Origin of the sequence: Virgisporangium aliadipatigenens (genome assembly GCF_016863615.1) — a bacterium.
GTDB lineage: Bacteria > Actinomycetota > Actinomycetes > Mycobacteriales > Micromonosporaceae > Virgisporangium > Virgisporangium aliadipatigenens.
In genome coordinates, this window is sequence record NZ_BOPF01000016.1 from 1 (window position 1) to 115,343 (window position 115,343).

The window sequence follows — 115,343 nt, forward strand, 5'->3', positions numbered from 1 at the left end:
GGGCAACGGCAACGTCCTGAACAAGTACGCCGACGGCTCCTCGGCGGAGTTCCAGGGCGAGAACATCATCAAGCAGACGACCGCGGACGGCGTCGTCTACACCGAGTTCGACGAGAACGACAATCCGCACAAGGGCTTCGCCGACGGCCACAGCTTCGACATCGAGTACCTGGGCAACGGCAACGTCCTCAACAAGTACCACGACGGCTCGACGGCCGAGTTCGCCGGCGAACGGCCGATCCGGCAGACCACCGCCGACGGCACCGTCTACACGCAGTTCGACGAGGAGAAGCGGCCCGTCGGCGGCACCACGGCCGAGAACCAACCTATCTCCATCAAGTACTCGGAGGACGGCGGTCGCGTCGTCGACGTCGCGGGCAACCTGACGTACATCGACAAGTTTGACAAGCCGTACCTGATGACGACGACCGACGGGTCGGAGTACACGGAGTTCTACGACGACGGGCGCGCCAAGAACGGCAAGACCGAGGACGAACTGCCGATCCACATCGACTACACGGACGACGGCGGTCGGGTCGTGAACATCGGCGGCAATGTGACGCATGTCGACAGGTTCGACAAGCCGTTCCTGTTGACGACGACGGACGGGTCGTCGTTCACGGAGTTCTACGACGACGGGAAGCCGAAGAACGGCAAGACGGACGACGAACTGCCGATCCACATCGATTACACCGACGACGGCGGTCGGGTCGTCAACGTCGGCGGCAATGTGACGCATGTCGACAGGTTCGACAAGCCGTTCCTGTTGACGACGACGGACGGGTCGTCGTTCACAGAGTTCTACGACAACGGGAAGCCGAAGAACGGCAAGACGAGCGACAACCTGCCGATCCACATCGATTACACCGACGACGGCGGTCGGGTCGTCAACGTCGGCGGCAATGTCACACACATCGACAGGTTCGACAAGCCGTTCCTCATGACGACGACGGACGGGTCGACGTTCACTGAGTTCTACGACGACGGGAAGCCGAAGAACGGCACGACCGAGGACAACCTGCCGATCCACATCGACTACACGGGAGACGGCGGCCGGATCGTCACGGTCGACGGCAATGCCCTGCACCTCGACAAGAACAATGTGCCGTTCCTGCTGGAGACGAAGGACGGGTCGAAGTTCGAGGACTTCTATCCGGACGGGCGGCCCGAGAACGGGTTCACCTCCGAGGGCAAGCCGATCCACATCGACTACTTCGGCAACGGCAGCCGCACCGTCACCGTCGACGGCAACGAGATGTACCTGGACGCGGACAACAAGCCGTACTACCTCGGCATGACCAACGGGTCGTGGTTCTACGACTTCGACGCGAAGGGCCGGCCGACGCGCGGGTTCACCCCGGACGGCAAGCCGATCACCATCGTGTACGACGACGTCACCGGCGGGAAGACCATCTACGCCGACGGCGTGACGATCACGTACGACAAGTACAACGACCCGATCGAGATGCGCACCACCGACGGTTCGATCTACACCGCCTTCAACGCGGACGGGAAACCCACCAGGGGCACCAAGGACGGCAAGGACATCACCATCACGTACAACCCCGACGGCTCCGTCAAGGTGGAGTACGACGGTCAGTACACGGTGTACGACGCCAACAACCAGATCATCGAGACCGGCACGTGGAACAAGGACAAGAACCAGTGGGAGAGCGTCAACTGGTCGGCGGAGATGCCGCTGCTGGCCGAGGCGGCCCGGCAGACCCGCAACGAGGCGCTCATCCTGACGCTCGGTGCCGCCGTCGTCGACTATCTGCTGGAACAGGCGCGCGACCACTGGGACAGCCCGGCCGGTGACGCCTACAACGACTACCGGCGCACGTTCAGCAGCGCGGCCAACCAGATGATCGAGCTGCTGAACGAGGCGGCCAAGCGCATGCAGATGACGTACGACAACTACTACAACGCGGAGGAGACCAATACGAACAACCTCGGCCTGCCGGCGATGACGAGGCCGCCGGAGGGCCTGGAGCACGCCCCGACCTACGGCGAGCCGCTGCGGGCCACGCTGGTCGAGAGGCTCCCCGCGGCGAAACTGTAGAACCGGCTAGGAGAATTCCTGGTTCGGTTTGAACCGAAGGTCGGCGCGGGTCGTAGTGGTCGGCGGCCCGATCGCCGTCCCGGGGGTGCCGATGACCCAGCAGAGCGACACGCGACCCGGCTCGGTGCACACCGAGCGCAGGGAGTTCGTGCGCTCCTACGTGGAGAACGTCCGCGTCAACCCGTCCGCCGACCGGCTCTACGCCAGGCCGCGGACGGCGCTGATGACGGCATCCCTGGTCGCCGCGGCGGTGCTGATCGGCAGCGTGGTGTTCGCCCTGTTCAGCAAGGGCCGGCCGACCGCGCCGAACGCCGCCTCGGCGTCGCCGACGTACGCGTTCGCGTCGATCGCCGGTTGGGAGTGCGCCGGCACCGCGACCGACCGGGGGTTCAGCATCAGCGGGCGGACCCCGGACTGGCTCACGCCGGAGAAGGGTGCGCACAAGCAGAACGGCTGCCGTGGCTCGTTCGCGGCCGTCCCGGTCTCCGGCGCGGGGGCGTTCCCGGACGCCAACACCGGCGCCGTGTGGTGGTTCACCGTGGGCAGCAAGGTGAAGCGGTGCCTGGTGCAGGTGAACGTGCCGCTGGTGGAGCAGTCGCAGGTGAAGGTGGCGTCCGCCGTTCGATATCAGGTGTTGAGCGGCCGGGACGGGGTCGCGTACGCGAGCTTCGTGATCAACCAGGCGGCGCAGCAGCCCAAGGAGAACGAGGTGCCCGCCACCGACCAGCAGGACGGCAAGTGGGTGGAGGCGGGCACCTTCGCGGTCTCCAACGGCAAGCTCGCCGTCCGGATGGCGGCACAGACCGACGCCGGCAAGCCGCCGGAGCGCCTCCTCGTCGGGCAGGTCATGGTGGGGTGCTCCCCGTGACCGCCGCCGGTTTCGGGGCCGCCACGCCTACCGACCAGGGCGGCAAGCTCGAACGCGTGGGCAGCCGCGGCTGGGGCCGGCACCGCAGCATCGGCGCGGCGCTGCGGGCCGCTCCGGACGGCGCCGTCGTGGCCGTAGCGGCCGGCGTCTACACCGAATCGCTCGTCACCGACCGGGACGTCAGCATCGTCGCCGAGGGCGGTGCGCACGTCGAGATCGTCGCCATCGACGAGCCCGCCGTCGTCGTGCGGGCGGGCAACCTCACCGCGCGCGGCATCACGTTCCGCGGGTCGACACCGGAACGGGCCGCGGTGCGGCTCAACGGCGGCACGGCCCTCTTCGAACGGTGCGCCGTCGAGCGGGGGTTCGTCGACGTCGTGGGCCGGGCGACCGCGAAGCTCGACACCTGCACGATCTCCGGCGCGACCAACGTGGGGGTGCGCGCCAGCGACGCGGCGTCGGTCGAGTTGATCAGCTGTGTCGTCGAGGAGGTCAAGGGCAGCGGCCTCTACGTCGACAAGGGCGCGCAGGTGCGGGGGACCGGCAGCGTTTTCCGCACGGCCACGGCCGCCGGCATCTACCTGCGCAACACCGCCTCGGGGACGTTCACCGGGTGCGAGGTGGCGCGCACCGGCGTCGCGGCCGTCATGACGGAGGACGAGACGCGGTTGGACCTGGTCGACTGCCGGCTCTACGACAACGACGGGGATGCCCTGCGGATCGACGGCAGCGCGCCGTTCCATCAGGAATGGTGGGAACAGTCGCTGCCGAACGCCCCGCTCACCGAGGTCCCGGACTTCGGAGCCGGGGACGCGGGCGGCGTGACGGTGCGGCGCGGCAGCGTCGACCGGACCGGCGGCAGCGCGGTCGTCGTCACCGGCACCGGGCAGCTGCACCTGGACGACTGCCGGATCGCGACGGTCAAGGGCGTCGGGATCATGGCCGGTGACTCCGCCCGGCTCGCCGTGACCGGCGGGAACCTCGGCAAGGCGGCCACGACGGCGCTGGCCGTGCGCGGCGGCGCGCAGGTCCGGCTGCACGACCACGAGATCACCGACGTCGAGGCGAACGGCCTGTTCATCGCCGACGAGGCGCGGGTGGTGCTCACCGGCTGCGTGGTGCGCGAGACCGCCTACACGGCCGTGCACCTGGCCGGCAACTCCGTGCTGGGCCTGGGCAACTGCGTCATCCAGGGCACGCCGGAGTACGGGCTGCGCGTCGTCGGGCGGGCCATCGCGCGGGTCGTCGGCGGGAAGATCAGCGGCGCCGGTCAGTCCGGGGTGCGGGTCGAGGAGGCCGGGGACGCGCACCTGCGCGGGGTGGCCGTCGCGGACTGCGACTTCGGGATCCGGCTCGACACGCCGCACCGGCCGCTCGTCGACGACTGCGAGGTCACCGACATCCGCCAGACCGGCCTGGAGATCGGCGCCACCTCGGCGACCGTGCGCGGCAGCCGGTTCCGGCGCTGCGGGGCCGCGGGCGTGTTCGTCGACACCGGTGGCGAACCGCTGATCGACGGCTGCACGGTGAGCGAGATCGGCGGCAGCGGCCTCGTCGTCTGGACCGGCGCCGACCCGACGGTGCGCCGGAGCGCGTTCAGCGACTCGAAGAAGAACGGCATCTACGTCGCGCAGGACGCCAAGGGCACGATCGAGGACACCGAGATCTCGTACAGCGTCTACCCGGCGGTGTTCGTCGGCACCGGTTCGGCGGCGGTGTTCCGCCGGTGCCGGGTGCACGACGTCGACGAGGACCTGAGCCGCGCGGACGGTTCGGACTCCGTCTTCGAGGCGTGCACGTCGGAGAACGTCCGCACCTCCGTGCTGCCGGCGGTGGCCGTGGCCGCCCCGGGACTTCCGGAGGCGGCGCTGGCCAAGGGCTCGCTCAAGAAGTCCGGGGAAGCGGTCGGCTCCGCGTCGCTCAACGAGCTGCTGGCGGAACTCGACAGCCTGGTCGGCCTGAGCCGGGTGAAGCAGGACGTCAGTTCGCTGGTGAAGCTCGTACAGATGGTGCAGCGGCGCAAGGCGGCCGGCCTCGCGGCGCCACCGATGTCGCGGCATCTCGTCTTCGCCGGGAACCCCGGCACGGGCAAGACGACCGTGGCGCGGCTGTACGGGAAGATCCTGCACGCGCTGGGCATGCTGTCCAGCGGCCATCTCGTGGAGGCGGACCGTTCCAGCCTCGTCGGCGAGTACGTGGGGCACACCGCCCCGAAGACGGCGGCGGCGTTCAAGCGGGCACAGAACGGTGTGCTGTTCATCGACGAGGCCTATGCGCTCGTGCCGGACGGGCACGGGATGGACTTCGGGCAGGAGGCCATCTCGACCCTGGTGAAGCTGATGGAGGACCACCGCGACGAGGTAGTCGTCATCGTGGCGGGCTACCCGTACGAGATGACGCGGTTCATCGCGACGAACCCGGGCCTGCAGTCGCGGTTCTCGCGCACGCTCACCTTCGCCGACTACACCTCTCCGGAGCTGGTGTCCATTGTGGAGCATCAGGCGAAGGGGCACGAGTACCGGCTCTCCACCGCGACCCTGGCGGCGCTGGAGCGGTACTTCGACGGGGCCGACCGCGGCGAGGGCTTCGGCAACGGGCGGTTCGCGCGCGAGGTGTTCCAGCGGATGACCGAACGCCACGCCGCCCGGGTCGCCGAGCTGGCGAACCCGAGCACGGAACAGCTGACCGTGATCGAGGCCGAGGACCTGCCCGACCACCAGCAGTGAACCGCACGACCAGTTGAGCCAGATCAGGGAGCGACGCATTGTCCCGTATGACGTTCCACCGGCCGGCACGCTTCATGCCACCGGCCACGCCATCGGACAAGGTGGTCCTGCCGGTGCCGCCCGAGGTACGGCAGAGCCAGAACAACCTGATGAACATGGTGCTGCCGCTGCTGACCAGCCTCGGCATCGCCGGTTACATGCTCGCCTACGGGCAGCGCCGCCTGATCGCGCTGGCCATCCTGTTCGCCGTCGTGGCCGTCGCGACCACCGTCGGCATGCGGATCCAGAACAAGAGCAACGAGAAGCGCGCGACGCTGCGGCAGCGTTCCCGTTACCGTTCCCTCCTCTCGGAGACCCGGTCGCGGGCCCGCGAGGTCGCCTCCACCCAGCGCATGTTGGCGGCGTGGGCGCATCCGGCGCCCGACCGCCTGTTGCCGATCGCGGAGGCGGGGCGTCGGGTGTGGGAACGGCGTCAGGCCGACCCGGACTTCCTCAAGGTGCGCCTCGGCGTCGGTGACGCGGAACTGTCGACGCCGCTGCAGGTCGGCACGCGGCTGGATCCGATGGCCGACTACGACTGGGAGGCGCTGCGCGCCGCGCGGAAGCTGGTCGACCGGGTCGGCAAGGTGGGCGGGCAGCCGTTCGTGCTCGACCTGGCGACCTGCGGCGTGCTCAGCATCCTCGGGCCGACCGATCGCCGGTTCGGGGTGGCGCGGGCGCTGCTGTCGCAGGTGGCCGTGCTGCACGCCCCGGACGACGTGCTGATCGCCGTCGACGGGTCCGGCGGCCGGGAGTGGAACTGGACGAAGTGGCTGCCGCACACGCAGGAGCCCGAACGGCGCGGGCGGGCCGGCGTCGTGCCGCTCGTCGCGTCGGGTCCCGAGGGGATCGTCGACTTCCTGCACGGCGAACTGGAACGCCGCGGCGAGGCGCACTCCGCGCGCCGGATGCAGATCGGCGGGGACCGCAACGCCGCGCCGAAGCAGCAGCGGCTGGTCGTCCTGTTCACCAGCTTCGACCCGAAGTCGGAGTGGGGCCGTTCGGCGCTGCTGCGCTCGCTGCTGGAGGCGGCCGGCCCGCAGTACGGGATCACGCTGGTCTTCCTCGGCGCACGCGAGTCGGACGAACCGGCCCGGGTGGACGTGCGGCTGCGCGTGGAGACCGACGGTGCCGTCACGCTGGCCGGGCGCACCTCGCTCAGCGTCGGCGCGGAGGCCGCCGGTTCGGTCGCCGACCGGGTGGAGCGGCAGCTGGCGGAGCTCATCGCCCGCAGGCTGTGCCCGTTGACGCTGAACGACGAGGAGGATCGCCGCCTCGCCCGCACGGTGTCGTTCACCGAGACCCTCCTCGGCCCGAACGGCCTGGAGGACGACCTGACCTCGCGGTGGGTCAGCCACGACTCGGACCGCCTGCTGAAGGTGCCGATCGGCACGGACGGCAGCGGGCAGCTGGTCGTGCTCGACGTGAAGGAGTCGGCGCAGGGCGGTTCCGGCCCGCACGGGCTCATCGTCGGTGCGACCGGTTCGGGCAAGAGCGAGCTGCTGCGGACGCTGGTGAGCGGGCTGGCCCTGGCGCACTCGCCGGAACTGCTCAGCTTCGTGATGGTCGACTTCAAGGGTGGTGCGACGTTCGCGCAGCTGACCGAGCTGCCGCACGTCGCCGGCATGATCACCAACCTGGCCGACGACGCGGCGCTGATCGAACGGGTCCAGGCCGCCCTCGTCGGTGAGCAGCAGCGCCGGCAGGAGATGCTGCGCGACGCCGGCAACCTGGACTCCATCCGCGAGTACCACCTGCGCCGCGCGGCCGGCTCCACCAACACCGACGGCTCGCCGCTGGAGCCGATGCCGTACCTGATGATCATCATCGACGAGTTCGCGGAACTTCTCTCGTCGGTGCCGGAGTTCGTGGACCTGTTCGTGCAGATCGGTCGGGTCGGTCGAAGCCTCGGCATGCATCTGCTGCTGGCGACGCAGAAGCTGGAGGAGGGCCGGCTGCGCGGCCTGGACTCGCACCTGTCGTACCGGATCTGCCTGCGCACGTTCAGCGCCCAGGAGAGCCGCATCGTCATCGGCACGCAGGACGCCTACCGGCTGCCGCCGATTCCCGGTTCGGCCTATCTCAAGGTCGACGAACGCATCTATCAGCGGCTGCGCGTCGCGCACGTGTCCGCCCCGTACGTCTCCCCGGAGGAGCGCGCGAACTTGCCCGGCGGTCCGACCGACCCGGTGCTGTTCGACCTGCGGGAGGGGCCGCCGGTCGAGGACGGTTCGGAGGAGGAGGACGGCATCAGCCCGATGGCCGGCCCGGGCGAGCGCACCCAGCTCAACGTCATGGTCGAGCGGCTGCGCAACGCCGCCCAGCCGACCCGTCAGGTGTGGCTGCCGCCGCTGCCGCCGGCCGTCTCCCTCGACCTGCTCATCGGGCCCACCGCGGCGGATCCGCTGCGCGGCTACCACGCGACGATGTGGCAGCTGCACGGCTCGCTGAAGAGCGCGATCGGCGTCATCGACCTGCCGGTGCAGCAGCTGCAGCAGCCGCTCATCGTCGACTTCGCCGGTCCGCACGGCCACCTCGCGATGGTCGGCGCACCGCGTTCGGGGCGCAGTACGGCACTGCGCACGATGATGATGACGATGATGCTCACGCACACCCCGGACGAGGTGCAGTTCTACGCCGTCGACTTCGGTGGCGAGTCGTTGCACTCGTTCGCGGTGGCGCCGCACGTGGGTGGTGTCGCCGGGCGGCTCGACCCGGACCGGGTGCGGCGGCTGATCGCCGACGTCGGTTCCGTGATCGGCCATCGCGAGCGGCTCTTCCGCGAACTGGGCATCGACTCGATCGCCGAGTTCCGTTCGCGGCGCGACGCCGGGCGGCTCCCGGAGGGGACCCGAGCCGCGGACATCTTCCTGCTGGTCGACAACTGGGGCTCGCTGCGCAGCGAGATCGACGAGCTCGAACCGGTGGTCACCGAGATCGCGGTGCGCGGCCTCGGTGTCGGTGTGCACGTCGTGCTCACGACCAACCGGTGGATGGAGTTCCGGCCGGCGCTGCGCGACGCGATCGGTACCCGGATGGAGTTCGCCATCAACGATCCGAGCGACTCCGACATCGCGCGGCGGATGCAGAAGGTCATGCCGAAGAACGCGCCGGGGCGCGCGCTGATCCCGCCGGGGGCGTTCGCGCACATCGTGCTGCCGCGCCTCGACGGGCAGGACAACGACGAGGGGCTGCGGGCCGCGCAGGACGAGGCGCTGCAGCGCATCACCGCCGCGTGGCCGGGCCCGGGTGCGCCCGCCGTGCGGATGCTCCCGGACCGGATCATGGTCAGCGAACTGCCGCAGCTGGCGGACCGCTCGCCGGACGCCGTTCCGCTCGGCATCGGCGAACCGGAGCTGGACACGGTGACGCTGGACCTGACGGGCACCGACGCGCACCTGCTCATCGCCGGCGACACCGCCAGCGGGAAGACCGAGCTGCTGCGCACCTGGATGCGCGGGCTGGCCCGGGAGCGTTCCGCGTGGGAGGTGCGGATCGTGCTGGTCGACTACCGGCGTTCGCTGCTCGGTGTCGTTCCCGAGGATCATCTCGGGGCGTACGCCGCCGACTCGAACGCGGCCCGGGTCTACGCGGAACAGGTCGCGGAGAAGCTCCGCGAGCGGATGCCCCCGCCGGACGTGACGCCGCGCCAGCTGAAGAACCGCGACTGGTGGGAAGGGCCGGACATCTACGTCGTCGTCGACGACTACGACCTGATGGGCGGCGGCGGTCCGACCCAGTCCCCGCTGGGGCCGCTGATGGAGTTCATCCCGCACGCCCGCGACGTCGGCCTGCACCTGGTGCTCGCGCGCCGGGTGGCCGGCATGTCCCGCGCCACGATGACCGACCAGTTGCTCAACCGGATCCGCGAACTCGGCTGCATCGGCATCGTCCTGTCCGGCGACCCGCGCGAGGGCTACATCATCGGCACCGAACGGGCGATGTCCCGCCCGGCGGGTCGCGGCGTGCTCATCCGGCGCGGGCAGCCGCGGGCGCTGTTCCAGGCGGCGCTGGAGGACGAGGACGAGTACGACGACGGCGGCGACGAGGTGTACGCCTCCTCGGCCCGGGAGGAGAGCCCGGTCTGAGCCGGGCGCCGGCACGCGAAAGCGGCGCGCCGCCTCCGGAATCCCGGGGCGGCGCGCCGCTGGCGTCAACGGGTCAGCCGTTGCCGATCTTCGGCGGTGGCGGCATCGTGGCGGTGATGTCGGCGGCGACGTAGGCCTGTGCGGCCTCGTTGAGGCACTGCACGAATTCGCCGACGATGAAGATGGCGTTGGCGGCCGCGGCGAGCGCGTTCTCCATCATGTCGCCGTACTCCACGGCCTGTTCGGGCTTGGCGCCGAGGAGGTTGTCCGTGTTCATGTGCTGGACCTGGACGTTGAGGCCCTCGGTGGCGATCTCCACCCAGCCCGGGGGAATGCGGGGCTGGAAGATGCTGTCGTGCACGAGGCCGTCGTTGCCCGCGGTGCCCTTGCGCGCCTGGACGTAGCTGCGCAGCGCCATGTAGTCGGAGATCTGCGTCTTCAACTCGCCGAGCAGGCCGTTCTCCATGTCCCGCAACTGGCCCGGGCGCACCGTCCAGGCGGCGTGGACGGGTGGCTCCTTGGCCTCCTGGCCCTTCGCGTCCTTGTCGATCTTCTTGTCGGGAAGGTGCGGGGCGTCGGTCCACTGCTGGGTGAGTTCCGGCATGTAGGCATCCGGAATGTCCTTGTGCTCCTCCGGCGGCGGAGGCGTCTCGGTTTCCTCGTCGTCGTCGGGCAGGTAGTCGTTGTTGTTGATGTTCGGATCGGGGTTGTACCCCGGATCTTCGGCCACGAGAACACCGCCTTCCACAGACTGCGGGGATTGAAGTCCACTGTGGACGCGCGGACCGCGTCCCACCAGGTCCCAGTTCGGGTGACCGTTCGTGGAAGGGACATGGGACTGCCGGCCCGGGGCCGTCGCGATCGATACTCGGGTCGGTTACCGGAGTGGATGGTGGTGTGGCGTGGCGCAATCCGACTGGACCGACTGGGGCCCGAGACCGGGCGAATCCTGGCCGCCGGTCCTTTACGCCACCGACGAATACGACCGGTTCCATCCCGCCGACGCGGACACCGGCGCGCTCGAACTGCTCGCCGTCGAATTCGACGAGCAGGCGACGCGTCTGTACAACCTGCAGAACTCGATGCAGTGGCGGGCCAACTCGCTCAACTGGTGGGGCGACGCCGGCGGGCAGATGCGCCGGGCGTCGGTCGTCATCCAGAACATGCTCGGTCAGGCGGCGGCGTTCCAGCAGGACGTCGCCGAGGCGATCCGGGAACTCATCGCGGAGATCAAGAAGGGCCAGAAGCAGCGCGAGTCCGAACTGATCATCCAGATCGTCTTCATCGGTCTGATGATCCTGGGCCTGGCCCTGGCGGCGTTGAGCGGCGCCATCTCGGCCATCGCGATGGTCATGAACATGGCGTTCAGCCGGCTCGCGCAGTTCCTGGGGCAGCTGCTCACCACCATCCTGCGGATCAGCATCCCGAACGCCATCCCGGGCTTCCTCGCCGGTGCGCTCCTCGGCGGCTTCTCGGCGACCATCACGTCGTTCGCGGTGCAGGGCATCGTGCACGGCATCCGGGGCACCGAGTTCAAGCCGGACGCGGTCAACGAAATCGTCAACACGCTGACCGGCATGGCCATGGGTGGCGCGTTCGGTGCCGCCTTCGCGCCGAAGGGGTCGAACCCCAACGCGTTCCACATGAAGTGGGACTGGCAGCTGTTCAAGCTCCCGCAGTACCGCAACTACGAGACCGGCCTCACCGGCACGTCCGGTATCAACGGCACCGGCGGCGCGGGCAACACGACCGGCCTCAGCGGCACCGGGAACCCGCTGCCGAGCGGCGGGCCCACGGGAGCGGGCGCGTTCCCGCACAACCCGGGCGGCCAGAACGGCCTCCGTGGCGGCAACGTCCCCAGCCCGCCCGCGCTGCCGCACAACACCGGGGGCGTGGAGGCGCCGTCCTCGGCCGCCGGCCGCGACATCAACACGAGTTCCTCCGGCGGTGGCGGAACGGCCGGGCTCGGCAGCAAGGTCAACGCCGGGCACAACGCACCGCCGCAGCAGCAGCACATCCCGAGCAACAGCCGCCCGGCCTCCCCGGTGGACGCCACGGCGACGCCGTCGCCGACCCCGGGCAGCACCCGGGCCAACACGCCGGTGCACTTCGAGGCGTCGCCGAGCAACTCGCGGCCGGTCAGCCCGATCGACTTCGACTCCGCGCCGCCGACCCGTTCGGTGAGTCCGGACAGCCACACCTCCCTGCCGGCCAACCAGCCGCACGGCAGCGGAAACGCGCCGCTGCCCGGCAAGAACACGCCGATGCCGAGCCGGCTGGGCCCCGACCCGCACGAGCACAGTTCGATCCAGTCGCACCTCCCGGTCCGCGACGGGGTCGACGGCCAGCAGGGCCTCTCGGGCGGGTTGCACACGCCGCAGCCGCCGTCGCGCGGCACCACCCCGGACCCGCACCACCTCAACAACCAGCGCCAGATCGACGACCTGACGCAGCACAACGGCTTCACCAACGGCCGGCAGGGGTTCGAGGGTTCGCCGACGCCGCAGCCGCCGGTGTCGCGCGCCGCCACGCCGCACGATCCGCCGCAGCAGCGCAACGAGGTGCACCTCAACGGCACCGACGGGGCGGGGCTCGGCGGCCTGCACGCGCCGCACTCGCGCGGCAACAGCCCCGCCCCCGAGGCACACACGCCGCTGAACCCGCGCAACGCGGTCAACAACGGCCCGGATCCCAACGACGTCAACGTGCGGCAGTCGTTCGGCGGGGACCGGAGCGGGTCGAACACGCCCGTCGAGACCCCGCCGAACCGGCCGGGAGTCAACGAGACCGGCTCCGGCAGCACCCCGCACGTGCCGTCCCGGCGGCCGAACTCCGGCAACGAGAGCGTCAGCGGCAACGAACACCTGTCGAGCACGTCGCGTTCGGAGACCTCCACGCCGTCGCTGCGGCAGGGCGACCTGGACTCCGGTGTCGCCACGCCGGTGGACCCGCGCGTGCTCGGCGGCAAGAACGGCACCGCGCACCCCGCGACGCCGGAACAGCCGCAGCGGACCGTGTTCGCCGACACCCCGCTCGTGCGGCCGACGCCGACCCGGCCGGGCGGCTCGGAGGGCGGCGTGCACACGCCGACGCGTCAGGGCACGCCCGAGCCCGATGCGCACTCGACGACACCGGTGCCGCGCGGCCCGAACGGGCAGGTGCGCGGCGACGCCGACGTCACCGACCACCACTCGTCGTCCGGTCGCACCGACGCGGCGGACCTCGACGCGTCGCGGCCGTCCAGCCGCGCCGGCGACGAGCACGTGGCGTCGAGCCGGGCCGACGCCGACTCGCTCTACTCGGGGCGTTCGCAGACGCCGCCGCCGCGCTCCGAGGTGCCGGAGACGTCGCTGGTCCAGCGTTCGCACACGCATTCCGGTGACTCGTCGACGTCCCCGAACGCCGCCGACGGCAGCGCGCCGACGAAGCCCGGCGGCGACCGGAAGCCGGACTACACGCCGGACTCCCGCACGATCGAGTCGTACCAGACGACCCTCGGCCGGCGGATGAACCACTTCGAGGGCGACCGGGCCAAGCTCAACGAGTACACCCGCACCTACGCCGACAACCTGGTCGAGATGCGGGCCCGCGGAACGCATCCGGAGCAGCGCGTCGACAAGGCGATCGCCGACTTCCAGCGCACCTCGAAGAACGGCGGCGACCTCAGCCCCGAGTCGGCGAAGGCGGTGCGCGACGGGGCGATCCGCCGTTTCGAGAATCTCCAGTCCGAGAACGCCGCGATCGGCATCAAGCCGAAGCTCTGGAAGATGGAGAACGACGTCGACCGGGCGCTCACCGGCATCAAGAAGGAGCTGCAGAGCCACGCGAGCCTCGACGGTGCGCAGGTGCGCGCCCGGCAGGACTTCGACACGGCGTTCGACAAGCACAACGCGGCCAACCCGGGCAACAAGCTGACCGGCGGGGAGAAGGTCACCGGCGCCGACGGGACGGTGACCCGCCAGAGCGGCGGCGACTACTCCGTCATGCTCGACAAGCACCTGCGCGACATCACCGACGGGCACGCCGCGAGCTTCAAGGGCAAGTTCGGCAACCCGGCCGAACGGTTCCGGGCGCAGGAGGCGGAGATCCAGCAGCGCCTGCCCGACCGGCTCGCCGAGCAGGAGCGCATCAAGGACTTCATGAGCACCCGCTTCGCCGACGAGCTGAAGCAGTGGAAGACGAACAACAACATCAAGCACGACGACGCCGCCGCGACGCCGTGGGCGAAGCGGGTCGAGAGCGAGTTCCCGAACAGCATCCGCGGCGAGGACGGGCCGACGTCGTCGCGTCCGGCCGACCGGGCCGAGTGGGAGAACGCCGCCGCGCAGAAGGCCCAGGAGCGCTTCACCGCCGAGCACAAGGCGTTCCAGCAGCGGCAGGCCGACGAGGCACTGATCGACGAGATGCTCAAGGCGCACCCGCGCGGCAAGGGCACGTTCGACCAGTCGTACAGCCTGATGGTGACGGAGTTCAAGCTCAACAACCCGGCGCTGGCGAAGAACTTCACCAAATCGCACGAGGCCGAGCTGCGGGCGGACTATCTGCAGAGTTCGGTGCGGGCCGGGATCGGCGCGAAGAAGTCCGCCGGGCCGGACGGCGACCACGCCGCCGCGTGGGGCCGCCGGCAGGACGCCATCGACGGGCGCACGGCCGACCGGATCGTGGTCAAGGCGGAGACCGCCCGGCAGATCACGTCGACCCGCGCCGCCATCGAGTCCCGGTACGGGATCGAGCTGACGCCGGAGCAGATCCACCGCGTCGAGTTCGAGCAGAACCGCGCGATGGACCGGGCGTACCGGGACGCGTTCGGGGACAATCCGGGGGAACTGGCGTCGCGGACGGGCGCCCGCGGCGAGCAGAGCCGGTCGTGGCGCCTGTGGGAGCAGCACAAGAGCAGCCTCGACAAATCGCTCGAGGTGCGCATGGTGCACGAGGCCAACCTCGACACGATGCTCGCCACGGCCGGGCGCGACTTCGGCCGCCTGATGGGCCGCACCGAACGGCCCCGCTTCGACATCACCGAACGCGACATGGCGTTCCTCCAGGGCCGCTACCGCAGCGAGATCATCGACGCGTACACCAGGCGCTTCGGCAACGACGGCGACGACATCCGCAACTGGTCCTCGCACGAAGGCTCGACCGGCAACACGTTCGGCCGCGAGGTCGACGCGCGCCGGCGCCTGCTGCCCGACCACCCCGCGTGGGACCTGCCGCTGGGCAACAGGCTGAACTCGCTGAAGATGGAGCAGGGCTGGACCTTCGAGCTGTACCGCTTCGGCGACAGGATGGTCGGCTGGGTGAAGCCGCCCAAGCCCCACGCCGACACCGTCTTCGACGTCGAGTCGGGCAGCGTCGCCACCGGCAACCGCGGCTTCACGATGGTCGTCGGCGACCACGGCGTGCCGGTGCCGAACGAGGTCGTGCGCCAGGCGACGGCGATGTACGAGACGATGCCGAAGAACACCAGGGTGCACATCTTCGGCGACGTCGGCGACCTGCCGGCCGGGACGCGTCCCGGGTTCGGCGACCGGACACCGGGCGGCACCCGGCCGGCCGACGGCACGGGTGCGCCCGCCGGCGCATCCCACGGCGGCGGTCTCCGGCCGCGGCCCGAGGGCTCCGACGCCGCCACGATGCCGCGCCCCGCCGACAACGGGGTCACCATCCGGGCGACCGGCGCCGAGGTGCGCCTCGACGTCCTGACCCCGAACTGGCAGCGCGACGGCGGCTGGTCCGCGCTGCGCGGCGACGACGGTCAGATCACGACGATGGTGGGCCCCAACGGCACGCTGTTCCACTTCAGGGAAGGCACGCTGGAGTCGGTCCGTTTCGAGGGCACGAACATCACCGTGCGCACCGGCACGTTCGACCTCTCCGGGCGGGGCGCCGCGCACGACGCGACACTGCCCATGTGGCGCCCCGAACTGTCGGAGCGCGCGAAGGGCGTGTGGACGGACACGTTCGGCGGCGGGCAGGTGATCCGCTCGCAGGCGCCGGACAGGTTGACGAGCTTCGACACCTTCGTCGACGGCCGGCCGACCGCGGGCTCGTTCCGCGGCGACCGGTTCACGATCGAGTGGGGTGACCGCGCCGTGCTGAAGTTCGGCGACGGGCGGTCGCTGGAGTTCGACGGGACGCGGCTGACGAAGCTGGTCGAGGCCGACGGGCGGGTGCTCGCCGACGGGGCCGGGTCGCTGACGTACCGGGTGCCGGGCGGCGTGGAGGTGGAGTTCCTCGACGGGAAGCTGGTGCGTGCCGGCGACCGCGTCACCACGTTCCACGCGTTCGACCGGGACTCCCGTGGCACCTACGGCCTGTACCGGCCGGGCGGGCCGGACGACGCGCGGATCGGGCCGGCGCGGGCCGGGGAGACCTCCTTCGACGTCACCTACCACCCGGACGGCGGCTGGACGCGCAACTACGCCGACGGCACCCGGGTCAGCGCCGACCCGACCGGGCTGCACATCGTCCGGATCACCCCGGACCGCCACGAGACCCACTACGTCGGCCGGACGAAGATCTTCGACAGTGCCGACTCCCGGCCGCCGTCCAACATCCGGCACGACGCGGACGGCCGCGTCGTCGGCTCGCAGGTGCCCTTCGAACCGTGGCGCCCGGACGTGCCCACCAGCGGTCCGGAGGGGACCGCGCTGTGGAAGCCGAAGCGTGCGGCGTCGGGTGACCTGGAACGGCTGGTGTCGCCGCGCGGCACGATCTATTCGCAGTTCGGTCGCGGCGGCGTGCCGGGGCAGGGCGTCTTCGACGGGGAGCACTTCACCGTCGCGCGGACCGGCTACGACGTGCCGGCGCGGGTGCGTTCGGAGGGGCTGGAGTTCGACTACTGGCGGCCGGGCATGCGCGCCGGCGTGCTGGAGGGCGACCGGGGCAACCTGCCGCGCGGCTGGTCCGTCTCGCGCGGCGGCGGGATCGGGGATCTGGTGGTGCGCTCGCCGAACGGCGTGGAGTACCACGGCTTCGACGCCGCGGGCATGCCGAGCCGCGGCAAGGTGCCGGGCGGGCCGACGTTCGAGGTGCTGGCGATCGGCAAGCGGATGGTGCCGTTCGACTTCTGGCGCACGCCCGAGCAGGGGCGCCCGTCCGGCTGGGAGGTCGAGGGCGACGCGACCAACCCGACCAAGGTGACGACCGCCAACAAGGCGGTGTTCAGCAACTTCAAGGACAAGCTGCCCGGGCAGGTCACGCTCCGGGACGGCCGGACCCTGTCGATGACCGCCGAGCCCGACGGGTCGATCACCTACGGGCTGCCCGACGGGCGGCGCGTCTCGGTCACCGTCGACGCGGACGGTTCGGCCGCCGTGCGTTTTCCCTCGGGGGAACTGGCGCAGGTGCGCACCGGCCGCTCCGGCGAACTGCCGACGCACAACGGGTTCGAGGGCGACCTGGTCTCGCACGTGCTCAGCAACCGCAAGGTCGTCACGGTGCGCAGCGTCGCGGGCGACTCGGCGGACGGCGTGGCCCAGGGGCGCCCGTGGCGGTTCTTCGACGGGCGGCGCTCGTTCATCGACGGGCAGGAGTCGCTCACGTACCGGCTGCCGGGCGGGCGCGAACGCGAGTTCATCGACGGCGAGATCGTGCGCGGCGCCGACGGGCGGGGTTCCCGCTTCGACACGTTCGACGGCGCGAACCGGGGGCTGCGCGGCAGCTACGAGGCACCCGACGCGCAGGCGCAGCGGCAGGTCGGGGCGGCCGGTGACGGGCTGCGCCGGTTCGACACGAACTACCAGAACGAGGGCCGGATCGTCCGGACCTACGACGACCGCACGACGGTCACCGTCGACAACACCGGCGCGGTCATCCGGCGCACGCCCGACGGCGGCGTGACGCGCTCGCAGGACCCGGCGTTCAACGGCTCGACGGCGCCGCGCCCGAACGCCCCCGCGCCCACCGTGCACGACGGCGACCTGCGGCTCACCATCCCCGGGCTGAACGTCCGCTACGACGTCTTCGACCGGATCCTGCACCGGCTGGTGCCCTTCGACGCGTGGCACGCCGACGGCGCGCTGCGGGTGCGCGGGGAGTGGGTGCCCAAGTACGACGCCAAGGGCAAGTTGGAGTCGCTCACCTCGCCGAACGGCACGGTGTACTCGAGGTTCAACCGGGACGGCGTGCCCGCGCAGGGTGTGCACCAGGGCGAACGCTTCACCGTGCTGCGCACCACGTTCGACGTGCCCGCCCGGGTGGAGTCGGCCGGGTTCAGGTTCGACTACTGGACCGCGGACATGCGCGGGGGGCTGCTCCCCAAGGGCTGGACGCCGCAGCACGACACGCACGGCACCCTGGTGTCGGTCCGGTCGCCCGGCGGCGTGACCTACTCGCACTTCACCGGCGACGGCGGCGCCACGCGGGGCAGCCTGCCGGACGGGCCGGACTTCACGGTCAGCGTGCTCAGGGAACCGACCGTGAAGTTCGACCTGTGGCGCACGCCCGAGCAGGGGCGCCCGGACGGGTGGGAGGTCACCGGCGACGCGGGCAGGCCGACGTCGGTGACGACCGTGGACGGCACGATCTACTCCGGCTTCAACTCCAGGGGCCCGACCAGGGTCGAACTGCCCGACGGGCGCAAGCTCAGGATGGAGATCGACAAGGACGGCGCCGTCACCTACAGGCTGCCGAACGACCGCCAGGTCACCGTCACCCACGAGGCCGACGGCACGGCGACGGTGCGGCTGCCCGAGGGGCGCACCGCGCGGGTGGGCAAGGGCGAGCAGGCCGACTTCCCGGTCAAGGACGGCAAGGGCGACCAGACGCGCTTCACCTTCGACGACGGCACCACGCTCGACGTGGCGACGTTCCGCTACGACCGGATCGTCGAGAAGACGCACACCCCGACGACGACCGGCCGGCCGACCCGCTTCTTCGACGGCCTGCGGACCTGGGAGGAGGGGACGCATTCGCTGACCTACCGGATGGCGGGCGGTCAGGAGCGCGAGTTCATCGGCGGCGAACTGGTGCGCAGCGTGGACGGGCGCGGCTCGCGGTTCGACACGTTCGACACCGCCGGGCGTGGGCAGGACGGCAGCTACCGGTTCCAGTCGGCCGGCAACGACCGGGTGATCGGCGCCGCCGACCCGAAGTCGACGGTGCACCGGTTCAGCACCGAGTACGGGTCCGACGGCTCGATGGTGCGCACCTACACGGACGGCACGAAGATCACGTTCGCCGGACGAAACAAGATCATCCGGCAGGCGCCGAACGGCGACGAGACGGTCTTCGTCGACAACAAGCCGCAGGGCGGCCCCGGTGGCGCCGTCGCGAACCGCGGCACCGGCGTCAACTACTGGCGCACCTACAACTTCGACCCGTTCTTCAAGGCCGAGATCGCGCGGGTGGGGGGCGACTGGCGGACCACGTACACCGCGGACGGCCGCCTCGACACGATGCTCTCGCCGCACGGCACGCAGTACCGGGTGTTCGGCGCGGAGCGGGTGCCGTCCGAGGCGCTGACCTACACCGGCGAACGCATCGTCGTGCGGCAGACCCGGTTCGACGTGCCGGCCCGGGTGCGTTCGGAGGGGCTTGAGTTCGACTTCTGGCGGCCGGACATGCGCGCCGCGCCGCGGGCCGGCGAGGCGTCGACGCTGCCCGCGGGGTGGAAGTCGACGTTCGACGGCAACGGCGCGCTGACGGTGCGCTCGCCGAAGGGCGTGACCTACACGGAGTTCACCGGGGAGGGGTTGCCCACCCGTGGCGTGCTCACCGACGGGCGGGACTTCAGCGTCTCGTTCGCCGAGGGCAAGGTGGTGCCCTTCGAGTTCTGGCGCACGCCCGAGCAGGGGCGTCCCGCCGGTTGGGAGGTCACCGGCTCCGGCCGGGAGCAGACCGTCCGGACGCCGAACGGCACCGAGTACTCGGCGATGAGCCGCTCGGGTGTGCCGTCCACGGTCAAGCTGCCCGACGGGCGAACCCTGACGATGGAGCGCGGCTCCGACGGTTCGACGGCGTACAAGGCGCTGGACGGGCGCACGGTGACGGTGGCGATCGACGCCGACGGCAACGCCACCCTCACGCTGCCCGGCGGCCGCGACGTCACGGTGGCCCGGGGCGAGAACGGCGTCCTGCCCAAGGGCGACGACGTCGGCGACGTCACCTCGTTCGGCTTCGGCGACGGCAAGCTGATCACCGTTCGGGCGGAGACCTTCCAGAAGCAGGTCGACGGGACGGCCACCGAGGTCACGGTGGCGCGGGCGACGCGCTTCTTCACCGGCAAGCGGGAGTTCGGCGAGGGCGACGAGACGCTGACCTACCTGCTGCCGGGCAACCGCGAACTGGAGTTCCTCGGCGGCGACCTGGTGCGCGGCAGCGACGGGCGCGGCGGGCGCTTCGACGAGTTCGACGCCGAGGGCAACGGCGTCGCCGGCAGCTACAGCTTCCACAACGAGAGCAACCACCGCCTGGTCGGCCCCGGTACGATCGGCGAGGTCACCCGCTTCACCCAGGCGAACGTCGAGGGCGGCTGGCTGCGCACCTACAGCGACCGCAGCACCGTGCAGGGCATGGGTGACGGCGCGGACCTGCTGGTCCTGCGCAACACGGCCGATCCCGAGCACGGCCCGCAGCGCTTCCTCAACGGCCAGCTCCTCGGCGCCGGCAGTTCGACCGACCTGCACCGGCCCGGCCTCGGCCCGGACTACGAGAAGACGCTCGGCTTCGAACCGTTCTTCAAGAACGACACGCACCTCGCACCGGGCACGTGGGAGCGGGAGGCGTTCCCGGACGGGCGGCTGAACACCGTCACCTCGCCGAAGGGCACGAAGTACGAGATCTTCGGGATGGAGAACGTCCCGACCCGCGGCTCGCACGGCGGCATGCGGTTCACCGTCCAGCAGACCACGTTCGACGTCGGCGCCCGGGTGCGCTCGGACGGGCTCGGCATCGACTTCTGGCGACCCGACCTGCGCGCGCCGGTGCGTTCCGGCGACGGCACGAAGCTGCCCGAGGGCTGGCAGGCGACGTTCGACGCGGACGGCGCGCTCGTGTCGATCCGCACGCCGAAGGGCGTCGAGTACACCGACTTCGAACAGCGGCTCCCGACGAAGGGGCGCTTCGAGGGGCAGGACTTCACCGTCTCGCACAGCGCGGAGAAGACGGTGCCGTTCGACTTCTGGCGCACGCCCGAGCAGGGCCGGCCGGGCGACTGGACGGTCACCGGGAAGGCCGGCAGGCCCGAGTCGGTCACCACCGGCGACGGCACGAGGTTCACGAACTTCGGCCCCGGCAACGTGCCGGGCAGGGTCGAACTGCCCGACGGGCGCACCCTGTCGATGGAGGCGAAGCAGGGCGGCGCCGTCGAGTACCGGTTGCCCGACGGCCGGAAGCTGACGGTCACCGTGGACGCGGCCGGCAAGGCGACGTTCAGGCTCCCCGAGGGGCGCAGCGTCGAGGTCGAACGGGGCGCCCAGGGCATCGTCCCGGACAGCTCCTCGCGCGGCGACCTGATGAACCACTCGTTCGCGAACGAGCGCACCGTGAGCGTGCGCAGCTTCGACTTCATCCGGAAGATCGAGAAGGTCAGCACGCCGGCGACGGCCGCGGTCGTCACGAGGTACACCACCGGCGGGCGAACCTTCGAGGAGGGGCAGGCGACCCTCACGTACCACCTGCCGGCCGGGCGCGAGTTCGAGTTCCTGGACGGGAAGCTCGTGCGCTCGGCGGACGGGCTGGGCACGCGGTTCGACGAGTTCGACGCCGACGGCAACGGGCTGGCCGGCAGCTACCAGTTCCGCAACCCGAGCGGGCACCAGCGGGTCGGAGCGCAGTCGCTCGGCGGCGTGCAGCGCTTCACGCAGACGAACACGCCCGAGGGCTGGGTGCGCACGTTCACGGACCACACGAAGATCACGGCCAGCGGCACCGGTTCGGGGGCGACGACCGTGCGCGTCACGCCGGGCGGCGACGTCACCCGGTTCGAGAACGGGAAGCTGACCGTCGGCACTTCCGCGGACGGCGCGGTCTCGCTCGGCCACGGCGACGCGCGGGTGGCCAAGGGCCTCGGCTTCGACCCGTGGGACGGCCGGCCCGGCACCCGCGCCGCCGGCGAGTGGCGCATGGAGGCGAAGAACAGCGGCGGCCTGGACACCGCGACGTCGCCGCACGGCACGATCTTCCGCGACTTCGGCCCGGACGACCAGCCGACCGTGATGGAGATCGACGGCGTTCGCCACACCGTCAACCGGACCTTCTTCGACGTGCCGGCGCGGGTGCGTTCCGACGGGCTGGAGTTCGACTTCTGGCACCGCGACATGCGCGTGTCGATGCGTCCGGGCGGCGACGACGCGCTGCCCGAGGGGTGGACGGTGCGGCGCGACGAGGCGGGCGTGGCGACGTCGGTGCGATCGCCGAAGGGCGTGGAGTACTCGAAGTTCGACGCCGACGGCCGCCCGGCGCTCGGCAAGCTCTCCAACGGCAGGGAGTTCTCGCTCGGCTATCCGCAGGACCGGACCGTGCCGTTCGACTTCTGGCGCGCCGAGGGGCGCACCGGGGAATGGGTGACGAAGGGCCGGGCGGAGCGCCCGACGTCGGTGACGACGAACGACAGGACCGAGTTCCGGGACTTCCGCGACGGCACCACCCCGCAGGAGATGAAGCTGCCGGACGGCCGGAAGCTGACGCTGGAGTCCGGCGAGAACGGCGAGATCACCTACCGGCTGCCGGACGGCCGGAAGGTGACCGTCACGCCCGAGGCGGACGGCGCGGCGACGATCCGCCTGCCCGACGGCACCACCCACACGGCGCAGAGCGGCAAGCCGGGCGTCGTCCCGGACGAGCACGGCGACGGCGACGTCGTGAAGCACGTCTTCGCGGACGACAAGCGCGAGATCAGCGTGCGCACGTACCGCCACGACGAGACGACCGACGGCGAGACGGTCCACAAGGTGGTCGGCCGGCCGGACCGCTACACCGACGGTGACACCACGTACAGCGCCGAACGCTCGCTCACCTACGACCTGGGACACGGCCGCGACGTCGAGATCATCGCCGGCAGGCCGGTGCGGGCGAGCGACGGCCGCGGCGGGCGCTACGACGTCTTCGACGCCGACGGCAACGGGATCGGCGGCAGCTACACCTACCTGAACCACCGCACCCACGCGGCGGTCGGCCCGCTGAAGACGGACGGGCCGCAGCGCTTCACCGAGGTGCGCGCCGAGGACGGCACGGTCACCCGCACGTACGCCGACAGGACGGTCGTCACCGACGACGGCGTGCTCATCACCCGGCGCACCCCGGACGGCTGGACGACGCAGCACATCGGCGACGTCAAGCTGTCGCAGACGTGGAGCCGCGCGCACTCGGACCTGCCGCGCCGCGAGCCGGCGAGCACCGACGTCAAGCCGCCGGCGCCGAAGCCGACGACGAAGACGGTGCTCACGCCCAAGGGCCGCATCGACGTGTGGCACCCCGACGTCGAGTCCCGCAGCGCCGGCCGCTGGAACACCAGCTACGAGCGGGACGGCCGGATCGGGACCGTCACGTCGCCCGGCAAGACCAGCTACGGCAAGTTCCACCCGGAGAACTACCCGACCGAGGGCCGGGTCGGCGGCGAACGCTTCGACGTCACCCGCACCGGTTTCGACCTGAACCGGTACCTCGACGCGTCGTCGCACCGCCTCGACATGTGGTCCGACGCCGCGACGAAGGCCGACTCTGGCTGGCGGCTGACGAAGGACGCGGACGGGAGGATCACCCGGGCGATCTCGCCGCGCGGCACCGTCTACCGCGGCTTCGACGCGAACAACCAGCCGAGCCGCGGCACCACGCGCACCGGCGTCGAGTTCACCGTCGCGCACGGGAAACTGGCGGTCTACCGGTTCGGCGGCGGTGCCGTGCTGCACGCCGACGGCCGGCGGCCGCTGCGCTTCACCGACGCCGACGGCAACGCGCTGGACGACGGGGCGCGCTCGCTGACCTACCGGTTCCGCGGCTCCGGCGAACTGGAGTTCGTCGACGGGAAGCTGGTGCGCGGCACCGACGGGCGGGGCGCGGAGTACACGAAGTTCGACGAGCACGGGCGCGGCACCGAGGGCACGTACACGTTCAGGTCGAGGGAACACCACCTGCGCACCGGGCCGGACGACCGCTTCGCACCGCAGTCCTTCCGGCAGGAACACACCCCGACCCGGACCGTGCGCACCTACGAGGACCGCACCACCGTGCGGATGAGGAACACCGGCGACGTGCTCTCCCGGCGCACGCCCGAAGGGCTGTCCCACACGTTCCGCGACGGGCGGGTGATCGGCTCCGACTGGACGAAGCCGTCGGCGCGCAGCACGGCCACGGGCACCCTCGCCGAACGGCCGGCGGGCACGAGGATCCGCCCCGTCGACCGGGTCATCGAGAGCCGCGGCGGCAGGCTCGACCGGTTCGGTGTCGACGGGCGCGGGGTGGCCGGCGTCTACCGGGGCGGCCCCGGCCGGGAACGCTTCGGGCCGGAGGCCTCCGGCGAACAGCCGTTCACCGTGACCCACCACAAGGACGGCGCGACCGTCACCTATCGCGACGGCACGACCGTCACCCTCGACGGCCGCGGCCGGCCGCTGACCCGGCGGACGCCGGACGGGTGGGAGACCACGTTCGGCCCCGGCGGCAAGACGCGCACGAGGATCGACCTGCCGGAACCGCCGGAGAAGTCGAAGCCGGTCGTCCCGAAGAAGAGGAAGAAGCCGGTCTCGGTCGAGATGCCGGCGCAGCGCGACCCCGAGGCCGACATGAGCCTGCCGTTCCGGCCGGACGGCGACTTCGACAGCGGCTACGGCCACCTGCGCCCGCAGGCCGGCCAGGACGCGTCGGCGACGACGCCGCTGCGGCGGGCGATCGAGACCGACCGGCGGATGGAGTCCGACGGCCTGCGCCCGTCGTACACCCGCGGCCAGCCCGCCGACCGGCTGGCGCCGCGCCCGGTGGAGTCGTACCTGTCCGAGCAGCCGCGCACGATGTACGGGCTGCGGACCGCGGTCGACAGCGTCACCACCGGCGGCACCGGCGCGCGCGGCATCGCCGTCCTGCGCCGCACCGAGGCCGACGGCGGGCAGTCGAACCGGGTGTTCAACATCGGCGTGGACGAGCGGGGCACGTTCGTCGTCGACGCGCGCACCGGTCAGCAGCCGCGCGGCCTGCGCAACAACGAGGACGGCGTCGTCGACCTGCTGATCACCCGTTCGTCGGCGACCGGGAGCGGGTCGACGAGCACCGCGCTGACCGCGCCCCGGCCGACCGTGCGGGAACTCGTCTCCGGCGCGACGCGCACCGGCACGTCCGTCGGCGGCACCACCCCGACGACCCCGGCCGCGCCGTCGACCGGCACGACGCCGGCCGCGTCGTCGACGTCCGCGCCGTCCGGCACGGCGCCGGGCGACGGAGCCGCGCCGTTCTCCTGGATGCCGGCGCAGCTGTCGCCGAGCGACGGCACCGACCCGGTCACGGCGGCGTTCGGGCGGGACCGGCTGCTGCGCGAGCACTACGGCCGGTTGACGCCGGCCACGCCGCAGGGCGGCATGCCGACCGCGTCCGCACCGGCTGTCGAGCCCTACCTCGACCACACGGTGTACCGGTCGGAGAGCATCGAGGCGCTGCGCGAGGCGATGGGCGACGCCACGCCCGGTTCGACCGCGACCGTGTTCCTGCCCGGCTCCGGTCCGGACGGGACCACCCTGGCGTTGAACGTCGTCACGCTCGACGACGAGGTCGCCTTCCTCGACGCGGTCACCGGCGCACAGGTGGAGCCGCCCGCCGACGCCCCGACGGTGTACTTCGTGCCGACCGACACGCCGGCCCGGCAGGACTCGCACGACGTGGACGTGTGGGGCACCCCGCGCAGCCTCGGCGAGCTCGAGCGCGAGCTGAACTCCACCCCGGGCGCCGGCCCGGTCGCCCGGCGCGATACACGCGGCGCCACCGTGCTGGCCCCGCAGGGCACCGAGATCGACCGCGCCGCGCTGCGCGAGGCCCGCACCCTCGGGCAGGCGCTCGGCCAGGCACACCGCTACGTGGTCCGGCCCGGCGTCTCCGAGGAGCACCTGGTCACGTTCGTGGCGCAGCAGCTGCCGGAGAACGACCGCTACGGCAGCGTGCTGGACCTGCGCCTCGCGGGCGACTCCTGGACCCACGCCGACGCCCAGCGCCTCGCCGATCAGTTGCGGATGCCGGTGGCGCTGCCGGCGGCGACGTTCGACCCGGGCGTGGGCGGATCCAGCTTCCTGCTCGACCCGCGCGGCCGGCCGGTGCTGCGCCCGTGGGCGAAGTCGTTCGTGGTGCTGCCGTCCGCGCTGCAGATGCCGCAGCGGTACTTCGACCTCGACGCGACCGGCGAGGCCGGCGTGCACGACCTCGGCGAGGGCTGGACGCTGGCGCCCGTTCCGGTCCGGGGGAACGCCACCGGCCCGGCCCGGCCGCCCGCGCTCTGGGCCCGGCCGCCGGGAGCCGACGACGCGGTGCTCGGCGAGCGGGTCGACGACCGCACGCTCTACCTCGGGGCACCCGGCGTCGCCATGCCGTCGGCGGTCATCGCCACGCTCGCCCGGGTTCTCGGCGCGCAGCCGGACCGCCCGGGCGGCTACCACACCGTGAACCTGTCCCCGGGCGCCGTCCCGGGCACCGCACCGCCGCCGGCGACGGCGCGGCGCACCGACGAGGAGTTCGCGGCCGACTACGCGTTCGCGGCGGAACTGGCCCGGGCCGTCCCGCGCGGCACCCCGGCCCTGGACGCGGCCGTGTCGCTGGACCGGGCGCTGCACCTGCGGTCGTTCCGGCCGGCGACGAGCACCGGCGACGTGCGCTCCGACGAGCACTACCGCACCCGGCGGGTCACCCAGCTGCGCTCGTTCCGCGAACTGCGCGAGTCGATGCTGACCGCCCAGGTCGGTTCGCGGGGCATCGCGATCGTCGACAACGGGCCCGGCGACGTGACGGCGTACAACGTCCTGCGCGACCACCGGGGCGTGGTGCTGTTCGACCCGCGCACCGGCACCCGGACCCGTCCGCCGCGCACCACCGCACCGGTGCTGTTCACCGCGACGGCCGGCGCGGTGGCGTTCCCCCTGACCGGAACGACCCCGCCCACGACGGCCCGCGACGTCATCGTCGAGGCGATGGCCTCGGCGGCGCCGCGGCCCACCCGCGGCACCGGCCCGGCGGTGGCACCCCGGCCGGAACGGCGCTACCGGCAGCGCTACGGCTGGATGCGGGACCTGCGGCCGCTCGACGTGACCCGCTTCGGCGCGCTCGCCGGCGCGGCGGCGGTCGACGCCGGCGTCGGCACGAACGAGGGGCCCGGCGCCGCCGACCTGTACCACGGCCTCCAGGCGTACGAGGTGCGGACGTTCCGGGAGATCCAGCGGGCGATGCTGGCCGCCGGCCCGGGCGCGCGCGCCTTCGTCATCGTGGAGACCGGCCGCGCCACGCCGATGCCCGAGGGCACCGATCCGGCCGAGGCCGGCGGCGAGGTGCCGCGCGTCCTGCACGTCACGCGGGACCGGCAGGGCGTCGTCTTCCACGACCCGGACACCGGCGGCCAGGCGACCCTGCCGGCGAACGCCGCCCGGATCCACTTCGTGCCGATCGCGATGCCGGTGCCGGTGCCGCAGGGGCCGGCCTCCGCCGAGGACTCCCTGCCGAGCGTCGGCGACCTGATCAGGCGCAGCCGTCCGCTGCCGGGTGCGCCCCGGCCGGTCGGCCCGCTGGAGGTGCGCACCGTCGAGGGCGGCACGCTGGTGTCCCGGCCGCTGTCGGAGACGTCGGACGAGACCCGGCAGTACCTGACCCTCGGCGGCGGATCGGTCGGTCCGCTGCGGCGCTACGTGGTCGACACCGGCGTCACCGACGAGCAGCTGCGGCAGTTCGTCGCCGACCTGCCCGACGAGGAACGCCCGCAGGTGGCGCTCGACCTCGGCCGTTCGCACCCGGACCTGGACGGTGCCGGCGCGCAGCGGCTCGCCGACGAGCTGACGATCCCGGTGAACGTCGACGCCACCCGCCACGACCCGGCGAACGGCCCCGGCATGCCGCACGACGGCGCCGGCCACCTCGTGCTGCCCCCGTGGGCGAACGGCGTCCTGGTCATGCCGGCCGGCACGCACGAGGACCCGCTGGCGCGGGTCGTGCCGGGCCTGGCCCCGGGTCCCCGGCCGGGCACCTACGACCTCGGCGACGGGTGGCTGCTGGAGGTGCACCGCTGGGGGCTGTGGCTGCGGCCGCCGGGCGTGGCGGACGACGTTCTGCCCGGGGGCGGGCGCACCGGCAGCGGCGGCATCTTCGTCGGCGCACCCGGCGTGCCGGTGCCGGACGCGGTGCTGCGCCGGTTCACCGTCGTGCTCGACGCGCAGCCGGATCGGCGCGGCGGCTACCCGACGCGGTTCCTGTCGCCGACGCGCGGCATCGGCGGTGCGAACGCCTCCCCGGGGCGGCGCTCCGCGGTGGCGTTCGACGCCGACTACGGCTGGCTGCCGAGCGTGGCGCAGCAGGACGACGTGGCGACCGCGATCGCCGTCGACCAGCACCTCGCGCTGCGGGCGGTGCGGCCGGGCCTCGGCCGTCCGGTCGTGCGGCCGGCGGACGCGTACCTGCCGGTGCCGGGCACCGAGATGCCGAACTACCGGGCGCTGCGCCGGTGGATGGAGCGCGCCGAGGTCGGCTCGCGCGGGCTGGTGTTCGTGACGGACCGGGCGGGGGAGCAGCGGGCGTTCAACATCGTGCGGGACCACGCGGGCGTGATCGCGCTGGACGGCCGGTTCAACCGGCAGGCCCGGTTGCCGCGCAACCCGGCGGCGATCCACTTCGTGCCGACGCACACGGCCGCGGCCGCGACGCCGGTGGAGGGTTCGACGCCGGTGGGTGCGCGCGATCTCGCCGCCACGCCGTCGACCGGGGCCGTGCCCGCGGTGGCGCCGACCGGAACCGCCGCACCGTCGGCCGAAAGCCGGCCGGTGGCGCCGATGCGGGAGCGCGCCTTCGCGGCGTCGTTCGGCTGGTTCGCCGCCCTGGCGACGCCGGCCGGCGGGGACCCGTGGGCGGCGGCCGTCGCGGTCGACCGGGAGTTCACCCGGGCGCGCGGGCGGGACCCGATGCCGGCCGACGCGTACGCAACGCTGCGCGCGCACCGGGTCGACGGCTACGGCGCCGTGCGCGACGCGATGGGGCGCACCGTCGCGGGTGCCGGCCGGGGTCTCGTCATCGTCGACACCGGGGTCGCCGGTGCGCCGCACGCGGTCTTCAACGTCGTGCGCGGCCGGCGCGGCCTGGCGTTCCTCGACGGGACGACCGGTGCGCAGGCGGTCCTGCCGCGGAACCCGGCGGCGGTGTACTTCGTGCCGATCGCCACGCGGGCCCGCCACGCGTTCGCCGGCGCCGGGCTCGACGCGGCCCCCACGCTGGCCAAGCTGCGCGAGGGCAAGCCGGAACAGCCGCGCCGCGAACCTCCGGTCGCCGAGCTGACCAGCGCGACCGTGGTCGTGCCGGACGGCGAGCACGGCCCCGTGCACGCGCTGGTCGCCACCGCGCCGGCACTCGTCGCCGCGCACGTCGGCCCGGCCCTGGGCACCGACGCGCGCAGCTGGCTCGCCGACGCCGCCCGGGTGCGGGCCGACATCGGGGCGGGCGGCACCGACCGGCACAGCCGCGACACCACGGACGCGATCCTGCTGCACCTGGCGACCCGCTACGAGGACCCGGCGCAGCCGGTGCCGGCCGCGGCGCTGCGGGCGTTGCGCGGCAACGACTCCAGCGCGCCGGCCACCCCGCAGGAGCGCACCGCGCTCGGCGACGCCCTGCTCGCCGGCACCGACCAGCGACTGTTGGGTGAGGTGCTGCCGGTGCTGCTGGCCGAGACGTTCGCGGTGCCGGCGTATCTGCTGACTGCGGGCACGTCGACGCGCTGGTACGCGGACGGGGCGCTGCTGCACGTGCGCGCGCTCGACGCCGCCACGCACGGGCGCGACGGCGTGGCCATGCTCTCGTCGGCGAGCTGGGCGAAGGCGGAGGGCCACCGGCTGCTGCCGGACGGCACGTGGCCGGCGACGGTCATCGTCTCGCGCGGGGAGGTCTTCGTCGCCGCCGCCTCGGACGCCGCCGGCGAACGCGAGGTGTTCCTGCCGCCGCACCTGGTGGCCCGGATCAGCGCCGCCCACGTGCCGCCGACGCAGGACCTGGCGCTCTACTCCTGCGACGTGGAGGCCGTCCCGGCACAGCTCGCGGACGCCGTGAACCGGGCCCGGGCGGTGCTCGCCGGGGACGAGCCCGTCGGCGCGCTGGTGAACCCGAGTTCGCCGGTCTGGGTCGCCTCGACGGACGCGCCCGGCGGGGTCGCCACGGAGCACGCGGCGCCGTGGTTCCTGCACGACGGCGAGCTCGACGAGGACGGCTGGGACCTCGTCAACGACGCGGTGCCGGTGCCGGCGGTCACCGGCAAGGAGTGGACGCAGGAAGAGCTCGACCGCGATCAGCGGGAGATCCGGGCCCACGGCTATCGGATGCCGGACGACGTGCCGCCGCTGCCCGACGCGGTCGACGGTCAGTGGCCGGTGCGGCGGTACGAGTGGACCGACGACGCCTGGCGTCGCGTCGACGACGGGTCGACGCAGCCGGAGTCCGGCCCCGGATGGGCGGCGTACGGGTTCGACGGCATCTACTCGATCGCGCCGCCGCCGGCCCGGCCGCGGACCGATCAGTCGCCCGCGACCCACCTCGGGCAGCAGGACGGGGTCACCGGGGCGGACCCGCGCCCGGTCATGACGGCGCTGCGCGCCCGCTACGACGAGTGGAACGCCCGCATGCTCGCCACCTCGCCGACGACCGTCGACGCGTGGATCGATCTGGGCGAGCGCATCGACCGGGTGACCGTGGGCCTGAACACGGCGGCCGCGACGCCGGGCGGGACCGTCCCGCCGCGGCTGCGCGCCGAGGTCGAGGACGCGCTGGCGGCCTACGAGGCGGTCCGCGCCGGGACGGCCGAGCCGCGCCCGCCGGCGGCCGAAACGCTGGTCGCACCGGACCGGGGCGGGCGCGCGATGCTCGACGTGGCGCCGCGGTCGATGTCGCCGCTGCGCGGCGGCGCGGACGTGTCGTTCGCCGACGAGGCGCACGACTACCTGCTGGTCGACGACCCGACGATCCGCCGTGGCATGCTCGCCGACCTGCTGCGCGAGCGGCCGGTCGAGGAGCTGCGCACGATCGTCGCGCGGATCGCCACGGCCGCCGGTCCGCTGCCGGCGCACGACCCGCGCCGTCGGGAGATCGCGCTGCTGCGGGCCGTCGCCGGGGTGCTCACCGGCGCCGACGACCCGCAGGCGCCGGCCGGGCGGGACGCCGTCGCGCGGGTCGCCCCGGCGCTCGCCGCGGACGAGGCCCGGGACTGGGTCGCCCTGCTGGACGGGCTCGCCGCGGACCGGCCGGAGCGGGCCGTCGCGTTGGGCGTTCTCGCGGCGGTGCTGCGCCCGCTGGTGCGGATGGGCCCGCCGGCGGCCACCGGCGGTGCGCTGCTCGGGCCGGCGTTCGAGGCGGCGCGCGCGGTGCTCGCCGACCCGGCCGCGGTCACGCCGGCACAGCGGATCGCCGCGTGGGTCGAGGCGGCGGAGCCGTCGTCGGTCGGTGCCGTGCCGGACCTCGCGGACGATCTCGCGGTGGCCCTCGGCGTGGGTGCCGTCCTGCGCGGCGACGCGACCGCGCCGTCCGCGCCGGCGTTCGGTCTTCTCGAGGGAACGCTCGGAGCCTCGTTCGCGCCGCTGACCGAGTGGATGCGGGCGTGGAACTTCGTGCTGTCGGAGCCGGGCGGCGTGGTCTGGCTGCGCACCCGCACCGGCCGGCCCGGGGCCGAACGCGCGTTCGTGCTCGTCGGCGACGACCGTTCCGGGCGGGTCGTGCCGCGCTGGGTGGACCCGCGCAGCCCGGGGCTTTTCGCGGCGCCGGCCGGCCTCGACGGTCCGGCCGGGCGTGCGCTGGCGAACGCCCCGATCGCGGCGCTGGCGCTGGATCGCGACGGCGTTCCGGTCAACCTGGCGAGCTACCGGCCGCCGGCGAAGCCGGTCGCGGAGCGGGGTTCCGCGGCGGTGCGCACGCCGGCACCGGTGCGCCCGACGGCACAGGAGACCGCGGCGGTGAACGCCCTGCTGGCCGCGCCGGACTGGCCGCAGGTGCTCGTCGCGTACACGATGCACAAGCAGGTGCTGGCGACCGCCGCCGCGCGGGACCACCTGGAGCACCGCATCGGCACCGCCACGAACTCCACCAGGGCCCGGCTCACCACGCTCAGCGGCGTGCTGCGGCTGTCCGCGCTGGGCCGGGAGGACCTGGTGCGCGCCTACCTGAGCGCCGCCCGGCCGGAACACCGCAGGCCGCTGCTGGCCCGCGAGATGTCCACGGCCGACGGCACCCTCGCCAAGGGCATGGCCGAACTGGTCGAGGGCGTCGCCCGCACCAACGGCGAACGCGCCGACGCGGCCGTGATGGCGGCGATCGGGCGGGTGCTGGCGGGGCAGCCGGCCGCGGTCGACCGGGCGTTCGTGCCGCGCTACATCACCAACTCCAACCGGGTGGCGTGGTACCGGCGGATCACCGGGCTGCAGGCGCTGCACCCGCGGCACGCCACCGCGCTGAACGCCGTTCTGCTGGAGGTGCTGCGCTGCTGACCGGCCGCCGGGTCAGTACCGGCAGTGCGCGATCAGTTCGGAGAGCACCTCCAGGCGGTTGCGCATGGCGGTGTCGGGCTCCCCGTCGGTGAGGTCGACGACGTGGTGCAGCCAGGCGGCCTTCACGTCGGGCTCGTTCAGGACCCGGGCCACCGCGCGCAGGGCCGCGTCCGCCGCGGTGCGCCGGCCGGCGACGAGATGGTCGAACGCGGCCACCACCGCGCGGGTGATCGCGTCGTCGGCGGGCAGGTCCGGCCGGGCGAGGCGCACACTCAGCGCGGGCGTGCCGGCCGGGGCGGCGCCCGTGGCGTGCCATCCGCCGGCCGTGCGGAACACGCTCACCCGCGGCGGGGCGGTGCTCTCGACGGCCCGCAGCACCTCGTGCCCGCCGTTCTCGCCGAGGACCGCGATCGGGCCCACCACGTGCGCGAGCGCGCGGGCGAACGGCAGCGGGTCCGCGTCGCCGCCGTAGCCGTGCCGGCGCACCCGGTCGGCGAAGCGGCGCCGCGGCCCGCCGTTCGCACCGGCGTGGGTCCAGCCGCCGGTGCCGGTACCGCCGACGGCCGGCGCGGTGGCGGTCGCGGTCTCGGCGATGACGCCGGCGTCGACCGCGTCGGCCGCGGCGGCGCGCAGGAAACCGACGAGCGCGTGCAGGGCGCCGCGTTCCGGGGCGGTGAGCGTGTGCCGGAGCAGCCGCGCCGGCATGCCCGGGTCGCGCAGCGCGGCGAACGCCCGGTCGACGGCCGCCACGTGGGCCCGGGACCGGCCGCGCATCAGCGCCTCCCGGACGAGCGCGGGCGCGGAGAGGATCAGCGCGACGGGCAGGGCGTCGCCGCCGGCCGGCACCGGAATCCGGCCCGGCAGCGGCGGGTGCGGGTCCGGCCCGGCCGTCGCCGGCAGCGGCACCGACAAGGGGACCGGTGCGGTGTCCACAGTGGACGTCAGGCTGTCCACAGTGGAACGCCACAGCCGGCGCACCCGCTCCCGTTTCGAGCCGCGGTGCGCCACCAGGTCGGCGGCCGCCGCGCGCAGGGCCCCGGCCAGCCGGGCGGGGGAGGCGGCGACCGCGGCCGGCACGTCGAGCGCGGTTCCCTTGCGCTGCCGGCCGAACGCCGCGTGCGACAGGTCGTCGGTGGGCAGGGTCAGCGTCGCCCGTTCGTTGTCGGTCTCGCGCACGGCCACCGTGAAGTCGCCCGCGGCGGTCGTGACCCGCAGGACGGCGCCGTCGTCCAGCACGTCGAAGCGCGTGGCGCTGTCCGGTCGAGCGGCGTGCAGGTGGTCGACGGCGGCCCAGAGACGTTCCCGCAGCGGCTGTCCCGAACGGGCGTCGCGGATCGCGGTCGCCGCGGCCCGCACCCCGGCGGGCGCCGTCTCCGGCGGGCTCAGCGGGACCCGCCGCAGCTCCTCGACCTCGGCGAGCGCCGCGTCCGTGCGGTGGTGGGTGCGGCGCAGCTCTGCGCGCGCGGGGCCCCACCGGGCGGTGCTGCCCGGCTGCTCGACGCGCAGGCCCAGCAGGTCCAGCAGGACGGCCAGTTCGGCGCGCAGCCGGGTCGCGTCGAGGTCGGTGCGGGCGGTGGCGCGCGGGTCCCGGGCGGTGGCCAGTTCCCCGAGGATCTCGTCGAGCACGGCGAGGTTGCCGCGGTCGGCGCGGCTCAGGCGCAAACCCTCGATCGGAGTGTTCGGCGTGCGGGTCAGCGCGCGGCCGGTGTCGTGCAACAGGTCCGACGCCCGGTGCCCGGCGCGGCGCCCGAGGTTGCGCATCCGGTGCGCCCGCCCGGTGGCGACATCCACGCTCCACGCGCCGAACCGCCGGTGCGCCGGCCGCCACGGTCGCGCCGCCGCGGGCCGGATCTCCTCGTTGGCGGCGGCCGCCAGCGTCGACAGTTCGTCCAGCACCGCCACGAATTTGCTGTTCGACAAGGGCAGCTTCGCCACCTCGGCGCGCGCCGCGCGGTCCCGGGCGACCTGCTTGTAGACGGGTTCGTTCACCCGCATCGCGGTCTCCCCGGCGGCCGTGAACGCCTGCACCACCGCGCCGACGCCGAGCACGGTCGGCACCAGCGGCCCGCTGGCGAGCCAGCCCAGTCCGGCCGCGATGCCGTAGCCCACGGTCTGTCCCACGAACGCCGGCAGGTGCTTGTACGCCACCTGGTGCGTCCACGGCATCTCGGTGGGGCGGTGCAGCAGGGTGCCGGCGTCGTCGACCGGCACGGCGGCCCGGCGGTTCGTGGCCCGCTGGTTCCTCGCCAGGGCCGCACGCGTGGAGAGCTTGCGCAGCACCGGATGCGCTGTGGTCGAGGCCTCTGGGTCGCGGGCGGCGGCCGGGCGCGCCGGGTCGAGCACCGACTCCGTCAGCGCGATCACCTGATCCAGCCGGCGCAGCGCGTCGAACGCCGCGACGGCCACCGCGTCCGCGAACTCGATCGCCTTGGCCAGGCTCCAGCCGCCGCCGTAGCCCAGCCCGCGCAGCGCGGCGCCGAGGCCCATCGAGTTCGCCAGGTCGATCGCGTTGCCGGTGAGGAACGCCAGCGTGTGCCCGGGCACCTGCATCGCGTAGTGCTGGACGCCGACCCGGGTCGCGTTGTGCCAGGTGCGGGGTGCACCGGCCGGCACGCCGCGTTCGATCAGGTCGTAGGTGACGTCCGGCCGTTCCGTCGGCTCGCCGAACAGCTCCAGCGTGCGCCGCGCCAGGTTCCGGCGCCGCATCAGCTCGCGCACCTTGCTCTTCACCTCGGTGCGCATCGCGGGCCGCATCGCCAGCAGCCGGTCGCGCACCCGCCCGAGCACCGCCGCGTCGTTCGCCGGCAGCGCGACACCGCCGGCGCGCAGCCGCTCCTGCAGCTCGAAACCGAAGTAGTGCAACGATTCCACGAACACGTTGCGCCGGTTGTCCGGCGTGGCCTTGTAGTAGTGGTCGAAGCGGCCCTTCGCGACGGCCTCCGGCCGGTCGAACACCCAGTCCGAACCGGCACCCGCGACGATGCTCTGCCCGGCGGCCATCATCAGGGCCGAGACGCCGAGCACCCAGTTGCCGGTCAGCGGCCCGGTGATGAACAGGCTCACCAGCGCGCTCGTCGAGGCCGACGGCGCCCGCTTGGTCAGCTGCGCGGACGGGCCGCTCAACCGCGGCGGCCGGTACCGGCCCACCCGCCCCGGCGCCTTCGGTGCCGCCAGCACGCTCCTCGGCGGCCCGCCGCCGGCGATCCCGGCCGCCATCCCGTCGGAGACCGCCTGCGTGGTGTTGAAGACGGCGGTGTTCGCCCCGCTGTTGGCGATCAGGGCCGGGTTCCGGCCGGCGAGCGTGCCCGACGCGGCGGTCAGCGCGATGGCCGGGATGCCGGCGCCGATCCGCCGGATCAGGTGCATGAGCGTCGGGGCCTTGTCCGACAGGGGCTGCCGCACGTAGGCGCCCTCGACCCGGCCGCGCAGGTCGCGCAGCGCGGTGGCCAGTTCCGGACGGAGGGCCGGGCCGGCGGTCGCGGCCAGCTCGCGGGCGCGGCGTTCGATGCGGTCGAGCGGGCCGAGCGTGACCCGGTCGGCGTAGCCGGGCGTGAACGTCGTGCGCGCCGCGCGGGCCGTCCGCGCCGTGCCGAACCGCTTCGCGATACCGGGTGCGGCGTGCGGGGTCGGGCGGGCGCGCACGCTGACCGCGAAGTGGGTCCGGCGCACGCTCTCGTGCTCGGCGACGAGCTGCACCGCGCTCAGGTCGGCCGCTGTTACGTCCGGGTGGCGGCGCTGCCAGGCCCGGCGGGCGAGGTGGCCGCTCAGTTCCGCGGTGACGGCCGCGTCGCTGGCGTCGGCGCGGAGCCACAGCTGCCCGTCGCGTTCGTGCACCGCGCGGTCGGGGTCGGCGGTGGCCGCGCGCCAGGCCGGGGCGTCGAGGACGCGCACCGGCAGGGTGATGAGATCGCTGCCGGTGACCGGCCGGTCGGTGTCGGCGATCAGTTCCAGCGCGGCGGTGTCGCCGTCCCGGACCAGCCGCGCGGCGCGCAGCACCTCCGGCGACTGGGCGAGCAGGACGGCGGTGGCGCGTTCGACCGCGTCCAGCACCGGGCCGGTGCCGGGGTCGGTGCGGGTGTCCCACATGCGGCGCAGCAGCAGGTTCAGCCCGCCGTCGGGCAGCATCCCGCCGGCGCGCAGCCGGCCGAGCACGAACGCCCCGCGCGCGGCCCCGCCGGTGCGGTCGCGCAGCGCGCCCAGGTCGCGCAGGCCGGCGACCACGCCGTCGAGGTCCCCGTCCGCCAGCCGGTCGGCGAGATCTCGGATGCCGGCGCGGTCGGCCGGGCTCAGCCCGAACTGCCACCGGGTGCGCGCGGTCGTCGTCAGCCGGTCGCCGCGGCCGCCGGTCACCAGGGCGCGGGCGCGGTGCGCGGCGGCGTTCTCGTGCACCAGCCGGGTGGCGAGGCGGGTCAGGTGCCGGGCCGCCTCCTGGGTGTCCATTGTGGACGGCAGCTCGACGGTGGCGGTGCGGGCGCGGCCGGCGAACAGGTCGGCGCCGGAGTCCGGGTCGAGCACCAGCCGGGGCCGGGTCGCCGCGGCATCCAGCGTGACCCGCAGCCGCGCGTCGTGGCCGTCGGCGAAGACGCGCACGGTGTCCGCGGAACCGTCCACCATGGACAGTCGCACCGCTCCGGTCGTGCGGGCGGCGGCGACGACGGCGGGCACCCCGGACGCCGGGACGGCCGGGCGGCGCGGGCCGTCCAGCACGGCCCTCGGGTGGGTGGCCCGCTGCGCGGCGTTCGCGTCGTCCCGGCGGCCGAGGTGGATCCCGCTCGGCTCCGCCGGCACTGCGTCGACCGCTGTCGCGGCGGTCGGGACCGTGTCGACCGGTGGGGAAGCCGCCGGCACGTCCCGCCCGTCGAGGTGCAGCAGCAGGTCGTCGCGGCCGGCCCGGCGCTGCAGCGCGAACCAGCGGTCGAGCATCGACAGGTCGGCCTCGGCGGGGCCGACGAAGACCCGCGTGCGGCCCGGGAGCACCGGCGCGTCCAGGGCGTACCGGTACTCCGGCGTGTGCTCCCGCAGTTCCATCGGACCGGTGTGGAGGTACACGCCGGACGGGACGACGACGATGCGATCGCTGAGACAGATGCCGGGCGGGGCGGCCGGGGCGGTCACGCCCCCACGACATCAGCAGGGACGAACCGGAAGGATTCCCATTAACTGCCAGGAAATGGTCGGTGGGTGAACAGTTACCGGCACTCGATCACGATCGTGGCGAGCGTCTCCAACCGCGCCCGCTCGGAGGACCCGAAGCCGGTACCGGAGTCGATCACGAACCCGGCCCACTTCGCCTTCGCCTCGGGCTCCGCCAGATGCTCCTTCACCTGCTTGATCGCGCCGTCGGCGGCGGTCCGGTCCCCGGCCAGCAGGTGGTCCCAGGCGGCGAGCACGGCGCGCGTCACGTCGTGCTGCCGGTCGGCACCCGCCCGGTCGAGGAACGCCTCCGGCACCGACGAGTGAACGACCGGTGTCCGCACCGGTACCGCCGTCCCGGCCGGAGCCGCTCGCCAGGCCGGGGTGCGCAGCACCGACTGCCCCCCGCCCGCGAACGGCAACCCGACCGGCGCCACCGGGGTCGGCGTGACGGCGACCGGGCCCTCGACCCCGAGATGGATCCCGCGGTCCAGCAACCGCTCGGCCAGCATCACCTCGCCCACCGGCACCTGCGCGAACGGCACCGGCGTCGGCTGCGGCACCCGCGCCGGCGGCCGGTTCACCTGCAGCCACCACACCTCGGCGTCGACGTCCAGCGGAACCCGGGCCAGGCCGTTCGTCGCCGGGTCGAGGAAGACCACGGTCACCCCGTCCCTGGCGACCGTCACGTCGAGCACACGCGTCGCGGCCGTGGCCGGGTCGACGAACACGGCGATGCCGCCCGCCTCGGCGCCCGCGTGGGAGAGGTGCCGCACCAGCGGGGCGAACCCGCGCGCCGGATCGCCGGCGGCGTCGGTGAAGCGTACGAACCCACCGCCGTGCCGGTACTGCTCGGCCAGTTCGTCCAGCGGGATCTCGTCCGGCGGGGTCAGGTTCTCCCGCATGAACGACGGCCGGTCCACCCGCTGGCCCAGCATGGCCATCATGTCGACGGCGCGGCGCACCAGCGGCAGGTCCTCGTCGGCCTGGTACCAGGGCGGCAGGAACAGCTCGGTGAGCCGGCTCTGCTCGTCCTCGGTGAGCGGCCGGCCGCCGACGTCGTTCGTCAGCGCCCGCACCGTGCGCCCGTCGGGCTGGCGCCACTTGCGGGTGGCCGCCGTCGCGAGCGCGTGCGTCTCCAGCCGCGCCAAGCGCGGCCCGTACTTCTGGCGCAGTTCGCCGCGGGTCTGATCGTGCCGGAACGGCGGCAGGAAGCGGAGGATCTCCTCCTCCTCGGCCCGCCACATCTCCCGCAGGTGCGCGATCTGTTCCTGGATCGAGCCGGTGCGCATGTGCGGGTAGAGCGAACGCAGGAACACCTGCAGCCGCTGCCACTCCCGCCCGAACTGCTCCTCGCCCATGAGCACCGTGTCGGGCGGCCCGGGGTTGCGGCCCTCCATCAGCACCAGTTCGTCGGCGAGGGCGCCGAAGTGGTTGTCCAGTTCCTCGAAGTCGGTGCGCACCCCCATGAACGCGTGCTGCCCGAGCCTGCGGGTCGTCGCCGGGCGCAGCGCCGTGTCGAAGACCTCCCGCAGGTCGAACGTCGTGGACACCTCGAACGCCTCGTCCAGCACGTCCTCGTCGTCCAGCGGCATGATGAACGCGTTCGACGGGTTGTCCCGCCGGTACTGCGCCAGCATGTCCTTGATCAGCCGGTCGGCGTTGCTGCGCAGGTAGAGCTGCACCGGCAGGGGCAGGGCCGCCGAGATGCGCGCGAGGTTGTTGCGGGCCAGCGCGACGGCGAGATTCTTCGGGTTGCGCCGCTCGGCGGGGTCCTCGGTGTACGCCGACGTGATGAGCGCGGCGGTCTGCGTGTACAGCAGCGTCATGAACCCCTTGACGGACTCGACGCTGAGCGCGGAGTAGCGGTTGTCCTGCGCCACCCGGGCACCGATCGCCGCGCCGTAGCGCAGGGCCTGATGCAGCAGCTGCACGCTCTTGTCGTTCGGGCCGAGGCGGCTGTGCGTGCCGATCTCGTCGAAGTACCGGTACAGGCCCCACACCGGCACACCGGCGGTGTACTGCAGGTAGATCCCGGAGAGCCGTTCGCCGGTGTACCCGCTGAGCCCGTCCGGGCCGATGCCGTAGACGGTGGCCTCGGGGTTGGTCGCCACGAAGCGGTCGCGCAGGTCGGCCGGGACGGTGTCGAGGGCCAGGGCGCCCTCCGGCGGCGCGGCGGACAGCGCCTCCCACAGCCGGTGCACCGTCTGCGCCTGGGCCATCGGGTCGGTGAAGGCGTACTCGGCGTCCCAGACGCGCACCGGCCCGGGGACCATCTCGACGACCCACCACGTGGGCTTCGTCGGGCCGCCGGGGTTCATCTTCTCGCCGACCAGCGAGACCGTGGCCGAGGTGGGCAGCCCGCCCGGGCCCTCGGCCTCGGTCGCGTCGGCGTTCGCCCGGGCGCTGACCTCGTGCATCTCCATTTCCGGGCCGCCGCCGAGGTGGATGCCCGTGGGGACCGCGGCCTGCGCCTCCGCCCGTTCGACCGGGGTGAACGCCGAGACGGTCGAGCCCTCGTGCAGACGCGTACGGGTCTGCAGCCACCACACCTCGGCGGCCGACTCCAGCGGCACCCGCGCGAGGTCGCCGGTGTGCGGGTTGCGGAACAGCACGGTCACGCCGTCGCGCGCGACGCTGACGTTGGCCACCCGGATGCCCTCGCCGGGCGTTGCCGGGTCGACCCACATCGCGATGCCGGCCGTGCCGCTGCCGGCCCGCCCGAGGTGCGACAGCAGCGCGTCGAACCCGCTGTGCCCGCTCTCGTCGAGCCGCACGAAGCCGACCGTCGGGGTGGTGTCGGCCGACCTCAGCGACCGGAGCCGCCCGACGACGTCGGCCGCCGAGGGCCGCGCCGGCAGCGAGTCGAGGTTCTGCCAGCGCTTGTCGCCACCGGCCAGCGTGCTGTCCAGGTGGATGGCGGCGCGCAGCGGGGCCGCGTCGGGGCCGGCCGGCGGGGCGTCGGCGTTCGGGACGAAGTGGCTGAGCACCGCGCGGCGCTCGTCGGCGTCGCCCGCGCCGGTCGCGGTGAGCGTGCGCACGGTCCGGCCCGACGGGTGCGCCCAGGGCCGGGCGGTGCGGGCCGCGATCGCCTGCGCCGCCATGCCGCGGACCCGGTTCGCGTGGGTCGCGTGCAGCTCGGCGACGGCCGTGGCCCGCGCGGGGCCCGCCAGCAGCCGCTCGGTCTCCTCGACGGTCTCCAGGTGCAGGCGTTCCAGCAGGGCGCGCTGCTCGTCGAGGCCGCCGGTCGTCAGCTCCGGGAAGAGGTCGCGCAGAAAATCCGAGATCCAGTCCCACTGCTGGTCGAGTTCCGGGCCGCCGGCCCGGGGCGCCTCCGGGCCGCTTCCGGGGGAACGCCATTCCAGCAGCACCATCCCCACCCCGAGGGCGCCCCAGTGGGTGTCCAGGGTGTTGCGGGAACGTTCGATGCCGAGCAGGTTGTCCTGGTTGAGATCGCGCGCCGGACTGCCGCGCAGCGCGGTGTCGAGCACGTCCCGCACGGTGACCGGCGCGCCGTCGTCGTCCTGGTCGAACGGCAGCGTCAGCGCGGTCTCGTCGGTGCGCAGCGACGGGATCTCGCCGAGGTCCCCGATCAGCGCGTTCGCGATGGTGTCGGCGTGCCGGTCCAGGAACAGCTGCATGGCCGGCGACATCGACTTGCGGATGCCGGACAGGTCGGTGCGGGACACGGCGGTCGCGTAGGACTTCGCCCACTGGTGCGGCTTGTCGGCGCGCCGCTTGGCGACGACCCGCAGTTCGGCGGCGAGCTGCGTGTACAGCAGCGCCAGGTAGCCGCGGAACGACTCCACGCTGCGCGGCGAGAAGCCCTGCTCGCCCAGCTCCTCGACCTGCTCGTCGGCGAACATCAGACCGCGGCGCAGCGCCACCTGGGAGAAGCCGTTCGTGGCGTAGCGGGTGTGCTCACCCAGCTCGCTGAGGAACCGGTAGACGCCCCACGTCGGCACCCCGACGGTGTGCTGGAAGTTCAGCCCGGGCAGCCCGTCCTCGGCGATCCAGTCCTCGTCGGGGCGCGGCCGCCGCCCCTCGACGGTCACCTCGGCCAGGCCCGGTGCGAGGGCCTTCGGCCGGCCGGGGCTGTGCGGCAGCAGGGTACCCAGCGGCGCGCTCTCGCCCGGCGGCAGCGCCAGGTTGCGCCGCACCTCGGCGAACTGCGCCGCCATCGTCGACCGCTCGACCCACGCGTACTCGGCGGCGAAGTTGCGCCACGGCCGGCCGACGACCTCCAGGATGCGTTCGCCGCCGTAGTGGTCGGTGGCCAGGTGCATGGTCGGCCACTGGGCCAGCATCGGCTTCGCGGGACCGGGGTTGCGCACGAGCACGCCGTGCCCCTCGCCCTCGGTGCCGGTGCCGAGGTGCACACCGCTCGGCCGCGGGGCCGGTTCGGGGGTGCGCGCCGGTGCGGGGGCCGGCTGCGTGCGGTCGGGAACGTCGCGCAGCGGCACGTCCCGCCCGTCGATGCGCAGCAGCAGGTCGTCCCGGCCGGCCCGGCGCTGGATCGCCAACCAGCGGTCGAGCAGCGTCGAGTCCGGTTCGAGCGGACCGATGAAGGCCCGGGTGGTGCCGGCGATCGGCTGCGCGTCGCGCGCGGCGACGTACTCCGGCGTCGCCTCCAGCACCCGTTCCAGGTCCTCCATGGGACCGGTGTGCACGTAGACGCCGGAGGCGACCGGAACGATCCGTTCGGCGAGACAGAACCCGTCGGGCAGGGTCAACAACGGAGCACCTCACGGATCAGCGCGTTGATCTCTTCGGCCTGCTGCTGGTACGAGCCGGGCCGCTGCTGCTCGACGGCCGTCGCGATGTCCCGCAGATGCCGGAACCAGGCGACGCGGGCGCTGTAACTGACGTACCGCGGCACCAACGAACGGTCCAGGCCGGCCGGCTTGCCCTCGAGGATGTTCGCGGCGGCGGAAATGATGGCCGCGTCGGCGCGCTCGGAGTTGATCTCCGCCCGGGCGGCCGTCAGGTCCACCATGGCGCGCAGCATCGCGGCGCCCGCGCCGACGACCGCGCCGGTCAGCGCCTCCTTGCGCTTGGTGGGGTTCGGGGCGGTCAGGTAGCGCACGGCGAGCGCCTCCTGGCCCATGCCGGCGAGCGTGATGAGGCCCCGCATCGTCTTGAGCCGGTCGCGCACCGCGTCCGACAGCTTGGGATTGCTGAGCCGGTACTCCAGGTACTCGAGCGTCTGCGGGGTGACCAGCACGCCGCGGTTCGCGGTGAACGTCGAGAGCACCACCGGCCACTCCGCCATGTTCACCAGGGCGGCCAGCGGCGGGGCCTCCGGATGCGACGGGCGGGCCAGCGGTTTGAGGTTGCGCACCGGCGCCGGCGCGTCGGCGGGCGGGGCCGGCTGCTGGAACTTGTCGAGGTCGATCCGCCGCCCGGTGCGGTCCTGGGCGAGCACCCGCACGCCGGTGGCGCCGATCAGCGCGCCGTGCGCGTCGTGGATGTCGGCCGGCGCGCCGAACAGCCCCGGTTCCCGCGGATCTATCCACCGCGGGACGATCGTCCCGGTCCGGTCGTCGCCGACGATCCCGAACGTCCGGGCCTGCCGACGCGAGGTGGCCGGCACGTGGATCCAGACCGCCGCGCCGCCCTGCGACAGCACGAGGTTCCAGATCCGCTGCTCCTCGGTCCGCGGCTGGAAGGCGCCGCCGGCCGCCCGCTCGATGTCGGCCGGCGACAGGTCGGTCCGGCCGCTGCCCTCCAGCGCCGACGGGTCGGCGAGGGCGCCGCCCAGCGCACCGAGCGCGCCGAGGATCATGCCGACGTCGTCGGGCGTCGACCCGAGCGGCGCGGTCGCGGCGGCCGGTTCCACCTCGCCGTGCCACAGGTCGAGCCGTTCGACGGAACGGCCCGGCGCGATGCCGGTCTCCGGATCGGTGAGCAGGTCGCGGGCCGCCCGCACGGGCGCCCACACGTCGGCGCCGGGCCTGGCCGGCGGCGTGACGACGGCCGGCCCGGCGATCGGGACCAGCGGCGCCGCGAGTTCCTGGAGCGCGGCGGCGTGCGTCGGGCGCGCGGTGCCGATCGACCCGAGGTGCTCGATCCAGTCGCCCGCCTCGACCGGGCTCATGGCCGGCAGCGCGGTGGCGATCCGGTCCGTGGCCCACTGCCGGGTCTCCGCGTCGTCCGGCGGCCGCGCCAGCAGGGTCGCCACGGCGCCGGCGATCGCCAGGTCGCGCAGATGCTCGGCATCGGGCCCGGTGGCGGCGGCCAGGATGGCGTGTTCGGCGAACGCCGCCTGCACCCGTCCGGGCGCGGTGTGCGCGAGCAGGCCGGCCAGGATCGTGCGGCGCAGCCCGGGCGTCGGTATGAGGACGAAGGCGTTCGCGTCCTCGGAGGCGCCCACGACGGTGCCGAACGGCTTGAGCGTGGACTTGCCCGGGGTGAAGTCGAGCGACGCGCGCGGTGCGCCGCGGCCGGGCGGCGCGAGCAGGTCGGCGACGCTCTTCGGCTTCTCGCCGGGCACCGCGGCCCGGAAGTCCTCGTACGCCGCGACCAGGCCGGAGACGCCGATGCGCTGCTGGGTGACGGCGGGGGCGTCGAGGCGCGGCCGGGCGGCGGCCCGATCGACGTTCTCCGCGACCCAGTCGAGCCCCGCGCCGAACGCGATCCACTTGTCGATCACCCGGCCCGGGTGCCCGCCGAGGCGGCCGTTCCACTCCGCCTGCACCTGGCGCAGTTCGTGCACCAGGCGGCGCAGGTCCGGCATCGCCTGCGGCACCATCGGGTGCAGGACCGTGGTCGGCGTGAACAGCGCGGGCGGCAGCTCCGCCACCGGGGTGTCGCCCCCGAGGTGCACCCCGGACGGGTCGGCGCCCGGCGCGGTCGGCGGGACCGGCGCGCGTTCGGTCGGCTTGACCATGAGGTGGTCGGCGAGGTCGAGCGTCGTCTCCCGGTCGGCGGCGTCCACCGGCACGATGTGCGGGGCGTGCGGGTCGGCGACGTCGGCGACCTTGAGCCCGGTGACGTTCGCGCCGAACGTGTCCGCGTAGGTGCGCGCGATCTCCTCGGTGACCGGGGTGCCCAGCTTGGACAGGTCCAGCCGCATCCGGTCGCGGGCGGAGCGCGGCTGCCCGCGCACCCAGTTGACGACGAAGTCCTGCGCGATGGCCTGCGGCGCGACGGTCACCCAGGTCCAGCCGTGGCCGTCGCCGCGCGCCCTGGCGTACTCGAAGGCGGCCGACTGCAGCGGTCGGTCCAGCGTCGAGGCGAGCAGCACCACCCCGGTCGGCGTCGGCATGATGTAGTCGTCGACGCAGATCTCGTCCTTCGGCCGTGCCGGTCCGGGCACCTTGCCTCCCTCATTGCCACGCTGGTCCCGGCACTACGTACGCCGGCGCGGTTCGGTTCACGACTGCGGCGGTTGCTGTGACGCCGGCAGGAAACGGCAGTGCACGACCATCTCGCTGACGGTGTGCAGGACGGACTGCGTCTGCCGATCGGACCGGCTGTCCATGATCTGGATCACGCGGCCGACCCACAGCGCCTTCGCCGCCGGGTCGTCCAGCTCCTTCGCGACCGTCGCGATGGCCGCGTCCGCCAGGTCCCGCCGGCCGTGCCGCAGATGTTCGAACGCCGCCGAGATGGCCTGCACGACGAGCGGGTTCCCGCCGGTGCCGTCCAACGCGGTCAGCTGGTCGTGCACCGACTCACGCGCGTCGGGCGCCGGTGCGGTGGACGGGACACCGGTGCCCTGCGAGGTGGCGAGCACCGGCCGACCGAACGCGGGCGTGCCCCGGCCGGTCGGCGGCGCCGGGCTGGCCGGTGCCGCCGGTGTCGTCGACCGGTTCCACCAGCTGCTGATGCCCGACGTGAAGTCGTTGAACCGGGCGGCGTTCGACCGGCCGGGCACCTGCTGCGGCACGGTGGTCTCCGCCGGGGTGACGTCGCCGTGCCGCCCCGCGACGACGTGGCCCACGTTCGTCAGCGAACGGGTGCCGGGCGCGTAGTAGGAGACGTGCCCCGACGCGTCCTTCTTCCCACCCGCGGTGCCGAACCGGAACGCGTCGGCGAACGTCGCCGGGTCGGGGCCGTGATAGCCGACGTACGAGACCGCGTCACCGGGTGCCCGGGCGGTGTACAGCCGGCTGCCCGGCGCCAGGCCCAGGTCGGCGGCGGAACGGATGTTCGTGCCGATGCCGGGGGAGCCCATCAGCACCACGTTGTCGAACGGCGTCCCGTCCCGCAGCGCGTACGAGGTGACCAGCGTGCCGTAGCTGTGCGCGGACACCGTCACCGTCGCACCGGGCGCCAGTTCCGCCTGCAGCCCGGCCCGGAACTCCCGCAGCAGCGCGCCGCCCTCCTTCGCGGCCGCCACCGTCATCGCGTCGGCGTGCTGCGGCGACCGGTAGCCGAGCCAGGCGATCGTGGCGGTCTGCCCGGGGCCGGCGAGGTTGCGGACGTTGTCGGCGCTCGCCACCAGGGTCGGGTACCGGTTGAGGCCGCCGAGCATGCCGGGGACCAGCACCCCCACCCGGCCGGCCGTCGCGAGGTCGCCGCGCACCTCGACCACCCGGCCCGGCCACGCGGGGTCGAACGTGAGGATCTGGCGCGGCACCATCCGCCGGCCCGGTTCGCCGTCCGGGCCGACGACCCAGGTCTCCACGCCCTCCAGCAGTTTGCGCATCGCGTCGCGCACGGCGGGGTTCGACGTCCGGGCGGCGCGCGCCGCGATCCGCTGCTGGTTGGCCGCGAACCGCAGCGGGTACGGCGCGCCCTCGAGGTTGCCGACGAGGTCGGGAACGTTCGTCGCCAGGCCGGTGGCGACGTCCTGCGGGACACCGTCGAAGAACCGCCGCACCGCCGTCACCCGCGCCTCCGGGGTGCTCGTGCGCAGCGCGTCGAGCAGGGCGCGCAGCGCGGCCTCGGCCTGCGGCACCGTGCCGACGGCCCGCTGCGGCACGCTCGGCGGGTCCGGCCGGGTGGCGAGGAAGTGCGTCGGGCCCTCGTTGCGGATCAGCGTCACCGTGCGGCGGCCGTCGCGCGGGTGCGCGTCGACCAGCCCGGCCGGGCGCAGCACCCGGATCCCGAGGTTCAGCCGGTCGGTGGCGAGCCGGGGGAGCAGGTCCACGATCCGCTCCGGGTCGGGACCGGTGGCGCGCAGCACGTTCACGGCGACGTGCGGTTCGATGCCGCCCAGCGCCTCCGCGTAGTCGGCGGTGTGCGCCGCCAGGTGGTCGGCGAACAGGTTCCGCAGCGTCGACTCGTCCACTGTGGACAGCCCGGTGAGGTCGGCCAGTTCGGCGCGGCCCACCGTGGTGATCAGCGCGGGGAAGAACGTGCTCCCGTCCTCCGGCACGACGGCGTCCAGGTGCAGCGCGTCCATCCGCAGCCACTGCCCCTGCGTCAGGTAGCGGAACTCGCGGCCGACGACCGGACGGTTCTGCGCCTCGGCGGCGGCGCCCACGGTCGGCGCCTCGGCCCGGGGGGCGACGGGGGTCGAGGACCCCTGGCCCGCCGTCAACGTGGTCCAGCCGTCCCGGAACCCGGAGCCGCCGGTGCGGGTCGGCAGCTGCTGCCCGTCGGTGGTCCCCAGGTGCACGCCGGTGGTCTCCGGCGTCTTGACCTCCGCGTGCGGAACGGCCCGCAGCGCCGGGACCGTGCCCTGCTGCGACTGCCGGATCGCGAACACGTAGCGCGGCGAGAACAGCGCCTCCGGGCGCAGGTTCGCCTGCTCCTGCTCGGACGCGGCGGTGTACGCGTTGCCCATCAGCGCGTCGTTGCCCGGGCGCGGGTTGCGCAGGTCGGTCAGGTTGGGCTCCGTCACGTGGCGGAACACGTCGATCAGCGTCTGCCCCTGCGGGATGTACTCGTCGTACAGGCCCAGCAGGTGCACGATCTCGTGCAGCAGGACGGTCAGCCGCAGCCCCGCCGGCCGGCCGGTCAGGCTGACCGGCCAGGTGCCGGAGTTCGCGTAGGTGCCGGCCTTGGCCATCTGCTGCGGGACGTCGATGACCCGCATCGCCTCGGCCGGGTCGTCGGTGAAGTCCAGCGCGATGTGGAACTGGTCGCCGTCCGGCGTCAGGAAGCGGCCGTTCACCTGGGCGACCGCCGTCTCGGCGAGCGCCTTCAGCTCGTCGACGGCCTCCTTCGACGCGCCCGCGCCGGCCTTCAGGTGCAGCCGCAGGTGGTGCACCCGCACGACGGTGCCGGGCTTGAGTTCCAGCCGGGCGAGGTCGTACCGCTGGGTCAGCGAGTGCTGGCGCAGCAGCGGTTCGGCGATGTCCTCGCCGTCGTAGACGTGCGCCCGCTGCCGGGAACTTCTGACCGGGACGGCGTGCCGCTTCAGCAGTTCCGACAGCCGCGCCGGGTCGATGTTCGTGACGGCCCGCTCCGGCGGCAGGCTCCACCAGCCGTTCTTCGTGGGGTCGGCGGTGTTGGTGCGCCACTCGCTGGCGTAGTCGAGCCGGATCGGGGTCGCGGCCGGGTCGGCGAAGAGGTTCACGCCGCTGAACCGGATGTCGACCGGCACGACCGAGGCGGGCGCCGGGCCCCTCTCCTTCCTGGCGACCGCCGGCAGGGTCCACGCCTGGTTCGGGACCGGGTCGGTGAGCCCGGTCGCCTGGATGATCCGCGCGACGGCGCGGGGCACCTCGTCGCCGGTGACGGGGAGGTTCTCCCGCGCCGCGTACGCCTCGATCGCCTCCGTCAGCGGCCCGGTCAGTTCCCGGACCAGGGTCTCCCGGACGGCGGTGAGGCGGGCCGGCGAGGTTTTGTACCGGTCGGTGTCGTATCCGACGACCGACAGCGCGGGCACCGTCGTCGGGAGGTCGACGCTCTTCGCGACCTGTTTGGCGAACGCGCTCAGGCGCCGCGCCGACTCGGCGTCGAGCGCGTCGCCGTCGAAGGTGAAGCGCAGCGTCGGCTCCTGCTGCCCGGTCGCCGGGCGGCCCTGCGGGGCGAGGTGCGCCGGTGCCGGTGTGCTGCCCACGCCCTTGTACGCGATCGCCAGGCCCCAGCGCGGCGGGCCGTTCTGCCCGGTGTGCAGGATGTGGCCGAGCATCGCCGACTCGGTCGTCACGATGAGGTCGCGCGGCACCCCGCGGTCGGCCTGCCGGGTCAGGTTCTCCCGGATCTGCCGTTCGAGGTATCGGGCGGCCTGCTCGGCGTAGTCCCGGCCGGCCTGCTCCAGCCCGTCGTGCGCGGCCCCGCCGACCGCGTACGCGACGACGGTGAACTGATGCGGCAGCAGGTCCGGGCTGCCCGGGAGCCCACCCGTCGGGGCCTCCTGGGTCGCCACGAACCACGCGTAGTTGCGCAGCTGGTCGAGGGTCTGCGGCTGGAGGCCGCCGCCGGCGACGTCGAGTTCGAGGTTGGTCGCCCGGCCCTTGGCCCACGCCTGCGGCCGGACGAGGTCCCGCTCGCGTTCGTTGCTGTAGTACTGCGTCGCGAGCGCGCCGGAGCCGAAACCGGTGCCGCTGCGGAACTCGGCGAGCTGCGGGATGCCGACCGCGGCCGCCCGGGCCCGCAACGCGTCGACCTGCGCGGTGATCGCGGCCTGCGCGGCGGACCGGCGGTCACCCACCACCACGCTGCTCGGCGAGAACCCGTGCCACAGCCGGTGCAGCTGCTGGCGCAGCACCTCCTCGGCGAAGTCCGCGGGCTGCTGCGGCGTCGAGCCGTGCGCCGCGTCGACGGTCAGCCGGACCGTCACGTCCACCGGCCGGCGGGGGGTCCTTTCGCGACCGCTCTGCATGCCGGTCCGGACCGGGGTGCTGCCGACGGTGACCTTGCCGGCGGCCCGGGTGGCCTCCGCCGGGTCGGCGTCCGGGCCGAGCGCGCGGTCCATCGCGGCGCCGCGCAGTTCCTTGGTGACGAGCGTGTGCAGGAACGCCGCGGCCGCCCGGTCGGCCGGCAGGTAGTCCGGGTCCGGGGTGACCATGCGCACGGAGAGGTCCGGTCCGCCGTTGGCGAGGTTCTGCGCCGCCGAGCGGGACAGGTCGGCGACGAGCCGCGCGACCCGGGAGTCGTCGCCGTCGTGCAGCCGCACCTGCGGCGTTCCCGAGCGCAGGTCGACCCGGAGGGTCACCTCGACGGTGCCGGGCGCGTGCCACGTGCCCCGGTCGAGACTCTCCGGGCCGTCGGACTCGGCCAGGACGGACGGGAGGGAACGGGTTCTGAGCGCCGAGATGAAGTCGCCCCACGCCTCCATCCGCTCCCCGGGTGCGTCGTCGAACTCGAGCGCCGTCACGTACTGCCCGCTCGGTGGCAGCAGCGGGTAGAGCAGCGAACGCATCGACGAGAACACCCCGCCGGAGTTCGCCGGCGCGGCCGAGCGGTCCACGGCGGCCCGGTAGTCGCTGTACGGAACGGTCGGCAGGTCCCGGATCTCGGCGACCTGGAGCCGTTCGATCTCGAACAGGTGCCGCGAGGCCATGAGGCGCACCGGGTCCAGGTTCGCCAACTGCTCCGGTGTGCCCAGTTGCCACCGGTTGCCCATGAGCTGGTCGTGGCCCGGGCGGGTGATCCGCAGTTCGGCGAGGGCGTCGCGCACCAGCTGCTTGAACGTCGACGCGTAGTTCGTCGTCCGGGCGAAGTACTCGTCGTCGAGCCCCAGCAGGTGCAGCAGTTCGTGCAGGAGAACGGTCTTCACGACGCCGCGCGGCAGCCGCAGCATCGACGCCGGCCAGTTGTCGGCCGAGGCGAGCACACCCTCCTTGAGGGCCTCGGCGGTCACGTTGACCACCCGGTCGGCCTGGGCGCGTTCCGGCACCAGGATCGGCGCGAAGTGGAACTGGTCCCCGCCGGGCAGCCGGAACCGGTGGTTGACGAGGTTGACGACCTCCTGCACCAGCCCGAGGATGCGGCGTTCGGTGGCCCCGTTGACGCCGGCTCCGCGCACGATGTGCAGCCGCGGCCGGAACACCTTGGTGAACCTGCCCGGCTCCGTCTCGATGCGCACCACGTCGTAGCGGCTGGAGTTGGTGCTGTGCGCCAGCGGCGCGAGCAGCGGGTTGGCGGAGGTCTGCACGTACGTGCGGTCGCGCGCCAGTTCGACGGTGCGCACCCGTGCGGCCAGGTCCGCGCCGAGCACCGGCCCGATGCGCCGCAGCTGCTGCCCGACCTCGAACGACGTCCGCTCGCGCGGCAGCGTCCACCAGCCGTTCCCGGCCACGCTCGTGGTGTCGGTGCGCCACGGGCTCAGGTACTCCAGTTTCGGCGGCGCGGTCGGGTCGGCCGGCAGGTGGCGTTCGCCGGTGCGCGTGGCGTTGTCGGCCAGCGGGTCGGTGTGCCCGGCGGTCGGGTCGGCCCGGTCCACGTTGCGGAACCGCACGTCCACCGGCAGCGGCCACGCCGGCGGCCGGCCGTCCCCGGCGTGTTCGCGCTGCTGCGTCGCGCTCAGCCGGAGCGGTTCGACGGTCCACTCGCGCCGCATGCCGATCGCGTCGAGCAGGCGGGTCACCTCGGGGTGCGCCTGCGCAACGCCGAGCTGGGCGGCGAGCGCCTCGCGGACGGTCTCCCGCAGCCGGTCGTGCGCGGCGGTCAGCTGCCGTTCGTCCGGGGTGGTCGCGGGGATCGCGGGCCGGCCGTCGACCGCCGGGTAGGCCGGTGACGAGTGCCCGACGAACTCCAGCACCGGCATCGGCGTACCGGCCCGGTCGTGGCGGATCGCGCTCGCCGCGACCGTGCGGGCGAAGGCGTCGATGCGGCGTTCGGACTCGGGGTCGACGCCGGTCGGGGCGGCGGTGTCGAACGTGAGCCGCACGATCGGCCGCGAGGTGCCCGGCGCGATGCGCCCGCCCGGAGCGAGGTGCGGCGGGGCGGGCAGGTCGCCGCTGCGCTTGTAGACGACCGCCATGCCCCAGCGCTGCGCGCTGCCCGGTGCGCCCGGAACGAGGGTGCCGAGCGTGTCCGCCTTCGTGGTGACGATGAGGTCCCGCGGGGTGTCGCCGCGCTGGAGCAGGCTCAGCCGCCGGCGGATTCCCTTCTCCAGCATCGCGGCGGCCTTGGCGGCCAGTTCGCGGCCGGCGTTGTCGGCGCCGTCGGCCCCGCCGACCGCGTAGGTGAGCACCACCAGTTCCTGCGGGACGCCGCCCGGGCTGGCGATGTCCTCGTCGCCCAGGTCCTGCACGGCGAAGTGCACCAGGCGGTTGATCGTCTCGATCGTGGCCGGCTGCAGGTCGCCGTCGACCTGGTGCAGCTGGACGTGGGTGGCCTCCTCGCTCCACAGGTACGGCTGGAGCAGCTTCTCCTGCTGCCGGTTCGTCGCCCAGCGCATCTGGGAGCCGGTCGGCGCCGGTTGGACCTTGAGGGCGAACGGGCCGCGTTCGTAGGTGAGTCCGTACTCGTCGGCCTTGGCGCGCCACCGGTCGGTCAACGTGTCGAACCGTTGCCGCACCTGCGGGACGGCCGCCTGCGGGACCAGCGCGGTGCCGGCGGCCGGGATCCCGGACCACAGCCGCCGGAAGCCGTCCGTGAGCACCGTCGTGGCCGCGGCGTCCGGCGCCGCCGGCAGGACGGCCTGCTGCCAGCCGTCGATCTGCAGCGTGAACGGCAGGAACGGGCTGTCGGCCGGCATCCGGACGGCGACGGCCTCCTGCCACGCGTCCGGCAGCGTGATGCGCTCCAGCACGGCGTCGACCCGCTCCGGGGTGGCGTCCGCGCCGAGCGCGCGCGGAACGGTCACCTCGCGCAGTTCCGTGCGCAACGTGTCGACCATGTGGGTCACCACGGCCGCGCCCGGTGCGGTGCCGTCCGGCGTGTACGCGGTGAGGCTCACGCTCGTGCGGGGGCCGCCGGTGCGGAAGCGTTCGACCGCCAGCACCGCCAGTTCCTCGGCCACCCGCGCCATGCGGCCCACCGAGGTCGGATCGAGTGCCACGGTCGGCCGGGCGGTGAAGAACATGCGCATCTTGCCCGGCGCCGTCCACGTGTCCGGCAGTTGCGACACCCGCCGGGCCACCGTGGCGGGGTCGATCTGTTCGACGTTCACGCCGGTGAGGTGCTGCAGGTCCGGAACGTGCTGGGTGTGCACGTCCAGGACGTTCTGGCCCGGCTCCAGCGTCACGTCGCGGGTGGACTCCGCCGGCGGCGGCGCGAACGGCCGCACCGGCGCGCCGACGGCGTTCGTCAGCACGCGGTCGAGGGCGTGCAGGTAGCGCGGCATGAGCAGGTCCCGCGCCCGGGGGTACGCGACGTTCGGCCCGTAGTCGCCGATGACGCCCATCAGGTCGGTCCGGTCGACCCGCCGCGCCCGGTAGCCGTACCCCGGCCCCCGGTCGTTGCGGAACGGCTGGAGGAACTTCTGCGTGCGGGAGATGTACTCGTCGTCGAGGCCCATCAGGTGCATGAGCTCGTGCAGGAGGATCAGCCTCGCCCGGGCGGCCGGCAGCCCGGACAGCGTGCCCGGCCAGTTGTCGTGGCTGGCGAGCGCCCCGGCCGCGAGGGGCCGCTTGCTGAGCCGCACCGTGTTCGTCGCCTTCGCCGGGTCGTCGACGAACTCCAGCGTCAGGTGGAACTGGTCGCCGTTCGGCAGCCGGAAGCGGTGGTTGATGTCGGCGACGGCCTCCAGCGCCATCTTCTTCAGGTCGTTCTCGATCACGCGGCTGACGTCGTCCACGCGCTCCAGATAGATGCGTTGGTGGAACGCGCGCACGACCTTGCCGGGCGCGAACTCGACCCGGGTCACGTCGTACCGGTGGCGCATCGGGACGGTGACCAGACTGCGCACCCCGAGCCCCGCGGAGGCGTTCACATGAGGCTCGTCGACGGAGAAGTCGACGGCGCGGGTGGCCTCCGGGGCCAGCGCGGCGACGGAACGCAGCCGCACGTCGACGTCGGTGACGAGCGCGTCGGCGGGCACCTGCCACCAGCCGGCGGCCCCGGGCCGGACCCGGCTGGTGCGCCACGGGTTGAGGTAGTCCAGCAGCGGCGGGGTCTCCCGGTCGTTGCCCGGATCCAGGTGCACGCCGCCGAAGTGCAGGTCGAACGGCACCGGGTGGGAGTCCGGGTGGACCGTCGAGGGGCGCTTCGGCGCCGGCCAGCGCTCCGGCGGCGCCTCGGTGACCGTGAAGTTGCGCATCTTGCCGTCGGCCGCGCGGATCGCCTCGTCGGGCGTCATCGCCTTGCCCCGGTTGCGGGCCCACTGCAGCGTGGCCGTGACGATCGCGTCGTGCGTCGCGGCGCGCAGGTACCCGGTGACCGCCGCGGCCCGCGCGTCGTCCAGAGCCCGGTCGCCGGTCTCGAACGGCCGCAGCGACAGATACGGCCGCTCACCCCGGCGCAGCGTGCCGGCGACCCGTTCGGCGAACGTGTCGAGGCGCATCAGCGAGTCGTGGTCGAGCCGGCCGTCCGCGTCGAACGTGAGCCGCACCAGCGGCCGCGGCTCACCGGTGCCGAGCGAGCCGCCGGGCGTCAGGTGCGGCGGCACGGCGGCGTCGACCGGCCCGGTGTACCTGATCGCGATGCCCCACCGCGTCGGCCCACCGTCCGCCCCGAGAACGTGCCCCAGCGTCGCGGTCCTCGTGGTGACCGCCAGCGTGCGCGCAACGCCCTGCGTGACCTGCTCGGTCAGCAGCGCCCGCAGTTCCCGCAGGAATGTCTCGGCGGCCAGCTCCGCGTACCGCGCGCCGGTCGCCGCGTCGACGTCCGACGGCCGGCCGCCGACGGCGTAGGAGACCACCGCGAACCCGTGCGGCACGCCGTCCGGGCTCTCCGGGCGGGTGCGCGTCACGTCGTGCTGGATCGCGGCGAGGCCCGCCAGGGTGCGCAGCTGGTCGAGGGTGGACGGCAGGAGGCCGCCGCCGGCGGTGCGCAGTTCGAGGTGGGTGACGCCGGCGTGCCACACCTGCGGGGTGGACAGTGCGGTGACGCGCTGGTTCGCCGTCCAGCGCAGCGTGTCCGCGGCGGCGCCGTCGAACGCCTGCACCCGCAGGTCCACGAAGCCGTCGAGGCCGAGCGCGGCGGCCCGGTCGTTGAGGTCGGCGGCGGCGTCGCGCACGGCGTTCAGGGTCGTGGCGGGGGTGTCGCCGGGGACCTCGCCGACGGCGGCGAAGCCGTCCCACAGCCGCCGCAGGCCCTGGCGCATCGCGTCGGGCGCGAACGTCGGCGCGGCGGTCGGCACCGGCGCGTGCCAGTTGTCCGCCGTGACCCGCACGTTCACCCTGGTCGGGCCGGTCACCGGGTGGCGCCGGTACATCCCGGCGTCGCGTTGCACGGCGTCGGCGACGTCGACGGCGGCGGCGATCCGCCGCACCAGTTCCGGCGTCGCCGCGTCGCCGAGGGCGCGCTCCAGCTCGGCGGGAAGTTCGGTCCGGATCAGGTCGCGCAGGTAGCCCGCCGCGGCCGCGTCCAGGTCGCGCGTGCTCGAGTACTCGCCGGTGAACCGCAGCGCCGGCATCGGCCCGCCGGCGCGGTGACGTTCGACGGCAAGATCTGCCAGTGCGGCGACGAACCGGGACAGCCGCCGATCGGCGGTGGCCGGACGGACTCCGTCCGTGGCGGCGGGGTCGACGGTCAGCTCCAGGCGCAGCACGCCGGGCGCCGCCCACGCCCGGTCGTCCAGGGCGCGGGCGTACGCCGTCGCGTCGACCAGGTCGTCGAGGGAACGGGCGCCAGCCGGCGCGGTCCCGCCCGGCGCCGGCATGGCCCGGTCCAGCTCCATGCCGTGATCGACCTCGACCCGCGGCGACCGGCGCAGGTCGACGCCGGGGCGGTAAACGGCCTGACCCCGCTCGTCGATCACCCGGCTGACGTGCAGGGTGCCCCGCGGCTTCGCGCCCACCGGGTCGAACTCGCGCGCGATGCCGTCGGTGTGCACGACGATCGTGGTCTTGAGCGCCCGCGCCAGGGCCTGGGCGACGACGTCGTGCGCCGAGCCGAGCTTGACCACCTCGTCGGCGTCGACGTCCCGGGAACGGGCGCCGCCGGCCGGGACGGGCGCCAGCGCGGCCGTGACGAAGTGGCCGTACTCGTAGGGCGTGTCGGTGCGGATCTCGGTGAGCCGCATCAGCTGGTACTGGTCGCGGTGGGTGCGCAGCGTCGTGGTGCGCAGCCCCTCGGGGTCGGTCTCGTCCAGCTGCGCCGCGACGGCGTGGTAGATCGAGCGCGGGTCCAGCGCGGGCGCGTCGCGGGTCAGCGTGGCCAGCGCGTCGGCGAACTCCTGCGCGATCCGCGCCGGCAGCGTCGTGGCCGCCAGCAGGTGCCCGCCGATGAGCCGCTGCCCGGCGGCCAGGCCGATGCCGCGTGCGGGCGCCATCGGGTCCGGGTCGCCGACGCGGTCGTCGTCGCCGGGCCCCGGCGTGGAGATCGTCGGGTTCAGCCGGTTGGCCGGGTCGGCGCCGAGGTTGCGCTGCTGGCCGGCGGGCATCGAGGTGCGCCAGTCCGGCTGCGGCGCGGTGCCCGGCGGCTGCCGGTACGGCGTCGTGGGGTCCTGGCGGACCGCGTTGGTGCGCAGGCTGTTCTCGTAGCGGTACAGCTGGGTGCCGCGCTCGGCGTAGAAGCGGTTCGCGACCGGGTTGAGGTTGGCGTGGCTCTGCGGGACCCAGCCCTCCAACGCGAACGTCGAGGCGATGCGGACCAGGTCGGTGGGGGTCGAGCCCTGCTGGTAGGCCGGGATGAACGCCCGACCGCGGCTGCGGTGCGTGTAGTTCTGCGCGGCCACCTGGAGATCGCCGGTGCGCGTGGTCTCGTCGAGGGCCGCCGGCGTCGGGGCGCCGAGGCTGGTGGCCAGTTCCCGGCCGTAGGCCTCCTGCATCCGTTCGGCCAGGTGGGTGAACTCGGCGTTGCCGTCGCCGAAGCGCAGCTCCGGGTCGCCGAGCAGGAGCAGGCCGTCGACGATGAGGCCGGTCTCCGGCGAGTAGGGCAGCAGCGGGTGGATCTTCGCCTGTTCGTCGCGGGCGGCCATGTCCTGGCGCATCGCGCGCCCGAAGTCCGCCAGGAACTGCTCCGGCCGGTCCAGCTTCGCCAGCGCGGCCTGCGCGTCGGCGAGCGGGTTGCTGCCGTCGTGGGTGCGCGGGCGCTTGCGGCGCAGGTTGTTGATCCGGGCCTGGATCCGCGCCCGCACGCCCTCGACGAGCGCGTCGGTGTCGCCGATGCGGTACCCGCCCGCGAACATCATCGGCCGCGCCGGCCGCACCGGCCTCGGTTCGGCGGTCTCGTCGTCGGAGTCGACCTCGACCATGCCGAGCGTGCCGTCCGGGTCGAACTCGGCCATGTACGCGAACTGGTCGAAGACGTGCCGCCCGGTCGGGGTGATCCGCGAGCCCGCGTCGAAGTCCTGGAACGCCACGTACGGGTAGTAGTTGTGCCCGGCGACGCCCTGGATCGCGGCCACGTTCTCGGGCGAGTTCAGGACGGCGTTGCGGGCCCGGCCGTACGGGAAGTCGTTGTCCAGCGAGCCGACGGCGTGCCCGACGACGGCGATCGGCGCGTCGATCCCCGACACCAGGTTCATCGCCTCGGCGACGGCGCTGTAGAGCCGCGCGTCCGGCTGGTCCCGCTGCGAGTTGACCCCGATGACGAACGCCACCCGGGTCCCCTCCGCCAGCCCGTTCAGCACGGCCTCGACGAACTGCGGGATCCTCGACACCTGCGCGGCCGGCACGGTGGTGTTGACGACGAACGCGATCGGCCGGCGCGCGTCGGTGAGCCGCTTGCCGAAATCCTGGTAGACCTCCGGCCCGATCTCGAACTGCCGCCGCGCCAGCTGCGCGAAGCCCGCGTTGTGCCCGCCCTCGACCCGGACCGGCTCCGGCGCGTCGAGGTCCATCTCCGCCACGGGGTACCGCGACGACGCGCCGGAGGGCAGCGTCATGGGCGACGACCAGATGGAACCGCCCATGCTGATGCCGAGGCCGGTGAACCCGGGGGTGGACGGCGGAAGGCTGAAGATCGGCTTCGGCGCGTTCCGGATGGTGTCGTGCGACAGCGCCGGCAGCGTGCCGACCTTGTCGTTCACCAGGTACGGGATCTTCCACATGTAGCGCGGCGCCAGCAGGTCGGCGGCGCGCACGTTCGGGTCCTGGGACCACGCGTTGCCCATCAGGTCGGTGTTCACCGGGCGGGGGCTGCGCGCCGGCGACATTTCGCCGCTGTAGGTGAAGCGGTTCGGGGCGACCCAGGCGTCGGTGTTCGACGGGTACTCGTCGGGCAGGCCGAGCAGGTGCATCAGCTCGTGGAGCAGCACCGCGACGCGGATGTTCGGGGCCAGGTTCAGCAGCGACGCCGGCCAGTTGTTGGACGTGGCGAGGACGCCCGGCATCACCGCGTCGGGCGTCACCAGCACCGTGTGCGTCGCCTGCCGCGGGTCGGTGACGAAGTCGAGGTCGAGGTGGAACTGGTCGCCGTCGGCCGTGCGCCAGCGGTGGTTCGCCTCGGCGGCGGCCTGCCGCGCGAGCTGCTGGAGCTGGAACGGCACGCTCAGGGCGACGCCCGGCTGGGTGCGCAGGAAGACGCGTACCCGGTGGACGCGCACGAACTTGCCGGGCTCCACCTCGGCCCGCAGCACGCCGAAGGTGCTCTCGTGCGAGCCGTCGGCCAGCGCCGGCTTGGTGAGGCCGGCGTTGCGGTTCGCCATCGGCCGGGTGGGGGCGATGGTCACGTCGCGGAACTTGTCCCGCAGGAAGGTGCTGTAGGTGTTCAGGAAGTTCGGGACGTCGGCGACGGCCCGGCCGAGCGGCATCCGCCACCAGATCGGGTCGGGCGCCTCCGCCGACGCGACCCGCCACGGGTTGAGGAACTCCAGGGCGGGTGCCCGCGAGACGTCCCGCGGGGCGATGTCGACGTTCTGGAACCAGATGTCCAGCGGCACCGGCGAGGAGCGCGGGCCGGCGAGCAGCGGGCGGTCCGGGGCCTGCCAGGGCAGGTCGCCCGAGCCGATCACGATCCGGCCGGCGAGCATCCGGGCGGCCGCGTCGAGCTGGTTCACCGACATGGCGCGGCCGGCGTCGGTGCCGGCGATCTGGCGCCGGAACGCGAGCGCGGTCAGTTCCTTGACGAGCGTCTCCACCTGGGCGGTGCGGGCCTTGGCGGCGGGGTCCCCGGCGGGGAGCCGGTTGACCAGCGCCACCTTCGGCCACTCCTGCTGCGGCTGGGCGAGGCGCACCATGGTCGACTGCACCAGCCGGTTGATGAACCACTCCAGCCGTTCCCGCGACGCGCCGTCGAGCTTCTCGGGGCTGAGCGCCCGGGCCCGTTCGAACGTCAGCCGGACCAACGGCCGCTGCTCGCCGGTGCTGATCGAGCCGTGCGGCGTGAGGTGCGGCGGGACCGCCTCGGTGCCGGGGCCGGTGTAGGCGATGGCGACGCCCCACCGGGCCGGGCCGGCGTCGGCATCGCCGGGGAACAGCTGCCCGAGCGTCGCACTCTTCGCGGTGACGGCGAGGGTGCGTGCGATGCCGTGCTCGACCTGCATGGTGAGCAGTTCGCGCACCTCGTGCTCGAGGAGTGCGGCGACCCGTTCGGCGTGCTGCCGGCCGGCGTCGGCGTGCGCGGCGTCCGGGGCGCCGCCGATCGCGTAGGTGAGCACCGTGAACGTGTGCGGGATGTCGCCGGTGCTGGCGGGCAGGCTGCCGTCCGGGTTGCGGGTCGTGGCGATGAGCCAGGCGACGTCCTTCAGCTGCCGCACGGTGGTGGGCTGCGGCGCGCCGCCGGCCGTGTTCAGCGCGAGGTGGGCGACGGAGTCGCGGTCCCACATGCGCGGCTCGTTGAGCTCGTCGTCGCCGCCGACGTTCGGGTTCCACCGCATGCCGGTGCCGGTGCCGGCGGTGCGGGTGACGTCGACGGTGGCGAGCTTCGGGAGGCCGAACGCGCGGGCGCGGTCGTTCAGCGCGTCGAGCCGCTGCTGCACGGCGTCGCCGATCATCGCGACGCGGCCGGTCGGTCCCACGATCTCCAGGTTCGGCGCGAAGCCGTCCCACAGCTGGTGCATGGCCTGGCGCATGGCGTCGTCGGCGTACTCGCCCGGGGAGTCGCCGTCCAGGCGGGGCAGCCACTCGGTGACGGTCAGCGTGACGGGCAGGCTCTGCACCAGCGACGCCGACGGCTGCGATCCGAGCTTGGGGGCCGGGGTCTGGCGCAGGGTGGGCGAGATCTTCACCCGCGCGCCGACCTGCCGGACCTGTTCGGCGGTCTGTGTCTCGGCCGTCTCGCGCGCCGTGCGGGCCGCCTCGGCCGCCTGCCTGAGCGCCTCCCGTTCCTCCGGCGAGCCCGGGAACCGCGGCTCCTGGCGCGGCGGCTGCGGGGCGTCCAGCCCGAGCGCGCGCCGCATCGGGTCGCCGGTCAGCGCCCCGGTGAACGTGTCGACCAGGAACCTGCTCGCGAGCTGATTGATCATCGGGTTGCTGCTGCCGTCGCCGAACGACACCGCGGGCATGTCGCCGCCGTCGCGGTGCCGCTGCGCCGCGGTCTGCACGAGCGCGGCGAGCATCCGGTGGAACGCCGGCGCGTCCCGCTCGGCGATCGAGACCGCCCGGGTGGCCCGGTCGATCTGCAGGGTGACCTGCAGCTTGCCCGGGGTCCACCAGTTGTTGCCGTGCAGCGGGCGGCTGTTCGGCCGGGGCAGAACGTCCTCCAGCCGCTTCGGCTGCGCGGCTGCGGCCGACGACGGGCCGCCCAGGTGCAGGCCGCTCGGCTGCTCGGCGGGGTCCTCCAGGTGACCGGTGAGGCCGAACGTGAACCGCGACAGCGCGTCGCGCACGGCCGACAGGCCGGTGGGCTCGGCGGGCGGCTCGTGCACGGCGGCCCGCGTGTACGCGTCGAACGGCAGCGTCGGCACCGGGCCGCTCGCGGCCAGCTGCATGCGTTCGACCTCGTAGAGGTGCCGCACCGACAGCAGCCGGATCGGGTCCAGCAGCCGCAACTGCTCGGGCGTCCCGCGCAGGAACGTGTTGCCCATGAGCTGGCCGTGCCCGGGCCGCTCGACGCGCACCTCGGCGAGCGGCCCCTCGACCAGGCTGCGGAAGATCGCCTGGAAGTGCTGCGAACGGGTCAGGTACTCGTCGTCGAGCTGCAACAGGTGCAGCAGTTCGTGCAGGAACACGGTGCGGATCAGCCCGGCGCCGGCGCGGTCCAGCACGCTCGCCGGCCAGTTGTCGGCGGCGGCGACGGTGTTCCTGCGCAGCGGGTTCTTCGTGACGCGCACGACCCGGTCGGCGTCCTCGGGCCGGTCGACGAACTCCAGCGCGAAGTGGAACTGGTCGCCGTTGGGCAGCCGGAAGCGTTCGTTGATCGCCGCCAGGCTCTCCCGGACGACCTCCACGATCCGGTTCTGCGTGCTGCGGGAGACGTCCGGGTCGCGCCGCAGGTACAGCTTCGGCCGGTAGATCTTGACGAACCGGCCCGGTTCCAGTTCGGCGCGCAGCACCGAGAACGAGTTGTGCGCGGCGGCACCGGAGACGCTCGGGTAGTGCGTCCGGTCGGAGACGTTCGCGAAGCGCGTGATGCGGTCGTTGTCCACGGTCGCCACGTAGCCCGCCGCGTCGCCGAACCCGGGCCCGAGCCGCGCGATCCGTTCGTCGACGCCGCGCACCAGCTTGTGCGGCGGCACGTGCCACCAGCCGTTCTCCAGGGCGCTGACGGTGCTGGTCCGCCACGGGCTGTTGTAGTCCAGCCGGTGCACGTGGCCGGGGTCCTCCGTCGCCGGCGAACCGGGCCGGGAGTTGGGGTTGCTGCTCTCGTCGCGGGGCAGCCGGGCCGGGTCGCCCACCCGGTTCGGCAGCGTCACGTTGCTGAACCGGATGTCGACCGGCAGCGGCCACCACGGCGTGTCCCCGCCGGCCGTGGTCAGCTTCTTCTCGGCCGGCGACAGGCGCAGCTGTTCGGTGCCGCCCGGGCCCATCCCGATCTCGCGCAGCACCCGCTGCACCCGCGGGTCGTCCTCGGCCAGCGTCCGGTCCCCGAACTCGGTGCGCAGCGCGACGACCAGCGCCTCGGTGAGCGCCTCCGCCATACTCGCGCGCACGGTCGTGACCTGCTTGGCGTTCGGGCTCGACGCGGGGACCGCGGGCCACTCGGGACCGGCGTCGTAGGCGATCGAGGTGTAGGAGACGAACGACAGGCGCGGCATCTCCTCCCGCGCCCTCATCCGGCGGATGGCCTCGTCGGCGACGATCCGCGCGAAGCGGTCCATCCGGGTGCGCGACGCGTCGTCGAGCAGGTCCGGCTGCCCGCTCGCGAACGTCATCCGCACCGTCGGCTGGTTGTGCGGCACCGCCAGCAGGCTGCCCGGCAGGTTGATCTCGGCGACCGGTTGGGTCGAGATGCCCTTGTACGCCACCGCGACCCCGAACCGGGGCGCGCCGCTGCCGGCCGGGCCGGGCACCAGCGACCCGATCGTCGCCGGGGTGAACGTCACCGTCAGGTTGCGCGGGTTGCCGTCGCGTTCCAGGACGGTCAGCTGGCGGAGCACCTCGCGGTGCAGCATCCGGGCGGCCTCGTCGGCGAGATCCTGCCCGGCCCGGTCGAGCGGCGTGCCCGGATCCCCGCCGATCGCGTACGTGACCACGCTGAACTCGTGCGGCTGCAGGCCGGTGCCGTCGGGCAGGCCGGTGCTGTGCGCGATGTAGTGGGCGAGCCGGTAGAGCTGGGTCGTCGTGGACGCGTTGAGCCGGTGCCGGGGGCCGGTCTCGTTCTCGGCGAAGAGCGGCCGGACGCTGTCGTGCGCCTGGCCCGTCAGGTCGGAGCGGACGTGGTTCAGCTCCAGGTGGGTGACCGCTCCGGACCACACGTCCGGCTCGCGCAGGGCCGCCGGCTGTGCGCCGCCCTGCCACCGGATCCAGCGCGCCTTCGGGTTCGGCGTCACGGTCAGGCTCAACGGGGCCAGGTCGCCGTGGAGGTGCGGTGCGGCGGCGGCGTTCCACCCCATCGTCGCGGTGTCGATCAGCTGTTGCATGCCGGTGGCCATCGCCGGCGGCACCTCGACGGTCCCGCCCGGCGCGAAGCCGGACCACATGCGGCGGAACGCGTCGCTGAGCACCGTGTCGGTGGCCCGCACGGTGTCGTCCGGCAGCAGCAACGACTGCCAGTCCTCGATCCGCACGCCCATGACGAGGTACCGGTCGTCGTCGGCGGCGGCGGACTGCTTCACCTGGGACCAGTCGGCGCCGATGGTGATGTCGCGGACGATCTCGTCGACCACCTCCGGCGACGCGTCGGGCCCCAACGCCCGCGGCACCACGAGGTCGGTCAGTTCCTGGCGCAGCATCTCGGCGAGCTGCGTGACGGGCAGCCGGTCCGGGGTGCTGCCGTCGGGGGTCAGCGCGATGAAGCTGATGCCCGGCATCTTCCCGCCGGTGAACCAGCGTTCGACCGCGAGGCGGCCGAGGTCCTCGGCGAGCCGGGCGAGGTTGCCGTACGACGGCGGCGCCAGGTACGTCTCCCGGCCGGGGCGGGCCGGGTCCACCGAGTCGCCGATCTCGTACAGCAGCGCCATGAGGCCCGGGGCGTTCCAGCGGTCGGGCAGCTGCTGCACGATCCGCTCGGCCGAGGCGGCGTTCTCCATGCGGTCGGTGTTGGGGTCGGCGAGCAGCTGCGCCAGCTCGGCCATCGACGGGACCCACTGCTCGGCGGCGGGCGGCCGGAGCGCCGGAGCCCGCGATCCGGTGGGCGGTGGCCCGAGGTGCACCCCGGAGGGCTCCGGCACCTGTGCGAGCAACTGCTCGACGGGTGGCTCGTCGACGAGCGCGGCCAGTTCCGGCGTGAGCGGCGCGACGGCCCACCGGCCGGGCATCACCTCCGACACCAGCGGGCTGCCCGGATCGGCGACCTGCGCGGCGTCCAGCTCCACCCGCAGCCCGAACCGGTCGGCGAAGCGCTGCGCGAGCGCGTTGTCGACGGGAACGCCCGCGCCGCTCAGGTTGATCAGCATGCGGTCCCGGGCGAGCTGCGGCAGGTTGTCCAGGAACGGCTTGAACAGGTCGGACGCCAGTTCCAGGTCGGACGGGTCGAGGAAGACCCGCGTGACGGCGTCGACCGGCGGCGCGTCGACGGCGTGCCGGTACGCGGCCGTCGTCTCGACCCGGTCCATCGCCCCGGCGTGCAGGTAGATGCCGGACTGCACCGGAACGATGCGGTCGTCGAGACACAGCGTGTCGACCAGCGGTGTCGGTGTCCCCACGTTCTGCCTCCTCGATGCCTGTGCTCAGCCGACCGTCCCGGTGCCCCGCGCCGCGGGGTGGCCGGTCAACAGCGCAGGACCTCCCGGATCAGCGCGTTGATCTCGTCGACGAACGCGGCGTTGCCGCTGTGCCTGTCGGCCAGCCCGCGCAGGTGGCGGAACCACGCGACACGGGCGCTGTAGCTGACGAACCGCGGCACCAGGGAGCGGTCGACGTCGTTCTTCCTGCCGCGGAGCGCCCTGGCGGCGGCGGTGATGATCGCGACGTCGGCGCGTTCGGCGTTGGTGCGGGTGACGGCCGCCGACAGGTCGGACATCGCACCCAGCAAGGCCGCGTCGGCGCCGGCGACGTTCCCGCTGAGGATCAGCCGGCGCTTGGCCGGGTCGGCGGCGGTCAGGTAGTTCACCGCCAGGTCGTACTTGCCGAGGGCGGCGAGCTGGAAAATGCCGCGCATCGAGACCAGCCGGGCCGTGATGGTCTTCGTCGCCGTGGCGATGCGGTAGTTCAGATGTTCCATCGCCGCCGGTGTGGACAGCACCTCCCGGTTGGCGGCGAACACCGCCAGCGCGTCCGGCCAGTCGGCCGCCGCCACCATCTCGGCGAGCGCCGGCACCTCGGCGTGCTGCGGGCGGGTCACCGGCCCCTGGCGCACCGGCGCCGACGGGGTGGGCGCCGGCTCCGGCGGCGTGTAGGCGTCGAGGTCGATCGGGTTGCCGGCCGGGTCGAGCGCGACGACGTGCACGCCGTCCTGCTTGAGCAGCGCCCCGTGGGTGTCCTGGACGTCGGCCGTGGCGCCGAAGAGGCCCGGCACCCGCGGGTCGGCCCACCGCGCGGTGACCGGACCGGCGCGGCCGTCGCCGACGATCCCGAACACGCGTGGGCCCTGCCGGCCGCCGGGCACGTGCACCCACACCGAGGCGCCGGGCTGCGACAGCACGAAGTTCCAGATGCGTCGCTCGTCGGAGAGCGGCCGGAAGGTGCCGCCCACCGCGCGCTCGGCGTCGGCCCGGGTGAGGTCGGTCGGCGGCGTCCCGTCGAACGTCGTCGGGTCGACCGGCTTGCCGTACAGCGCGGAGACCCCGCCGATCAGGTTGGCGAACCCGTCCGTGAGCGAGCCGGCGGGCACCGTGGCGGCCGTCGGCGTGACCTCGGCGGCCCAGGCCCCGTACCGGTCCACCGACGGGCCGGGCGGGGCGCCGGTGCGCGCGCTCTCCTCGGTGAGCCGCCGCTCGGCGGCGCGCACCGGCAGCAGCGGGTCGAGGTCGGCGGGGCGGGTCGCGGGCGGCGCGACGGACGGGCCGGCGACCGCCTCCAGCGGCCGGGTCAGCTCGTCCAGCGCGTTCGCGAACGGCGGGCGGGCCGCGCCCGTGAGCCCGGCCTGGTCGAGCCAGTCCCGCGCCGCGTCGGCGTCCGTCGCCGGGGCCAGCCGGCCCACCGCGTCGGCGGCCCACTGCGGCACGGTCCCGCCCTTGGCGAGCACCGCCGTGAACGCGCCCGCGACGGCCAGGTCGCGGACGATCTCCGGGTCGCGGCTCAGGTTCGGCACGGCGGCGCTGATCGCGGCGATCAACGACTGGACCCGCTCCGGCGGGGTGTCGCGCAGCAGCCCGCCCAGGAACGCCCGCCGCTGCGCCCCGTCCGGCAGCACCACCAGGTCGAACGCCTCGTCGGAGCCGACCCGCGGCGGATCGGCCGGGGCACCGTTCGGCGAACGCGGCGCGAAGTCCAGCCGGGCCCGCGGCGCGGCCGGTGCCGGTGGCGCCGTCAGGGTGCTGATCATCGGCGGCTTGGCACCCGGCGTCAGGACCCGCGCGTCGTCGTACGCGTGCAGCGCGGCCGACGCGTCGACCCGCCGCTCGTCGAGCGCCTCCGGCGGCACACGGGGCTGCGCGGCCGTCCGGTCCACCCCGGCGGCGAACGTGTCGAGCGCCGTGCCGAAGCGGGTCCACGCGTCGATGGCCGGCTTGTCGAAGTCGTCGACCCGCCCGGCCGTGGCGGTGTGCGCCTCGCGCAGCTTCCCGGCGAGCGAACGCAGGTCGGCGAGGCTCGTCGGGGTGAGCGGGTGGAGGCTGTCCGGCGTCGCGGTGACGGCCGTGCCCTCCGGCGGCAGGACGCGCGCGTGGTCGGCGAGGTCGGGCCGCGCGGTGGGCCGCCCGCCGGCGTCGGCGAACTGCACGTGCGGCGCGCTCAGGTCGGCGATCTCGCGGAACGGCACCCAGCCGACGCCGACCCGGAACCGCCGCGCGTAGTCCCGCGCGATCCGTTCGGTGACCCGCGTGCCGAGCTTGGTCAGGTCGAGCACCAGCTTCGCCCGAACGGGCTCCCGCTGGCTCTGCACGTACTCGGTGAGCAGCGTGGAGGCGCCGGCCTGGGGCGCCACGGTCACCCGGGTCACGCCGGGACGGCCGGGCAGGTCGAGGGCGTACCCGAAGGCGTCGTTCTGCAGCGGGTCGTCGATCGGGCCGGTGCGTAGGAAGACCCCGGACGGGACCGGGACGATGAAGTCGTCGACGCAGATCCTGTCCTTGGGGCGGGCCGGTCCGACCACGGTGCCTCCTCGTCGCCCGTACTGGAATCCCGCACAACGCGGTGCGCGGCGGGTCGGTTCAGCCGCTCAGGTCACCGATTCATCAGGTTCAGGTCGTCCGGCCCGAACGTCTCCCCGGCCTGCTCGTTGAGCTGGTGCGCGGCGTTGCGCAGGGCCTGCAGCACCAGGTCCTCCAGCACGTCGACCTGGTTCGGGTTCGCGACGGCGGGGTCGATGCGGATCTGGCCGAGGCCGCTGGCGCGCATGGTGACCGTGACCGCGCCGCTGCTGTCGGAGGCCGTCACGCTGAGCGCGCCCAGCGCGCTGAACACGTCCTCGAAGAGCCGCTGCACGCCGGCCGCGCGTTCGGCCAGTTCGCTCATGTTCGGCGGGTGGTACGTCATGCCTGCTCCTCGGGGTCGGGTGCGGTGCGGGCGTTCACTACGGACGGCGGCCGCCGGCGGTTCAGCCGCACGAGGCGACCGCCTGGGAGACGACGTCGAGGCGGTCGGCCGCGCCGCGGTGAGCGGCGACGACCCGGCTGAGGTGCTCCAGCCAGGCGAAGCGGAGCTCCAGGGTCAGGTCGTGCCGGGCCGTCTCGACGGCGGCGCGGGCCTCGGGGAGTTCGCCGGCGACGGCGTGCGCCGTGGCGCGCAGGATCGCCACGACGACCGTCGACGTGGGGGGTGGGCGCGCCTCGGCGAGGGCGGTGATCAGCGGCAGCAGGTGGGGCAGCAGCGCGGTGTCGGCGTCGGCGAGCCAGTCGACGATCTGCCCGGTCCGCTCGTGCGGCTCGGCGGTGAGGTAGCGGTAGGCGCGTTCGGCCTGGCCGAGCGGGGCCAGGCGGAGCAGTGCGCGCTGCGCCCCGACGGTCGTCGCCGGGGTGCCGGCCGCCGCGGCGCGGTCGAGGGCGTCGTGCATCCGGGCCAGCTCGCCGCGGCGCAGCAGGGTGCCGCGGTGCTCCTCCCACAGTTCCGCCGAACGCTCCCAGTCGGGCGCGGACAGCCACTGCTCGCGCGGCGGCGTGGACCCGGACGCGCCGCCGAGCGACAGCGAGTCGGTCATGGAGCGGGACATCGACGTGACGCCCCAGACGGCGGAGCGGGTGATCTCCGCGACGTGGGCGACGAACTCCCGGCGCCGCGTCACGTACGCCGTGGCGGCGGCGTGCGCGGCGACCCGCGCGGCGCTGTACGCGGCCCGCTCGGTGTGCGCGGCCGCCGCGTCGGTGGCCAGCCGCTCCGCCTCGCGCACCCACGCGTCGGCGGCCGCCAGGGCGGGATGCGCGCCGGCGGGGCGGTGGCGGGCGGCGAGCGCGACCGAGGCGGACCAGGCGCGCAGCCGGGTCGCCAGGTCGGCGTGCGTGTCGCTCAGCTCCCGCCAGGCGCGTTCCCAGGCGGTGCGGGCGGCTGCCTCGGCGCCGGTGACCTCGGCCAGCCGGGCGCGGTTGCGGTCGGTGGCGGCGACGTCGGTCGGGTCGGTCGCGCCGACCTCGGCCTGGACCTCGCGCAGCGCCTCCAGGGCCCGCACGGCGGCGGCCCGCGCCAGCTCGTGCCGTTCCTGCACGTCGACGAGGCGGTTGACCTCGTCGGCGACGCGGTTGCGGCGGGAGGCGAGCCGGACGATCCAGCGCGCCGCCGCCAGCCCGTCGGTCGGCCCGTCGATCCGGCCGGCCGCGTCCTCGACGCGGGCCCAGGCGACGCGTTCGGCGGCGACCGCGCGGTCGAGGTCCCGCATGGCCGTCGCCATCACGCCCTGGGCGTGCATCGCCGTGCGGCCGGCGTCCTTGTACGTCTCGATCACCGCGTCCATGTCGGCGACCGGGGCCCGCAGTTCCTCGGCGGTCTCCTCGGTGATCAGGCCGTGCGCGATCGCGTCGTGCTGGCGCAGCTTGACCCGCAGGCCGTCGCTGACGGTCACCTCGACCGCCTCGGTCCGGTCGCCGAGCGTGGCGACGAGCCGGTACTCCACGTCGGCGGTGAACTCGTAGGTGTGCGTGATGTCGCGCAGGTTGAGGTAGCGGTCGGACTTGCCGCCGACCGTGGCGCGGCGGTCGGCCTCGCCGGCGACCAGGGTCGCGGTGCCGCTGAGCGCGCTGTAGTCGTCCTCCTGCTGCGCCTTGTCGGCCTGGGTGAGCGTGGCGGCCGGTTCGGTGGAGATCTTCGCGGGCGTCTGGTCCTTCTGCGAGCCGCCGGAGAGCGAGGTCTGGAAGGCGCCGCTGGTGTCGAAGCTGTCCGAGACGCTGTGGTACTCGGTGCGCGGGATCTCCGTGGCGGTGCGGTGTTCCAGCTTCACGCTCTCGGCGTTCGGGCCGGTGACGTTGTGCAGGCGGACGTTGCGCACGTTGGCGAGGACCCGCAGCGTGGCCGGCCGCCAGCCGCCGGTGGGGGAGAGCACCGACACGACCGGCAGGGACAGGCCGGCCGCCGCGCCGTCGACCGGTGGCTGCCGCCCGTCGCGGTCCGCGTCCCCCGCGTCGTTGAGCAGGTGGAACGTCCCCGCCAGCGTCAAATTGTTGACCGTGGACCAGATGGTGGCGTTCTGGTCGCCGGTGGCGCCGCGGTAGTCGGAGCGCAGCTGCCTGCCGATGTGGATCGGGCCCACGTCGCGGTCGTAGCCGGCCAGGTCGTCGCCGGGTGCCGCCCGGCCGCCGCGGGCCAGCATCGTCATGAGGCGTTCGGTGGCGGTGCGCAGCCCACCGGCGCCCCACACGTGCACCATCCCGAACTGCTTCGGCAGCCGGACCGCCTCGGGCGCGGCCTTCCAGGCGGCGAGCCGGCGCGGGGTCGCCTCCGAGGGCGGCAGCAGCGTGACGGTCGGCGGCGCCGGTGCCACGCTCGGCGTCGACGTGTGGAACCCCGGCACGCTCGAGGACTCCGGCACGATCACCGGCACGCCGACCGCCACGTCGTCGGGCAGCCGCGGCGTCCAGCTCCTCCCGTCCTGGAAGTCGACCTGCACCGACGGCACCAGGCGGGCGGCGTAGCGCGCGGCCGGCCCGGAGTTCATCGTCATCGTGTAGACGCGCAGTTCCCGCCCGTGGTCGACGGCGGAGGCGCGGTTGCGGGCGGCCTGCGCCATGGTGCCGAACATGAGGCCCTGCGCCGAGCCGTGCTGCTGCCCCTCGCCGCCGAACGCGTTCAGCCGCAGGCCGTGCGAGTGCTCGACCTCGTGGCCCTCGCCCTGCCCGGCGGTGCCGATGTGATAGCTCTCGATGTCGATGTCGGGCCGCAGGTCCTCGAAGACCGGCACCCGGTCGAGCCGGAGCCGGAAGAGCACCCGCGCGACCCGCTTGTGCCCGAAGGAGCGCACCCGCACCGGGATCGGCACGCCGCCGTCGAGCAGGTTGTCGATGAACGCGTGGATGCCGTCCGCGGTCACCGCCGCAGTGACGTGGCGCAGGCTGCCGGTGACGTCGGCGGCGAGATCCCTGGGCAGCGCCCCGGGCAGCGACCGCTCCAGTTCGGTGCGCAGCACGTCGAGCAGCTGGATCAGGTCGACGTTGCGGTCCAGCAGCGCCAGCCCGAGCCCGAGGCCGGTGCGCAGCGGCTCGGGCGGCATCCACACCGCGTCGAGCGGGCCGGGCAGGGGGCGTTCGTGCGGCAGCAGCGCGAGGTCGCGCACGTCGGCGTCGGCGATGTCGAGGTACAGCGCGTCGGGCACGGTGACCTGCCGGGCGCGCCGGCGTTCGCTCGGGCGCAGTGCGCGTGGTGCCAGTTCGGTCAGCAGGTTGGTGGGCCTCGCCGAGGCGAGCGCGGTCCAGGTGACGTCGGCGCGCAGGATCTGGTAGCGGCCGGTGTGCGCGCGGTTGCGTTCGTGGGCGCCGGAGACGTTCGTCCGCCGCACGAAGCGGTTCAGCCAGTCTACGAACGTGTACGTCGCGGTCGCGCGTCCGGAGAAGCGGCCGGCCGGGGTCTCCGGCGTGCCGCCGACCCCGACGCCGAACGCGAACGTCACCTGGTCGGACCGGCTGCGCGCCCCGCTCGCGCCGGCCCGCCCCTGGTGGTACTCCTCGACGTGCAGGTCCGGAACGACGTCCTCGACCCGCCAGTTCCCGGCCGTCAGGCGCACCCGCACGCCGGCCTCCCAGTCGACGAACGCCCCGTCGCCCATCAGGCCCGCCGTCATCAGCCCGCCCGGGGCGGTCAGCACCGACAGCCGGCCGCGCAGCACGGTGATCGCGTACCGGTCGGTGAGCACCTGGTCGACGGGTGTGCCGCCCTCGGTCAGCGAACGGTTCCCGCCGAGCGCTTGCACCGTTCCCGTGACGAGATCGACGACCACGGCGGGCGGCTGGTCCAGCGCGTCCGGATGGAACGCGGGCGTGAAGTGCGCGGAGCGCGGCGCCTCGATGACGGTGCGCGCGACCTCGGGGTCGAGGTCGGTGACCGGCCCGAGGGTCTGCTCCGGCACGGGTGCGACGGGCCGGCGGTCGGTGTCGGGCTGCCGCCACGACCGGTCGGACGGGCTCCACAGCGTGACCGTGCTGCGAAACGGCGCGTCGAACAGCTTCCGGTCCGGGAAGCGGGTGAACCGGAAGCCGCCGAGGAACGGGTTGACCAGGGCGATGCGCCGCCACGCGCGCGGGCGCCGGTAGTGCGCGAGCGTCGCGTCGACGTCGAGGTCGAACTCGTACACCTCGACCCCGGCGGCGCTGTACGAGAGGCGGTAGGTGACGATGCCCTGCCCGTGTTCGCCGCTCTGCCCGAGCGCCTGCGTCCAGCGCGGACCGAAGCCGACGTGGCCGCTGGTCTGCTTCGCCGCCGACTTGACCCAGCCCGAGACGTCGAACGACTCGCTCAGCTCCTCGGTGCGGCCGTGGCTGGAGTCGAGCTCCTCCGACATGATCGTGATGTCGGCCGGGCTGATCGACTCGATCGTGCCGCGGTGGCGGCGGTTGCCCAGCCGGCCGGCGAGGGTCAGCAGGTAGTGGTCGACGCTGCCGACGGAGAGCATCCGGAACCGGAAGCGCAGCCCGACGTCGAGCACCTGCGACAGGCCGGAGCGGAACGCCGAACGGGTGATGCCCTCGCCGAGCGAGCGGTAGTTGGTGACCACCGACAGGAACCGCTCGGGCGATCCCGCCAGCCGCTTCGGGTCGGTGGTGGCCCAGTCGGGGAGCAGCTCCGGCGCGGCGCCGCGCAGCTTCGTCACGACGAGGTCGTGCAGTTCCCGGCCGCGGCTCACGTCGGCGGTGATCGACGGGCCGATCGTGCGCGGGTGGCGGCGGGCGAGATACGTCGGCGGTTGCACGTCGTCGGTGTTGGTCGGCGCCCGGTCGGTGCGCCGCGGCGCGTTCGACGTCGACCGGTAGGTGAACGTCTCCGGCGCGGCCAGCCGCAGGGCCTCCTCGACCTGCATCCGGATCAGCAGGAACCCGTGCACCGGCTCGCGCGGCTGCGCGCCCATGGCCTGGTTCACGAACGCGACCTGCACCAGGTACAGCGCGGTCGGCCCACCGGCGTCGGCCATGTGCCGGTCGGCGGCGGCGCCCCCGTTCTTGGCGCCCTGGCTGCGCTTGTACGCGGCGGCGATCCGCGCGACCAGGCCGGCGGAGGCGGTGATCGGACCGGCGTCGATGAGCGCACCGGGGCCGACGCCCAGGGAGACCTCGCCGCCGTCGGTGACCGAGGTGGCGGCGATGAGCGCCACGCTGCCGGCGTTGCTGTGCCGGATCAGCACCTCGCCGTCCTCGGTGACGGAGATCCGGTTGGCCCGGCCGAGGACGAGCCGGGTGCGCACCGCCCCGATCGGGGTGTCCGGGTCGTCGTCGTACAGCGTGGGCGAGTACAGGTAGGTGTCGGCGAGCTGGTCGACGTAGTTGGCGACGGTGCGCCGCTCGGCGAGTTCGCGCAGGGTGTCGCGGGCCGGGCTGCCGATCCGCTTGGCGGCCGGCACCGCCTCCAGGAGGTCGAGGAAGAGCGCCTTCGTCCCGCCGACGTCGTCGACGGTGAACGTGCGCGGCACCCGCCCGTTCAGGTCGAACTCGTCCGGCGCCGGCGGGGTGCCCGCAGGCGGCGGCAGCGGCCGGTACGCCGTCGGCTTGAGCATGTACTCGGGGATCTCCAGCAGCACCGCGCCGGGTCGCAGGAGGTGCCGCGGCGGGGCGGTGGACTCCTTGCCGTCCACCAGCGACGTGACGGTGAGCGCCGAGTACAGGTCGGCGTGGTACGCCTCGCTGCCGAGCCCGCTGCGCAGCAGCTTCTGGTCGAGCACCCCGCTGGCGCCGCCCATCGTCGTGGTCGGCTGGTTGCGGATCAGCTTCGCCGCGATGCTCAGCAGCGCGCCGACCGGGGAGGCGTTGAGCAGGAACGAGAACGGCAGCGACCAGACCCGCGAGCGGGTGTACCGCTTGACGAACCCGCGGGTGCGGCTGGACTCGGTGCCGGTGTCGATGCGCCGCGACCCGATGTCCCGCCGGATCGCCGTCATCCGGTTGACCAGCGTGAGGTGCAGGGTCACCTCGACCGGCCCGTCGGCGCGCCGCACGGTGACCGTGGCGCCGTCGACGAGGCCGTCGCGGAACCGGTGGTCGAGCGTGTGCTTCAGGGCGGCCAGGCCCGGGTCGTCGTCGGGCACGACGCCGCCGACGCCGCGGCGCACGAAGTCCATCAGGGCGTCCCGCTCGCCCGGGAGCAGGCCGGCCCGCGCCGCGCCGAGCAGCTGGTCGTCGCGCATGTGGCCGGGGAGGGTGAGCGTCGCGCTGTAGGCGTCGTTCGGCAGGGCCAGCGGGCCGTGCGGCTCCGGTTCGGCCGGCGACGTGGTCGGGTCGGCGCCGCGCAGCGCCTCCCACGCCCGCCGCACGTCGGCGAGTTCCACCCGGCGTCCGGGCGACTTGGCGTCCTCGGTCGCCGCGACCAGCGCCCGCAGATCTGTCCACTGTGGAACGTCCGGAGCGCCGCCGCCGCGCCACCCGGCCACCAGGGCGGCGAGCACGTCCACGTGCACGACGTCGGCGCGCAGGGCGTCGAAGAGCCGCCGCAGGGTGGTGAGGTAGCCGACGCGGTCGGCGCGGGGGCCGCGGGTCAGGCGTTCGGGGTCGAGGGTGTGCGCCACCTCGACGAGCTGCAGCAGGCGGCGGCGGGCCCCGATCGGCACGCCCGGCATCGGGTCGCGGCCGGTGAGCCGGTGGCGTTCGACCCGCCAGCGCGCGGAACGGGTGAGCCGCCGCGACACGGTGCCGACCTCGTGCACGAGGGCGCGGAGCTCCCGCCGGGTGCCGCGGGTCTCGTCCATCAGCCCGCGCAGCACCCGGAACGCCTCGCGCGGCACCGTGGCGTTCGCCGCGTCCAGGTGGAACCAGCGCGCGACGGCCGTGTCGTCGACGGCGTTCGTGATCTCGTCGGCGAGGGCGGCGACCTCCTGGTGCAGCCGTTCGACGGCCTGCGCGGTCGCGTCCAGCCAGGGGCCGGCCCCGGCGGGCTCCTCGACCGGCTGCCGCGCGGCCCCGAACCAGGTGCGGCGCACCCGTTCGCTCAGCGCGTCCCAGGCCGCCGTCAGGTCGGCGCGCACCGGCGCCGGCACCTTCAGCAGGGCCGCGCGGACGGCGTTCTCGGCGTAGGGCACGCCGTTGTCGGAGAGCGTCGCCAGCCCCACGAGGGTGCGCCGCCACCGCGACGTCCACAGTGGAACGTAGACGTCGGCGACCGCGTCGTGGTGCACGAAGAGCACCGGCCCGCGCTCCCCGAGGACCGGCGAGGCGACGACACTCCCGTCCTCCCCGCTGCGGAACGCCTGCAGCCGGAACTCGACCCGTTCGCCGGTCAGCCCGGTCTGCGCCGCCCGCAGGAACTCGTAGAGGCGGGGCAGGTCGGAGCCGTCGGCGCGGCCGGGCCAGGACGCCGCGAACGCGACGAGCCGGTCGACGCGCAGGGCCGCGGTGGCGGCCAGGGCCACCGGCGGGCGACCGCCGCTGCCGCTGAGCAGGGTCGCCTCGGTGATCAGCTCCAGCAGGGTCCACCAGCGGCGGCTCTGCGCGGCGCCGCCGGTCGGGCCGGGGGTGAGGCCGGTGGGCAGGGCGGTCGGGTGCCCGGTGCCGACCCACGTCCAGCCCCCGTCGGCGGCGGCCCACTCGCCGGCTGCCGGCTCGTCGAGTTCCGGGATCGGCTCCAGGTCGGTCCAGCGCACGCTCGGGCGTTCCCGGCCGGTGGCGCGTCGCCGCTGCGCCTGCGCCGTCACGTCGGCGGCCAGGTCACCGCGGAACCGGACCAGGTCGGCGTGCACCACACCGGCCCACTCCGTGGGGTCGGCGGCGGCCTGTGCGCCCATGGCCCGGTTCCAGGTGTCGAGGAGCCGGGCGCGCAGCCGCCGCCACTGCCGCTCGCGGGCCGCGCGGACGGCGCCGGCGAGCCGGTTGAGGTCCTCCAGCACGGCGGGTTCCTCGACGGGCCGGCCGTCGACCGCCCATTCGCGCAGTTCGGCGACGGTGAGCCGGTACCGACTGTCCACTGTGTCCACCGGGTCCACAGCGCTCAGGGTGTTCAGGGCGTTCACCGGGTTCACCGTGTCCACTGTGGACGGTGTGCCGCCGGGTGCGCGCAGCGCCGCGGGCAGTTCGGTGGTGAGCACCGCGGTGAGGTCGGTGCCGTAGCGGCCGGTCCGGTTGCCGTGCAGCACCCAGCCGCCGTCCCCGTCGCGGCCGAGCACGTGCGTGGGATGCCCGGCGGCGCGGGTGAGCGCGTCGGCGAGCGCGTCGCGGTAGCGGGCCGGCACGCCGGCGACGTCAAGGACCAGGAGGCGCTGTCCGTGCCAGCCGGGCATCGTGGTGACCTGCTCGGCGAGGCTGGTGGCGTCCAGCGCCGCGTCGCCGGCGACCAGCCGCCCGCCGCGGGTGTCGAACGTGCCGGCGATCCGGTGCACCCCGGGCAGGTGCGGCGCGCGGGCGGCCGCGGCGGCGTAGGTCGCGGCGGTGTCGCCCGGCGCCGGCAGCAGGTTCCCGCCGGCGAACGGAGCCACCTCCAGCGGCGCGGTGAACGCCTCGCGCAGGGCGAGCGCGGCGGGCACGGGCAGCTGCAGTTCGGCCGCGTCGTCGATCCGCACGGCGTGCCGGCGCCCACCGTGTTCCACCTGGAGGAGCAGCCCGACCGCGACCCGGACGGCCGGTCCCCGCGCGGTGCCGACGTACCCGAGGACCCGGGCGTCGTAGAGCCGGATCCCGGTGCTGAGCACGGTCTGCCGGGTCCCGAGGCGGCGGCCGCCGACGCGGTGCGCGACGGCGGTGCGGGTGAGTGCGGTGGCGAGGACGCCGTCGAGGTAGGGCGCCGAGACGGTCCGCCGCAGCGCGTCGAGCAGCCGCTCCCTGTCGGGCCGGGACAGCACGGCGGGGCCGTCCGGCCGGGGCGGGGCGAGCGCGTCGGCGAGGTAGCGGTGCGCCCGGCGCAGCGCCGCCGGGTCCAGGTGCGCGGTGCCGCCGGCGAGCTGCGCGGGCGTCGGCGCGAACGGCCGCACCCCCGCGAGCCCGTGGAGGGTGGCGGCGACGTCGGCCGCGGACCGGATCGGGGTCGACGCGGGCGCGCGGGTCGCCGTGTCGCCGGAGCGGCTGTCGACCTCCTCGGTGAGGTGGACCGTGCGGGTGGCCAGCGTCCGCCCGCGGTGGCGGTGCTCCACGACGACGCGCACGAGGCCGGTCAGCGCACCGTCCACAGTGGACGTGTAGGTGCCGATGCGTTCGCCGTGCACGACGATCTCGCGGGCCCCGGCCCGGTCGCCGGTGCGCAGCGACAGGCCGGCGCCGAGCAGTTCCGGCATGCGGCGCGCGAGCAGGCCGGCGGTGAGCAGCGCGGCCGGCGGGCCGGCCCGGTCCGGCTCGGTGACCAGGTACCAGCGCGGCGAGCCGGCCGACTCCGGGCCGAGCAGCGCGGCCGCCGCCGTCGTGACGCTCTCCGGTGCGCCGCCGGCCGGATCGGTGGCCCGCACCGCGCGGGTGACGGCGTCCAGCGGCAGTTGCCGGGCCCCGACCGGCGCCGTCGTGCGCGGCGTCACCGGCGCCCCGCCGGCCGCGGGCGTCGCCAACCGCTTCGGTGGAACGGCGTCAGCGGCCCGCACGATCGGGTCGGCGGCGGCCCGCATCCGGGCGACGTCGGCGAGCGCGGTCCACCCGTCGTCGTCCACGGTGGACGGCGGCCCCGGGGCCGGCGAACCGCGCGCGTGCGCCGCGTACCCGTCCCGCAGCGCCACCCAGCGGCGGGCCCGTTCGAGCAGTGCCAGGACGGCGACGGCACGCGCGTCGGCGCGCAGCCCCAGATCCTGCAGCCGCTGCCCGGCGGCGTCCTCGAACGGCCCGGTCAGCATCGGGTCGGCGACCCCGCTCAGCGCGCGCAGCTCGGCGAGGAACGCCGCGTCACCGGCCGTCAACGGCTGCCCCGCCACGACCCGCCCGCGGATGCGTTCGACCCGGTCGACCTCCGGGGCGTCGACCAGTGGGCCACCCGGCGCGAACAGCGCGGCCACCGCGTCCACGGCGGCGTCGAGCCGTTCGGCCTCGGCGCGGCGCGCGTCGGCGAGCGCGGCCGCCAGCCCGGCCCCACCCGCGCGCACCGGAACGTCCCCGAGCGCCGCCGCCCGCGCCCGCGCCGCCGCCCGCGTCCGGGCCCGCCGCGCCGCCTCCGCCGCCGGCAGCGCACCGTCCACCGTGGACACCCGGGCCTGCTCGGCCGCCCCGCGCAGCGCCGCCGCCCGGGCCTCCCGCGCGGCGGCACGCACCGCGCGCGGGTCGGCGCCGCGCGCCGTCTCGTGCAGGCCGGCGCGGCGATGCGCCGCGTCGGCGAGCGGCCGGGCGCCGTCGCGCACCGGGCGCAGCACCTCGTCGTGGGCGCGCTGCCCGGCCAGGTACACGGCGGCGTGCAGGGCCTCGGCGCCGGCCGGCAGCGGCAGCAGTTCGTCCAGGAGCGCGGGCAGGCGGCGGTCGGGCAGCGCCCGCACGGCCCGGTCGAGAACGGGCCGAAGCGTCGCGGCGAGGTCGTCGGCGAGGCGCAGCAGCGCGCCGGCCCGGGCCAGCCGCGCGGCGAGATCCCGTTCGGGGAGCAGCCCGTCGAGCCGGACCGCACGGGCGACGGTGGCGGGCTCCCGCACGGCGGCGAGCAGCCGCAGCACCTCGGGCACGCCGCCCGGCCCGGCGCGGAACTCGGCGGCGAGGCGTTCGAGGCGGTCCACATCGGACAGTGCGGCGGCGAGCAGTGCGCGGTCGCCGGCGCCGGCCGTGTGCGGGGCCCGCAGCGCCGGCCGTAGCGCCGCGGCCCGGGTGTCGAGCGCGGCGTCCCAGCCGCCCGCGCCGCGCAGCGGCACCAGCGCCCGCCCGAGCGCGTCGAGGAACGCGGCGCGCGCCGGGTCGCCGCCGTTCGTGCCGCCGGCGTCGCCGTCGAGCCGGGCGCGCGGGAACGCCGGTGCGGAGCCGGACGGGGCGGGGACGCGCGTGACGCCGTCGGCCGGGCGCACCTGCACGCCCTCGGCGGGGCGCACCTGCACGCCGTCGGCCGGGCGCACCTCGACGCCGCCCGGCAGCCGGATGCGCACGGCGTAGCGGTCGGCGTACTCCTGGGCGTCGGCGCGGGTCGGGCCGCCGGGCGCGCCGCTCAGGTCGACGAGGAGGCCGCCGTGGGCGTCCCGCCAGCGGTCGAGGTTGCGTTCCAGCAGCGGGCCGCCGAGCGCGTCGGGCGTGGTGACGAGGCGGGGCAGGGCGGTTCCGGCGGCGGTGTGCAGCGCGTGGTCGAGGCCGGGCGCGGTGTCGAGTTCCGCGCGTTCGCCGGTGTGCAGGTAGATCCCGTGCGGCGCGGGCACGATGCGCCAGCCGGCGCAGATGTCCGCGAGCACGAGGATTACGCTAGGGAAAACCGGGGGACATCGGGAAAGTCCCAGTTCAGGGCATCGCCGGCGGCGCCCATTCGCCGGTTTTCAGAAACCTGTCGACCGTGTTGCCGAAGGGTTCCAGGTCGAGCTCCTGCGCGGCGAGCCACTCGGGCGAGTAGTAGGTGTGCCGGTACCGCTCCCCGCCGTCGGCCAGCAGCGTCACCACCGAACCGGTGCGCCCCTGCGCGAGCATCTCGGCGATGATGCCGAACGCGCCCCACAGCGACGTGCCGGTGGAACCGCCGACCCGCCGGCCGAGCACCTCGGAGGCGGCGTGCGCGGCGGCGATCGAGGCCGCGTCCGGCACGAGTTCCATCCGGTCCACCACGTGCGGCTCGAACGACCGCTCCACCCGCTGGCGCCCGATCCCCTCGATGCGCGAGGGCTTGGCGGTGTGCACGTTCGGGTCGCCGCTGCGCCACGACGGGTAGAACGCGGAGTTCTCCGGGTCGACGACGCACAGCCGGGTGGCGTGGCGCCGGTACCGGATGAACCGCCCGATCGTCGCGCTCGTGCCGCCGGTGCCCGCGCCCACGACTATCCACTGTGGAACGGGGTGCCGCTCCATCGCCATCTGCTGGTAGATCGCCTCGGCGATGTTGTTGTTGCCGCGCCAGTCGGTGGCCCGTTCGGCGTAGGTGAACTGGTCCATGAAGTGCCCGCCCAGCTCGGCGGCGAGCCGGTACGCCTCGGACACGCACGAGCCGGCGTCCTCGACCAGGTGGCACCGCCCGCCCTGGAACCTGATCAGCTCCAGCTTCTCCTGCGACGTGGTGGCCGGCACGACGGCGACGAACGGCAGCCCGAGCATGCGCGCGAAGTACGACTCCGACACGGCGGTCGAGCCCGACGACGCCTCGACGACGGTCGTGTCCGGCCCGATCCAGCCGTTGCACAGCCCGTACAGGAACAGCGAACGGGCGAGCCGGTGCTTGAGCGAGCCCGTCGGGTGCGACGACTCGTCCTTCAGATACAGGTCGACGCCCCACGCGCCGGGCAGCGGGAACGGCACCAGATGGGTGTCGGCCGAGCGGTTGGCGTCGGCCTCGACCCTGGTGATCGCCTCAGTGACCCAGGCGCGGCGGGCGTCGGAGAGCAGGTCGGACACACCAGGACGGTAGCCTGTCGCCCGGTCCCGGCGCGCGTTCCGGACATCCGGGCATGTGACCTGGATCACAGCGCGTTTCGCCGATCGGCGTGAACCTTCCTCCGGGAAACCGCGTTGATCGGGGCCGGGTTCAGGGGAGGCAGGCCGCACATGCAAGCGCCGAAGATGTGGGTCCCGGGTCCGGAGTTCCGCCGGCGGCTGGGAGGGTTGCTCGACCGACGCTGGGCACGCGCGACGGTCGCGGGCGTGGCGATCACCGCGGCGCTGGGCGCGGCGGTCATCGCGACCGACACCGTCAAGTTCGCCAACGCGGATCCCGAGCCGAAGATCGGCATCGCCGTACCGCCGGAGCAGTTCCCGGTCGTGGTCGCGGCGGCACGCTCCTGCACGACGCTCAGCCCCGCGCGCCTCGCCGGACAGCTGATGGCGAACTCCGCCATGAACCCCGAGGCGCGCCACCAGTCCGGCCGCGAGGGCATCGCCGGCCTGGAGAACACCGTCTGGACCCAGTGGCAGCCGTGGCCGAAGGCCCAGCGCGGCGACGAGAGCGCCAACATCACCGCCCTCGCCCACCACGTCTGCGACCTCATCGGGCAGCTGCGCGTCGCCAAGGTGCCGGGCGACCCGTGGCGCAACGCGCTCGCGGCGTTCCAGGTCGGCAAGGACGCCGTGCAGAAGGCCGGCGGCGTGCCGGACAGCGCCGCCAAGTACGTCGACGAGGTGGCCGCCTACACCGCCTGGTACGCGCAGCGGGCCGAGTTCGGCGGGGCCGTGAAGAGCACCGCCGACATGTCGGCCAAGCCGGTTCCGGACGAGTACGTCGCGCCGATCGTCGCCGCCGGCAAGTCCTGCGCACAGGTGAGCGCGCCGCTGGTCGCCGCGCACCTGATGGCCGCCTCCGGGTTCAACCCCAACAAGCTCGGCGGCGACGGCGCCCGCGGCATCGCGCAGTTCAGCGACAAGATGTGGGAGACCTACGGGCCGAAGGAGGCCTCCGCGTGGGACGCCAAGGCGGCCATCCCGGCGCTCGGCACCGCGCTGTGCGGCCTGAGCAAGGACCTCACCGGCGTCACGAACGACGCGGTGAAGCTCTCCGTCGCGGCGTTCGAGATGGGACCCGACGCGGCCCGGCAGGTGGCCGGCCGCAAGGACCAGGGCTCCGGTAACCGCTCGGAGCAGGTGTGGGCGCTCGTCGGCTACTACTCGCAGGACAACCGGCTCACCGCCGGCAACGCCGCCACCGCGCCGGCCAGCCCCTCGCCGTCGCCCAGCCCGTCCGGCAGGCCCGCGACGAGCAAGTCGCCGGCCGCGTCGCCGAAGGCGTCACCGACCGGCCCGCCGACCGTGCTGATCAAGAACCGGGCCTCGAACAAGTGCCTGACCAGCCAGGGCGACAGCAACGTCACGCTGATCATGCCCTGCACCGGTGCGGCCGAGCAGCGCTGGGAGGTGCGCACCGACGGCACGCTTCGCGCCAAGGGCTTCTGCCTCGACGTGCCGAAGGACCCGCAGGACGGCACCTCGATCCGCACCGCCAAGTGCAGCACCGCGGCCGAGCAGAAGTTCAAGTTCGACCAGGAGCTGATCGTCGGCATCGCCAGCGGCAAGTGCGTCGACGGCTGGCACGGCGCCGACCAGAAGGACGGTGACGACGTGTACGCCTGGGTCTGCGTCGGCGACCTGGCGCACCACAAGTGGTACTTCGGCTGATCCCGTGTTCCGGTCACTGACGGTCGGGTTGGTGCTGGCGGCTTCGTTCGTCGTGCCGGCCCGGCCGCCGGCCGTGCCGATGCCGTCGAGCGAGAGCTGGGTGGCGCCGCTCAGCACCCGTGGGCGTTACATCGTCGACAGGAACGGCGACAGGTTCCGGCTGCGCTCCGGAAACTGGCACGGCGCCAGCGGCACCTGGAACGGCTCCGGCGATCAGGCCGACGACGCCAACCACCATGCCGGCGAGAACTCCCACCGGGTGCCGCTCGGCCTCGACCGCGCACCCGTGGGACGCATCGTCGACGGGTTCCGCGAGATCGGCGTCAACAGCGTGCGGCTGCCGTTCTCCAACGAGATGGTGCACGACACGCGACCCGTGAGCGCCTCCGACGTCGCGGCGAACCCGCACCTGGCCGGGCTGACGCCGTTGCAGGTGTACGACGTCGTGGTCGCCGCGCTCACCGGTGCCGGCCTCGCGGTCATCCTCAACAACCACACCAACACGACGCGCTGGTGCTGCGGCGTCGACGGCAACGAGCGCTGGAACGCGTCCCAGAGCGCCACGGTGTGGGAAGCGGACTGGCTGTTCATGGTGCGCCGGTACCGCACCGACCCGCGGGTCGTCGGCGCCGACCTGTACAACGAGGTGCGCCGTTCGGTGTGGGACGACCCCAACTGGGGGCTCGGCGACGACCACGACTGGTTCGCCGCGGCGCAGCGGGTCGGCGACCGCATCCTCACCGAGGCCAACCCGGACCTGCTCGTCTTCGTCGAGGGCATCAACTGGACGGGCATCCCGGTCGACGGCTTCGCGCACGAACGCCCGACGCTGGCGCCGGTGCGCACGCTGTCGCACACGCTGACCCGTTCGCACAAGCTCGTCTACGCGGCCCACTTCTACGGCTACACCGGTCCCCGGCACAGCGGCGCCACCGGGGTGGGGGAGACCAGCGACCCGCGCTACCGGGACCTGTCGCCCGACGAACTGCGTACCGTGCTGCGGAATCAGGCCTTCTACGTGGCGGCCGACACCGGGAAGCACTACACGGCACCGGTGTGGATCAGCGAGTTCGGGGTCGGCGGCCGCGAGGAGACCAACGCCAAGGAACGCGCCTGGTTCGCCACCTTCGTCGACGAGCTGATCCGTAACGACGCGGACTTCGCGTACTGGCCGCTGGTCGGCTGGCACGAGGGCGGCCGGGGGAACGGCTGGGCGCTGCTGGCGTGGGACCGCGCCGGCAACCGGATCGGCCCGTACGACACCGCCGACCCGGACTGGCGGGGCGAGATCTGGCGGCGCCTCGTCGAGTCACCGGGGCGCACCGGCCAGATCCCGGTCGCCGCGCGCTGGTCGATGCTGAGCCCGGACCACGGCGACTTCGTGCAGTCGCTGCGGATGCGCGCCGCGGGGGACTGGGACAGCGGCGCGCGCAAGTCGGCCTGCCCCGACGGGCAACGGCTGATCGGGCTGAGCAGCACGGGAAACCGTTCGCTGTGCACGGATGCGGGGCTCGCCGACCCGTGGGCGCCCGGTGGTGCCTGGACCCAGGTCACCGACGAACGCCACGTCGCGGGCGGCGACTGGGCCGGCGGGTACACGAAGCTCCAGTGTCCCGCCGACCAGCTGCTGATCGGCTGGAGCGTGCGCGGCGCGACCGTCTCCGGTGCGCTGTGCGCCAGGGCGTCCCGCGCGCTGCCCACGAACGGGCGCACCGTCTGGTTCGATCGCGGCGACAACCGCCCGGCGGCGGACCACGGCGACTACGCCTCCGGTCACTACAAGGGCGAGTGCGCGGCGAACGAGTACGCGGCCGGCATCGCGTTCACCCGTCGCGTCGGCGCGCGGCAAGGGCCGGCCGCACTGCTGTGCCGAGCCCTGTGAGCGCCGCGGCGACCGCGAGACTGACCAGCGAGGCGGAGAGCCCGTTGGCCGGGTCGATCCCGAGGTCGGACTGGCGTTCGGCCCACCAGGCGCTCCACCACGCACCCGGGCCGGCGAAGAACGTCGGCGTGGTGAGCTGGTAGGCGACGAAGCCCGCGACCCAGGGGACCAGCAGCCACGGCCGCTCGCCGGTGGAGAGGTCCCAGCGGGCGTTCGTCAGGTAGCGCACCGCGAAGACGCCGACGAGCGGCACGAACACCGCCCCGATGAGGAAGAGGAACGGCTCGTAGGCGGCGATGTCGAAGGTGAGCGCGAGCACGGTCGCCACGACGCCCACGCCGACGGCCAACCAGCGTCTGTCCACCTTGGACAGTGGATCCAGGTTCTGTGCGGAGACGGCCGTGGAATAGATGTTCGCGAAGGCCTCATCCAGTTCGACCGCAACGAGAATGAGCACGGCGGCGAGCCCGAACGGCACGGCCAGCAACGCGGTGATCACATCGGTCCCGTAGGCGGCGACGGCCAGCACCCCGAGGGTGAACATCGCCACGGTCGCGGCCCCGTAACCGATCGCCGCACCGGCGAAGGCGTTGCGGGTGCCGCGCACGTGCCGGGTGTAGTCGGCGGCCAGCGGGAACCACGACACCGGCAGCGCGATCACGACGTCCACCGCCGTCCAGAACGACGTCGCCCCGCCGGTGTCCACAGTGGAGCGCGGCTCGGAGAGCACCCGGAAGATCAGGTACGCCAGCGACAGCAGCGCGGCCCACACCGCGTAGCGGCTGAGCACCCGCACCGCGCCGAGCGGCCGGACGGCCATCAGCGTCGCCAGCACACCCCCCACCACCACGAACGGCCACCGCGGCGCGGACAGCGCGCGCGACGCCGCCTCGGCGATGATGACGATCTCGAAGGTCGCCCACCCGACGCACTGCACCAGGTTGAACGCCGTCGGCAGGTACGACAGCCGCGCGCCGAGCAGCCCGCGCAGCAGCACCATCGCCGGCACGCCCTCCCGGGCACCGGCGGCCGCGCCCAGCCCCAGCAGCACCGACCCGATCACCGCTCCCACGACGATCGCCGCGAACGTCACCCCGAACGGCCGCCCCGCCAGCACCACGAACGGCGCCGCCACCGGCAGCAACAGGCTCACCCCGAGGTTGCCCCAGAGCCCCAGCGCGCCCCGGAACCCGAGCGTGCGCGGCGCCTTCCCATCCCGGACAACGGGTGCGTCAACGTTTCCCGCCTGGACGTGCTCGGTGTTTCCCGCGTGGACGGGCTCGACAGACATCCCAACTCCCTACGCCGGCATTACCCCGGTCAGGTTCAGACGGTCGACGGCGCCGTGCAGCCGTCCTCTCAGCCCAGTGGATGGGCTCCCGCGTCAGCAGATGAACCATACGGCCCATGTCAATATCAAGATTCCGGCGAACCAGGTTGAATGCCGTCGTAGCCGGGCATAGTGACCTCGAAGCCGAAGACCCAACCCGGGCCACGTGGCAGCACGAACACGGGAAGGTGAACCGACATGACCATCACTCCGGTGGGGGGCGTCACCACTATCGGGGCGACCACCCAGATGCAGCAGATCCAGGAACAGCAACGGATCCAGCGGGCCGCGCAGGACGACGTCCTCCAGCAGGACGCCGTCGAACAGCGATTGGTCGCCGATCGCGTGCAGGACCGGCGGATCCAGCAGCAGGAGGTGACGGAGGAACAGCTCGAGGCGCAGCGGATGCGCGACCAGCGGCTGGACGACCTGCGTCAGGTGGAGGACCAGCTCCGGCTGGAGAGCCAGCAGCGGCTGCAGGATCAGCGGCTGCGGGTGCAGGAGCAGCAGGAACAGCTCGCCATCGACACGCAGGCGCGGATCCAGGACCAGCAGGTGCGGGTCCAGGAGCGCAACGAGCAGGTGCGGATCCAGGACGAACTGGCCCGGGCGGCCGAGGTCCGTGAGGCGGCCGACCGCGCCGCCGAGGCGCGGGTCGAACAGCAGCTCGCGAACCGCCCGGAGAACCGGGTGGACCTGTACCTGTAGCGGATCGCCTATCACGCGCGAGGCGCCACGGCCGGTCACGGCCGTGGCGCCTCGCGTTGCCCTCACCGATCTTGCAGTTGTGGCGCCCGGGATGGCCGGTTTCGGCCGGCGATGTCCCCGCCACAACTGCAAGATCGGTGAGGGGCCGCCCCGGCCGGGCGGCGGCCTCAGGCGGTCCGGCGGCGGCGGGCCAGGCCCACCACCACGAAGCCCACGGCGAGCAGCACCGCCCCGAGGCCGGCCAGCCCGTGCGTGTCCCGGCCGGTGACCGGCAGGGCGGCCGACGCCTCCGCCACCGTCACGGCCAACGCGAGCGTGCGCACGTTCCCGTCCGAACCGATGCCGCTCATCGCCAGCGTGTGCGCGCCGCTGAAGTCGTCGGGGACCGTCACCTCGACACTGACGTGGCCGTTCGCGTCCGAGACGGTGGCGGCGAGCGTCGTCGGCTCCGAGTAGATCCCGACGAGCACCGGCGTGTTCGCCGCGAACCCGTCACCGGTCAGCGTCACCGTGCGCTCGTCCGAGATGGTGCCGCCGCCGGTGCTGGTCAGCGGTTCGGCGCCGACGGGCGCGGTCGCGGGCAGGGTGGGGCTGGCCGGCGTCACCGTGACCGGTGCGCTCGCCAGGGAGTCGCCCACGGCGTTGGTGGCGGTGACCGTCACGGTGTACGCCGTGCCGTTCGTGAGGCCGGTGATGCCGCACGCGATCGCGCCGGTCGTGGTGCACGCGGCGCCACCCGGCTGGGCGACGGCGCGGTAGCCGGTGATCGGTGAGCCGCCGGTGATCGCCGGTGCCGACCACGACACCGCGGCGGACCCGTCCGCTCCGCTCGCCCGCACCTCGGTGGGCGCACCCGGCGCGGTGGGCGTCGGGGAGCCGGTGACGCTCGGGCTCGGCGACGCCGTATCGCTCGGGCCGGGGCCGGGCTGGGCCGTGTCGCTCGGCGTGACGCCGTCGCTCGGGCCGGCGCTCGGCGTGGCCGTGTCCCCGGGACTCGGGTCGGGCGAGGCGGTGTCGCCGGGTGTGGGGCTCGGCGAGGTGGTGTCGCCCGGCGTCGGCTCGGGGTCGGTGGTGTCGCCGGGTGTCGGATCGGGCGAGGCCGTGTCCCCCGGCGTCGGGCTCGGGCCGGTGGAGTCCCCGGGGCTCACCGACGCCGTGACGCCCGGGTCGGGCGAGACCGGTGTTCCCGGCGATCCGGTCAGGCTCGGCGACACCGGCGCACCCGGCGTGGACGAGTTCCCGGGTGAGGGCGAGGCGGAAGCGGTCGGCGAGGCGGAGACGCTGGGCGCCGCCGACGGTTGCGTCCACTGCCCCACGACCACCGGCATCCGCGGCGCGATCCCGTCTCCTTCGCCCAACTGGTTGACCGCACCGACCGTGACCCAGTACGTCGACCCGTAGGCCAACCCGTCGATGTCGCACGTGGTGGCCGGCGCGGTGGCGGTGCAACTCGCCGCGACCATCCCGGTCGCCTCGTCGGCGAACGCCCGCACCCGGTAGGACTCGACCGGCGCTCCGCCGTCGTCCGCCGGTGGGTCCCAGGCGGCGTCGAACCCACCTGAGAACGGCTGCAGGATCAGGTCCCGCGGTACCCCCGGCACCGTCGTGTCGGTGTCCGCAGCGGACTGCCGGTTGTACACGTTGACGGCCCGGATCGAGTACCCCATGTCGACGACCTCGATGGCCACCCCACCGTCCTGCACGCGCGCGGTGAACGGCAGGCTCACCGAGGTTCCTCCGTCGACGCCCACCACGTCGAAACCGACCGCGGCGGCGGCCGTCGCGTTCGTGTCGAGCGAGGCGAAGTAGGCGGGCGGGATCCACGCGTTGAACGCGCCACGCGCCACGGCGCCGTTCTGGTCCAGGTGCGGGTTGCCGAGCACCGGGATCGACCAGTAGGGCTCGGGATAGGTGGCCAGTTGCACGACCGTCGGCCGGGCCTGGGCGTCGGTGCCGAGGTAGAACCCGTCGAGCGTGCTGACGTACGGTTCGCCCCAGGTGACCAGGTCCTGCGTGTTGCCGGAGAAGCGGTGCCCGGAGGCGCCGGAGTTGGCCATCGTATCGGCGTCGCCGCAGTCGGTCCCCGCGATGCAGGAGGCGAACAAGGGGCCGTTCGTCCAGTTGATGTACGTGGGGCGGCCGGTGACGGTGAGGGTACTGCCGACCCGCGTGACGACCAGGTCCCGCACGATGCCGGTGGTGTACCGGGGAACGAAGCTGCCGACGCGCAGTTCCAAGGTGATCGTGCCGTCGCGCACCTCCTGCGGCACGGCGTCGCCGTCGAGCCCCTCTACCGCCCAGTTGAACGACGTGACGAAGCCCGGCAGCGCGGCGACGTTCGCACTCAGCCCGTAGGTCGACAGCGGGGTGGGCGTGCCGCCCTCGGGCGTGACGGTGGCCGATGCTACGCAACCCTGTGCCTCGGCGTCGGTGCAGGCGGGCCATGCGCCGTCGGGCCACTCGGGCGGCGGTTCGGCGGATGCCGGCGGTCCGGCCAATCCGAGCAGGCTCGCCATCAGGACGGCCGAGACCGCTCCGAAAACCGGTCGCTTGCGCGCGCGCAGCATCGTTCTGTCCCCCGATACAACGATGGTCTGTGCCGCGACGGTACCTTTTTGCCCGGGTTCGGGGGGACGAACGGCGGCGCCCCGACCGGTCGACCGGACGGGGTACCGCCTCGTTCGAACGGCTCAGGTGGGTGTGCCCGGCACGCGTGGCGCGACGGAGACGCCCTCGCCGAGCCGGTTCAGGGCGCTGACCGTGACCCAGTAACTGCCGCCGGGCTCCAGCCCGGGAAGGTCGCACGAGGTGGCCGGAGCGGTGACCGCGCAGCTGCTGACGACCTTCCCGCCGGTGGCCGCGTCGAACGCCCGCGCCCGGTACGTCTCGACCTCCGGTCCGGTATCGCCGGGCGGCGGCTGCCACGCGGCGCCGAGCCGTCCGGCCGCCGGTTGCACGGTCAGGTTCCCGGGCACGTCGGGCACCGTCGCCTCGGGGTCCACTGTGGACGGTCGGTTGAAGACGTTGACCGTCTTGATCGAGTAGCCGAGGTGCGGCACGTCGATGGCCACGCCGTCGTCGCGCAGCCGCGCGGTGAACGGCAGGCTCACGTCCTGGTTGTTCTCCACCGCCACGACGTCGAACCCGACCGCCAGCGCGGCCTCCGCGTTGGTGTCGTGCTGCGCGAAGTACCTGGGCGGGATCCACGCGTTGAACGACCCGCGGGCCGCGTTGCCCGTCGCGTCGAGGTGCGGGCCACCGAGCACCATCGACCAGAACGGCACCGGCGACGCCACCATCAGCACGACCGGCGGCTTCGCCTGGGCGTCCGAGCCGAAGTGGAACCCGTCGAGCGCGCTCAGGTACGGCTCGCCCCACGCGCTGAGGTCCTGCGTGTTGCCGCTGAACGCGTAGCCCGAGCCGCCGGCGTCGGCCATCGTGTCGGCCCCGCCGCAGTCGCTCGCGGTCAGGCACGCCAGCAGCAGCGGCCCGGTGGTCCAGTCGATCTGCACGGGACGGCCGGCGAGGTGGACGGTGGTGTTGCCGTCGCCGGTGGTGGTGCGCGTGACGGACAGGTCCCGCGCGGTCGCCGTGGTGTACCGGGCGGGATAGGGCCCCACGCGCAACTCGAGGTTCACCGTGCCGTCCCGAACCTCCTTCGGCACAGTGGTCTCGTTCCACCCCTTCACCGCCCAGCCGATCGAGATGCCCGCCTCGTCCTCGGTCGTCACCTCGAGGTACAGCCCGTGCGCCGCGAGCGGAGCCGCCACCCCGCCGTCCGGTGTGATGGTGACCGAGTCGATGCAGCCCTGCGCCTTCTCGTCGGGGCAGACCGCCCAGGCGCCCGCGGGCAGCCCGATCGGTGGGGCGGCGGCCACCGCCGGGGCGGCGAGCCCGAGCAGGAGGAGCGGCGCCGCGGCCGCCCCGAACATCGATCGTTGTCGTTCACGCAGCATCGTTCTGTCCCCCCGAGAATAACGATGGCCTGTGTCGCGACTGTAGCTTTCCGGCTCCGAGCAGTGGGCCTGAACAGCGGCCGGCAGTCGTACGCTGGTGCCTGATGGCGTTCCAGATAGCGGTCTGCGGTCCGGGGGAGTGCACGGACGCGGAGGCGGCGCACGCACGCCGCGTGGGTGAGCTGCTCGCCGAGCGCGGCGCCGTTGTGCTCTGCGGCGGCGGCTCCGGTGTGATGGCCGCCGTCGCGGCCGGCGCGCGGTCGCGGAACGGGACGGTCGTGGGGATCCGGCCGGGGCAGTCGCGGGAGGGTGCCTCGGCGGACCTGTCGGTCACCGTCGTGACCAACCTCGGCGAGGCCCGCAACGCCGTCCTCGTGTGGAGCGCCGACGCGGTCATCGTGGTCGGCGGATCCTGGGGAACGCTCAGCGAGCTGGCCCTCGCCATGCGCCGCGGCGGCGTGCCCGTGCTGGTGCTCGGCGGCTGGCGCGTCGTCGGCCCGGACGGCGCACCGGTGCCCGGACCGACCTATGTGGACGGTCCCGAACAGGCGGTCGCGCTGGCGCTGCCGTAGTCCGGCAACGTGATGGCGTTGGCCGCCCTGTGCAGCGGTGCCATCACCCTCGCGAGGATGCGCTCGCGGCCGGGCATCCGGGCCATGAGGCCCAGCATCGCCATCGACACGCGCACCTGCCCCTTCGAGCCGAGCACCATCCGCTTGACGTTGTCCGGCCCGAGCTTCTGGTTGGCCGCGACGAACGGCCGCATCACCCGCTCGTAGGCCGCGAACGCCCGCTCGTGGGAGGCGCTCGCCAGTTCCCCCGCGAGAACGTAGGCACCGACCAGGGCGAGGCCGGTCCCCTGCCCGGAGGCCGGCGAGGCGCAGTAGGCGGCATCGCCGAGCAGAACGACCCGGCCGCGCGCCCACGAGTCCATCCGGACCTGGCACAGCGCGTCGTAGTAGAGGTCCGGCGTGAGGGCCTCGAGCAGCCGCGGTACCTCCCACCCCTGGTCGGTGTACGCGGCGCGCAGGGCGGCCCGCCGGTCGGCGTCCTCTGTGGACGGTGTGCGGAAGATGAACATCGCCTTGGCGTCGGTGTCCCGCGCGGTGCTGTAGACCAGGGTGGTGCGGCCCGGGCCGACGTAGGTCAGCTCCTCGCGGTCGATGCCGAGGTGGTTGGGGACGGCGCAGATGGCGATCCGGTACCCGAGGTCGTGCACGAACTCCCGCTCCGGCCCGAAGGTTAGCTCCCGGGTGCGCGAGTGCAGCCCGTCCGCGCCCACGATCACGTCGAACGTCTCCGTGTGTCCACTGTGGAGAGTGACCGTGCCGTCCATGATGGACTCGATCGAGTCGCCGAACCGGTAGGTGACGGCGTCGCGGGTGCGGCCGTACAGCAGCCGGGCGAGGTCCCCGCGCAGGATCTCCGCGTCGCCGTGCTCCCGACCGCCGAAGGTGTCGGCGTCCATGCTCGCCACCCGGCGGCCCGTGGCGTCCACCACGAACGCGCCGCGCACGTCGGTCCGCAGCGCGCGGATCTCGTCGAGCAGGCCCATGCGGCGCACCACGTCGAGCGCGGCGCCGCGGATGTCGACCTTGTAGCCGCCGTCGCGCATGGCCGGCGCCCGCTCCACGACGGTGACCGCGAACCCGCTCCGGTGCAGCCAGTAGGCCAGTGTGCTGCCGGCGATGCCGGCTCCCGAGATGAGCACCTTCTTCGTCATGGATCGATAGTACGATCGTCTAAGACAGTTGTGCAAGACGCTTGTGTAGAATCCTCGGACATGGGCAACCGGGAAGATCTGCTCCACGCCGCCAAGCGCTGCCTCTACGAGAAGGGCTACGCGTTGACCACCGCGCGCGACATCGCGAACGGCGCCGGCGTCAGCCTCGCCGCGATCGGCTACCACTACGGCTCCAAGGAGGCCCTGCTCCAGCAGGCGCTCCAGCAGGCCATCGAGGAGTGGGGCGAGGGACTGGGGCGCACGCTCGGCTCGCTCGCCGGCACCCCGGCCGAACGCTGGGACGCGGTGGTCGCCTCGTTCCGCGCGGACAGTGCACTGTGGACGGTCCAGTTCGAGTTGCTCGCCCAGTTGGAACGCACCCCCGAGCTGCGCCGCCTCTTCGGTGACGCCAACCGTCAGGCCCGCATCGCCCTGGCGCAGCTCATCGGCGGCGCACCGGCGGGCCGGGAGGAACAGGTCGGCGCGCTCTACCAGGCGATGCTCGCCGGCCTCGCCGCGCAGTGGCTGATGGACCCGACCGACGTGCCGTCCGGCACCGACGTCATGGCGGCCATGCACGCCGTCGTCTCCACCACGTCGACCATGTCCACTGTGGACTGACCGGCTACGGGCTGCCGATCGGCGTGCAGACCACGGTGTCGCCGCGCAGCACGGGATCGTCGACACCGCAGCGCGGGTAGAGCCGGACGGCGGGCCGTTCCTCGCCCGGCACGATCAGGCACGGCAGCCGCCCGAGCGCGGCGAACGCGGCCAGGTCCCGCTCGTCCACGGTGGCCGTGTACTCGACGCCGCGCAGGGTGCCGGCGGGCAGCTCCAGATCGAGCGTCAGCACGTGCCACTGCGGTTCATGGCGGACGATCCGGGCGACGGCGCGCACACCCACGTCGTCGAGCCGCCGGTCGAGCGCCTCCTCCTCGTCGGCCAGCGCGTTCGCCGACCGGTTGAAGGTCCAGACGGCGAGGCCGATCGTGAGCAGCAGCAGCCCGGCCACGCCGAGGAACGTCCCCACGCCCGCCGCGTCGTTGACGGAGCACGCGATGCAGGAGACGACCGTGCCGGCGCCGGCGAGCAGGGTGAGGGCCGCCGGTAGCCGCGCGCCGGCGACGCGCCGTTCAGGCGGCATAGGGGATCAGGGTCAGCGGCTCGCCCTGCAGCACGTCGATGTCGGCATCGCAGCGCGGGTACACGCGCACGTTCGGGGGCTCGTCCGGCGTGACGACGCACGGCATGCGCCCGAGCGTGGTGAACCGCGGCAGGTCGATCCCCGGCACCAGCGCCCGGTAGCGCAGCCCGTTCCGGGTGCCCTCGGGCAGCTCCAGGGTGAGCGTCAGCACCAGCCACACCAACCGCGCCGACGGCGGAACGTGCGCCGGCGCCTCGTAGGCGAGAATCCGCGCGGTGCCCCGCACGCCGTCCTCCGCGAACCGCCGGTCGAGCGCCACGAGGGCCGGCGACGTGAATTGCACCCGGCGCAATGCCCAGAACCCCAGGAAGATGCAGGCGACCATCGGCACGCCGTAGGCGAGCGGGGCGAACACGTTGTCGGTGTCGGAGCCCCACAACCCGACACAGGCGACGATCGTCACGATGCCGGCGATGACGGCCAGCAAACCGATGAGCCCCGTGACCCGCGAACCGGCGGGGCGGTCCTCCGCGCGCATCAGGCCACCATAGGGACCGCGGGCAAACGCGCCCACCCGTTGCGCACCGCGGCCTCTTCCCGACCGGCGGGCCGAGGTACCGTCAGCGCTCCTCGACCGGCCCGAGGACCGGCTTCACGTCGATGATCGGCGTGCCGTCGATCGCCTCCAGCGCATCCACCCGCACCCGCAGCCCCTCGACCGCCAGAACGGTGACCCGGTGCAGGCCGACCGGGTTCGGACGGTCGGGCGCGCGCGTCGTGAAGACCCCGGTGGGCGCGCGGGACGGATCCGAGCGCGGGCGCACCGTGAGCGTGCTCCGGTCGGCCCGGTGCAACCAGGTCAGCACGACGATCCGCGCGCCGGGTGCGAGACCGGTGAGGCCGTCGCGCACGTTCTCGTCGAAGACCAGCCACGCCTCCGGCGCGCCCTCGTCCGGCTGGCGCGGCGCGCCGTGGCGGACGGTCAGCGTCGACTCGACCCGCCCGATCGGCCACAACTCACAGCCACCAGGCACCCCGCCCTGAGCGGTCTCCCCGCCCGACGGCCCGGCCGCGCCGCCCGGCGCGCTCACGCCGCACCGCCCGGAAGGCCGGTCACGCCCGGCGCGCCGCCGCCGGGCGCGCCGCCGTCGGGAGCGCCGGCGAGGATCCGGTCGAGGAGCGTGCGCAACGCGACCCGATCCCCGTCCCGTCCCCCCTCGCCGATGACCGTCCGCGCCCGATCCGGCCGCAACCGCACCCCCGTCACCAGCGCCCGCACCGACCCCGGCACGCTGAGGATGTAGAACTCCCCGTCCGCACCGACCGCCATCGCCTCATCGCCGTGCAGGTACCAGCCGTGCAGCCCGGTCCGGTACCGCTGCCGCCCGTCGTAGGAACGGGCCCGCAGCGGCACCGGCGCGATGCCCTTCTCCAGCGCGGCCCGGACGAAGTCCGTCAGCATCTCGCGCGCCCGCCGGGTCTCGGCCTCCTCGCGGCGTTCGAGGTCCCGGGCGTGGGCGCTGATCGCCTGGCCCCGCCGTGCCGCCCAGTCCGGATCCATGCCGGCCAGCCTCTCACGCCGGGGAGGGCTCCCAGGTCACCAGGAGGGAGTGGACACCGTAGATGTTCATGTCGGTGCGCAGCGGCACCTGCTCGGCCGGCACCGCCAGCCGCAGCGTCGGGAACCGCCGCAGCAACCCCTCGATCCCGGCCCGCAGCTCGATGCGCGCCAGCTGCGCCCCGAGGCACTGGTGAATCCCGTGCCCGAACGCCACGTGCCCGCGCGCCTTGCGCCGCACGTCCAGGGCGTCCGGATGCTCGAAGCGCCGCGGGTCCCGGTTGGCGGCCAGCAGCGACACGACGACCGTCGAGCCCGCGCGGATCGTCTCGCCGCCGAGTTCCAGGTCCTCGGTGGCGTACCGGTAGAAGATGTCGGCCACCGACAGGTAGCGGAGCAGTTCCTCCACGGCGTCCGGGACCAGGTCCGGGTTCGCCCGCAGGTCGGCCAGCTGGTCCGGATTTTCCAGCAGGGCGAACGTCCCGAGCGAAAGCATGTTCGCCGTCGTCTCGTGACCCGCGAGCAGCAGGAGGAACGCGGCGCCGGTCAGCTCCTCGATGCTCAGATCCTCCTGGCGGGCCAGGTCGGAGAGGATGTCGTCGCCCGGTTCGGCGCGCTTGCGGGTGACCAGCTCGGCGAGGTACCCGGTCAGTCCCAGGTAGGCCGCCATTTTCTGTTCGATCGGCTGGTCCTTCACCATGAACTGCGCCGAGTCGGCCTGGAACCGGTCCCGGTCCCCGTACGGCACCCCGAGCAGTTCGCAGATCACCAGCACCGGCACCGGCAGCGCGAACTCCTTCACCAGGTCGACCGGCGGCGTCAGCCCGGCCAGATGCTCCAGCTGCCGTTCGGTGACGGCGACGATGCTCGCCTCCAGCGCCTTCATCCGCCGCGCGGTGAACGCCCCGGTGAGCCGCCGGCGCAGCCGCGTGTGGTCGGGCGGATCCATGGCGATGAACACGCCCGGGATCTGCGGCGACGGTTCGGTCGGAACGGGCATGTCGGGGACCTCGTACGGCACGTGCAGCACCCCGATGTCCTGCCGCGAACTGAACCGGGTGTCGGCCATCATCTGGCGCACCTCCTCGTAGCCGGTGACGAGCCAACCCTGGTGCCCGCCGTGGAACGTCATCGGGCTGACCGGGCGGGCGTCGCGGGTCGCGGTGATCCCGCGCGGCGGGTCGAACGGTCCGGCGTCGCGGTCCATGGGTAGTCCGTTCAGGCTCATGGCGATCCTTCCGTGGCAACCGATGTGGCAATCGAAGTGGCAACCGATGTGGCGGCCGTTGTGGTCGTCGATACGGCCACGCTCGCGGAGGGCTCTGACACCGGGCTGACACGGGACGGCCACCGGCGACACAGGGGTGGCACAATCGCCGCGTGCAGATCGGGGTGCTCGGATCCTTCGAGGTCCGGACGGGGGAGGGGACCCCGGTCGACGTGCCGGGTGCCCGGTTGCGCGCACTGCTGATCGCCCTCGCGCTCGATCCCGGCCACGTGGTCGCCAAGGCGACGCTCGTCGACTGGATCTGGGGCGAGCAGCCGCCCGCCGACGCGGCCAACGCCCTGCAGCGCCTGGTCTCCCGGCTGCGCAAGATCCTGCCGGACGGCGTCGTCGAGGGGCACGCCAACGGCTACCGCCTCAACGTCGCGCCCGACGACGTCGACGCCGTCCGCTTCGAACGCCTCCTCGCCCGGGCCCGCGCCGACGACGATCCCCGGCGGCTGCGCGCGGCGCTGGACCTGTGGCGCGGCGCGGCGATGCAGGACGCCGGCCCGCTGGAGAGCGAGGCGTTCGACGCGGCGGCCACCCGGCTCGAAGGCCTGCGGCTCGCCGCCCTGGAGGACCGCTTCGACGCGGAGCTCGGGGAGATCGCGGAGATCGGCCACGGCGACGGTGCCGCGCTGGTGACGGAGCTGACCGACCTGGTGGCCGCCCACCCGGTGCGCGAACGCCTCGTCGCCGCCCTGATGCGCGCACTCGTCGCGACCGGCCGCGACACCGAGGCGCTGCTGGTGTACCAGCGCACCCGCGAGACGCTGGCCGACACGCTCGGCGTCGATCCCGCACCGGAGCTGACCGCCCTGCACGTGGCGCTGCTGCGCGGCGAGGTGAGCCGCCGCGACGAACGCCCGCGCAGCAACCTGCGCGCCGAGCTGACCAGCTACATCGGCAAGGACGGGGACATCGCCGCCGTTCGGGAGCTGATCGGCGCGCACCGGCTCACCACCCTCGTCGGGCCGGGCGGCACCGGCAAGACGCGGCTCGCCACGGAGACCGCGCGCACGCTGCTCGACGACGTTCCGGACGGGATCCGGCTGGTCGAACTGGCCGGCATCGGCGTCGAGGACGACATCGCCCAGACCACCCTCGCCGCGCTGGGCCTGCGGGACGCGCTGCTCGGCGAGGCCCCCGACGCGGAGCCGGTCGAACGGGTCGTCGCCGCCCTGCGCGAGCGGGACGCGCTCCTGGTGCTGGACAACTGTGAACACGTCATCGAGGCCGCGGCGACGTTCGCCCACAGGCTCCTGGGGGAGTGTCGACGGCTCCGGATCGTCGCGACGAGCAGGGAGCCGCTCGGCATCATCGGGGAAGCTCTCTGGCCGGTCGCGCCGCTGGTCCTGCCGGCGGAGGACGCCGACCCGGACGCGATCGAGGCCTCGCCGGCGGTCCGGCTGCTGCGGGACCGGGCCGGCGCGGTCCGCAAAGATCTCGGGACCGACGCCCGTACCTCCGCGACGTTGGCCCGGATCTGCCGCGCCCTCGACGGCATGCCTCTGGCGGTCGAACTGGCAGCCGCCCGGCTGCGCACCATGTCCCTCGACCAGCTCGCCGGCCGGCTGGACGACCGCTTCCGTCTGCTCACCGGCGGCAGCCGCACCGCCCTGCCCCGGCACCGCACGCTGCGGGCGATGGTCGACTGGAGCTGGGAACTGCTCACCGACGCCGAACGCGCGGTCCTGCGCCGGCTCTCGGTCTTCCCCGGCGGGGCGGCCCTGGAGGCGGCCGAACGGGTCTGCGCCGGCGACCCGGTCGAGCCGGCCGACGTCGAGGAACTGCTCACCGCGCTCACCGAGAAGTCCCTGGTGGTGGCCGAGGGCGACGAGGCGCCGCGGTACCGGATGCTCGGCACGATCAAGGAGTACGCGCAGCTGCGCCTCGCGGAGGCGGGCGAGTCGGAGGAGACGCGCCGGGCGCACCTGCGCTGGTTCATCGCGCTCGCCGAGGAGGCCGATCCGCACCTGCGCCGCGCCGAGCAGCTCGAGTGGCTCGCCGCGCTGGCGGCCGAGCACGACAACCTGACGGCCGCGATGCGGGGTGCGCTGGCGGCCGGCGAGGCGGACGGGGCGATGCGCCTCGCCGCCGCGGCCGGCTGGTACTGGTGGCTCGCCGGGCACAAGGCCGAGGGCAACGAGCTGGTCACGGCGGCGGCCGCGGTGCCCGGCGAGGTCCCCGACGAGGTGCGGGCGGTGGTGTACTCGTTCGTCGCGCAGTTCCTCACCTCCGGGCTCGGCGATCAGTTCGTGGCCCAGGAGTGGATCCATAAGGCGTTCGCGTTCAGCCGTTCCGGTCGCGGAGCTCACCCCGCGCTCCGGATAGCCGCTTCGTTGGAACGCCTTGTGCGGGAGCCCTCGGACGCGCTCGACGCGTTCGTGCCGCTGCTCGACGACGAGGACCCGTGGGTGCGCGCGCTCGGCCGGCTGCACCTCGGCAAGATGCGCACCATGCTCGGGCACGGTGCCGAGGAGGCCGAGGCCTATCTGCGCGCGGCGCTGGCCGAGTTCCGGGCGCTGGGGGAGCGGTGGGGCATCTCGTTCGCCCTGACCGAACTGGCGAACTGGATCGCCGTACGCGGTGACTTCGCCGGTGCGTGCGCCCTGTACGAGGAGGCGGTGGCGGTCGTTCTGGAGTTCGGCGCGGTCGACGACGTGGCGCGGATCCGGGCCCGGCAGGCCCAGCTGTACCGGCTGCTGGGCGACGCGGAGGCGAGTGCGGCGGCGATGAGTGAGGCGGAGCGCGCCGCGGCCCGGGTCGCGTGGCCGAACACCCTGGCCGAGGTGGCCCTCTCCAAGGCGGCACTGGCCCGCTGGAACGGCGACGCGGCGCAGGCCCGCCGGGAGTTGGACGTGGCGACCCGGCTGCTGGGCGCCGACGCCGACGGGGCGAACATCCGCGGCGTGCTGGAGGACCTGCGCGCCTACGTGACCGACGATCTCGACCGGGCCCGGGGCCATCGGGTCGCGGCCTTCCGCGCGGCGACCGAGGCGGGGCACCCGTCCCTCATCGCACAGGTGCTCGTCGGCGTGGCGGATCTGGCGCTGCGGCGGGACGAACCCGAACAGGCCGCGCGGCTGCTCGGAGCGAGCACGGCCCTGCGCGGCCTGCCGAACCGTTCCGAGCCGGACGCGGAACGGATCGAGGCGGAGGTGCGGCGTCGCCTCGGTGCTGAGCGCTTCACCGAGGCGACCCGGGAGGGGAGTGCGGCGGCCTGGCACGACCTCGCCACGCTCACCCTCGCTTGTTGAACGTCTTCCGCGCCCACAGGTAGCCGACCAGCGCGATGCCGACGCACCACGCGACAGCGGCGATCGCGTGCGAGGTCGACGGGCTGCCGTCGAACAGCCCGCGCAGCGTCTCGATGATCGGCGTGAACGGCTGGTACTGCGCGAACTGCCGCGCCCCCGGCCCCATCTTCTCGGCGGGCACGATCGCACTGCTGAGGAACGGCAGCATGATCAGCGGCACCGTCGCGAACCCGGCCGACTCCGGCGTCTTCGCGGCCAGCCCCATGGCGATGGTGAGCCAACTGACCGCGAGGACGGCCAGCAGCAGCACCCCGATCACGGCCAGCCACTGCGCGAACGACGCCGCCGGCCGGAACCCCAGGAGGAACGCCACCCCGAGAATGGCGGCCAGCGCCACCGTCGTGCGCACCACGGTCGACACGACGTGTCCGGTCAGCACCGCGCTGCGGGACACGTCCATCACCTTGAACCGGTTGATGATCCCCTTGGTCATGTCCGAGTTGACGGCCGTCGCCGTGGCGCTGAGCCCGTAGGAGAGCGCCATCATGAGCATGCCCGGGGTGGCGTAGTCGATGTAGTCGTCGCCGACACTGAACGCGTCGCCGAAGACGTACACGAAAATCAGCATCATCACGATGGGGAACAGGACCGCGTTGAAGATCGCGACCGGATTGCGCACGGTGTGCGTGACGTTGCGCCGGACCATGACCGTGGTGCTGCTCATCGGTTGACCTCCGTAGCCTTCTGGCCCGTCAGGGAAAGAAAAACGTCGTCGAGGTCCGGCGTGTGCACCGAGAACTCCTCGACCTCGATCGCGTACTCGTCGAGCCGTTCCAGCAGCCCGCGCAACGCCCTGATCCCGCTGTCGCCCGGCACCCGCAGCGAAAGCTCCTCCTCGTCCGGCGTCGACCCGGCGAGCACCCGCGCCGCGGCGGCCAACCGCGCGGCATCGGCGAACCGCAGCCGGATGTGCCCGCCCGGGACCATTCGCTTGAGTTCGGCCGGCGTGCCCTCGGCGACGATCCGCCCCTGATCGAGAACGGCCACCCGGTCCGCGAGCTGGTCCGCCTCCTCGAGATACTGCGTGGTCAGGAAAATGGTCATGCCGTCGGCGACCAGCTCCCGCACGATGCTCCACATCGTCCGGCGGCTGCGCGGATCTAGCCCGGTGGTCGGCTCGTCGAGAAAAATGACCCGCGGCCTACCCACCAACGTCATCGCGAGATCGAGCTTGCGCCGCATCCCGCCGGAGTAGGTGGTGGTGAGCTTGTTCGCCGCTTCCGCCAGGTCGAACCTCTCCAGCAGCTCCCCGACGACCCGCTTCGACTCGCTCCTGCCCAGACGCTGCAGATCGGCCATGAGCTGGAGGTTCTCCGCGCCGGTCAGCAGATCGTCGACGGACGCGAACTGCCCCGTCACCCCGATCGCCGCCCGCACAGGCTTGGTGTCGGAGTCGATGTCGTGGCCGGCGACGCTGATCGTGCCGGCGTCGGCGCGGAGCAGGGTGGTCAGGATGTTGACGGTGGTGGTCTTGCCGGCACCGTTCGGGCCGAGCAGGGAGAAGACCGTGCCGGCACGCACATTGACGTCGATGCCGTCGAGCACGACCCGTTCCCCGTAGGCCTTACGCAGGCCGTTCGCGGAGATCGCTAGCTGTGTCATGCCGGGAACTGTGGCGGGCGTTGCTGACACGCCTCCGCCTCGGTCCTGACACGCCCCCTGTCACGCCGCGCGCCGCCTCAGTAGGCGAGCCCGTACCACGAGGTCTCACCCATCCGGCACCACTCGTCAAGCCCACGGAAACCCTGCCCCACAAGGCACGCCTTGGCGACGACCCGCAGCCGCTCGCTCCCCGCACCGGCCGGCCCGAGATCCGCCGTGTACACCACGTCGCTGTCCGTCGGCACATCGAACACCCGCAACACCCACCGCCCCGTCTCCGCCCGAACCGACACCACAGGCCTGCGCGTCGCCATCCCCAACTCCTCTCGTCGATCCTCGCCGGCTGCCGACCAGTGAACAGGAATTGTTTAAACAAACAAGATGTCCGATACAAAGTCGGTTGATCGACTCAATCGACACCGCCCGGGTAGCCTCGGCCCCGACCGGCACGGTCCGAAGGGGGCGGAAGTTGAGCGGCAAATACGTTCCCGCGTACGAAAAGATCGCCGCCCTGCTCCGAACGGCCATCGAGTCCGGGGAGATCGCCCCCGGCGGACAACTCCCAGCCGTCCGCGACCTCGCCGCGAGGTACGAGGTCACGCCCGGCACCGTCTCCCGCGCGGTCGGCCGCCTCCAGGCGCTGGGCCTCGTCACCACCACTCGCGGCGGCGGCATCTACGTCCGAGGCTTCGAGCCCATCATCCGGAACTCACCCGGCCGCCTGGCTCGCGACAGGTGGGGCACCGGCGCCACGATCCAGGACGCCGACACCGGCAAACGCTCGCGCACCGTCGACGTGGAAACCGGCGAACGCGTGGCCCCGGACTGGGTGGCGGCTCCGCTCGGCCTGGCGGACGGCGCCGTGGCGGCGTTCCGATCCCGCCGCTTCGTGGTCGAGGACCGCTACGTGCAACTGTCGGTGTCGTGGATGCCCGCCGAACTGGTACGCGGCACCGCCATCATGCACACCGACACCGGCCCCGGCGGCATGTACGCGCGTCTCGCCGAGCTGGGCCACGCGCCGGCGACCTTTGTGGAGCGCGTCCGCACCCGCATGCCCACCCGCGACGAGGAGGAACGCCTCGAACTGCTCGCGGGCACGCCGGTCTTCGAGATCACCCGCCACGCCACGACCGAGGCAGGCCGGTGCGTCGAGGTCAACCGCATGACGCTGGACGGCAGAGCCTACGTCCTCGACTACACCTTCCCGGCATAGCGATGCGATTGGCGGCGCGCCTACGTGATCGCGCTGCGCGACGATTGCACTCAGACGGTCCGCTCGGCACAGCCGGGGCGACAATCAAGTCCCGGCCCAGCAACCCCACCTGACGGCCTACGGTCGGTCGGGTGCGGAACTCTCTACGATCGGCTCCTGCCACTCAACGGCGGTCGGCCGCGAGCCGGTAGCGACGAACTGACCCGCCGCCTCCCGCGCAGCGTCGGTGGGCACGGCGGCATCACGGTAGGCGGTGGTACGAGCACGTGGGCACCGTCGGGCGACTCGAGGGACACCATGACCGGGAACCGCTGGAAGCGGGGATCGGCGCCGAGGCTGTCGAGGAGGTCATCGAGCGCGGTGGGCGTGGTGATCGGGATCGGTCCCGGCCGGGACGCAAGTGGTGGGGCCTTACGCATGTCAAAGACCCCCGATAACCCGCATAAGTCCCCACCACGTCGCTGTCCGTCGGCACATCGAACACCCGCAACACCCACCGCCCCGTCTCCTCTCGTCCGCTGTTCAGCCGGGGTGCCCGCGACGGTTGCTGACCAGGACTGCGGGCAACCCTCGCGAAGAGCTTAGAATCCTAAGCATGCCAAGTGCGAAGGACTTCGAACACTAAGAACGCTTAGGACTTGAACTCGCGCTGCGGGAATGGTGGCATTGACCTGCTGACCAGGGAGATGACCATGCCGCCGCGCCCGACCCACAGGCAGCGGGTGTTCGACGACATCCGGACCCGCATCGCGTCCGGCGAGCTCGCACCCGGCGCCAAGCTGCCCTCGCTCGCCGAACTGCGCGACCTCTACGGGGTGTCGGACCAACCGATCAAGCGAGCCCTCGACGACCTGAAGCTGCTCGGCTACGTCGAAGGCCAGCAGGGCGTCGGCGTCTACGTCGCGGACAGCCCGCCCGGCGGCTGAGCGGAGCTGTCCACACGGACTCCTGTCACTCAACGGCGATAACCCGCGTATCGCCCCACCATGGCGCGCTTGTGAGCGCATCGATCGCGACCCGTCATCCACCGGCTAGGCGGCGAGCTGCCGCTGGACCCGTTCGTATTCGGCCGCCATCTCAGGGGTGGCGAGAACGTCGTCCATGTCGACAACCGTCGCCGCCTCCTCCGCCTGGAAGTCGATCTGATCGAAGGCGTGTTCGGCCAGGTCGTACACCTGGTCAGGGTCGCCCGTTTCGAGGAACGCCGTCCACGCGTCCAGTGCGTTGAGAAGATTCGCCAACCCGAAGTCCATGTCGTCGTGGGTGAGGACACCGTGGTTCACCCGTGCGAGGTACCCGCGCAACTCGTCGGCGCCCGCCGTCGGCACGTTGCGGCACGCCTCGGCGAGCGCCTGTCGGGCTTCTCCGGTCAGCGCCGACTCGTGCACATAGCCCGGCTGGGTCTCGGCCCGGACGATGCGGGCGACGGTCTCGGCACCGAACGAACGGAGGCTTTCCTCGCCGGCCTCGTCGACCAACTGCCGGACGGTGGCGGTAAGGCTCTCGTAGTCCACCGACGGAGCATAGGGGTGTCGATCTCGCATCGGTGGCCACGAACGACGAAGGCCCACATCCAACGACGAAGGCCCACATCCATAGATGAGATGTGGGCCTCGACCTGGGTGGGCGATACTGGGATCGAACCAGTGACCTCTTCGGTGTGAACGAAGCGCTCTCCCGCTGAGCTAATCGCCCGGGCGCCTGAGAACCATACCCGATCCGAGTCGCGCCTCGCACGCCGGTATCCCCCACACCACTTACAACATCCACACCCCGACCGCGACGCCGGCGGCGAGCAGGGCAGCGAGCAGCGCGCCCGACCCGTACCGCAGCGCCCAGTGCCGGCGGCCGAACCAGTGCGTCCCGAGGGAGACGAGCCGGCGGGCCCGCCGCAGCAGCCGGCGCGCCCACGCGAACTCCACGGCCAGTAGCGCCAGCCCCGCGAAGACGATGGCCCAGCCGGGTCCGGGGAGCGGGACGAGCAGGAGTCCGGCCAGGATCAGCGCCGTTCCGAGCACCCCCACGACGATCTTCAGCGCGAGCGCTCCGCCGGGCCAGGACCGAATCCGCGAGCGGATCCTACGAAAATACGATTTGTCCGTTATAGTCGTTTTTGAGGTCGAAATGGTCGCCGGTGGTGTTGACGCCCCGGACGGCATATCGTCATGCACTTTTGGCTCCTTGCGGTGCTGGGCCGTCACCGGTGGCGGTGAGCGGCAGTTACTCGCAAGTGAAATGACGTCCGGCCCGAGCTTCCTTCGAGCGGACTCCGTCGCGCAAAAAACGGCTGATCTTACCCGTGAACCGTACGCCCGGCGGCATAACGAGGTCGCGGTCCCACTACCGGGTGAGATCGGCAGATGGCGGAGCGTAATGGTTCATGAGCACTGAGTATTGGGAGGGGCGGGGCGTGCATGCCTCGCGGGGTGCCGGGGGGAGTTCGACATGAGTGCTATCCGACCCACGACCGTGGAGGTGGAGACGTCGCTTCGGCTTGTGGCGCCGGATGCGACGGCTCTGCCGGTACGCGCGAGTCTCCGGTACGACCCGGACGACCCGTACGCCGTGCACGTGCTGTTCCACGCCGAGACCGCGGGAGGCGAGCCGGTCAGCTGGTCGTTCGCCCGCGAACTGCTGGTGACGGGGCTCGACGAGCCGGCCGGTATCGGTGATGTCCGGGTCTGGCCGTGGGCGAGCCCACGTGGGGATTTCGTCGCACTGGCGCTGTCGTCTCCCGACGGCAACGCGCTTTTCGAGGTACCACGCAGCGTACTGGTGCGGTTCCTGCGGCGTACCTACATTGCCGTTCCGCGGGGGCGTGAGGGTGATCACCTCGACGTCGACGCGGCGGTCAACCGGCTTCTCGCCGGTCGCTGACACGGCGGGGACAGCACAACACCGCGACACGGCGGGAGTAATACCGCGACGGGCTGGCTTCGGGGGGAGCCGGCCCGTCACGCATTCCACCATCGATCGACCCGTCCCCTTCGCGCCAAGGCCGGCCGACGCAGTCGCGAAGTCAAGGCCCGCTGACCGCGGTCGCGAAGAAGGCCGCGGCAGCCTCACACCTTGCGGTACTTCGCCTGAGCGAAGCAGAAGGCGCCGTACGCGACGAGCCCGAGCGCGACCGCGATCAGCAGGAAGTCACCGGCGGGCTGCTCGGCGAGCGTGTGCAGCGCCTGGTCCAGGCCGCGGGACTTGCCCGGGTCGTAGTTGACCGCCGCGGTGAGCACCAGGATGCCGACCACGCCGTAGACGGTGCCCTTCGCGGCATAGCCGCTGACCCCGAGACCGCGGGTGGTCTTGCGGACCTTCGCGTCCATCTGGCCGGTCTTCAGGTGCTTCTCGAACCTCTTCGTGACCCCGTACCACACCAGACCCGCCCCGATGATCGCGACGGCCAGGCCGACCAGCCCGACGATCCACCGCCCGCCGGTCGACTCCAGCACGGTGCCGGTGGTCTGCTGCTGCTGGTCGCCCGAGGACTTCCCGCTGCCCTGCAGCACCTGCACCGCCTTGAACGCCAGATACGCGTAGAAGCCGGCCTTGAAGACCGACGCCACGCGCTCGAAGACGCGTTCCTTGCCGGTGTCCTCGGTGTGCCCGACGGCCGCCTCGAGCACCTGCCACAGCACCATCGCCGCGAGCCCGATCGCGACCGCCACCAGCAGGAACTTGCCGAGCGGCCCGTCGGCGAGCGTCTTGAACGCCCCCGACTGGTCACCCTCCTTGGCCGCCTTGCCGAACGCCAGCTGCAGCGCGATCCAGCCCACCAGCAGGTGGGTCACGCCGTAGCCGATCATCCCGAACCGGGCCAGCCGTTCCAGCCATTCGTTGCCGGCGGCCTGCCTGGCCGCCCCACGTGCCTCGTTCGCCACAGTCACATCAGCACTGATGCCCTGGTTACGGGCTGCGTCAAACCTCGCGCCGATCGGATGGACGTCCGGCGTGTCCGGTTCCGTCGGTGCGGACTGGTTCGTTCAGCAGTCCGTGAGATGGCTGGTTACCGGCGGGGCCGGATACATCGGGGCACACGTGACGCTGGCGTTGCGCGACGCCGGTTCGGAGATCCTGGTCGTGGACGACCTGTCGACCGGTCTCGCCGAGCGGCTGCCCGACGACGTCGCGTTCGTGCGCGCCGACGTGCGCGACACGGGGCCGGTGATGGACGCGTTCCGCCGGTTCCGGCCGCACGGGGTGGTGCATCTCGCGGCCCGCAAGGACGTCGCCGAGTCGACCGCGCATCCGCTGGCCTACTACGACGCCAATCTGGACGGGCTGCGTGCCGTCCTCACCGCGTGTGCCGCCTATCGCACCCGGTCGGTGCTGTTCTCCTCCTCGGCGGCCGTCTACGGAACGCCTTCCGTCAGCCCGGTCACCGAGGACCACGCCCCGTTCCCGGTGAATCCCTACGGGCGCACGAAGCTCGTGGGGGAGTGGATGCTGCGCGACGCGGCGGCGAGCGCCGGGTTCGGCTGGGCGGCGCTGCGCTACTTCAACGTCGCCGGCGCCGCCGCCCCGCACCTGCGCGACCTCGGCGGGACGAACCTGCTGCCGCGCCTGCTGCGCGCGGCCGACCAGGGGATGCCGATCCGGGTGTACGGCGGCGACTGGCCGACGCCGGACGGCAGCCCGGTGCGCGACTACGTGCACGTGGCCGACGTCGCGCAGGCGCACTCGGCGGCGGCGGTCGCGCTGATCGAGGGCGTGCTGCACGCGGATGTGCTCAACGTCGGGCGCGGGGTGGGGACGTCCGTGCTGCAGATGATCGAGACGGCCCGCGAGGTGACCGGCCGCCGCCTCGGCCACGTGATCGGCGCCCGCCGGCCCGGTGACCCGGCGTCGATCGTGGCCGGCGTCGAGCGTATCCGCGCCCGCCTCGGCTGGTCCGCGCGGCACGGCCTGGAGGACATCGTGCGGTCCGCGGCAGAGTTGGTCCCGGCGTGATCACGGGTCGGGTCCGCGCCCTCGTCGCGCTGGCGGTCCTCGCCACCTTCATCTGGGGGAACGTGGCGAGCGCGGCCGAAGCCACCAAAAAGGTGAATCTGCGGGTGCTGGTCGTCAGCGACGGCACCGCCGGTGTGGACGCGGTCGCCGCGCAGCTGGACCGCGAGGGCATCCCGTACGACGTCCGGAGGCCGGGCGAGCAGCCGCTCACGGCGGCGAGCCTGATCGTCGGGACCGACCACGGGAGGTACCAGGGGATCGTCCTGCCCGACGAGTCGGTGCTGACGGCGGCCGAGAAGACGGCCCTCGCGGCGTACGAGAAGTCCTACGGCGTGCGCCGGGTGAACGCCTACACGTGGGCCGGCCCGCACGTCGGGCTCACCAGCGCCTGGGGCGGCACGCTCGACGGCGGCACGATGACGGTCACGGCTGCCGCCAAGGCGGACGGCTTCGGCTACCTCAACGGCACGGTGCCGGTGGACGACCGGTCGGCCGGCGTTTCGGAGTCGTTCGCGGCGCTCGGGGCACCCGCGAACGGCGCGGCCTTCACGCCGCTGGTCGAGGCGACGCAGCCCGGCGGCACCGCCCGCGGCACCGTCCTCGGGGTGTACAAGGTGGACGGTCGCGAACAGCTCGCGGTCACCGTCGCCCTGAACCGGCACCAGACCCACGCGCTCCTGCTCGCCCACGGCATCGTCTCGTGGCTCACCCGGGGCGTGCACCTGGGCCACTGGCGCAACTGGTTCAGCCTGCACGTCGACGACGTGTTCCTGCCGGACGACCGCTGGAGCACCGAGGCGAACTGCACCGTCGGCGACGACTGCCCCGCCGGCGTCACCGGCCGCGGCGACATCCGGATGACACCGTCCGATGTGGACACTCTCGCCAATTGGCAGCAGCGCAACGGCCTCAAGCTCGACCTGGCGTTCAACGGGGCGGGCAGCGAGGAGGCCGGCGCCGGCGACCCGCTCACGGCGAAGCTGCTGCAGCGGCGGGGCGACTTCCGCTGGCTCAACCACACCTGGTCGCACCTGTACATCGGGCCGACGGTCGCCCGCGCCGACATCGCCGCCGAGGTCACCCGCAACACGCAGTGGGCCCGGACCAAGGGCCTGCCGCTCGACCCGGCCGAACTGGTCACCGGCGAGCACTCCGGGCTGCGCAGCCTGCCGCGGATGCCGGCCGACAACCCGAACCTGGCCGGCGCGCTGGCCGACAGCGGCGTCGCCCACCTCGCCTCGGACGCCTCCCGGGAGCCCGCGCCCCGCGCGATCGGCCCGGCCCGCACGGTCCCGCGGCACCCGATGAACATCTACTACAACACCGCCACCGTCGCCGAGGCGGTCGACGAGTACAACTGGATCTACACGTCCACAGTGGACGGCGGCAGCGGCGTGTGCGCGACGAACCCGGCGTCCACCTGCATCGCACCCCTGGGCGCGAACGGCTTCACGGGCCACATCGTGCCGCAGGAGGCGCGGATCGCGTTCGACCACGTCGTGTCGGCCGACCCGCGACCGCACTACGCGCACCAGTCCAACCTGACCGAGGACCGGATCCTCTACCCGGTGCTCGACGAGCTGCTGCGCCGCTACCGCGCGGCCTTCACGACGGCCACGCCACTGGTGAACCCGCGCATGTCCGCCGTCGCCCAGCTGCAACTGCGCCAGGAACGCTGGCGCGCCGCGGTCGCCGCCGGCAGCATCACCGCCTACCGGCAGGGCGACACCGTGGTCGTGACGAACCGGAGCGGCTCCACTGTGGACGTTCCACTGACGGGAAGAAGTGCGGCGCGGACGGCGACGCTCGGGCTCCTGCCCGGTGGCGCCTACGGCGAGGCGTACGGCGGGCAGCGCAGCGCGTGGACCTCCCTGGCCCGCAACGCCACCCTCACGGTGAAGCCATGAAGGTCGCCCTGATCAACGAGGGGACCTACCCCTACGCGGCCGGGGGCGTGAGCACCTGGTGCGACCAGCTCGTGCGCGGGCTGAACGACGTCACCTGGGCGCTGCTGTCCATCACGGCCGGCGACGCCCCGCCACCGGCGACGCCGCTACCGTCCAATGTGGACGTCCTGCTGCCGGTGCCGGTGTGGGGCGCGGCCCGCCCGGCCCGGTACGCGGCCGAACGCGCGGCCGCCCGGATGTGCCGCGGCATGCTCGGCGACACCCCGGCACACCTGGCGGTCTTCGCCGAAGGGCTGCGGGAGCTGGCGTTCGTCGCGGCGAGCGGGCGCTGGTGGCTGCCCGGGGCCGGACGCCGGGGCCTGCCCCGCCCGCGCCGCCTGCCGGCGACGAACGGGCACCGCCCGCCGACCGCGCGGATCGGCCGCCACCCGCTCGCCGGGGTGCCGCTCGCCGACATCCTGCTCGACGCGTGGGCCGGTAGCCCGGCGCTGCCGCCGTTGACGCTGCGCGACGCCGACGACGCGGCGGTCCTGCTGGAACAGGCGACCCGCCCGCTCGCGGCCCTACCGTCCGATGTGGACCTGTGCCACGCCAACGCCGGCGGCCTCTCCGCGCTCGTGGCGCTCGGGGCGCGCTGGCGCGACGGCATCCCGTTCGCGCTCACCGAGCACGGGGTGTACCTGCGCGAGCGGTACTTCTCCACCACGGGACTGGCACCGGGCGTGAAGGCCGCGCTGCTGCGCTTCCACCGCGCGCTGACCCGCCTCGCGTACACCGAGGCGGCCCTGATCGCCCCGGTGAGCGAGTTCAACCGCCGGTGGGAGCTGCGGCACGGCGCCGACCCGTCGCGCGTCGTCGTCATCCCGAACGGCGTCGACCCGCAGCGCTTCCCTTTGCTGACAGGCGAACCGGAGCAGCCCACGATCGCCTGGGTCGGCCGGATCGACCCGCTGAAGGACCTGGAGACGCTGATCCGCGCGTTCGGGTACGTGCGGGCGTGGCTCCCGACCGCCCGGCTGCACCTCGCGGGGCCGGTGCCGGCGGGCAACGAGGCCTACGCCGAGACCTGCCGCCGCCTCGCGAACGACCTCGGCGTGGCCGCCGCGGTGACGTTCGCGGGGCCGGTCGCCTCCAGTCGCGAGGCCTTCGCCGCCGGACACGTCGCCGCGCTGTCCAGCGTCTCCGAGGGCATGCCGTACACCGTCATCGAGGCGATGATGTGCGGCCGCGCGACGGTCAGCACCGACGTCGGCGGGGTGGCCGACACGGTCGGCGACGCGGGTGTCGTCGTCCCGCCGCGCGACCCGGTGGCGCTGGCCCACGCGTGCCTGCGCCTGCTCACCGAGCACGACCTGCGCGCCGACCTCGCGCGACGCGGCCGCGAACGGGCCCTCGCGCAGTTCACGCTCGACCGGTGCGTGTCGGCCTATCGGGCGCACTACCGGGCCGTCGCCGGCCGTCGCCGGCTTCCCGCGGAGGTGGATTGATGGGTGCCCCGGCGGTGCTTCCCGGCGGCGACGCCGCGCCCGGCTGGCCGGTCATCCCCGGCCTCGCGCCGGCGGTGTCCACTGTGGACAGCGAACGGTACACGGAGCTGCGGCAGCGCCTCACCGAACTGGTGCGCGCCGCCGTCGACGTCGACGAGGTCGCCGCACACCTGGAAGCGGGCGGGATCAACGACCGCATCGCGCTGCGCGAGTACGGGGAGGAGAGCGTGTTCGCACTCGCCGCGCGGCTGCGGGCCGACATCGGGACCGGCCCCGCCGCTGCCGCACCGGCCGCCGGCCGGACCGACGGGTTCGTCGAACTCGTGGTGACCACGCTCGTGCGGGCCGCCCTGTATCTCACGCCGGCCGTCGTGGCCGTCGGCGGCGCGGAGTGGTTCGTCGGGCTGCCGGCGCCGGCCGGTGCCGGTGCGCTCATCTTCGGCTGGGCCACCGGGCAGGCGCTGGCGTTCCTGGGCTACCGGGCGTTGGGCGGTGCCGGGCCGGCCCGCGCGGCACGGCTGCTCGCGGGCGGGTTCGGGGTGGCGGCCGCGGGCTGGGTCGCGCTGATGCTCATGCTCGGCGTCACCGAACCCTGGCCGCACGTGGTGGCGCTCGGGCAGCTGGCGCTGTTCGCCGCGACCGGCGTCGCCCTCGTCACCGGCCAGGAGACGCGGGTGCTCGTGGCGGCGTCCACGGTCTGGTTCGCCACGCTGGCGCTGTCGCACGGGGCCGGGCTGCTCGGGCTGTGGCTGCTGGCGTTCGGGGTGCTGGTCGTGGTCATCGTGGCGTTCGCGCCGGCGTTCGGGACGGCGGCCCGCTTCCGGCCGGCACCGGGGGAGGCCGGCTCCGCCCTGGCGCACGGCGCCGTCGGCGCGGGACAGGCCGTCCTGTTCGCCTCGGTGGTGCTCGCGGGCTCCGATCCGGCGTTGGTGCCGGCGGCGGCCGTTCCGCTGCTCGTCGGGGTGCCCGTCGCCGAGCTGGTGCTCATCTGGCACCAGCGCCGCGTCGCCGGAACGCGCGCCGCGCTCACCGACCGGCGCGTGTACGTGCGGCGGCTGACGAAGGTCGCGCTCGCCACCGTGGCGGTGCTCGCGGCGCCGGTCGTCGCCGGGTGCGTGCTGACGGTGGCCGGCACCGGGCGGTTCGCGGCGGGCGTGCTGGTGACCGGAGTGTTCGCGCTGTGCCTGGTGCTGGTCGCGCACCGCCGCCTCGGGCTGGCCGGCCTGCTGGTCTGGTGGCCGGCGGTCCTCGTCGGGGTGCTGTACCGCGCGGTCCCGGGCGCCGAACGGTCCTTTGTGGACACTCTCGTCGCGATAGTGCTCATCGCGGTCTGCCTGCCGGCGCTCGGCGTCGTGACGATGGTGCTGCGCGACCGGTGGAGCTACCGGTGACCGTGCTGCTGCCGCTGTACGTGTACCCGGCCGACGACCCCGGGGCGTGGACCGGCGCGGCGCGGTACGGCCCGGCCGTCACGGCCGTGGTGAACGTCCACAACGGCCCCGGCGACGGGTACGACCCCGAGTACGGGCGCGCCACCCTGGCCCTCGCGAACGCCGGCGCCGGCCGGCTCGGCTACGTCGATCTGGGCTACGCGAGGCGTTCCCTCGAAAAGGTCCACGCGGACATCGCGGGGTGGCGACGGTATCCGGTGGACGGCGTCTTCTTCGACCAGGTGCCGGCGGACGCTGCCGCGCTGGCGTGGGTCGGCCGCGCCCTCGCCCCGGCCGGCGGCCGCGTCGTCCTCAACCCCGGTGTGCGGCCCGCCCCCGGCTACGCGGCGCTCGCGGACCTGGTGTGCACGTTCGAGGGGCCGTGGCCGGTGTACCGGACGGAGCCCGCCGAGCCGGACTGGCCCAACGCCGCGCACCTCGTGTACGCCGTGCCGCCGGAGGAGATCGCCGCCGCCGGGCGGATCCTGCACCGGCGCGTGGCGCACGGACTGGTGACCGACCTCGACATGCCGAACCCCTACGCGGGGCTGCCCGCCCCGATGCGCGGCACCGCCCCCGCCCCGCGATGACCGAACCCCGCCCGCCCGGCCCGCCGGACCGACAGCCGCCCGACGGCGCGGTGCCGCTGTCCGACGCCGCCGCGGTGCCGCCGTCCGCGCCCGACCGGCCGGATGAGCCGTCCGCGGCGCACGAGCCGTCAGCGTCGGACGGGGCGTCCTCGGCCGCTGTGCCGAAGGGGTGGCCCGGCCACCGGGTGCGGGTGATCGCGGCGTGCGTGGCCGTCGCCGTTCTGCTCGCCGGCGTCGCCGCCTGGGCGCTGTGGCCGCGCGGCGGGCCGGGTCCGGATCGCGCCGCGCCGACCGCCACCCCCGGCGTCCCCGGGCTGGACGGCTCGGGTCCGCAACCCGGCGACCCGGGCAGCCCCTCCGACGCCATGGGCTCCGGCTCGCCGGTGCCGAGCGGTCCGGTCCCGCCCACCCCGGCCGGTGGCTGGTGGCGGCCGGCCCCCGGGCTCGCCTGGCAGTGGCAGTTGACGGGGCCGGTCGACCGCTCGGTGGACGTTCCCGTGTACGACGTGGACGCGGTCGAGACGTCGGCGGCCGACGTGGCGGCGCTGCACGCGGCCGGGCGCAAGGTGATCTGCTACGTCAACGCCGGCGCGTACGAGGACTGGCGCCCGGACAAGGCATCCTTCCCCACCGAGGTGCTCGGCGCCGGCCTCGACGGCTGGCCCGGCGAACGCTGGCTCGACATCAGGCGCTGGGACGTCCTCGGCCCCCTGATGAGCGCCCGCTTCGAGGTGTGCCGGAGCAAGGGGTTCGACGCCGTCGAGCCGGACAACGTCGACGGCTACGCCAACGCGTCCGGCTTCCCGCTGAGCGCCGCGGACCAGCTGACCTACAACCGGCGCCTGGCCGAACTGGCCCACGGCAAGGGGCTGGCGATCGGCCTCAAGAACGACGTCGAGCAGGCCGCCGCCCTGGAACCCGCCTTCGACTTCGCCGTCAACGAGGAGTGCGTGGAGTACGAGGAGTGCGGGCAGCTGCGGCCGTTCATCGCGGCGGGCAAGCCGGTCTTCCACGTCGAGTACTCCGACGGGTCGTCGTTTTGCGCGCAGACGAAGGGGTACGGGTTCTCCTCGATGCGCAAGAAGGAGGACCTCGACGCGTGGCGGGAGCCCTGCTGATGCAGACGTTCCTGCCGTATGCGGACTTCGCCGACTCGGCCCGCGCGCTCGACCCGAAGCGGCTCGGCAAGCAGCGCGTGGAGACGCTGCAGGTGCTGCGCGGCCTCACCGTCGCGAACTACGGCTGGCGGCACCATCCGGCCGTGAAGATGTGGCACGGGTACACCGAGGCGCTGGTGCGCTACGGGCTTGAGATGTGCGCGGCGTGGCGCGCCACCGGCCGGGCCGACACCGTGGCGGACACGCTGCGCACGGAGTACGACCGCCCGGTGCGCACCCAGGCCGAACTGGCGCGCGTGGCGGCGTTGCCGCCGTGGCTGGGCGATGCGGCGTTCCACCGGAGTCACCGCTCGTCGCTGCTGCGCAAGGACCCGGCCCACTACCGTCCGCTGTGGCCGGATGACCCGGACGACCTGGACTACGTCTGGCCGACCCCGGGCATCGACGCGTGACCGTACCTCCCCGGGTAGCCTCGCCCGGGTAACGAAGATCCTGGGGAGGCACAAAAATCATGGGGACGGAAATGACGCGACGAGCGGCGATCGTGACGGGAGCGGCGGCCGCGGCCGTCGGCGCCGTCGGGGCGCCCGCACTGGCGGCCCCCGCACCGGGCACCGACCGCGACGCGACCGGCAAGATCCGGCACCGGTACACCAAGCAGAGCACCAAGGCCGGCGGCAACTGGTACTCGCACGTGGCGCTGATCGGCGCGGACGCGAGCGTCACCCCGATCATCGAGGACGAGGCAGACTTCGTCGTGCACGGCTACAGCGTGCAGAAGCTGTTCGTGGCGACGGCGGTGCTGGACAAGGTCGACCGCGGCGCGCTGACCATGGACACCAAGGTGACCCTGACGCCGGAGATCATTCTCGGCGGTTCCGGCATCTACCACCTGCAGAAGACCTACGGCGACCAGCTGACCGTGGCGGGCTTCCTCACCGCGATGCTGCTCGTGTCGGACAACACCGCCGTGCGCCTGTGCGGGCTGGTCTGCCCGGCCGCGGAGATCAACGCGACGCTCGAGGCGAAGGGCTTCGTCTCCAGCCGGGTCGAGCCGGTGGCCAACCCCAACCGGTTCTTCCTCGGGGTTACGACGCCGCGTGAGACGCACCAGTTGCTGCACCGCCTGTCGCAGGGCACCCTGCTGTCGCCGGCCTCGACCGCGTTCATGCTGGGCGTGCTGCGCTGGACGAGCGGCTACCACGACGGGATCCGCCGCAACATGTCCTCGTGGGAACGCGACCGCGTGGCGACCAAGTACGGCGCGGACTTCAACACCCTCGGCGCGTCCCGGCACGAGGCGGGGATCATGTTCGGCAGCGACGGTGCGCCGGTGCTGACCTACGCGTTCTTCGCCGAAGGGCTGGCCGAGCTGGACAACTACGGCGCCACGCACCCGGCCGTCGAGGCGCACGCGGTGCTGGGGCGCACGATGTTCGACACGGTCGCCGCGGCGACCGCACCGGGCGCGCGGTCGCGGCAGCCGCTGCGCCCGTACAACTACACCGACACCGCCTGAGTTTTCACCCGGTCCTGCGGGGCGGACGGCTTCTGCAACCGCCCGCCACCGCAGGACCGCGCGACCCCACCCCCGGGGTCAGACCAGGACGTCCACGACGTCGAGGTCGTCATTGAGCACCACGAGGTCCGCCCGGAATCCCGGCTCGATCCGGCCGCGGTCCGTCAGGCCCAGCACGCGCGCCGGCATCGTGGACGCGGCCACCGAAGCGGCCTCCACGGTCAGGCCGACCTCGCGTACCGCGCGGCGCACGGCGTCCTCCATGGTGAGCGTGCTGCCGGCGAGCGCGCCGTCGCGCGCCAGCCGGGCCTGCCCGTCGCGGACCGTGACCTCCTGGCCGCCGAGCACGTAGGAGCCGTCCGGCCGGCCGGTGGCGTCGATGGCGTCGGTGACCAGGACGATCGGGCCGTGCGCGAGCAGCCGCACCGCGCCGGCGTGCAGGTGCACCCCGTCGTTGATCGCCTCGCAGGGGACCCCCGCGTCCAGCGCCGCCGGGACGATGCCGGGTTCGCGGTGGTGCAGTGGGCGCATGCCGTTGAACGCGTGCGTCACCAGCGACGCGCCGCGTGCGAAAGCCGCCGCCGCCTCGTCGTAGCGGGCATCGGAGTGGCCGACGGCGGCCACCACGCCCGCCTCGCGGAGCTGGTCGACGAGTTCCAGCGCGCCGGGCAGTTCCGGGGCGACGGTGACCACCCGGACGTGACCCTGCGCCGCCTTGAGCAGCGTGGCCATCACCTCGGCGTCGGGCGTGAGCAGGTGATCGGGATGCTGGGCACCGCACCGGGCGTGGGACAGGAACGGTCCCTCCAGGTGCGCGCCGAGGACCAGGGGGGAGTCCTCGGCCCGCGCCGCCACCCAGCGGAGCTGTTCGCTCAGGGTGTCGACCGGTGCGGTGACCAGCGAGATCAACGTGCCCGTGGTGCCGTGGGCGTGATGGAACGCCACCCCGGCGGCGAGATCCTCGGGGGAGGCCCCGAAGTCGTGGCCGCCGCCGCCGTGGACGTGCAGGTCGATGTAGCCGGGCAGCAGCCACGCGCCGCCCAGGTCGCGCACGCCGGTGGATCCCGCGGGCGGCGAACCGGCACCCACACCGGTGATCACGCCCCCGTCGAAAGAAACCCAACCAGGCGCGAGCACACCCTCCCGGGTCACGACCCGGGCCCCCGTCAGCGTGGTCATACTGCGGCCCCGCTCCGCTCGCCGGCGACACGAGGGGCGAAGGCGTCGAGCGCGCCGCGCAGGGTCGGATGGGCGGCCGCGGCCTCGACGGCGGCCTCCGGCGCGAGATCGCCGACGATCGTGAGAACGGCGGCACGGGCGTTCCAGCGGCAGCGTTCGAGCGCGTCCCGGGCCTGTTGCTCGGTGCAGCCGGCGATGCCGGCGACGAGGCCTGCGGAGCGGTCGCGGAGTTTGGCGTTGGCGGGCACGACGTCCACCATGACATCCCCGTGAACCCGCCCGAGCCGCACCATGGCCGCCGTGGTGATCGCGTCGAGTGCGAGCTTCTGCGCCGTGCCGGCCGTGAGGCGGGTCGAACCGCGCAGCACCTCCGGGCCGACCTCGATCTCGACGGCGACGTCGGCGAGTTCGGCCAGCGGGCTGCCGGTGCGCGCGGTGACGGCGACGACGGCGGCGCCCAGTTCGCGGGCGGCCAACGCGGCGGCGATCGTGTACGGCGTGCGCCCGCTCGCCGCGACGGCCACCAGGACGCCGTTGCCGCGCAGGCCGGTGGCGAGCAGGTCGCGGCGGCCGGCGTCGGCGTCGTCCTCGTCGTAGTCGGTCCCCGGGCCGCCGGAGGAGCCGCCGCCGGCCGTCCGCCCGA

The 115,343-nt window shown here is 73.7% G+C and carries 48 protein-coding genes, 1 tRNA gene, 1 pseudogene and 1 riboswitch (1 of these 51 running past the window's edge); of the genes and pseudogenes, 22 read left to right on the forward strand and 28 right to left on the reverse strand.

Annotated features, from left to right (window positions below; all coding sequences use genetic code 11):
• The 4 genes from Val02_RS22500 to eccCb all read left to right on the forward strand — a co-directional run.
• A partial coding sequence (locus tag Val02_RS22500; RefSeq protein ID WP_203901148.1) for a WXG100 family type VII secretion target occupies positions 1–2,062 on the forward strand: 2,062 nt, incomplete at its 5' end.
• Positions 2,063–2,153: 91 nt separating this feature from the next.
• The gene (locus Val02_RS22505; RefSeq protein ID WP_203901149.1) at positions 2,154–2,930 is read left to right on the forward strand and encodes a hypothetical protein; all 777 of its coding nucleotides are present in this window, start codon (positions 2,154–2,156) and stop codon (positions 2,928–2,930) included.
• Positions 2,927–5,656, forward strand: a complete 2,730-nt coding sequence (locus Val02_RS22510; protein WP_203901150.1) for a right-handed parallel beta-helix repeat-containing protein — start codon at positions 2,927–2,929, stop codon at positions 5,654–5,656. Before Val02_RS22505 ends, Val02_RS22510 begins: the two co-directional genes overlap by 4 nt.
• A gap of 47 nt (positions 5,657–5,703) precedes the next feature.
• Entirely contained in the window at positions 5,704–9,783 is a 4,080-nt protein-coding gene (gene eccCb / locus Val02_RS22515) for a type VII secretion protein EccCb (RefSeq protein ID WP_239153263.1), read from the forward strand.
• Between the two features lie 73 nt (positions 9,784–9,856).
• Here the strand turns inward: eccCb and Val02_RS22520 are convergent, their stop codons facing one another.
• Complete coding sequence (locus Val02_RS22520) at positions 9,857–10,513, reverse strand: hypothetical protein (protein ID WP_203901152.1); 657 nt, start codon at positions 10,511–10,513, stop codon at positions 9,857–9,859.
• A gap of 172 nt (positions 10,514–10,685) precedes the next feature.
• Between Val02_RS22520 and Val02_RS22525 the strand changes: the two genes are divergently transcribed.
• Entirely contained in the window at positions 10,686–32,414 is a 21,729-nt protein-coding gene (locus tag Val02_RS22525; protein WP_203901153.1) for a hypothetical protein, read from the forward strand.
• 12 nt (positions 32,415–32,426) lie between these two features.
• On the opposite strand, the gene Val02_RS22530 is transcribed toward Val02_RS22525, so the two are convergent.
• The 8 genes from Val02_RS22530 to cds1 all read right to left on the reverse strand — a co-directional run bounded on the left by Val02_RS22530 (position 32,427) and on the right by cds1 (position 79,107).
• A complete protein-coding gene (locus tag Val02_RS22530; protein WP_203901154.1) occupies positions 32,427–37,529 on the reverse strand; it encodes a hypothetical protein in 5,103 nt (1,700 codons plus the stop codon).
• 74 nt (positions 37,530–37,603) lie between these two features.
• A complete protein-coding gene (locus Val02_RS22535) occupies positions 37,604–42,283 on the reverse strand; it encodes a hypothetical protein (protein ID WP_203901155.1) in 4,680 nt (1,559 codons plus the stop codon).
• Positions 42,277–44,865 carry a hypothetical protein gene (locus tag Val02_RS22540; RefSeq protein ID WP_203901156.1) on the reverse strand — a complete coding sequence of 863 codons (2,589 nt, stop codon included), beginning with the start codon at positions 44,863–44,865 and terminating at the stop codon, positions 42,277–42,279. Before Val02_RS22540 ends, Val02_RS22535 begins: the two co-directional genes overlap by 7 nt.
• A gap of 57 nt (positions 44,866–44,922) precedes the next feature.
• Positions 44,923–63,627, reverse strand: coding sequence for an alpha/beta hydrolase (locus tag Val02_RS22545; protein WP_203901157.1), 18,705 nt, complete (start codon positions 63,625–63,627; stop codon positions 44,923–44,925).
• A 65-nt stretch (positions 63,628–63,692) separates the two neighbouring features.
• Positions 63,693–66,176, reverse strand: a complete 2,484-nt coding sequence (locus Val02_RS22550) for a hypothetical protein (RefSeq protein WP_203901158.1) — start codon at positions 66,174–66,176, stop codon at positions 63,693–63,695.
• Between the two features lie 71 nt (positions 66,177–66,247).
• Entirely contained in the window at positions 66,248–66,559 is a 312-nt protein-coding gene (locus Val02_RS22555) for a YbaB/EbfC family nucleoid-associated protein (protein ID WP_203901159.1), read from the reverse strand.
• Positions 66,560–66,620: 61 nt separating this feature from the next.
• Complete coding sequence (locus Val02_RS22560; protein ID WP_203901160.1) at positions 66,621–77,963, reverse strand: hypothetical protein; 11,343 nt, start codon at positions 77,961–77,963, stop codon at positions 66,621–66,623.
• A 46-nt stretch (positions 77,964–78,009) separates the two neighbouring features.
• Positions 78,010–79,107 carry an L-cysteine desulfhydrase Cds1 gene (cds1, locus tag Val02_RS22565; protein WP_203901161.1) on the reverse strand — a complete coding sequence of 366 codons (1,098 nt, stop codon included), beginning with the start codon at positions 79,105–79,107 and terminating at the stop codon, positions 78,010–78,012.
• Positions 79,108–79,353: 246 nt separating this feature from the next.
• Here cds1 and Val02_RS22570 point away from each other — a divergent pair, with 246 nt between their 5' ends.
• Together Val02_RS22570 and Val02_RS22575 are read left to right on the forward strand one after the other, a co-directional pair.
• Positions 79,354–80,817, forward strand: a complete 1,464-nt coding sequence (locus Val02_RS22570; RefSeq protein ID WP_203901162.1) for a ricin-type beta-trefoil lectin domain protein — start codon at positions 79,354–79,356, stop codon at positions 80,815–80,817.
• A 4-nt stretch (positions 80,818–80,821) separates the two neighbouring features.
• Entirely contained in the window at positions 80,822–82,699 is a 1,878-nt protein-coding gene (locus Val02_RS22575; RefSeq protein ID WP_239153251.1) for a glycoside hydrolase family 5 protein, read from the forward strand.
• On the opposite strand, the gene Val02_RS22580 is transcribed toward Val02_RS22575, so the two are convergent.
• The gene (locus Val02_RS22580) at positions 82,641–83,990 is read right to left on the reverse strand and encodes a purine-cytosine permease family protein (protein ID WP_203901163.1); all 1,350 of its coding nucleotides are present in this window, start codon (positions 83,988–83,990) and stop codon (positions 82,641–82,643) included. The two genes, Val02_RS22575 and Val02_RS22580, sit on opposite strands and share 59 nt — an antisense overlap.
• Positions 83,980–84,092, reverse strand: a riboswitch (TPP riboswitch). It overlaps the preceding gene by 11 nt.
• Positions 84,093–84,227: 135 nt before the next feature.
• Here Val02_RS22580 and Val02_RS22585 point away from each other — a divergent pair.
• Positions 84,228–84,737, forward strand: coding sequence for a hypothetical protein (locus Val02_RS22585; RefSeq protein WP_203901164.1), 510 nt, complete (start codon positions 84,228–84,230; stop codon positions 84,735–84,737).
• Positions 84,738–84,904: 167 nt separating this feature from the next.
• Here the strand turns inward: Val02_RS22585 and Val02_RS22590 are convergent, their stop codons facing one another.
• A complete protein-coding gene (locus Val02_RS22590; protein WP_203901165.1) occupies positions 84,905–87,304 on the reverse strand; it encodes a fibronectin type III domain-containing protein in 2,400 nt (799 codons plus the stop codon).
• 123 nt (positions 87,305–87,427) lie between these two features.
• Positions 87,428–88,693 carry a fibronectin type III domain-containing protein gene (locus Val02_RS22595; protein ID WP_203901166.1) on the reverse strand — a complete coding sequence of 422 codons (1,266 nt, stop codon included), beginning with the start codon at positions 88,691–88,693 and terminating at the stop codon, positions 87,428–87,430.
• A 104-nt stretch (positions 88,694–88,797) separates the two neighbouring features.
• On the opposite strand from Val02_RS22595, the gene Val02_RS22600 reads away from it, so the two are divergent.
• Complete coding sequence (locus tag Val02_RS22600; RefSeq protein ID WP_203901167.1) at positions 88,798–89,265, forward strand: SLOG cluster 4 domain-containing protein; 468 nt, start codon at positions 88,798–88,800, stop codon at positions 89,263–89,265.
• Here the strand turns inward: Val02_RS22600 and Val02_RS22605 are convergent.
• The gene (locus tag Val02_RS22605) at positions 89,220–90,416 is read right to left on the reverse strand and encodes an FAD-dependent monooxygenase (RefSeq protein ID WP_203901168.1); all 1,197 of its coding nucleotides are present in this window, start codon (positions 90,414–90,416) and stop codon (positions 89,220–89,222) included. The genes Val02_RS22600 and Val02_RS22605 overlap by 46 nt on opposite strands.
• 60 nt (positions 90,417–90,476) lie before the next feature.
• On the opposite strand from Val02_RS22605, the gene Val02_RS22610 reads away from it, so the two are divergent.
• A complete protein-coding gene (locus tag Val02_RS22610) occupies positions 90,477–91,037 on the forward strand; it encodes a TetR/AcrR family transcriptional regulator (protein ID WP_203901169.1) in 561 nt (186 codons plus the stop codon).
• A gap of 4 nt (positions 91,038–91,041) precedes the next feature.
• Here Val02_RS22610 and Val02_RS22615 read toward each other — a convergent pair whose 3' ends face one another.
• The 5 genes from Val02_RS22615 to Val02_RS22635 form a co-directional block, all read right to left on the reverse strand.
• A complete protein-coding gene (locus tag Val02_RS22615; RefSeq protein WP_203901170.1) occupies positions 91,042–91,560 on the reverse strand; it encodes a hypothetical protein in 519 nt (172 codons plus the stop codon).
• Complete coding sequence (locus Val02_RS22620) at positions 91,550–92,098, reverse strand: hypothetical protein (protein WP_203901171.1); 549 nt, start codon at positions 92,096–92,098, stop codon at positions 91,550–91,552. Before Val02_RS22620 ends, Val02_RS22615 begins: the two co-directional genes overlap by 11 nt.
• An 82-nt stretch (positions 92,099–92,180) precedes the next feature.
• Positions 92,181–92,651 carry a tRNA (N6-threonylcarbamoyladenosine(37)-N6)-methyltransferase TrmO gene (tsaA, locus tag Val02_RS22625; RefSeq protein ID WP_239153252.1) on the reverse strand — a complete coding sequence of 157 codons (471 nt, stop codon included), beginning with the start codon at positions 92,649–92,651 and terminating at the stop codon, positions 92,181–92,183.
• Positions 92,648–93,121 (reverse strand): hypothetical protein, encoded by a 474-nt coding sequence (locus Val02_RS22630; protein ID WP_203901172.1) that lies wholly within the window; start codon positions 93,119–93,121, stop codon positions 92,648–92,650. Before Val02_RS22630 ends, tsaA begins: the two co-directional genes overlap by 4 nt.
• Positions 93,122–93,134: 13 nt before the next feature.
• Complete coding sequence (locus Val02_RS22635) at positions 93,135–94,346, reverse strand: cytochrome P450 (protein WP_203901173.1); 1,212 nt, start codon at positions 94,344–94,346, stop codon at positions 93,135–93,137.
• Positions 94,347–94,498: 152 nt separating this feature from the next.
• Here Val02_RS22635 and Val02_RS22640 point away from each other — a divergent pair, with 152 nt between their 5' ends.
• Positions 94,499–97,645 (forward strand): AfsR/SARP family transcriptional regulator, encoded by a 3,147-nt coding sequence (locus Val02_RS22640; RefSeq protein ID WP_203901174.1) that lies wholly within the window; start codon positions 94,499–94,501, stop codon positions 97,643–97,645.
• Here Val02_RS22640 and Val02_RS22645 read toward each other — a convergent pair.
• From Val02_RS22645 to Val02_RS22655, 3 genes are all read right to left on the reverse strand, one after another.
• Positions 97,629–98,369 (reverse strand): ABC transporter permease, encoded by a 741-nt coding sequence (locus Val02_RS22645; RefSeq protein ID WP_203901175.1) that lies wholly within the window; start codon positions 98,367–98,369, stop codon positions 97,629–97,631. The genes Val02_RS22640 and Val02_RS22645 overlap by 17 nt on opposite strands.
• Complete coding sequence (locus tag Val02_RS22650) at positions 98,366–99,307, reverse strand: ATP-binding cassette domain-containing protein (protein WP_203901176.1); 942 nt, start codon at positions 99,305–99,307, stop codon at positions 98,366–98,368. The genes Val02_RS22645 and Val02_RS22650 overlap by 4 nt, the downstream gene beginning before the upstream one ends.
• Before the next feature lie 77 nt (positions 99,308–99,384).
• Positions 99,385–99,621 carry a hypothetical protein gene (locus tag Val02_RS22655; RefSeq protein ID WP_203901177.1) on the reverse strand — a complete coding sequence of 79 codons (237 nt, stop codon included), beginning with the start codon at positions 99,619–99,621 and terminating at the stop codon, positions 99,385–99,387.
• Positions 99,622–99,776: 155 nt separating this feature from the next.
• On the opposite strand from Val02_RS22655, the gene Val02_RS22660 reads away from it, so the two are divergent.
• Positions 99,777–100,523, forward strand: a complete 747-nt coding sequence (locus Val02_RS22660) for a GntR family transcriptional regulator (protein ID WP_203901178.1) — start codon at positions 99,777–99,779, stop codon at positions 100,521–100,523.
• A gap of 117 nt (positions 100,524–100,640) precedes the next feature.
• Here Val02_RS22660 and Val02_RS48685 read toward each other — a convergent pair.
• A pseudogene (locus tag Val02_RS48685) lies at positions 100,641–100,766 on the reverse strand (Imm1 family immunity protein); the annotation flags it as partial.
• Between the two features lie 449 nt (positions 100,767–101,215).
• On the opposite strand from Val02_RS48685, the gene Val02_RS22670 reads away from it, so the two are divergent.
• Positions 101,216–101,449: a winged helix-turn-helix domain-containing protein gene (locus Val02_RS22670; protein WP_239153253.1), complete on the forward strand. Its 234-nt coding sequence runs from the start codon at positions 101,216–101,218 to the stop codon at positions 101,447–101,449.
• 105 nt (positions 101,450–101,554) lie between these two features.
• On the opposite strand, the gene Val02_RS22675 is transcribed toward Val02_RS22670, so the two are convergent.
• The 3 genes from Val02_RS22675 to Val02_RS22685 form a co-directional block, all read right to left on the reverse strand.
• On the reverse strand, positions 101,555–102,037 hold the full coding sequence (locus Val02_RS22675) for a hypothetical protein (RefSeq protein WP_203901180.1): 483 nt from the start codon (positions 102,035–102,037) through the stop codon (positions 101,555–101,557).
• Positions 102,038–102,146: 109 nt separating this feature from the next.
• Positions 102,147–102,218, reverse strand: a tRNA-Val gene (locus tag Val02_RS22680).
• Positions 102,219–102,280: 62 nt separating this feature from the next.
• Positions 102,281–102,682, reverse strand: coding sequence for a TIGR02611 family protein (locus tag Val02_RS22685; RefSeq protein WP_203901207.1), 402 nt, complete (start codon positions 102,680–102,682; stop codon positions 102,281–102,283).
• Positions 102,683–102,968: 286 nt separating this feature from the next.
• Here Val02_RS22685 and Val02_RS22690 point away from each other — a divergent pair, with 286 nt between their 5' ends.
• Positions 102,969–103,400, forward strand: a complete 432-nt coding sequence (locus Val02_RS22690) for an SsgA family sporulation/cell division regulator (protein WP_203901181.1) — start codon at positions 102,969–102,971, stop codon at positions 103,398–103,400.
• 185 nt (positions 103,401–103,585) lie between these two features.
• Here Val02_RS22690 and Val02_RS22695 read toward each other — a convergent pair whose 3' ends face one another.
• Positions 103,586–104,401: a DUF1206 domain-containing protein gene (locus tag Val02_RS22695; RefSeq protein ID WP_308440018.1), complete on the reverse strand. Its 816-nt coding sequence runs from the start codon at positions 104,399–104,401 to the stop codon at positions 103,586–103,588.
• A gap of 70 nt (positions 104,402–104,471) precedes the next feature.
• On the opposite strand from Val02_RS22695, the gene galE reads away from it, so the two are divergent.
• From galE to Val02_RS22735, 8 genes are all read left to right on the forward strand, one after another.
• Positions 104,472–105,470, forward strand: a complete 999-nt coding sequence (gene galE / locus Val02_RS22700) for a UDP-glucose 4-epimerase GalE (protein ID WP_239153256.1) — start codon at positions 104,472–104,474, stop codon at positions 105,468–105,470.
• Positions 105,467–107,377 carry an Agd3-related carbohydrate-binding protein gene (locus tag Val02_RS22705; RefSeq protein ID WP_203901183.1) on the forward strand — a complete coding sequence of 637 codons (1,911 nt, stop codon included), beginning with the start codon at positions 105,467–105,469 and terminating at the stop codon, positions 107,375–107,377. The genes galE and Val02_RS22705 overlap by 4 nt, the downstream gene beginning before the upstream one ends.
• On the forward strand, positions 107,374–108,864 hold the full coding sequence (pelF, locus tag Val02_RS22710) for a GT4 family glycosyltransferase PelF (RefSeq protein ID WP_203901184.1): 1,491 nt from the start codon (positions 107,374–107,376) through the stop codon (positions 108,862–108,864). The genes Val02_RS22705 and pelF overlap by 4 nt, the downstream gene beginning before the upstream one ends.
• A complete protein-coding gene (locus Val02_RS22715; protein ID WP_203901185.1) occupies positions 108,864–110,255 on the forward strand; it encodes a hypothetical protein in 1,392 nt (463 codons plus the stop codon). Before pelF ends, Val02_RS22715 begins: the two co-directional genes overlap by 1 nt.
• Positions 110,252–110,884 (forward strand): spherulation-specific family 4 protein, encoded by a 633-nt coding sequence (locus Val02_RS22720; RefSeq protein ID WP_203901186.1) that lies wholly within the window; start codon positions 110,252–110,254, stop codon positions 110,882–110,884. Before Val02_RS22715 ends, Val02_RS22720 begins: the two co-directional genes overlap by 4 nt.
• Positions 110,881–112,002 carry an endo alpha-1,4 polygalactosaminidase gene (locus Val02_RS22725; protein ID WP_239153257.1) on the forward strand — a complete coding sequence of 374 codons (1,122 nt, stop codon included), beginning with the start codon at positions 110,881–110,883 and terminating at the stop codon, positions 112,000–112,002. The genes Val02_RS22720 and Val02_RS22725 overlap by 4 nt, the downstream gene beginning before the upstream one ends.
• Positions 112,002–112,454 (forward strand): MSMEG_6728 family protein, encoded by a 453-nt coding sequence (locus Val02_RS22730; RefSeq protein ID WP_203901210.1) that lies wholly within the window; start codon positions 112,002–112,004, stop codon positions 112,452–112,454. Before Val02_RS22725 ends, Val02_RS22730 begins: the two co-directional genes overlap by 1 nt.
• A gap of 71 nt (positions 112,455–112,525) precedes the next feature.
• On the forward strand, positions 112,526–113,521 hold the full coding sequence (locus tag Val02_RS22735) for a serine hydrolase (RefSeq protein WP_239153258.1): 996 nt from the start codon (positions 112,526–112,528) through the stop codon (positions 113,519–113,521).
• A 78-nt stretch (positions 113,522–113,599) separates the two neighbouring features.
• On the opposite strand, the gene nagA is transcribed toward Val02_RS22735, so the two are convergent.
• Both nagA and Val02_RS22745 read right to left on the reverse strand, forming a co-directional pair.
• Positions 113,600–114,700 carry an N-acetylglucosamine-6-phosphate deacetylase gene (gene nagA / locus Val02_RS22740; protein WP_203901188.1) on the reverse strand — a complete coding sequence of 367 codons (1,101 nt, stop codon included), beginning with the start codon at positions 114,698–114,700 and terminating at the stop codon, positions 113,600–113,602.
• Positions 114,697–115,343, reverse strand: partial view of an N-acetylmuramic acid 6-phosphate etherase gene (locus Val02_RS22745; protein WP_203901189.1) — the 3' portion only. 271 nt of this gene lie beyond the right edge of the window; 647 of the gene's 918 nt are visible here — the last part of the coding sequence; the start codon falls outside the window, past its right edge; it ends in the stop codon at positions 114,697–114,699. The genes nagA and Val02_RS22745 overlap by 4 nt, the downstream gene beginning before the upstream one ends.

What these genes read in the sequence shown, in the direction of transcription:
- Val02_RS22605 (WP_203901168.1), bottom strand. Translation starts at nt 90,416, where the DNA reads ATGACGAAGAAGGTGCTCATCTCGGGAGCCGGCATCGCCGGCAGCACA.
- Val02_RS22655 (WP_203901177.1), bottom strand. Translation starts at nt 99,621, where the DNA reads ATGGCGACGCGCAGGCCTGTGGTGTCGGTTCGGGCGGAGACGGGGCGG.
- Val02_RS22690 (WP_203901181.1), top strand. Translation starts at nt 102,969, where the DNA reads ATGAGTGCTATCCGACCCACGACCGTGGAGGTGGAGACGTCGCTTCGG.
- Val02_RS22630 (WP_203901172.1), bottom strand. Translation starts at nt 93,121, where the DNA reads ATGGATCCGGACTGGGCGGCACGGCGGGGCCAGGCGATCAGCGCCCAC.
- Val02_RS22580 (WP_203901163.1), bottom strand. Translation starts at nt 83,990, where the DNA reads ATGTCTGTCGAGCCCGTCCACGCGGGAAACACCGAGCACGTCCAGGCG.
- Val02_RS22685 (WP_203901207.1), bottom strand. Translation starts at nt 102,682, where the DNA reads ATGCCGTCCGGGGCGTCAACACCACCGGCGACCATTTCGACCTCAAAA.
- Val02_RS22590 (WP_203901165.1), bottom strand. Translation starts at nt 87,304, where the DNA reads ATGCTGCGCGCGCGCAAGCGACCGGTTTTCGGAGCGGTCTCGGCCGTC.
- Val02_RS22635 (WP_203901173.1), bottom strand. Translation starts at nt 94,346, where the DNA reads ATGAGCCTGAACGGACTACCCATGGACCGCGACGCCGGACCGTTCGAC.
- Val02_RS22585 (WP_203901164.1), top strand. Translation starts at nt 84,228, where the DNA reads ATGACCATCACTCCGGTGGGGGGCGTCACCACTATCGGGGCGACCACC.
- Val02_RS22595 (WP_203901166.1), bottom strand. Translation starts at nt 88,693, where the DNA reads ATGCTGCGTGAACGACAACGATCGATGTTCGGGGCGGCCGCGGCGCCG.
- Val02_RS22620 (WP_203901171.1), bottom strand. Translation starts at nt 92,098, where the DNA reads ATGCGCGCGGAGGACCGCCCCGCCGGTTCGCGGGTCACGGGGCTCATC.
- Val02_RS22730 (WP_203901210.1), top strand. Translation starts at nt 112,002, where the DNA reads ATGCAGACGTTCCTGCCGTATGCGGACTTCGCCGACTCGGCCCGCGCG.
- Val02_RS22600 (WP_203901167.1), top strand. Translation starts at nt 88,798, where the DNA reads ATGGCGTTCCAGATAGCGGTCTGCGGTCCGGGGGAGTGCACGGACGCG.
- Val02_RS22615 (WP_203901170.1), bottom strand. Translation starts at nt 91,560, where the DNA reads ATGCCGCCTGAACGGCGCGTCGCCGGCGCGCGGCTACCGGCGGCCCTC.
- Val02_RS22670 (WP_239153253.1), top strand. Translation starts at nt 101,216, where the DNA reads ATGCCGCCGCGCCCGACCCACAGGCAGCGGGTGTTCGACGACATCCGG.
- Val02_RS22650 (WP_203901176.1), bottom strand. Translation starts at nt 99,307, where the DNA reads ATGACACAGCTAGCGATCTCCGCGAACGGCCTGCGTAAGGCCTACGGG.
- Val02_RS22735 (WP_239153258.1), top strand. Translation starts at nt 112,526, where the DNA reads ATGACGCGACGAGCGGCGATCGTGACGGGAGCGGCGGCCGCGGCCGTC.
- Val02_RS22610 (WP_203901169.1), top strand. Translation starts at nt 90,477, where the DNA reads ATGGGCAACCGGGAAGATCTGCTCCACGCCGCCAAGCGCTGCCTCTAC.
- Val02_RS22715 (WP_203901185.1), top strand. Translation starts at nt 108,864, where the DNA reads ATGGGTGCCCCGGCGGTGCTTCCCGGCGGCGACGCCGCGCCCGGCTGG.
- pelF (WP_203901184.1), top strand. Translation starts at nt 107,374, where the DNA reads ATGAAGGTCGCCCTGATCAACGAGGGGACCTACCCCTACGCGGCCGGG.
- Val02_RS22725 (WP_239153257.1), top strand. Translation starts at nt 110,881, where the DNA reads ATGACCGAACCCCGCCCGCCCGGCCCGCCGGACCGACAGCCGCCCGAC.
- eccCb (WP_239153263.1), top strand. Translation starts at nt 5,704, where the DNA reads ATGACGTTCCACCGGCCGGCACGCTTCATGCCACCGGCCACGCCATCG.
- Val02_RS22645 (WP_203901175.1), bottom strand. Translation starts at nt 98,369, where the DNA reads ATGAGCAGCACCACGGTCATGGTCCGGCGCAACGTCACGCACACCGTG.
- Val02_RS22555 (WP_203901159.1), bottom strand. Translation starts at nt 66,559, where the DNA reads ATGACGTACCACCCGCCGAACATGAGCGAACTGGCCGAACGCGCGGCC.
- Val02_RS22505 (WP_203901149.1), top strand. Translation starts at nt 2,154, where the DNA reads ATGACCCAGCAGAGCGACACGCGACCCGGCTCGGTGCACACCGAGCGC.
- nagA (WP_203901188.1), bottom strand. Translation starts at nt 114,700, where the DNA reads ATGACCACGCTGACGGGGGCCCGGGTCGTGACCCGGGAGGGTGTGCTC.